Origin of the sequence: Microvirga calopogonii, assembly GCF_003347665.1 — a bacterium.
Lineage (GTDB): Bacteria > Pseudomonadota > Alphaproteobacteria > Rhizobiales > Beijerinckiaceae > Microvirga > Microvirga calopogonii.
In genome coordinates, this window is sequence record NZ_QDGA01000006.1 from 1 (window position 1) to 110930 (window position 110930).

Genomic DNA, 110930 nt, shown 5'->3' on the forward strand with positions numbered 1-110930 from the left:
TGTACCGCCCGCAGTTTTTGAGACACCGGATTGAAGCCTACGCGGCGAGGGCCGCGGATGGAAGCTGGTTGTGCCGGACGGCTTTCGGCGTCTGAAATCCGTGCCGGGCTATCAGCCAGGTGGAGTTGTAGGTTTCTCGGAAGGTCAGCAGCGCCTGGCGCAACTCCTCGATGGTTTCGAACGAGCGCACCCACAGCAGGTTTTCCTTCAGGGTGCGGATGAACCGCTCCGCACAGCCATTGCCTTCAGGAGCCTGCACAAAGGCCGGCGAACTCTCGATCCCAAGGAACCGCAACTCGTCCTGGAATGCTCGCGACATGTATTGGCTGCCATGGTCGTGCCGGATCGACAGGCCTGAAGCAATCCCTTTGCTAAAGCCGCCAAAGTGCTCGCGTACGCCCTGGCGCAGCGGCTCGAGAGCTTCAAAGCGGGTGGCTTGGCGACTGGCATGAATGCCGACGCACTCGGCACTGTAGTGATCGACCGCCACGAACACGGCAGCTTGCCCTTCGCCAGTCCAAGCGGTGGTCATGTCGGTGCCCCACAGGGTGTCGATGGTTGCCGGAATGATCGTGCCGTCGTGGTTGCGCGGCCCACGCGGCGCCCCCATCCGGGACGGCGCCAGCAGGTCGTGCTCGCGCATCAGCCGCAACACACGGCGGAGCGAGGTGCGGATGCCCTTCAGGCGCAGGCGGGCCCAAACTTTCCGATGCCCCTCGCCATGGAACGGACTGGCGGCCAGGACGGCACGGATCTCGGTTGTGAGCACTGGATCGGACAGCGGTCCGACCGGGCCGCGGCGCCGCCGGTCCGTCTGCGGCTGACGCTGCCGGTAGACGCTCGCCCGGGCCACGCGCCAGATCCGGCAGACACGCGCCAAGCCATAGGGCCGGCCGCTGCTCGGCGAGAGGGCCCGGCTCATCGCCTCGACCTCCTCTGAGCTAAAGGGCGGCCGCCCTCCAGAAGGGCAATCTTGGCCTCCAGCAGCTCACGCTCCAGCAGCATCTCGCCGAGCCGGGCCTTGAGCCGCTCAGTCCCCAGCGCCTCACCGGTGGCCAGCCGGGTGGCGAGACTGGCCTCGCCGGCTGCCAGGAAAGCATCGCGCCAGCCGCTCAGCGTGGCGGCCGTCACGCCCAGGGAGCGCGAGACCGTGTCCAGATCCTCACCGCGCAGCAGCCGCAGAACCGCCTCGCGTTTGCGCTGGCGCGACATGCGCCCACCACGGCCCGGACCGGCCGCATCCTTCATCATCTCTGTCATCATCATCACCCTTCTGCGGATCCAGTCCGCTTATAGGGTGTCTCAGGAAACTGTGGGGCGGAGGACTTGGCAACGTTCTTGAGCATTCCGATCAGCCGCTCCTCGTTGACAACCTTGCCGGGCAGGTGGCCGAGCTGCTTGGCGATCGAGGCGAACTCCTTCTCCAGCCGCGCGCCAGTTGGTCCTCCCAGGCGCGCACCCTGCTGGACGTCCTCGTACATGTCGAGAATGTCCCGCATCTGGCCGATTGTCCGCATGCGCTCGACCTCGTCGCGGAATCCGCCTTCAGGCGATCCGGCATACCCCTGAAACGTCACCTCGCGTATATGACCGAACTGGCGCATGCCCGCCACCGTGCCGAAGGGTTCGGTCGCGATGTACCAAGCGATGGTTCTGCGGAATTGTCTGACCATCCAATGCCATGGTTCTCCTTCCGATGCTGGAGGAATGTGAAACAGCTTCAGAATGACATCAATGTCGTCCTGGTCGCTTGTCGCTGCCGTGGCCCGGTGGGCTGACGCATTGAGGTGCTTCTGGAACATGTTGATCCAGTCAGTCATCCTGTTCTCGAGCGCGGCATTCCGCGTGGACCAAGGACCCCTCGGTCCGATGCCCACAAAGCGTCGAAACAGCAGCTGTCCATTGATCAGATCGGGGCCATCCGGATTGATATCTGCCATCACATCGGCGAGCTCTGACAGAACTTCTAGCGCCCGGTGCACCTCTGGAACAACGATCCAGGTTCGCTCCCTGCCTTTCCCGTCGCGCTTGAATTCCTTGGCCTTTACCCACCAGCGGTACGGGGTCCCGTGCTCATCATGTTTGACGCCCCACTTGCCACGTTCGATCGTCTGGATTTCGCCGTCGCGCATTCCGGACAGATAACCTGTTATAATATAGCAAGCGGTGATGATATTTCGGATTTCTCGATAGGGGCGTAAGTAAACACAGAGTTCCAGGGGACCTGAGTCCCCGGCAACGTTGCGAACTTGTAGTCTTTGGCGGCGATACGCACCGACGAATTTCGAAGCGGCTCCGGCACGCGCTGCAACAGGTTAAGGACATCCGCCGCGGCAACGTCAACATAAAATAGCGCCCACCGCATCATCGGCTCGATTACATGCCGAGGCACCCGTTCAGTGGTGTTTTCATCGATCTGGGGACATCGGCCGAGCAGATCAATTACCGTACGGTCGGACCAGGGCTGATGCTCGGAGATCTCCACCGGCAGGTGGCGACGGTACCAATGCAGGCGCCGTGGGATCGACGATGCACGCAATCGGCTGGTGTAGGACTGTCCGTCGAACTGCGCCATCCAGGCGTCATAGTCGGCATCGGTAGCGGCTGCGAGCCTCACACCACGCTCTGACATGAAGGTCAGGTAGCGCGTCACGATATGAAGGTCCCGCTTGATTCTGGCGGGTGGGATCGGCTCGGTTCCACCTTCCATGGCGGCATGATCCATGTTCATGGCGCACCAGACAAAAGCGCGAATCGTCTCGCGATGCTTCTCTGGAACTCTGTTTAGGTCGATGTGGCGATTGTAGAAGTCGACGTTGACCTGTGGGATGCCGATGTCGAGGTCGATCAGGTTGTCCGCGTACCGAGAGATTGTGGCCGTAGCAGCCTTGCTGGGAATCCACCAGTACTGAGGCACGAACGGAGTATCTGGACCAATTGTGGTGCTCGGCGGAGGCGGCATCCGACGCTTGCGGGAAGTCATTGGCATCAGATGGCCTCCCGAATGGCTGCCGGAATGAACAACGGGTCCTGGTCCTCATCGTCAACGATGAGGAGCTCCGCCTCTGCGAGTTGAGCTGCAGTAAATTGGGGCACGATCTGAACGTCGATCCGCGCGAGATCCTGCGCATAGAGGCTGTGCCACTCGGCATCCGACACGATCCCCCGGCGCAGCAGCAGCCAGCGGCGATAGCGGAGCAGGTTAGGAAGTTTGCGGGCCACGAAAACGCTGTTCGAGCAGTGAAGGCACTCTGTAAACGGAGTTGGGCAGGGCTCTCCGACCGAACCGAACGGACTTTTGTAAAAGCTCATGCAGCCGGCAAGCCAGGTGTCCTCGTCACCGGCCAGAACAGCGGCGCAGATCTCCACCGGCTCTCCGGTTGCCTCGCTCAGCCGCTTGGCCGCCTCTGGGGTGTTGTCATTCGACACGACTCGCGCGGTCACCTCATCGAGGGCACGTCGTAGGCCTCGATCGACAGCCGCGTCATGCGCTTCCTCAAGTGAGGGCAGGTTGGCGTAGTGGTCTCGGGCCACCGCAGGAGTATGGTCGTCGGTGATCGCGTACAGATCCCCGTTCCGTTTGCGGTACTTGGTGGCCTTGACTGTCTTGCGGAAGCGCGACGGGAGAATGGTGTCGAGCTGATCTCCGTCATCGCCTATGATCCCATGACGTTCGCAAAAGCGCCGCCAGCATTTCTGGAGATGGCCGGCAAAGCGGCATTTCCGGAACTCCCCGTCGGTGAAGTAGCCGAGCCACAGATTGTCGGCGTCAGGGTGGCCGGCCTGTTTCATCGCCTCATGAGCGACCTGGGTCAGTTCGAGCACCCGGCGAATAAGGCCGCCCGGGGTCTCCAAGCTCCCGTCCCGCTCGGATTGCACCTTCTCCGTCGAGTGTGGGCGGGCCTTCAGGTAGACGATGTCGACCCGGCCATTGGCAGCGTTTCGAAGACAGTCACGCTGCAACTCCTTGAGCGATCCGTAGTCGATCTGACACATCAGCCCGAGATGAGCAATGAAGGAGGTCAGTTCGTCCTGAGTTGGGCACAAGTTCGGGCCGAATATCCCGGGTGCCCGGACCTCGGCCTCAAAAGTCCGTGGTCCAGAGATGGTGCGACCCGGCAGCAGGCCTCGCTGGCGGCACTGAATCCGCAAGGACTGCAGCAGGGTATACGTGTGTTGAACGAAACGGCCATAGCGCGGGTGTGTCGTGGTGGTGTCAACCGGAGACAGGCGGGTAATCCCTAGTGCGTCGTCCTCCCAAGCAATGAAATGCCGGAGCGTGAAAATGAAGCCAGGGACCTGCTCTTCCGGCATCCCGTTGAGAACCCATTCTTCCAGGACCTCGATCTTGGCCAGCAATCTTTGTATGTAGCCGTTGAAGAAGCAGCGCTTGAGGCCCCCGTTCAAGGCCTGCAGCAGATTAGTGAATTCAGAGCGCCGGTCGACAATCTGACGCATCATGGGCTTGGAGGAGTTCAGCCGGCCAATGGGGGCTATCCCAAGCTCGGGATCATCCCACCTCTCCATCGACTGCATCGTAAAATTGACCGTTCCGAGCTTCTCCCGGGGAACGCCAGCCTCGACCCATGCACGCAGGACGCTGAGCCGCCGGTCAATCTGCTCATTGTACCACTTAAGGATGCTCGGGTGGTCTTTGCGCTCGGTCAGGTCGCCTCTCGTGCGCCCGGCCGCCGCGGCAGTTCGGGCATAGGTGTCAAGGCGGTGCTGCCGGGCCTCTCTGAACTTCACAATCTCATCCTGGGTCCGTTCAAGAGCCCGGTCTTCGGCCGCTTCGACAATAGAGATGAATGTTTGATCGTTGCTGATGAGAAGAGTGACGGTCATTTCGGGCCACCCTAGTCGGCGGCTGACTTCCCTTTGCTCTAGTCCCAATGCGAGAAACTCAGCGGCGCGTAGAATGTCTTCCTTTGGGAAGTCTGAGACCTGCCTCGTGTGCGCCGCGCCAAACCTGAAAAGTCCCGCCTGTTGGATGTCGCGCTTGAACGCCTCGAAATCGACGGAGCCCGTTCGGGCAAGGTGAAGCATGCTGCGTTCCGATGGGCTGAGACGCTCACTGGGTCGCGCTGCCCGAGCTTGGAGCGCTCGGAGATCCTGAATACCTGCACGAACCCGCTCCGAGACCGCCGCGATGTCGGATCGTGCAGCGGTCTGGATCTGGGCTGCCACATGAGGGCTGTAAGAGTCACGGGGTAAGGGTGTGGCCCTCTCGTAACGGCTGATGAAGGATAGACGATCACCGTAAACGGGGTCGTTGAGATCCGGCGCTGTGGCCTCGGGATTGAAAGTCCTGGCCGCCCGAAGCACGAAGATGAGGTTGTGAAACCTGCTCCACGCAGAGGTTTTCATTCCGGGGTGGTCGATGCCATCGAGAAAGGCCCGGTCCATGTCCCTTAAGGAGTACACCCGACCTGCCGGGTCGTGCCGATTAATGTTATTTAGGTTCGACCCCAGGCTATAACGGTAAGCTTTGTAGCTGGCGAAGGTGTTGAAGTAGCCACCGTGCTCGACCATGGACTTGATGACGCGCATCACCTCAAGCGCCAACTCTCGTCGCGGGTATTTGTCGAAATGCCAAGTGGTGGTCCGGTTCTGAAGCCGGACGATGAGGGACGGGCGCGCGGGATCAACCCGGCATGTCCCAGACATACTTAGTTGGGAACTGACTTCCCCTGCCACGTCTAATTGCCGGAAGTCGACCGGACCGCGTCCTCTGCCCATGCTGGTTCTCCAGGTTAAAGGTGGTAATTATCGCCTGTGTCCCATCGTCGGGTCGGACCTAGGAGGCGGTGCAACTGGGCTGCGTGCTGATGTCTACTCCCCCGCCGGGAGGGGCAGGAGCAGCACTTTCGGGATCTCTGCTGCCTCGGATCCGATCAGGCGGTCCCATTCCGCCACAGCGCTGTCGATTAGTTCCTGATTGTCCTCGACGTAGCGAAGGTACTTGAGGGTTGTCCGGAACGCGCGATGCCCGAGAAGCCTTTGGAGCGTGTACAGCGGATCGCCGATGATGCGTTCGTAGATTTCATTTCGACGATCGAGATGACGGCGCCGGGAACGCACCTCGAGTAGCGCGCGCAGCATGTTGTTCAAGGTGTAAACAGCATAGGTATGCCGCAGCACGTGGGGGGTGACATGCACATTCGGGCAACTGCTGGTGCGCAACCGCTTACTCGCCTGTGTGAACACCGCATTCCAGCCGGCCGTGGTAAGGGGACTTCCACCTTCGCCCAGCCAAAGGCTCCCGAAATCCACGATTTCGAGCGCCCCGCTCGTCGGCAATGGTCTGACTTCGACGAGTTTGCGGCGTTCTTCGATAGTCAGCTTGGCGGTCTCTACTAAACCTTGGGCGCCGCCGCCCGAGACGATCCGGATTTTGGAAGGGCCCTCTGGCACGAAGAAAATCCAACCACTCAGGCGCCCAAGTGCCGATAGGCTGTAAGTACGCTTGGGAAAGAACCGCTCGATGGCGAGATGCACGTGATGGGAGCGTTCCTCTGATACATAGGCATCAACGTAGTCGCGCGCGACTCGGGCGGAGTAGTGAACGGTGCGGGCTTTGTTGCCCTTGGTGATAGCAGCCGGCACCTGCACCTCGAGCGTCCGGTTAGACCCAAATGTCAGTGGATCAGGCAATTCTCGGCGCAGCGCAATCCCGTGGTGACAAGCAGTTCCGAGAAAGCTTGGTTGCGCAGGCGAGCGCGGCCCATAGCCATCCCTTGATCACGGAACAGCTTATACGTGGCGATCGGGATTGATCGGACTTTGTCCTCGGTTTGCGCACCCGGAACTTCCGCCACTCGATATCGGGGCAGGGGAGCTTGCGGTGACGGATGAGGCGAAGCAGGACGGCAGCAACTTTGTTCCAGCTTGCGGGACTGAGGCGGATGTTCAGCGGTCCCTCACGCCGAAATGCTCTGTAAGCCCAGAAGTCCGGCTCCGCTGCCTCCGCTAATGACTTGCCGTGCCTCTGGCGGAGATACCTGACGAAGACCTCAGCTTCGAGGGCATAGGTTCTGGCAGTCTTGGGCGACCGCTCGGTCAGACGGATAAGCCGTGCGAAAGCAGTCAGGTCGTGGTCAAGATCCCAGGCTTTGGTAAACACAACCGGGGTGAGTTCGCCTATTGCTGCATGTTCCACTGCAGCCAAGGCTGCCTGCTCCATCTGGCTGTCGTAGAAGGCCGCAATGCCAGGCGTTGCCGGCCGGAGGAGGTCCTCACGTCGGAACTGATGGACGGACACTCTGAGCCCTCCGCTCTTGCTTAAAGCTCAGCTTAATGAGTCTGACAGTGCTGCGACAAGAGGGCCTTCAGCCGGGCCCGCCCGGGCGGGCCCGGCTGAAGGCCCTCTCTAGACATTCGGAACCGCTAACGACCCTGTTTGAGACAAGAACCTGACTACCAAGAGAACGGCCATCACGGGTGAATCGTTGTCGGCAAAGAAATCCAGCTGCGGCGGGCGAGCCGTTATTTCAATCATGGGGGATTCCAGAATGGGAAGTGAGAAGGCTCAGGCCGCAGCAAGGGCAGCGCGCTCGGGCAGGATTTCCTGATGCCGGTCGGGGTCAATAACGAGACCGAACTTCGGGCGCTGTTCGTATTCATCAGCAGCGACGAGGAAGACGCGCTCCTTGCGGGGGCCAGGACGGAAGAGGCGATGGCAGCCGAGTGCCGCTGTGATCTTCAGCATTCCGTCCGCGGCGGCCTGAGCGGAGATCGAGACCCACTTGTCCTTCGTTGCTTCGACGAAGGCTTCCTCTTGCAAACGCAGGCTGTCGGAAAGTGAAAGCTTCTCGCCCGTGACGACCATGTATTCGTGCGGCATGCAATTGACCAGGATCCACTTGGCGGTCCGCCTATCGCGGGTCGTGAACAGTTCAGGGAAATGATAGGCAACGATCGCCCAGCACTGATCCTCTTCGTAAAAGCCGGCGGAGTTGCGCCACACTTCGTGGACAATTTGGTTGCGTTCCTCGTTGAGGGCGAAATAACCGTGCCCCGGTGTATTCAGTTTTACGACGCCCTCGGCATACTTGTAGGCGTAGTCGGCCGCACCGTCGGGAGTGTGGGGGCGATTTGAGCCGAAGGAAATGTACTCGCGATTCAGCGATTTCATCTCGACTGCGGCAAGGTGGATCAGTCGGCGTTCTTCCTGAGCCTCTGTCAGCGTGTCCTTAAAAGCAAGCTGCCACCAGTAGGGCTGGCTCTGTAGAATGCCTTCCTCCAGGCTTTGAACGCGGAAACCCGGGTAGCTTCCACTGACTTCGACGATCCGGAGAGTTTGGCCGGACTCCGGATCGGTAGACACTTCGATCTCGCGCTCGCTCATGGCGGCTCCTGCTTTTGGGGATTTATTTGTGTGGTTCTCTCCGCTCGGTGACTGGGAGAAGGACATAAAAAAAGCCCGCCCCTGCGGGGACGGGCTAAACGGTCGACGTTGCTGCTCGAATTTCACCAGTTAACGCCGGTCCTGCTCATTGAGCTCTCTCGCGCGTTCATTCATTCTCCGTTTCGATCCGAAAAGGACATAGCAGCGGGACGTGCGGGCGAAGACCGCCCACTCGCCTTTGTAGCGACTGACCGTATATTCCATCGAGGTTTCCTGAACTTGATCTGAAGAAAGAGGGACCTGCCTACTGGATTCGGTAGGAGTTGCCCCAGGTCCAAGGACTGGTGTAGCCCGCGAGCAGGTTGTCAGGATCTGCGACTATCTCCAGGTCCCAATAGGGATCGACATGAGTGTCGCACACCCGCGTCACGTCGGATTCGACCGTTGCTTTCACCCGGGCGGCAACTTTTCCGTCCGTCCTGATGTCATGGGAGTTGTCATCCTTATAGGCGACGATCCATTCCGGATGGATTACCGTGCCGAGAACGGCTTTATAGTCGGCGATCGCCCTCTGTTTGGCTTCGGCTTCGGGGAAAAGCGGATCGTCGCTCATGGGATCTTCTCTAATTCGCCACGGAAGACGCCCTTTTGCTGGCCGTTGTCCCAGTTTACGAAGACCATGTTCTTCCCCGGATCGCAGTAAACCGAAGGGCCACGTCCAGTGGCGACCTTCCCAACGGTTCCGAGGGTGTCCCTAGGGACTCCTGCGCAAATGGCGGTGCAGCGGACGCGCATGCCCTCCTGGTACCGCGTGCGAGTGTCAGTCATCGGTGCGGTTCTCCGCGAAGATCACGAAATCGGACCAAGTCTGCCCGTCTTCGGTATGCCAAAGCCCGTCTTCTTTGAACTGTGCGATCTCACGGTCGCCGTCGGGTCCGACCCGGATGGTCCCATAGGTGGCCTGAACGAACTCGAAGGGACCATGGTCCTCGCTGAATCGATCCTCACGTCCGCACTCAAAGCGAATGAAGCTACTTGGCTTTCTATCTGCCGGCTGCTTCTGGGACGAGACTTGGCGAACGAGGCCGCGCAGTTCGAAGTAGATCTCGTTCCGGCGCCAATCGTCCTGCGGGACGTTCTCGATGAACCACCAGGTAGCCTGGAGAGCTCGGTTGACGGGAGAAAGGTCGGGAAGATTCGACAGGCCGGCTAACAGTCCCTCAAAGTCTCGGAGGCTGTCTTTGCGGAGTTTGTCGAGGAGCTGCTGAACTTCGTCTTTTGGATGATCGTTCAAGAGGAGAAGGACTTTGTCGCGGAGGTCCTCCGTGATCTCGATGACAGGGTTGCTCACTTCGGATCCTTTTAGGGGTTGGAGAAATTTCGATCGAACAAGAAAGGCCCGCAGGAGTACCTGCAGGCCCGATCTTCGAAGTACATCTGAATGGGGAATGAGGCGGCTTATGCCGCCTCACCGAACAGGGACATCTGCTGGATGCTGGCCTGCTGCTGACGAGCGAGGAGCCGAGCTTTGAGGTCTGCGCCCCAGGCGCGGTAGACCGGAGGCGGCTCCTTGACCATCGACGCGACAACAATGTTGGCGTGGACCAGCGCCTTTGCGACGCCTGGGCAAACCGAGTTGCCGATCATGCGAGTCTGCGACGTACGGGTCAGCGGCTTACCGTCATGCATGGCCTCAAGGATGTAATCATCCGGGAAGCCTTGGCCGCGGGCAAGCTCCCTGGGGGTCAACATACGGAGTCCGATGTCCACGACCACGTGAGCGCCTACAGTCACGATCTCGCGGTCGTCCCAGCAGCCGAACTCGCGAAGGAAGTTAGCGGCCTTTCGGGCCTTCTCCATGAGCTCGGGAGCCAGAGGCGGGAGGCCGCCCTTCACATCGGCCAGGCCGAAGCGATCCCGTGTCGTGATCGTATGTACCGGCTCCGCGACAGGAGTGTCCTGATCGGACCCATAGTATGCGACAAGAGACGCGCCGACCGTCCCGATGTGGTTGCCCTGCGCCGTCGCCGTAGGCATCGGGTCATTGGCAGCCGAAGAGCGCATGTCAGACCCTTTCATGTTAATCACATGAGGAGCGACCATGTGCGTCTCGACGACGCCATGACGAGGAGCGCCGGCCATCACTGTATGGATGGGTTCGTCCGGCATCTGACCGATGCTGTTCTCCTGGAACTTGGTCAGGTGAGCGGCTACAACACTCTGGGTGCAGCCCTTGCCCACAATCGTGGACAACGGTTCCTCCGGCGAATGGCCGATCACACCAGTATTGTTCTGTGCGAGGAACGTGGCGATGAGCCCCTTTTTCCCCCCGCCACCGGCAGTCGCCGTGCCAACTGGTTCGTCCGCGGCAGAGCCGACAGAAGCGCCGAAGTGGCGGACCAGAGAAACTGCAGCCAATGAGCCGCCGTTTGCGTCAGGGACAATTGTCGGTCCAGGCCGGTCGATCGGATAAGTGCGTGGCTCCTGGCCCGGACGCTCGCCGTAGCGGGGTACGAGGTAAGGAGCGATGAGTGCGTTTTGGTCTTTCCGGCTGGCAGTAACTGTATGGAGGGGCTTTTCCGGCGAGCGATTGAGACCGCCCTGTTGAGCGTATGTCATAACCGGAGCAACGAGGCCTATCGGAACGCCGCAGCCAGGCCGCTTCTCGAAGCTGTTGGCAGTGACGGTTGGGAGTGGATCGTTTGCAGCCGAACCGACGGCACCGTTGCGAAACTTCGTCATGAAGGGCTGCACCAGCGCCTTCTCACCACGATTGGCTGCCGTGATAGTCCGCATCGGGTCATCGACGCTCTCGGAGCGGTCACCGCCCTGGTGAGTCAGAGAAATGAGGAAGGGTCGCTCCGCATCGATCACGTACCGCTTCACGCCTTTGGCGATGCGAGCTAGGGTAGCACGCTCCAGCGGGCGCTTCGTCTGAATGCCGGTTTCCTCCTTGAACTGGAGGGCCTCAGCCTTGGACATGAAGATGGATGGGCAAGGACGTTCCCAATCAATGATCTCAGCGGCCGTGCGCCAGGGAAGTAGCTTGCCGGACTGAACATCGGCACTCTTGGGATCGCCGTGCGTCGGCTCCGGCCACACAATTGGCTTGCCGTCACACCGAGCAACCATGAATAGGCGCTTGCGGATTGTGGGATCACCGTAGTCGCAAGCGCGTAGCTCTTTCTTCTCGACCCTATAACCCAGGCGCTCGAGCTTCGACACCCACTCGGCGAATGTCTGACCCTTGCGTTTCGGACACGGCTGGCCTTCAGGAGTCAAAGGGCCCCATCCGGCGAACTCCTCAACGTTTTCCAAAAGGATGACTCTGGGGCGTACAACCTTCGCCCAGCGGATCACTACCCACGCTAGGTCGCGAATATTCTTCGCCTTTGGCTTTCCTCCGGCGGCGCGGCTATGTGATTTACAATCTGGGGAGTACCAAGCCAAACCGATAGGTTGACCCTTCGTGTACTTGCGGGGATCTACCCGCCAAATGTCGTGCCGCACGTGAATCGTCGAGGGGTGGTTGGCCTCGTGCATCGTCAAGGCCTCGCCATCGTGGTTAATGGCGATGTCAGGCTGGCGGCCGAGTGCCATTGCGATTCCCGTGCTCGCCCCGCCACCGCCCGCGAAGGAATCGATGATTAGACCACCCACCAGAGCATCGAGTGCGCTTTGTTGGTGTTTATGGTTGTCGAACTGCGGCTTTTGGTTGTCGGAACGACCTATAGAGACGGCTTGGGTGATCTTGAACTGTGCTGGAGGCTGGCTGGGCTACTCAACCCTGCCCATGACCGCCGGTGTTTCAACTGCACCCAAGCCGGATCAATAAGTCGTTGTCATTGTTGGGAAGCGGCGGGCAGACTTTATGGTTGTCGGTTTCCGTGCAATTGCCTGTAGCGCCAGCGAGCATAGCCAGTGCAGCAGAGTTTGCGGCATAGCGAGAATAAGCAGGATTGTTCCCGGACATTGAGAATCCTCAACGGGTTAAGGCAGCAGCCGATTGTTTTTGGGGTTTTAGATTTGGATATTCTGCTTACGTCAGAGGAGAGGATGTACCTTCCTCATATCCTCTTCGATCCGGTCTGCGAGGGTGTCGTCCTTACGATGCAGGACAAAGGCGGGATGATACGTGGCGATCAGCGGAGCATCGCAGGCTCGGGTGCTCAATGTTTGACCGCGGTTCTCCGTCAGACCTTCCAAATGAGCTATGCCCCAAAGAGCAGTCGACCCCATGGCCAGGATCGCCTTCGGCTTCTTGTCGCGGAGGAGGCGCCAGGTCGCGCGAAGATCACTTGCTAGTTCTTCGAGCAGATAGCGGCCGCGATAGGCCGGAAGATTGGGATTTGCGGCGGTCTGATCAAGCGTAAAGAAATTCAGGATGTCGTTGTTGCGACGCTTGCCATCTTGATTGGCGCTCCAAGCTGGCTGATGGGCGAAGCAGTTTGTAATGAGCGTTTCGTCTCTTCTGATCCCAACCCGATCGAGCAGCTTGTTAAGCAATTCGCCCGCCGGCCCAGTGAACGGGACACCGTTGATGATCTCTTGACGCCCGGGCGCCTCACCGACGATCGCAAGGCCGTTCCAGGAGGAAACTGGCAGCTGGGGGGCGATGGGACCGGCTAGTGTTCCGGGCGGGAGAGAATTGCGCATGGTTTGTCGAATCCTATCACCAGAGCATGAATCGGAATCCCGATCCAGTCTCCAGCGATCTCAAGGGGCTCTTTTTGGGGTTTGCCATTCGAAATGGCTTGCCGCGTGCCATGGTCAATTCAGTGGACTGTGATGGGAGACAGGAGACCTCCAAAGTTGAAGGCCTTTTCGACCGCTTGGTCCGCCACGAAAGGATCAACCTTTGGACTTCCGGCTTCCGTACGAATGGGAAAGTACCCAGCCAGACTGCTTTGATCGGTGTACGCTCCCATGACGACGACGAGATCACTAGCTCCCGTTTTTGGGTCCTCGAAATATGCTGGGGTCACGATTGCATAAGAGGTGGCCTTATGGACACGCAGGATCGAGGCGTAGCTCTCGCGGAGATACTCATTTACCATCGCCTCATCATCACAATTATACGTGATCTCCTCGACGAGGTCAGATGCGACGCTGATCGTACGGATGATCTGCTGAGGGTCGAGCATCAGCATCGTATGCTGTAGGTCGTGTCTATTCTGCACGAGTTCCAGCACCTTTTCAGTTGCTCCGGAAATCAACTTTCTCAGTTCGGCGTCGTCGGCCATCAACAAACTCAAATCAAAAATTGTTGAGGTCGAAAATGAACTCTAATTCGGCACAATTCAAGCGTCTGCTCGGCCGATCAAGCCGCTATGCCAAGGGAAATCGGGATAGGATCGAACCGGGTTTCCCTCCAGAGGCGAATTAACAATTCGGCGCGTTCACAAACGATCGAGTTCCGGAGGATCTCTCCTCGGCTATGCGCTCCAATTCTCCGTAGGATCGCTTCGGCTGCGGCTTGTTCTGATAGGTGTGGTGAGCCTGCCGCCTTCTGTATCAGGCCAGCCGGATCGTGATGTTTCCCCAGCCAGAGTCGAAATTCATCTTCTTTGCACAGAAGAATGATCCGTTGCATGGTCTTCCGGCGTTGTTCGGGAGCATACCCCGTATGGTCCGTCTCATCCGACGGATCAGGCTGGGCTGAAATCCGGATCTGCGTTCCTCTCTTGGAATAGAGGATTTCGCTTGAAAGCGAATTCGGGAGAACCGCAAATGATAACGACACCAGACCGTTGCCGAGGTCGCTGATTGGCAGTCGCTGGGCTTTCGTTGCTCCGATCAAGGGGCCAGCGTCCGCAATGACGGCGACTGCAAGCTTGAAAGTGCTGCGGGCGGGCGCGAACTTCAAATCATCGGGAATGTCAGATGGTCGGACCGCGACCGTGAATGAGAACAGTCCATCCCCGTTGTCTTTCGTTGCGCGTTTCTCCCCTAGGAACACTGAGTTTGAGCTGCCCGCAAAAATGGCCGGCTTTGACCGGCCATCAAGGGGTGGGGACAGGTAGTTCATCATCGAGAGCACATCCTTTGTGACTTGTGCCCCTGGTCCTCGCCTAGCCGAGACCGAAATCTCGACCTCTCTGTCTGCCGATGGCAGGCATGGACACTCCATCCATGCGATCTGCCGATCCGAACATTTTGAGAGCCTGATCGATGACGCTCCGGGGATTTTGCTTTGTGCCGAACGGGAGATAATCCTCGAGCTGTGTTACATTGCTTTTGCCGATGCCGACCTCGGCGTCGCCTCCGCTATGGCCTTCGGCTGGGACTTCGGCTCCGAAGAAGTACGAGGAAGCGTCCTGTCGTACGTAGTTGGCCGCAGACGTGAAGCCCATATTGTCGAAAAGTTTTCCAACTGCGCCAAAGACGCTTGTGCCAGCGCTGGAAACAGCGGACCCGACGGCTTGGCCGACGGATGTTTCACCTATGCGGTCTGACAGGGACTTTCCAGAGACCGCGTACAGTCCAAAATCAACGACATCGTAGGCCAGGAGTGCGGTGCCGATCCCCGGAATCATCCTTGAGCCTGCTTTAGTCGCGAAGCGGGCAGCTACTTTTGCCGAAACCTTGTCAGCAACCCAGTCGGTGGCTGATGAGGCGCCTTCGGAGGCGATGCCTAGCGCGACATTGGATACGGTCTGGCGATCCATTTGCATCATCAATCCCTTTCAGGCCCTGAGAAGCGTCCTGGCGCGGGAAGTCGCTTCACGGGAGCTGGGAGTGCCTTGGGCGGTGGAGGGAGGCTCGCGATGAACGCATCGATCGCGTTGGGACCGGCTGGTGCGATTTCGCCATTTTTCGGCCTATTGGCGTTTTCCTGTTGCTTCTTATGGGCCGCGAAGCCGGCTTTGAGACCGCGGATGAGTCCTGTCGTTCCGGCGAGAGCAATATCGGCAGCCTCGGAATTCAGTTCCTGAGATGCGGAATTGAGGTTCTCGCGCCCGAGGTCATTGGCTGACAATGCAGCCTCTTTAACCGCTCTTCCGAGCTTTCGGGCTTGATCAGCCGCCGTGCGATCCTGCCGTGCATACAGGTGTTCACGGTCTTTCTCACCCGCCTTATCGTTCGGACCTTTGTCGTTGTCTCCTGCCGTCGGCTCGACAACAGCTGTTCGAAGCTCAGGCCCCGGGTCTCCGTCGTGGTGACGATCCTGGTAGATATCCGAGATGCGAGCTGGAAGATTATGCCTGGTCTGATTGATCTGATCTTCGAGACTGTCGTTGTCCACCGCAGGCGCTCCTAGTGTCTGGCGCCCGATTTATATCACGTCAGTTCGAATTAAACATCACGTTTCAAGGCGATGAAATTGGGTTCCGCCGGTGATTAGCGGGGCCAGAAGTGTCCGGCGCTTGGCGCTGGATGATTTTGCCAGGGCGGCCCGGACTTGGTTCCGTTCGTCCACAATGACGCATTTCTGGCGGGCTCTGGTAATCCCTACGTTGAGCATGTTGCGGTCGAGCATGCTTGCGTTGCCTGGGTCAGCCACAACTACACTTGTGTGAAATTCCAATCCCTGCGCCTTGTGATAGGTTATGCAATAGGCCTTTGAGAGGGTGCCTGTCGCCTTCAATGCAAATTCTGCGACAACCCCCGCATCAGTGACTACACTGATGGTACCGTCACTGATATCGGCGATTGTTCCGGTTTCGCCGTTGAAGAAGTCCTGATCCCGATCGTTCTTGAGTTGCATGACGCGGTCACCGACAGCGAACTCACGGCGACCTGTGATGGCATCATTTATCGCCTTTGTGCCGACCGGACCCTCATGTCGAGCGGTAAGGACTTGGACGTTATCAGCCCCGACAGCGTTTTTTGCAGCGTGCCAGGCCTTAGTCACGGCCATCAATGTGTCCTTGGGGTTGATCGTCTGGGTATAGAGGATGTCGGTACCAACGAGGGGCATCAGCTCCTTCATTACCCTCTTCCCTGAGACTGGGATGGACGATCCGGCTCCTGAGCGATGATTTGTATTGAGGACCACGGCGGGCACAGCGCCTGAGGCCAGCATAGCCTCAACCGGTTTACCGCGGCCGATCGGCGCGATTTGCTCTGCGTCGCCGATGATGACGAGCCTAGCGGCTGGGTGAAGGGCGCGCAGGAGGGCGAGTATGAGGGAATTCCCGATCATGAAGGCCTCCTCTAGGAAGATGAGGCGTTCGTCGAGTGGATTCTCTTTGTTCCGTCCGAAGAAGCCGTCGATGTACTCGAGCCGGTTATGCAGTGTGTCGGCAGCCAGCCCCGTCTTCTCGTGGATCGTACGCGCGATCCGGGCGGGAAGGGACAGACAGAGCGGGACGAGCTGTTGGTCAGCCTCCATAAGGATCGAGGCAATGATCTTGATAATGGTTGTCTTGCCAGTGCCTGGCCCACCGGAGATGATGGTGGTTCGGTGGGTGCAAGCCTCCATGACCGCCTGGATCTGACTATCATCAATCTGGGGAACGCCAAGGGCAGCAGCGTGGCGAACAACATCGTCGGTCGTGACCGGAATGGGCATTCTTCCAACCCGCTGCTTGATCTCACTTGCGATAGTGGCCTCTTCATAGAACACCCGGTTGAGCATCGCTCGGCGCACCCCATGGAGGCTGACCTCCATTATCAGCCCGTTGTCGATGGCCTGGCGCCAAGCCCACTGGACCTCCTGCATGGAGGCTCCCGAAGTGACTGCCATTCGTTCCAGGATGGTTAGACTGTCGGCAAAGGTGTGACCGGCACGCTCGGAATGGTCGAATGCTTCGAGAATCGCGGCGCGGAGGATGCAGCGCCGGTCCGAGCTCTCTGAGGTGCGTCTCCACAGGCGAGCGGCCTTTTCGAAGGAGATGGCATCGATCTCGGCGTAGAGACGGAATGGGTCGCTGGCGAGCACGAAGGGCAGCCGTCCCCCATAGTAGGCCTCAAGGGTATCTTGGACTTTCGGGCTTATCCCGCAGGCGTGGAAGAGGATCTTTCGGGCTTTGGTGGACAGCTAAAGGTCGGGCTGGTCGTGATCTTCGTAGTCCTTGGTGTCTCGACAATAGCGATCGATATCAGCGCGCGAAAGCCTGATGTGCATTTCGTTCCTGGGTTGGGCCTTGGAGCTAAATGAGGCCTGACTTAAGCGAGGCGGCTGTCAGATCTCGGTGTCAGATACGTGACGGCGAGTCCTGTCACAAGGAAGAAGACTGTCACGACCGCAACTGCGACCGTAAGGGGGACAAAACGGGCGAGAACGACAATTGGCGCGGTGATCACAGTCAGGGTGACCAAGCCATTGAAAACGAACTTCATCCAATGTCGGACTTCTTTCAGCGAAGCTGCGATGAACAAGGCAGCGAGCACGACCACGAAGAGAAGGATGATCGGATATCTCTCGTTGATGGGAAGAAGAGTTCCTACGACATACCTCGCGGCAAAGTCGGGCAGGTATGGGGCGGCAACCTCAACGAGGAAGATGAATGCGAGCGAGGCGCTCTTGAAGCTGTTGGCAATCGCAAATGGTGTGCCGCGCATGGGGACCAACCCTTTTGGGTTTTTATGTGTGCTATGGACGGAACGATTATGCTAAGAGTTATACCGACCTTCTTCCGCAATGCAAATCATGATTTGCGATTTTCAATTCCCCCAGGTCGTCAAAAAATAGCCTAGGAGCTTTGTCGCCGATGAACGCCGTAGCAAAAATCAGAGCCGTCCAGGATGAGCCGAAAACCAAGTGCAGCGTGATCTTCCTCAGGAACTCTGATGGGGCTCCGTTCATCCATCACTTTGAAATTTCGGAGCGGGAAATCCAGCAAGGGAGGATCTACGATTACATCCTCGCGTGCTGGGGCTCTGTGGCGGATTACCAGAACCTGAGGCCGGCCCTCTGCCGTCGGGAAGAACCGACAGGAGATGGTTTCTTGGTGACCTATCCGAGCCTTTGCCAATACGTCGAGCGTAAACTCCTCGAGGAGGAAACCTCTCGGGCACATAGGGCATAAGCCATGAGCTTGTTCACGTCTGCCAGCACGCGCGAACGGCGGCACAGGCGCCGGTCCGAGCTCGCTCTGTTGGGTATTGTGGGCGTTGTTGGCTACCTCGGCCTATCCGTATTCACCACGACAGGAGGTGCTGTCCTGATCCGAGTAGCCTTGGGCCTTTCCATCGTCGTCCTGGTGGGGTTGATCGGACTGTTGTGCTGGCGAGCCCGAGATCCAGAGGCGAGAAGGAGATTGGCAGGCCTCGTCCGGCACGCGCAGCCTCGGCGAGGCGGAAGTCCGGACGAGAACCTGACGGACGAATAAGAAAAGGGGGGGCGGAAAACCGCCCCCCTTCCTGTTGTGGGTTCTAACGGATCGTCCGAGCCTTGAGAGCCATAACGCCACCGTAGACGGTTGCGATGACCTTGGTGATGAGCCGGTTCTCGAAGGTGTTCATCGGCGACCGGAGGATCACCGCCGGGATGATGATTGCGACAACAGCGGCCGTCTCGATGGGCACACCGGCGAGCTTGTAGAGGCCCAGGGCGATTGCACCGGCCCAGACGAGGCCGCCGAGGATATCTCCGACAATCTTCGGCATCGCGGCCAGAAGCCGGTCCTCAGTCTCCTCGATCTCGTCGAAGCTCTTCCAGAAGACGCGCCAGAAGAACGGCGCAAGGAAAGCGAGTAAGAGGGCAAACAAGAACATGTGATAATCTTTCTTTCAGGGGATTCTAGCGTCCCAACTTTCAAATTTCCTAACCGAGAAATAACATATCAAAGTACGCGCCCGCATCGTGGGGTCGATAAGAGTTTCCTCTCTGCCTTTCTGTCAACTGGTTTCGAAACAAGAAAGCCCTCGGCCGGGACCGAGGGCTTTCTCAAACCGGAGTACAGCTTTGGCTATGGACTGGGCGAGAACGCTTTGACGGTTTGGGTGGTCGGGGCTGCGCCTGGGATATTCGGCAGCCCGCCCGCTCCGCCCATGCGTTGCTTGATGAAGTCCTTGGCAAATCCAAAGCCTTTCGGGCCAACAAACCCAGCGGCCCGGCCTGTAAGGTTCCCGGCGCCGAGGGCGACGACCCCCCCCACCGATGCTGCAACACGCACGCCATGCATGATGCCGGAGACCGCTCCCGCAGCGAACGAGTTTTCTCCTGTCATTCCCTGATAGCTTGCGATCGCTGCTGCAAGACTGGGGGCCGTCCGCATCAGGGATGCCGCCAGAGCTCCGGTCGCAAAGGAATAGATCAGGAAATAGAACGTGTTGCCAATGGCTTCAGGGCTGCCGACGCCCAGGGTGGAGGGGTTCCCAGCCTTCTGTATTCCCTGCGAGAGGATGAACAGCATGATTGCCGACAGCAGGCCTGACATGACCAGAAGCACCGAGCCGTAAAGGAAGCTCCGGAGGGCGTTGGTGAAGGTCTTCTGGGTTGTCTTGTAGACCCAGGCATAGGCGAGGAAGGGGGCAAAAGCCACGAAGAAGCCCATGCGGGTGAGTGCCTCGACGATCTGGAACGCGAAGAGCAAGAGCGCGAGCCAATAAACCCCGAAGACGACGAAAGCGAAGATCGAGAGGATGAAGCTTATGAACAGGCTCCTTTCCGAGGAGTCGGCGGTCTCGATCTTGCTCGCTGGCTCCGAGCCCTTCTTGATTGCTTCGTTGACCGTCAGGTGAACAGCACAGACGAGGTTGATCACACGCTCCCCCGCCCGGATGATTTCCTGGTCGGTCCCGCTGATCCTGTCATAGCGGCAAACACCGTTCGAGCGATTGTTCTTGAAGGCTTGGTTGCCCACGGTTGCTAGCTTCGTACCAAGCTCGCCCCCGATGGACATCGATGGGATGAGAACGTAGGGGCGTACAATCTCCGTGTAGACCGAGCTGGTCCCAATGAGAGTGATGACGAACGTGAACCTCATTACCAGCCAGAAGATGTCGTTCCAGCCGCCCGAGCGGGAGATCCAGAAAAGCCTGCCGGCGATCAACACTATGAAGACGATACCGAAGATGATCCCCATGAGCTTGGCGGCCTCTGAGCCGAACTTCTGGATCAGAACGGGACCGATGCGGCTAGTCACCTCAACCACTCGAGCGACGCCATCGCAACCCCAGCACTCCTGGACATTCAGGTCGGGACGAGAGGAGAGGTCCGACGTATCGGTTCCCTCCGCGAGGTTCTGGAAGGGATCCGAGACTTCTCGTGGAGTAGAGGCACCGGTCCTCATCTTGTCAGCCATCTTACAGATGGTCGTGCCATTGATGTCGGAAAAGCCAGAGCACTTGCCCGATTGGACCATTTTCTGACAGTTGCCGGTACCTAGCTGAATACAGGCCATGATCATGGCGCCGTCGACCGGCTGCCCGTCGAAAGTGCCCATCTGTTGGAGTTGGCGGACAACGGCCGTGTTGGCTCCCTGGTTCGTGAGATTGGCCCAGACCCTTACCTGCTCGTCCAAACTCGCATTTGCGTAGGACTCGGGTGTGTAACCGGCAGCGGCCAGATTGGAGCGGTTGACCTGGAAAACGCCGGTGCAGCAGCTTCCATTGTAGATGCCAGCGTTCCCGGACGATTCGAACATTCCGAGATTGCCCATCTGGTCGGCGTACTGACGCAAGCTGGGATTGAGGTTGGAGTTACGAACTGCGTTGGCGATGTCGCTGGCTGAGTAGTTCGTTTTCGGCCCGAGTTGGGATTGTCCCGCCCATGTCTCGGATATGAATCCGACACTGCCAACAATGACGATCACCAAGAGGGCAATCCAGCGTAAGGGGGCGCTCATTCTCATCCAGCCGACACCGTGGTTACGTTCTCAAATCATCAGCCCCTCAACAAAAAAGGGCTGACGCCATAACGTGGGTTACCACGGCGTCAGCCCTGTTTCTATCGGGTATATGCGTTTTATTTCGGCGTGATGGCGGTTTACTTCGCCTTGAGTCTTAGCCGATCTTCACCGTTGCGGTGCAACCGTTGAGTGGGCGGCCGTTCCGAAGAGCGCGGACGGTGACGGTCCGTTGCTTGGCATCATAGGCGGCGTAAGTGGCGTTCTTGCGCGGATCCAGACCCGAGGGATCGCCGGGCGGGACAACTAGGAAGCAGCCCGTCGTCCGCGTGGTCTTGGAGCCGCCGGGGCCGGTGACTACAACCCGCAGAGGGCAGATCCCGTGGATGTCCGTGCTCGACGCCGAGTTCGCGCCATTATCGCAGCGGCGCGCGATGTTGATCAGGCTCACAGTGATCTGCTCCTGACCATCCGTGAAGGTGTGGGACAGGAATTCGGCCGGTGCGTTGCCGGTCTTGAAGCGGGGATCCTTCAGCTCATCGCGGAAATATCGGTTGTTGTCTGCAATAAGGTCGCCCCAGATCTGCAACATTGCGGGGGGTGCAGCGGAGGGCGTGGTCAGATTGTTGTAGGTCAGTACCTGCCAGTCCTGAGCCAGTGCAGCGCCGGAAAGAGCGAAGGTCGCTGCGAGAAAGGTCAAAACGGTCTTCATCATCGTGGATTCCTATTCGGGGAATTAAAAGGTGATATCCTCAACTCCTGCTTCTGGAAAGGAAGCAAGGGCATTGCTCTAATGGAACTGCTTGAACGTGCACAGATTGGCCTCGATAATATCGTTAATGTACACGTTCGGACGCCGTTCAGATCCATCGTTGGTCCGGTTGATCCGGCTTTTGGCATAGCTGATGAGCAGGCTGAGCTTGGCGCGGGTCATCGCCACATAGGCAAGGCGCCGTTCCTCCTCGAGATCGGTATCGGGCCGGACAACCGGGAAAATCCCTTCTTCCCACCCGACCAGGTAGACGTAATCGAACTCAAGGCCCTTAGCCGCGTGGATGGTTCCCAGCCATACGGCGTCATCTACGGAGCTATCGGTCTCCAGAAGGCTCATGGAGTCCACGAAATCCTGGATACTGGTCTGCTCCTTGGCGTGGAACAGGTACTGCTCGACCCGCTCCTCGATCGAAGTGGCCTGCTTGCGGAACTGGTCGGCCTTCTTCTTGTCGGCCTGGTTCTCGGCCTTCTCGCGAAGCTCCTGGACGTGCTCCTTGATTCCGCATTCGGCGATCACCTTCTCGATGACTTCGTCCAGCGGGACGCCCAGGCGATAGTCGTCACCGATCTCGTCGATGAACTCGATGAATGCCTTAACCTTCTCGACCGCAGCCTTCCGGATGGCACCGTTGCGGATCTGGTCGGCAAGGATGTCGATCATAGGAAGCTCAGTGATCCGAGCCGTGTCCGACAGCTTGGAGAGGCTTTCCTTGCCGAATCCTCTGGGCTTCGCATCGATGGCGTATTCGAACGCCGCGTTGTCGGAGCGGTTCAGCATCAGGCGAAGGTAGGCCGAGAGCGTTTTTATCTCGGCCGTCTGGTTGTACTTACGTCCGGCCGTGACCGTGAACGGAACTCGGCGCATCGTGAGCGCAGGCTGGAAACCGTTGAGCTCCATCGAAGCGCGGGCAATGATGGCAATCTGGCTGGGCCGGATGCCGTTCTTGAGCTTCCTCTCGATGTCGTCCACGATCCAGGAGACCTCACCACGGTCCTCGGAGAATTCATGGACCAAAACCGGGCTTCCCTGGGTGCCTTTCGTGAAGAGGGCTTTCCCATGACGGCTCTCATTGCCGGCAATAACGTGGTTTGCCGCATCAAGGATCGCCCGGGTCGAGCGAAAGTTCTGCTCAAGGCGGATGATCCGGGCGCCTGGGTAGCGGTCGCCGAAGCTGAGAATGTTGTCGATGTTGGCGCCACGGAAGCTATAGACGGATTGATCGTCGTCGCCGACACAGGTGTAGTAGCACCCCTGGCCGTGGTCGGTGATCAGGTCGAGCCATTCCTGCTGGATATCGTTGGTATCCTGATACTCGTCCACCAGAACAGCGCGCCAGAGCGTCTGGTAGTAGCGGCGGACCGCTTCGTCGTCGCGAAGGAGGTCGCGGCATTTGATCAGAATGTCATTGTAGTCAACCGCGTTCATGCGCTCTTTAGAGCGCTCATAGCGGTGGTACATCTGCTCGATGCCGTGGGGGGTGAGGAACGTGCCACGATTGAAATTCGGCGGGAAGCCCCGACCGGTCTTCTTGGCCTCAATGCAGTCGAGGATGAAGGCGTAGTCAACCTGGCGGCGAGAGTCGCTAGCGTCAGGAGGCACGATGTGCTCGCCGTAGGAGAGGCTGGCGTAACAGTCTTTGACGACGTTCTTCTGGTCGTCTGCGTCCAGAACGGAGAAGTTGGGTTCGAGGCCGGCCCGATCGGCATTGTCCCGGAGGAGGCGAGCCGAGATGGCATGGAAGGTGCCGACATCCATCGCCTTGGCCACCGGCCCCATCATGTTGGCGAGACGGTGCTTCATTTCCTGGGCGGCTTTTCGGGTAAACGTTACCGCCAAAACCTGGTGCGGCTGGACCCGCTGCGATCCAACGAGAAAGCCAATGCGCGATGTGAGGGACTTGGTCTTTCCGGTTCCGGCGCCGGCCAAGATCAGGAGTGGTTCGATCCCGTGCGTGACAGCCGCCTCTTGGATCTCGATGAGACTGGTCAATGCCCGGGCGCGGGATTCTTCCGCATCGAAGACCGCAGCATGTCCAAGGGAGCTATGATCTTCAATTTCGGAGAAAACATCATCTTCCAGAGCATAATCTGGCGTCGAAGGCAGAAAAGGGCTCTCGGACTCGTCGAGATCATACTGATCAAAGGGGCTGGCATAAACGAGATCGAGAGACATGGAGTGTGATCCTTCTAACCTCCGACGGGCTCTAGGGCCCTCTCGGGACTTCGCAGGTGACCTTCTTGGCGGCAGGCTCGGGGCTCGGCTCAGCAGCGATAAGTGCTATGAGCCTGCCCGTCCTGACGGCTGCGTCAGGACGTTTGCCAGCGATGTCGATGAAACGGTATACCCGGCCGCCCACGTTCACCGCGCCCTCCGGAGTGAGTGCTCCGATGATCACAGTGTCTGCTGATCCTGTTTCGGTTGTGGGGTGGATCGTCTTGGTACCGAAGTCGACGTAGACGATCCGGCCCTCAGCCGTCAGAATTTTTGGGGATTGGGTTCCCGCCACTTTCAAATCTCGATTGAACCGTCACGCCAGAGCGCCGCGATCTGCGGCGCAATCACTGCTTTTGCGTTTCCGTTGCCCTTGAACTCGAATCCGGCAACCTCTTCGCCGTCGAATTTCAGCCGAACGAGGAGCTTGTTGTCACGGTCGAGGATGTCTGCACTGCGACGAGCGAGATCCTTGCCATTGGCGTCATACTCTTTCAGGACGTGAGCTCCCATAAGGCCGCCCTCGGAAGGCTCGGCTATCGAGATGCGCTTCAAGGTGAATTCATCGCCAAGCTGCCGCTCGAGACTGGAAATGATGCTGGCCGGCGTCTGTTGACCGTCGACGGCATACTGCTCGACGACAACTTTGGTTACGACGACACGGGAGCCAGAGTCATCGGGTTTGGGCTGGGGAACCATAGTTAGAAAACCTTCACGTGGCTTGTGGGAGGGGAGGGAGCCTCGGTCCGTCGAGGAGACAAGACGAAGGGTCATGCGGCCAGCTCGCTCGGAGCCGCCCGGTCGGCAGTCACTTCCGCCTCACGGGCGGCAGCGAAATTGAAACGATTGAAGTGATTTCCACGCTTGATCGAAATGTAAGGGGTTCCTGCAGCCCCTTCATTCTCAGCGCGATATTGCAGACGGCCGCTCAGGGTGACCCAGTCACCTTCCTTGAGCACGCCCTGGATCTCGTCGGTGATGATCTCTTTGGAGTAGACCACGATGTGGTGGTTCTCGTCCTTCTCGACGATCGAGGCCTTCGCAGAGCCTTTGCCTTTGGTGAAAGACGCCTTTGTCGTGAGGGTGAACTCAGCAATCATCCCTCCGGAACCGTCGAAGGACTTGATGCTGATATCGCCCTTTACGACGCCGCAGAGGGAGATCTGATTAAGCCAGGACATGGCTTTCTCCGTTGATTCGCAAATCAAGAAACTTGGTTGCTCTTAACCCGTGTATACCCCGCCAGCCCGCGAAGTGTAATGCGTAAATAACGCTTCTTAATTCGCTCGCCGGATTCGATGGTTAACAACCCCGGGCTTTACACGTCCCGAGCAAAGCGGCGGCTCGACTTGGAGCACAAGTCGAGCCAGCGGGCCTCGTCGGCTTTGTCATAGGCGACGCGACGGACTTGGAAATCGATCGTGACGGACCTGCGGGAGACAGTCGCCACAAGCGCGACCCTTTGGTCTTCAATCTTCTCCGGATCTCCATTCCAGTCGCGATCGGCGACTTTATGGGAGAAGGTGACAGACTTTGTCTCAGGATCAGAGCGAAGCGGAGCAGTTGCAGCGCTGGCGAAAGCCTCGACAAGGGCGAGAGCCCGCATGTCAGCTCCGTCAAAGCCGGTGAAATCCGGATCCGTGCCAATGGCACGCTGGTAGACTCGGCGGGTGACATGAACCGAGCGGCCATCCCATTCACCTACGGTGAAGAAAGCCTGCTGGCGGGCCTGAACGTCCTGCATCATGGTCTGTCTCCTTTGGAACGAAAAAGCCCCGGCCGAGGGCCGGGGCTGATAATTGCGATCTTGTTAGAAGAGGTTATATCCCGATCCCATTTTGCTGGGCCCTGGCAACCACACGGAACTTGTCGTTGGCTGCCAGCTTAGAGAGCTTCGTTTCCAACTCGCGCTTGTCATTGTCCGCGAGGGCTACGGAGATCTCTTCAGGGGATTTAGCACTCTTTTGCTCATACTCGCTTGGGTGCCTCACAACTCCATACTTGAGAGCAATCTGAGCCGCCGTCAGACCATTCAGGTCGTCGCGGGTCAGAGTGTTCGCCTTTCCAGCTTCGACGTTTTCGATAAAAGCCCCCATTTCGCCGGTCTTCATGATGACCGTGGCCGGGCGGGAGAAGGACGCAACACGAACCATCGGGCTTGACTCTGGGTCCATGCCGCCGTCAGCGTTGTAGCCGTTGCTCTCGAAGACGCCGTCCTCACCCTGGAAGCCGACGCCAACCGGACTGATGGTGTTTCCGCCGCGGCCGGTTTTGGCCGTGATGGTCCCCATTTCTCGGGTCAGGGCAACGTTCGCGGTGAAGTTCAAGAACTCCTCCGGGTTCGGCGACAGGGTGGCAACGGGTCGGGTCTGGCCGGACTCGACCGCGATCAAGGCCGACACGTCCTTGTCACTGGCGGCGGCGAGCACGACGCTCTTCGCCGTCTCGGTCGCCATCTGCAGAACCTTGGTCCGGTTCGCAGCCGCCTCGTTCTTGCCGAAACCCTGGGCCGAGACCATGGAACCGCTGCCATTATTGATGGCGTCGAAGAGCGCGTCCACAGCCTTGTCGGATAGGCCCGCAGCGTCTCTGTCAGGGGAGAACGCAACGAACTTTGCCCCGTGCTTCGAAGCTGCCTCGATCACTGCCTCACCAATGCCCTTCTCAGCGGTGGTGTGGATGATCGACCCCTTATCACGAGCCTCGACGACAAGTTGCTCGATAGCGCCCTTCGTCTTCGCTCCGATCTCATTGTCGTGGCCGATGATGGCGACAGCATTTCCGACAGACGGCTCTCCGAAGATCACGACGGGCAGGGCACGAGCCTTGGCGAAGTCCGACGTCAGATCATAACGCATGTCGTTCTGCTTTGCGGCCTCAACCTTCATGGATGAAGCGAGAAGCAGGGCCTCCAGAGCAGCGGGGTTGCGAAGCTTTTCCACACCACCTCGGAGGGCCGCGGCGACCGGGCGGAGGAATGCCATTTCCTCCTTGCTGAGCGTCACGACGTTCTTGCCGGAACGCGAAGCGAAGTCGACCACTTCGCCGAGGGTCGTGAACTGTTTCTGAATGACCCCGAGGTTCTTGATGCCGCAGACCTGTGCCAGGGCGAGGCTGTTAACGGTGGCGATGGTCTTCTGCTCCGGGCTGATCCCAGGCGTCTCTGGATTGATGAGACCGGCAGCGCAGCTTTGGATTTCACGGCGAGCTCGTTCCTGAGGGGTCGGAGCGCCGATGACGGCGGTTTTGTAGGCTTCCTGGAGGTTGACCGGAGCGCCGGCGTTGTCCCGAACTTCGATCTGCTTGCCACCTTCGACACCACGCCGAACGTGCTGGCAGGTGTTGTAGTCGTTCTGCTCAAGGCCGAAGACGGCGACCTTGTTGGAAATGGACTGGGCGACCTGCCAGCCGATCATACGGGCTTGGTTGTCGGACTTGCCATCCGGATGCAGGACGATGAGCTTGCCACGGGCAGCGCGCTGACCCTCACGGGAGTACAGATCGAATGCCTCGTCCGGGTTGGACGGGTTTGGCACAGTGATCTGCATCTTGCGCTCGTTGAACGACTTAGCGCCGTTCTCCCCGACAATCTTCATCCGGGTGGTCTTGGCGGAGACAGTGGCGTTGACCACACCAAACCCGTTCTTTTCGGCCGCCTCGGTGAGCGCCTTGTAGGACTTCGACTTGTCGTCAACGGTAACGACGAGGCTGGTGCGGGTGTGAGGCGGAAGAGCCTTGTTGGCCACCGCGATCTGCGCCACGTAATCGTTGATGGCGCCGGCATTCTTATAGAACCGGGAGCCTTCGACGGCGACCGTCGGGAACTTCAGTCCGCTGGTCTCGGGGCCGAACAGGGCAGGGCGGATCGTCATCTTCACCGGGACGATCTTGCCGTCGTCAGCCTTCTTGTAGGAGGCGATCTCGACAGGACGGGAGAAATCCTCGCGGATCTGCTTGGCGGCGTTGTTGATAGCCGTGCGGGAAGGCACGTTTGGACCAGCCGAAGCCGCAAACGAGACCCAGGCCTCCGCGATCAGCGCCTGAGGACGGGAAGCCATGACGAAATCAGTCCGGTCCATCTGCTGCGAGGCATGGCGGCCCATGGCTGCCGTGATGGCGGTCCGGTCCAACCCGCTCTTCTGAAGGTCGGCCAAGGCCTGCTTCTGGCTCTGGAAAAGGTCGGAGGTCAGAACTTCCGTGGCAAGAGCGTTGAGGTCGGCGGTGAAACCGTGCCTCTCGGCCCGATCAGAGCCACTTGCGACGAGTTTGTCGTAGTTCTCCTTCTGCTTATCCATATCAGTACGCAGGATCCAATCCGGCCGATCCTTCGTGCCGTCGAGGACGCCCATGGCAGCGTTGTCGATGAAGGCTGCGAAGGTGCGCCGCTCCTTCTCGTCGGAAATCACTTCAGAGATCATGGAGCCGAGGCGCAGGCGGTTGTAGACGGCGCGCTCGAATGTCTCGTTGCCCACAAACGGATCTGCCGCCTGCTGCGCCGGCGCCTTGCCTTCGGGAGCGAAGGAGGAACGCAGGATCTGGCGGGTCATTTGCTCGCGGCGCTCCGAGGAGACGTCCTTGATGTTTCCGAGCTCATCCTCGTCGTCCTTGAACGGGACGGTCGTATCGGCATAGATGTCCCCGACGGCCTTGGTAAGGGTCCGATAGGCCTGAGTATTCCGCAGGCGGACAACCGTTGAGTCGCTGTCGTCGGTAATGATGTGGCCTTGGGCGGTGCCGATGGCCTCGTTGACCAGGCGGGTGAGGACCTGATTGGTCTGGGCAACCGTCAGGTTCTTCGGCATCAAGTCGGTCAGCTGGCGCTTGGCCATCGTGACATTCATTGTGCCTTCGATCTGACGGGGAGTGAGGTCGACGTCGCTGGCCTCAAGGGCCTGATTGGCGCGGGCAGTGACTTGGCGACGACCCTGCTCGGCCGAGAGGACGCCACGAGTGGCGACAGCCGCGATGGCGCGAAGCTCATTCCAATAGGAAGCGCGAGCAAGCTCGTTGTCCTGGGTCAGAGACTGTTCAATGTGGAATGCGAAAGAGGCCGCCTTGTCACGGTCGCTGCCGAACTGCGGGCGGTTGGGGTCCTGGATCGGGTGACGATCGCCGATGGTGATGACTGTAATGTCTCGCCGGAACGGGGCATCGGAGTGGTTCAGGAAGGACTTAGCGCTCATCGGGAGTTTGCTCCTGGCACGATGAAAAGAACAAAGGGTGGATGGGGTATCCCGGCAAAACGAATTATAACGCAGTTTTGCTGCTTTTCATATCGGTTCCGTCACTTGATCTGTTATCTGAGACGGAAAAGCAGGTATTTTTTGCGGGCGATCTCCTCCAAATGGTCCAGGGTCCAGCCTTCCTGACGAAAATCGTCCAGATCGTATCCGGCCTTGATGTCGTCAGACCGAACCCCGCTCGCGTTGGGCAGAACGGACCTCGGCATCCGAATTAAAGTGATGGACCGGGCGTCACTTCGGAGGAATTGCGACGCATAGCTCAGGCCGGCGCCGTCCATATCCTGAGCAATGAACAGGTCCCGTCCCTCCAAAGGGGCGAGATCGGCCATGTGGACTTTCCGCGAGCCTCCAAGGGTGGTGGTTGTCCAGGGCACAGCACCGCCGAAGATCTCGGAGGGGCGGGTAATCAGTTTCTTGGCGGCTTCTGCGGTCTTTTCCCCTTCGACGGCCAGCACAGGACTTTCTCCGTCATCGAGGTGTAGGTCGTACATCGGGTGCGGATCTGGGGGTGCATACCTGATCCACTGAACCTTGCCCTCGATCATCCAGGGCGTTAGGGGCTTGATATCCTTACCGCCGGCGGGATCGTCGAAGCGTACGGTGTAGAAGCACTCTCGGCCATGCCTGTCGTGCCATGACCACACGCCGTTATTGTTTTTTACTAGGTACGCAGGTGGCTTCCCCTGCTGGGAGGTGCCAGCATAGATCGCACCTTCCGGGAGACCCTTCTTCTTCCGGCGCTCCGCCGGGGCGACCCGCTGGCGAGGTTGAGCGGCATCACAGCGGAGCTCCCGCTTCTGTGTGCGGCCGAGTTGGCGGGGCTCAATGCCATATTTCCCCTTAAGTCGGTCGAGGATGATGGTCTGAGAGCAGGCCGCTCGACAATAGAGCAGAAGACGGTCGCCTTTTTGGGTGATCACGAGAGAAGGCTTGCGGTCGTCGTGAGCAGGACACAGGGTTTCCCACTCGTCGTCGCTATAGCGGCGCTCCTTTCCACTTCCGATCTGTTTGGCAAGGTCACCTGCGGAGAGCTTGAGGTTCTCTGACATTGTACTCAACGAGCTTTTGGGGTTTTAACTTTCCCCTGGTTCCAAGGGATTATTGATGGGAGCGCAGAAAAGGCCCCGCATCTGCATGCGGGGCCCGTTTAGGCCTACGCCGCCTGATCCAGACCGAGGATCTGCTGGCGGCGCCGATCGATGAACGTGTCCATCGTGTCGAAATAGTGCTTGATGTCCTTTGCTCCGGCCGAACTTCCAGAGATGATGTTTTCGTTCGACGCACGGCTTCGGAAATCAGCCATGTGGGCCTTCATGACCTCGACCTGGTCGACAGTCGTAACCCAGTTCTTCCGAGCCTCGTTGAGTTGCGAGAAAATGTTCTTCCAGCGATCCGGGTGTCCGACCTCGATCAGCTTGCCTTGCGGAATGATCAGACGCAGGTGCTCGGAGAGGGGATCGGTCAGGGTTCGGACGTCGGCTTGTGCTCCGTTCAAAGCACTCTCGAACTCGTCCGCGACCCTCGGCCTGACCTCGGGCTCGGTGCGGGCCTGGGATGTCGGGCTTGCGGGGGCCTGTCCCTGTGGGGGCCGGGCCAAGCCACTGGTGACGTTCGGCTCCTGGTACTGTTGGGGGCGGGCCGGTTGCTGGGGCTGCGATCTCGTCTGGGGCGAAGACGCCGGACGGGTCTGGGCGGTCGGGTGAGCCGAGGCCTGCGGAGGGGACGGGGGCCGGCTCTGTGGCTGCACTTGCGTCGGCTGGGCCTCGCCCTGGGGCTGGCCGGCATCGTTGGCGATCGCGACATCAGAGGTGGGACGCGTCTCGTCGTCGGCCTCGTCGTCCTCGGGCGGGACATAGTCGTAGTCATACCGCTGGGTGCCGTCTTTCTCCATGCCGCGGCCAAAGATGTTGCCGAGGAGGGTTGCGGCTCGCTTGATGGCATCCGTTCCGGCGGCTTTGAGAGCAAGCCCCTCAGCCTCCACAGAGTTGGGGTTGTCGGCGCGACGGATTGCATCGCCGGCACCGACGCCGTCCCGGAAAGTCTCTCGCCCATCCGGAAATTTGACCGTCAGGCGAACGGTCATCCAAGCCGATGCGACCCGGGCCTTGTAGACCTCCTGCTTGTTCTGCTTGAAGCTGACGAGATCCTGCTCCCAGACGCGGGATTCCTGATTGAGAATCTCCGTTCTCCAGTTCTCCGGGCCGAAAATTTCGTCCAGCTTGGTCGCGTCGTACTCCATCTTAACATAATAGAGTTTTGACCGATTATCGCCTTGGCGGTCCTTCTTGTTCTCGTTGGCGACCTTTTCCTTTAAGGCGATCACCACATCAGGGTTAGTACGTGCCGGCATATGAACCTCTTAAATTGGATTTCAAATTAGTGGCTTGCGATCAAACCGCCTGTGTCTGTCGGTCGATCTTGAGCGTCGAATAGGAGTATGCGGCCCGCTTTTGCTCCCCGACGTGGTGTTCATCACGGATGAGCCTGAAGCCCTTGCCATGTGCGGCCGAACGGTCCCCGAGGGCGGTGATTAGCCGAGCCTTCAGCTTGCGCTTGGTTTTGTCCTTCTCCCGAACATCGCGCTCGAGGCCCTGGATCTCCTGAGTGATGGCCTCGTATTCGGTCACAAGCTTGTTGAAGGCACGATCGTCGGTGTAGTCCGCAGGATCGGCATTGGTTGGACGGTACCGCTTTTCGATTGCGTCCCCATCGATGGCAAAGTCAGGAGCGGGCTCCTCGTCCATGTCGAGGGAGAAGATGAAGTCGGTCGTTGCCGTCTTGATCATTTCCCAAAGGGGAGGATCGAAATCGATCTCGACGAATGCTTCAAACTCACCGCCGGCCACAATGAGAGCAACCGCAAGGCTTTCAATGCCGAGCGCCGCCATGATGGGGTGAACTTCCGCGACAATATAAGGAGGAGCCTGAACCACTCCGTTGACATTCCAGTTGATGGCGTAGTTCTCGGACGAGATCTGGACCAGGTGGATATGCTTGGTGTCGTGACTGAGCGGCAGGTGCCCCCGGGAGCGCACCTCGATCAAGTTGCGAGAGAGAATCTGCCTCGTTGGGTAAATCTGCTCCTTGCTGCGATCGAAAAGAATGCAGGGATAGCGTTCCTGCAGCCCGACGACGAACTCTCGATGGAGGCGGCGGCTCCAGAAGCCGCGGCTGGATTCCACCTGAGACGAGGGAATGTTGCCTTTGAGTACGTGCCAGAGCTCCCAAGGAGATGGCGTCTTCTTGAGGCCTAGGAGCGTGGGGACGTATCGGGCCTGAATGACATAGTCTGGATCTTGGCTCATCGATTTTTCCGGGGATTGGAAAACAATAGGTTTGTTTGACCAGACATGCCTTTTGCCTTTCGAGCGACCGAGTTTTGCAAATCGTGCCGAATTACGTGCATTGTACCCGAATTTATGGTACCGGTCTTGTGTCGTTAATTCGCTATCGGAGACGGAGATCCCGCGATGCAGACAAGTCAGGTGAGCGTGGAAGCTGGTGTGAGTGGTAAGTCAGGACTTGATTTCGTGGCTCTCGGGCTTGTGTCCGAAGGGTTGACGGGGTTCTTCGCGCCGCGCACCCAGGCGGACACAATGATCAAGGAACTGGGCCAAGCGGGTATCAGGGCCACCTACAACGAAGAGTTTGGCTGCTACGCAGCCCCGACTGGCGCTATCCCAGACGTCAACCATCCTGCCGTCCAGCGCTATGGAGTGGGTTCCAAATCGCATGAGCTTTGGAAGGAAGATCGGACGAGCCAGCTTAATCTCGAGGCAATTCTCTTCGGCGCTGCCGAGGCGATTAGCCGGGAGCCGGAGATGGCAAAGGTCCGTGAGTCTGCTGCTCCCGTATCGGCGAAAGTCGCCTCGACCCCACAGCGCCGGCAGCAGGGCCAGGTGAGTGACGAACAGGTCGCGTACTCTGCCCGAGCCGAGGCTGCCGCCCAACAGGGACTGAAGCTGGTTGCGGCATATATCCGTGGCGGACTCATGCTGGCCGGTGACCGTAATCCGGAGCGCCGCGATCAGCAGCTAGCCATGATCCGTGAGGCCTCCCGTGAGGAGATTACCGAGGTCATGGACCGGACGGTGAAACGGTTCCAGGAGCTGGATAATAAGGAGAAGTTTGCACGCTTCGATCACGCAATCCAGAACCACTTGCCGGAAGTGGAGAAGCTCGCTCGAGCCATTGATCACGATAAGGCGTTCCAAGACCGGGTCACCTGGGCTGTCGAGAACCTGCAGTCCGGGAAGAATACCGAAGCAAAGTTCGTTCTGCGGGGCGCATTCATGCGCTTCGAGTTTGACGATCAGAAGCGTCTGGGAGGTGGAGTTACTCTGGATCAGCAGGACAAGATCCCGATGGACTCCCTTCGCCGTGGCTTCAATGCGCTGGAAAAGATCCACGTGGAGCGCTTCGGCATGCCGTCGGGCTATCGCCTGACGATCGGCCGGTCCGAGGGCGGCGTCTATAAGGCGGCGCTTCAATCGCAGGGACGGCCCGCGCCAGCCGCCGAGGGAAAGCCTGCGGCGGAAACTCCGGCCGCACAGCCAGCGCAACTCTCCCGCCTTCAGATGCGTCGGCAGATGATGGAGCAGAACAGCCAGGGGATGTAACGGGTTTTCCAAAGCAGTACGGATGAGAGGGCGGCTTCGAGCCGCCCTTTTCTGTTGGTCAACCAGGTGCCTTTATGGGCGCGCCCTGGGTCTCTCTTGGTGGTGCTTCGACAGGCTCCGCCATTTGTAATAGCCCATAATCGCCAGAAGTGCCCCGTTGTGCGAACCAGCTTTGAGCAGCCATAAATTCCTTAACAGGAGGAAACTTATGACTGCGAGCTCAGAACCTCGTTTGTTGGGCCCAAACGGCCCCAGGAAGACGATGATTACGGATCGTCTCTCTTATCCAGCTACCGTGACCCATCCCACAATGAGGGGCGAACTTCAGACGTTCGACGTAACTATCCATAGCGTCTACTTATCGGATGATGCCATCGGAGACGATCCAGACTTGGACGGGCTCGCGTTTAGAGGCTGGGCGACGGTTGAAGACTGGAGCGGCTTCAAGACCTTCTATGCCGGAGAATGCGAACGAGTTGTCGACAAGACGACGGGGGCAGTCGTCTCCGACATAGCAGCGTGGCTGCGTGGATTGAAGCAGCCTGTTGACCCGATGACCGTGCGGCAGCTCGGCGAAAGGATGCGGGAGCACTACCGCCTCAAGAAGTTCTACCGCATGCAGATTGGTAGGATGGAACTGGCTCAAGGAACGGGCGGATCGTCAATTATCTACACAGAGATCACCCAACCTGACGATACGATGGAGGCTTTCAGGGTCGGCAAGTTGGAAATCCGCTTGGATAAAACGTTTACGAGCATGGACGACGTCATTGGCTCCGAGCCCCTAACGATCGAGGTCGACATGGACGACGGTGACGGGGGAGATCGGGTCACATGCACGCCCTGCGCTGCCGGGCGCATCGACATCCGTGATAGCTAGTTTCCTCCATCGGATCCTAATCAGGAGCAGATCGAAACCTGCCGAATGATCCAGCCCTGGTCTTGGAGAAAGAAGCGACGCCGAACCTTTTTGCATTCCGCCCGCTCGGGTTGGGCCACTTGCACGGGGTTAATCATCTCGGGCCTTCTAGGTGGCTCGACGCTGGCCACTTTATTGAGGGCTGCTGCGTCAGCCGTGGAAGCCCCCATAAGGGCAAGGAGCGCGATCAGGCTGGTCGTGAGGGTCACACGGCGGCACATGGAGAACATTCTACGGCCGAGAAGCCGTTTGTTTAGGAGTGGGATGTTGGGAAACCTACGGCCGCCGATCCTGCAGGAAGGCGATTGCTGGTGCACGAATGTCGCCGATCCCGAATCCGCAGCCAATATAGAAACGGCAGGGAAAGAATAATCATCCACGCTTTCCCCAGGGCTTGGCCTAGGAGATGGTCGAGAGAGCCAAAAGCCAGCCAGAGGAACGAAATCGAGTCCGCCATGAGCCCGACCAGGCTTGATGCAACTACAGCTGTGATCAACCCTTTCCTCTGGAGTGGGGTGTAGACCGCAAGATCAATCAGCTCCGAAATCAGAAACGCCACAGCGCTGGCCAGGGCCAGAGCCGGGCTGATCCAGTAGCTGAGTGCGGCTCCCGCTAGGACTCCGACCGTGCTCCACGAGACCCCGAGTTGCCGTTGAACCAGGTCGCGGAGGATCAGGGCGGTTCCGGCCCAGACCACACCGCTCGGCGACATGACGCCGGGCGCCACTGGGATAAGACAGGGAGCATCGGGTGGGCATTCCCAACCGACCCGCGAGACGAAGTAGTTGGCGAGGGGAATGGTCAGCAAAAAACCAACCAAACTGGAAAAGCCAGCAATTCGAGCCTTGATCATGACGGAGATCTCTCTTTCTGATTGAAATTTCGGAGCCCTATCAGGCCAGGCCCATCTCGGTCAGAAACGGAGAGGGGCCGAGCTGATTGTCCCAGAGCAGGTAGCATCGGGCCGACGCCCGGGTGATGGTCACAAAGGCGAGGCGGCGAGCCTCGTCGATCTCATCGCCCTTGTCGAAGCCACTAGGGAATTTCCCCTTGGTCCATCCGGGGGAAATCACAACGGGCGACTCTAGCCCCTTCATGGCGTGCATCGTCGAAACGGCGACAGCGTTGTCCGGCCGCCCATCAACGTCGGCGATCTCCGTCTGGGCCGTCGCGATGATGGTGGCGAGATCCTCGGCCCGGTGTGCGTGCTCTGAGATGGCCATGTACTGGCGGAAGAAGCGAGCCCGGCGTGCAGGGTTGAGAGCCTCAAGGTCTTTATCGAGATCGGTATAGGTCAGGGCGAGTTCGATCATTTCCGAAGCGCTCGAAATCATCGTTGCACTCCGAAGACCCTGGTAGACATCCATCAGGCGCAGGAGACCGTCCTGTCTCAAGCTGCCGGCATCTGAGCGTTTGCTCAGCCATTGCATTACCGGAAGCCCTTCCATCCTGGCGGCTCGCCACACGGCCTGAGCGGTTCCAAGGCCAGCGAGGCTGGTCATGATCTTAATCGCCGCCGGGCTGTCGGCTTCGTTTGCCAAAAGTCGGAGCCATGCGAGAAAGATCTGGAGTTGAGGCGAGGAGTCCGCATCGGGGTTGAACCTGAAGACGTTCACTCCATGACGGATGAGAAACTGGGCGGTCTCATCGGCGTCACTGTTTGTCCGAGCGAGGACGGTGATGTCCTTGGGTTGGGCTTTGGCTACGGATTGGATCAGGACCAGAGCCTGATTGAGCATTCCCTGTTGGCCATTGCACGGGATGCTTGCTACGTCCCCCTGACCCTTATTGCCGGAGCGGACTGTTTTCGTGTGTCTTTTCTGGTTGGCCGAAATGAGCTTCCCGGCCTTTCTGACGATCTGCTCCGGACACCGGTAATTGATCCCGAGCTTGATGACGAGGGCATTCGGATACCTCTTCTCGAACGTCAGAATGTTGTCGACCGTGGCATGGCGCCATCCGTAGACCGCTTGGTCATCATCGCCGAAGCACGCCAGATTGTTCCCAGCGTCAGAAAAGATCTGAAGCCACCGCTCCTGGACCGGATTGGTATCCTGATATTCATCCACTAGGACGAGCTTGAATTTCTTTCGCCAGGATCGGGCCACAATGGGATTGGCGCTTGTAAGGCGGATGAAATCGAGGATCAGATCGTTGTAATCCAGACAGCGGTTCTCCCGCATCGTCTTCTCATACTGGGAAAGAATATCACTATCTTCCCTGGACAGACCCGGCGCGCCTGAGACCCATGACGAACTACTAGGGTCCAGATTGACGCCCATGTTTTTGGCTGCATCAATCGTTTTTAGGAGAGAGTTGATCCGCTTGTCGATCTCCCGGCTGCTCGAAGAGTTTCCGAACCCGTCCAGGCTCGCGAGGATGCCCGTCAGGGTCATCTTAATCTCTTCCGGCTCGACAATCGTAAAGGGCTTCTCGCCGGTATGGATCGCTTGGTGGACCCGGAGCATGCGTGAGGACAGGGAATGAAATGTCCCGACGTAGAGATTGTCTACATCTCCGACAATCTTCCTCCCAATGCGCTCTTTCAGTTCATGGCCGGCCTTTCTTGTGAACGTGACCGCCATGATCTCGTCAGGCTTGTAGCCGAGGACCTGAACCGCAAAGATGAACTTGGTTGCCAGAACGTGGGTTTTGCCAGTTCCAGAACTCGACAGGACCAGGAGTGGTTTATGGAACGCCTCGACCGCTGCCTTCTGCTGCGGGTTCAAGCCGTCTGTGAGAGATGCCTCGATAGAGGGAAGTGCCGAGATCATGGGAGCTAAATCTGGCACGGTTTTCTCTTCTTGGGGTTTGATAGATCAATCGGAATGCTCTGCCCAAGTCGAAAAAACTCTTTCTGTGCGCCCCGCCAAAGAAAACGGCAGGAGATTGTCCATTCCCGCCGCTTGAATCCTCATCTTGAACTTTCCAACGATTAGCCCCCGTACTTCACGACCTCTTTGGTTATGTGCTTCGTCGCCTCGTCGTCATGCTGCTTCTTGAGGCGGCCTGCCTTTCTCTTCGCTGCGTCAGCAGGATCTATGGTCTTGAGGCGGCTCTGGAAGATGAAATTAGGTACTGTCTGTGTTGCGATCGGACCTTTCCCGCGGGAGCGAACATGGATGGCCATCTCCTTGTCCTTAAAGAAGTACGGCGTATCAAGCTTTATCGGTCGGTTGAGGAAGTTCTGGACAAGTACGATGTTCTTGCCGGGCTTTAGGGATGCGACGTCCTCACTGCGTAAGAAGCTGATGTTTTCGACTTGCTCGGACCGGCTCCAGGCCATGGGATTAGCTGACTTCGAGAGACCTTCATTATAGGTTTTCTGGGCGCGCTGGATCGTGGTTTCTCCGACCATTTTCTTAAACTTATCGATGGTGTCGGTGTTGTTTTGCGCCAGGACGTATTTGACGGCCGTCGTGGTGATGATCACCGACTCGTCTTCAGCCGTGTACTTCTTTCGAATCTGGCCGAAATCCTGTGCGGCTAGGAGATAGCTGACCTTCTTGGAGCGTCCAAGGTCCGGTCCAGTGATCACCGACTCGATGCGAGGCAGCTTGGCGAACTCGTCGAGAGCGAAGCACACGGGGAAGGGGCCGAGTTCCCTGCCGGTTTTGGGGTTAAACTGTCCTGGCTCATAGGAGATCAGGCTCTGCGAGAAAACCTCGTAAAGGAGGGCGGTGACGGTCTCGAAAGCGCTAGCCTCGGCCTGGTTCACGCAGATATAGAGCGTAACGGGTTTGAACTCCTTGTCTCCAGGAGCTTTCATCCCCCGCATGTCGTCCGGAGTAAAGTCGCAGGCCGAAGTTCTTTGAGCGACGGCAGCATTTTTGAAGGGCAGGAGTGCCTGGTCCATCGTGCCGAAGACGCCCGATCTTTCCTTGTCCGCCATATTGACGAGAGAGCTTAGCTCAACGAAGGCACGCGGCGAAGGGAACTTTCCACCCTGTTCGGCGGGAACGACATCGTCGCAAAGGGCACGAATCCAATCGCCCATCTTGTCCGATCCCATGGCTGCCATGGGGTCTTCGTCACCTGTCTTCTTCGTGCTCTCGAACTGTGAAACTGCAAGCCAATCAGAGAGCATCGGAATTGATGGTTCGTAGCCGTTCCATTTTGCAGGCAGTCCATCATAGTTCTTTTTGTCGCCTACCTTGGAGATCAGGTAGTGCATGAACCCTGTGAGCGCGGCGCGCCCTTTGGTGACGAAGTAGTCGTTCCCTTTACCGCCATCGGGGTTCGGAATCAGAGTCTTCGCGACTGTATCAAGATAAGTGTCACGGTCGGGGCCCTGCGGCGGGACGAGCTTCGGCGAAAGAAAGTTGAAGCGTGGGTAGAAGACAGGATCCTGAACTGTATAGACATCGGCCCCGTCGAGCGCATTGACCCATTCCTTGACCGCTTCAAAGCGTGCAGGCGCGACAGGGACTTCGAACGTGCCTTGATTTGTGCTGGTATCACGCGCCTTGTATCCGGCAACTAACTCCTCCGGAACCGGACCTCCGGCTCCCAACAGGAAGAGTTTTTCGAACTGGGCCCAGAAGGGCGAAGCCTTGCCCATGTTGAAGGTCATGATGAAGTTCGGCTGATCGACCTTCGCCCAGTTCAGCATAAAGACGTGGCTCTTCTGCGAACGGTAATGTCCCGTCATTTCGTAGAGTTCGGGTTTCGGGTCATTGACGATGAAGGAGACATTGTCACCTTTGAGGAGCGTCGGAACCACGAATGCAGCCGTCTTACCGGTGCCGGGAGGCGCGAGGCAGAGGGCGGAAAGGGTCTCGATCATCATGACCATTTGCCCCTTGCGCTTACCTTTTGGCCATCGGCCAAGTGCCATCAGGTGCCCACCCTTGATCCCGACCTGTTCGCGAGCCTCCATTTCAGCAAGGGTCTCGTCATCGCACCAATCGGCAAAGCCGCCTTTCATGACCTGACGCAGATAGGGGTTGAGCAGAGCCGGAGCCATGTAGACAACGGTACTAACCAGAGCAACGCCTAGGTAAGCTTTGAGAGCGTCGAACCCGCCATAATTCGGCGAGGCGACAAAGGCATAATTCATCGAAAGGATGTCGCCGCCGGCCACGCGGCCGAAGAAGGCTCCGACACCATCAAGCGTTCTCTGGTTCATCGGTTGATCAATGAGCCAGCGGAAAAGCGGTGTGCAGAGGGTAGTCGCCCCAGCCAGCGGAAGACCAATGACAGCCGTCGTTGCGAGCCAGCGGTAGTGCTTCCGCTGACTTTCCGTCATGTGTTCAGGCAAATACTCTGTTTTGAGCGGGTTGTGGAGCTTCATGACAGAAACCAGAATGAAATTATGAGTGGACCGGCACTTGAACTTGGGAGTTCGAAGCGTCTGAGCCTGAGATCTTAGGCTGCGGCGGGTAGGAGCGGCAGATCCTCGCTTCCTGCCGCTGGTGCTTCAGAGGAAGCGACTTGGCCGGGGGCAACTGGAAACAGGTCAGTGACGTACTGGCCGAGTGCATCAAAGACGGCCATGACCCCGTACCGGGCAGCCGATTGATCCTGAAGGATGGTCTGCAGGTGGGTGACGGCAATTCGGCGCAGAGGTGAGGGCGACGGGCCAGGTGCGCTCTTGCCTGTAACCCATAGCTCTATCGGGGAACTATCCCTGGCGCACATGTAGTTGTGATAGTCGGAAAGGATGGCGTCAGCGAAGTTCTCGAGGGTCGGTACCGGCAGTTCATGATCATCTGAACTGAATTGTTCGGCACGTTCATCGACGAAAGCCAGCAGCAGGCCCTTCAACAGCATTCTGGCGGGAAGAAGGTGCGAGGAGTAGTGCTGTGCAGGAAGCACGTTCAATGCGATCGAATTCACGGCCGACAAGGTGGCGTTGAGGGTCTGCCCAGTAGGGAGCTTTGTAGCCATTGGATCAGACTCCTGCTTGCAATGCGAGCTGTCCAGGCGCGGCGGACGCAACTGCCGAGGCCGCGGTGGCGTCCCCTTGTCCGGCACGGCCGTTGATGGCTGCAATGATCTCCTGGGTCCGCCGGTCTTCGTCTTGGCGCCGAATGACCGCGAAGCTATGCACGACGGCAGCGATCCAGAGATAGGGGAGCAGGGCTGGGGCCAACACAATGCCGAGGCAAATTATCACAACACTGGCAATGGCATCATTCTTGGCGTCCCGGATAACGAGAGAGATAGGTGGGACGAAAATGGCGGTCAGGTAAATCATGGAAGCCTCGTTATCAGGCAACGGCCGAAATGCGGCGCTGGCCAAGGGAATCTTTCTCGATCTGGATTACACGGATATGCTCGGCCATCTGAGCGCGGAGTTCGTCGCGATCAATGGCATCCGTATTGCCGGCCATCGAGCGGGCGTTTGAGATACAATTGATGAAGGTGGTCAGCGCCTCGTCTGGAGATCTGGCGTGGATCGTTGTCATGAAGTGGCCGTGACCTGTCGTCATGAGCTCCCAGATCGTCGCAGCATTCGAGTTCGAAATCTCGCCGGCCATGACCACATCCGGCGTCATGCGGACGATCAGATCGCGCACGGCCCGGTAGTCGAACCTGTTGGCCTGCTGCGTACGGCTCATCAGGATGTGCACGCGATTGGGCTGCAGGACGCGGATTTCGCGGGTGTCTTCAACCGTCAGGATCCGCTTCCGGTCGTCGAGAAACGAAACAAGCCGGTTTAGGAACGTCGTCTTGCCGCTGCTGGTCGCTCCGGAAAGGAGAATGTGATCGCCTCGCGTGAGGGAGTTGACGATCTGCGCGAAGGGATCGTCAGGATCGGTCGCCCGGGTGAAGATCGACGCCACTGGAGGGCGAAGCTTCTGCCCCGGAGTGATGCCGTAGTCTTGGAGATCAACCGTCTGCTCCTTGCTGTACTGGCGAATGCAAACGCAGATCGATCCCTCTTCACTGGTCCCTTCAGGCGTTTCGCTCTGAATGTTGGGCCCAACACCCGCGGCGAAACGGTGCCCTCCGGGCACGGTGCCGAAAACGACCGGCATACCGGTCGCCCCAAAGTTTGGGATGTTCTGGAGGTTTGCCACCATGTGGCAGATGTTCTCGAGATACCGCGCCGTGAGGTCGGGGGCTTCCTCGGGAACCCACTGGCGGCCCTGATCGTCAGGGCGGCGCCGGCGAACCCAGATTTCCCCGGGCTTGTTGATGGCGATCTCCTCGATATCGGGATGGAGGAGGCGCTCATAGAGCGGGTGGATGAACCGCTGAAGCAGGACCTGAGTGGTTGTGTTGGTCATCGGGCAAGTTCTCAGAAGGGCGACCAATTGGGAGCCATCGGCGTACCGGCGGCTGACTGTTGTTGCGAGGCTTGGCGGGACTGTTGCCGCTGCTGAAGCTTCTGGTTGGCCGATGGGGCGTTGATGAAGTCCAGGCTGTCATCCGCCCTGGCTCTTTGCTTCTGGCTCCCAGCCTGCGTCAGATCCTGCACCATGGGACTGTTCATGCTCGACGCCGGATTCTGAATGACACCGGTGTTCTGCATGTACTGCGGGACACTGGTGCCGATAGGGGAGTTGAACCGGTTCGGCACTGCCGCACCTGCCTGTTGGGTGGCTCCTTGGCCGCCGGGCGCGCGGCCGGGATGGTTTCGGGCTGCCTGGTACTCGGGGGAGGCACGGACCCTTCCGGCGTATTCCTCGCGCATTTTCTGAGTGGGATGGATCGGCTTGAGCCACAGATCGGTATTCGGGAACACGGTAATACGGGTTCCCGCCGGAACAGTCCTGATCGGAGGCAGAGCCAATTGTTCTTCGGCGAACTGTTGGATGAGCGGCTGCGTATCCTCTCGGAACTGCTGGGTCGCAATTCCTCTGGCGTCCTGGGCAACGTTGGCTGAGCCGGCGGCGTAAGGGCTGACGGAGGTTACCACCGTCTGAGAGCCGTTGAGACCCAGCGTGACGCCGATATTGAGCGCTGACATGAGCATGGTGGTGCCAAAGCGCTCGAACCAGCGGTTGTTCATGTGAGCTGGAATGCTTGCGCGGCCCATCGCGTCGCCGCTGGTAGCCTGGAAGGCGAATGCCGCGCCATCAGGCCTGACCAAACGTTCCCAGGCAATGGCGACCTTCTCCTCACCGGTCGAGCCGATAGCTTCAACGGTTCCGATGAGGGTCGATCCGCGCTCGATGATAACGAGCCGCCCGTCTCCGCCATAGATGTCGCGTTCGACGGTAGCCACAGCGCGGGAGGCGTTGCGGGTGTCGATCGGGATCTTGATCACCGCGGGGATCGGCTTGTCCATGGTGACGACGCGGCTCATGTCCACGGGAAAGGACGAGGAGTTGCGCTTGTAGCCGATGGCCTCCCAGTCCTCTTCGACCGGCCGCTGGGGACCGAGGTAGGTCAGGGACTCGGCATCTGATTGTGAGGTAAGGAGGCTGGCTGACCTCCGGTTGCGAAGTACGGCCTCTGCGGCTGGATCGTAAGCTGGTTCAGGAGGAAGGGCCGGGGCAGCGATAACCGGCTCGACAACAACAGGAGTAATCGCTGAGGCGTCCACGCTGACCACCTTGGTCAGGTTCCGGATGGAGCCGTCAGACCGTTCAGAGGCGGCCGTAATCAGAATACGACCGTCAACGCGTCCGGGAATGGCAGGGTCATAGACGAATTGAACCAGGCACGCTTGATCGATCTCTAGCCGAATGCCCTCGCAATTGCTCGCATCGAGACGGATTCCGGCCTCCTGAGCGTAGGGCATGCTGACCGTTTTGATGGTCGCCGGCATTTCGGTCGCACGGATCGAGAACGTCGAGGTGAAGCGTTCCTTCCCGGCTGGGATATCCCGTGCCTCGATTGTTGTCCGATCTGGGCTAATGTCACCCTCCTTCGGTGGCGCCTTTGGGGCCTCCGGTTGGGCTGGGGCAAAGACCGGCTCGGAAGGCGGTAGGGCAGCCTGTCTCATAGCAAGCGCCGTATTCCGTTCGGGCAGCGTGAGAACAAACAGTGTGACACCCAAGAGGGCCAACGCGCTGGTCGCGGTGGCGAGCCGGATTTTGAGCTTGCGCTTAGGATCGTCGCTCATGCTTGTCCCCTTATTCCGCAACCATACAGGTGTCGCCGTGGCGACGACGGACATCGCAGATCGAACTGGCCGCCGAGGGATTGACGCCGCTGATCCGGATCATAGCCCTGCCAGAGGCAGGAGCACCCTTGAGCGAGCCGCCAGTCTCTGTCTGCCAAGACAGCTTAGCTTTGCCTGCCTGCAGACGATTATCCGCTCTGTAGAGGTTCCAGACCTGCTCGCCTTCAGCTTTGCTGTAAGGACCGAGGATGACCGCGCTTGAAGTCGGGGCGGGAGGTGGCGGCGGGGCAGCCGGGACGATTGCAGGTGCCGGGGCCGGAACTGCCTTTGGCGCAGGGGCAACAGCTGCGGCGGGAACAGCCATCGGCGCGACCAGTGGCCCAGCAGAGGCGACCACCTGCTTTTCGACAGTCTCAACCGCACCCTTGCGGATAAGGGGCGCCTGGGGCACCGGGGTGACGGGCCTGACGGCGGGTGCCGGAACCGGCTTTTCGATCACAACGGTCTTTTGAACCTCAACCGGGACCTCGCGCTCCACGATGACCGGCTTCTCAACCACAACGGTCCGCCGGAGGTCGACGATCGGTGCATCTTTGGCATAGCGGTTATCGTCCAGTGGACGAGCCAGCCGGAGGCAAACCAGACGGTTGCCGTTGCGGAGTGTGATGTTGCCGATGGCCTCGATCACCATCATAGAGCGGTCCTTACCGGCAACGCGGGTGCCAACCGGGCTCTCAACCCCTTGGATGACGAGGGCGGCAACGGGCCATTCGGTCATGGAGGAGGCGTTCGGGCCGAAGTCCAGGTAAGTGAACCGGCCATCGTGCCAGGCGCGAATAGGAGCGATCACAGCGTCTTCCTGGGACCGGGCCTCGATGCTGATATTGTTCCGCATATCTCCAGGGTTGACCGGAGCCCCTCGGGCGTACTCGCGGCCGCCAGCGTCGAAGTAGGCCGTCGCCTTGTTGACCGCAGGCTCGTAGAGGTCCTTGTAATTGGTGTACGGCATCGAGACAGGGGCCGTCGAAGCAAGGGTTTCGCCCGTGCCGGCCTCCATGCCGCCTACCACGACCTCGACGGTCGTGTCTGGGAGGCGATCGGCATTGAAAGGAAGAGAACGGAGATAGAAGTTGTAGACGTTGCCGGAGCTGCCGTAGACGATCAGGTTCCCATCGACGCCCGGATAGATCGCCCGAATGGCAACGGAACGCTTGTTCGGCGCCGTCGACGTCTCGAAGGATCCGGGGTCAGATGACATCACCTGAACAACCTCTTCCTGCCGGGGGAACTTGATCACGCTGAGCAGGCCTTCGCGCGCGTTGACCTCCATCACATCGTCAGGACGCCAGGAGATTTTCACGAAACCCGGACGGGTCTGGCGAGGCGACTTGTGTTTGTTCGGATCAAGCCAGGCCTTTTGCTCCAGCCCAAGTGGCTTTGAAGCAACTGCAGTCGCAATGCGGGAGGTACCCTGCGCGGCTACCTGAGAGGGCATGTCGAGTGGCTCCGGGGCGAGACCCGGGACACCCGGAGCCGAGAATTCCGCCGGCACATTTGCTTGAGCCTGCGTGATCTGGCCTGCCGGTCCCATAGGCGTGCCCTGCGCAAGGGCGGTGTTCATCCCAGAGGCTGCGATAAACGCAGCCAGCGCAGCGGTTGAGAGGTTACGAGAGCGCGAGGAGGTCATTGAGTTCGGTCCTGGTGTTCTTGTTTGCGCCGCGGTGGGGCTTAGTCTTTTTTGGAGGCGACGGTGTAAGCTGTGACGGTGAACCCGAGTGGATTCAGGAAACGGTTGTCGTAGCTGATGCTCTGCTCGACGTTCTGCGCGCGAAGCTGTGCAACGAATGTCCGACGCTCGTCACCGCCATCGGTGAGGCCGGAGCCGATACGCCGGTCAATGACATCGAACTCGACTTGCCAATAGCCGCTCTGGATCTTCAGAACGCTCTTGAGCGACACGCTTCGGGTGAAGCGCCTCTCCTTGAGAGAGTCATAGACAGGCTTCGTCTCGGCCAAGAACTGATCATAGACAGGCTTTGAGGACATCAGCCGGACGATCGTGCCCCACTGATAGACTGTACGCTGCGGATCGTCCGTGATCGTGTTGCGCATCGTGACGTATTCACGAACGTTCGCTTCCTCGAGGATCGCCAGAGACTTCAAATTGCCTGTCGGCGGCTCTACGCGCACCACCTGGTCGGACTTGTCGGACCAGGTCACAAAGAACGGAACGACCCGATAGAGAGGGATGAGCTGCATGATAGCGACGGCCTGGACCACGTTCAGCGCAAGTAGGACGCCCGAGATCGCGATCAGGAGTTTGTCTGTGACGGCTGCGCGCCGGCCAGCCGCATGGGGCGCATCATGGTCGCGCAAATAGCCCCCGATCTTATCCTTTGGCTTCGAGCCAGATGCAGCCGGGAACGGAGTGATAGGCTCTGCACGAACCTGGCGCTCCGAAGGCGAGTGCGCAGCTACAGCATCGCCGTCCTTTTTGGGGGAGAACCGTGTGGTGAGACGCTCTAGGCGGGAGACGCTGGAAGACATGGTAAATGACGCCGCTTGAAAGAATTAAACAGCCTGCACAGGCACATCATTCGCTGCATTTGGCAGCTGAATGCAGGCACACGGGCTCTTCTTGAGGTCATTGGGCGAGCGTCCGATGCCGATGGGGTCGTCCTGGGTCAATGTTCCGCAGGCGCTTAGAGCAAGGGCAGTAATTGAGATAGCGAGAATGCGAATCAACATTCGATCTTTCCTGGTGATCGGTGTTCTTTAATTCGCTTCTATACCTTTCATTTCGTGCGTCCAATCTATTTCAACGGCGCGCGGAACATTCTGCGGGGTTATGAGTAGGAAATGGCCAGGTAAGTTAAAACGTAAGAGTTTCAAATGGTTAATAAGAGGCCCTGTCAGTCGGTCAGTGTGTCGGAGGGGAGCACGTTCGCATTAACCGAGATGTAGGTCTGATAACTCGAATCATTGCGCAGATTGTCGAGAATAGTCTGCTGGTCAGCGATCATCCGGCGCAGATCCGTGTCTGCTGCAAGAGAGGCGTGCTGCTTCATGATTTGCGTAGCCGTCCGGATGCCCTTCTGGGTCTCAGCCGCGAGTTGATTGATGAAGGCATGGACCTGTTCCGGGGTATCGAGAGAGGCGCCATAGCGTTGGCTCAAAGCCTGGAGCTCGTCCCGCAGGAAATTGATGTCGGATCCGCCCCCGGTTTGAATACTCTGGTTCAAGTTGTGCCCAGTGATAAGTCCGTTGTGCAATTCCAGGGCATAGATAAGGGATTGGCGACCGGCGTTGAGAGCATCCTGGGCCTGTAATCGTGCTTTGGCACTCAGGGCGTCGTCTGAGCGGGCATCCTGCTCGACGCTGTTGGCATAGGCCTGGGGGTTCCCATAGGCATTGGAGCTGGAAGTCCAGCTGGAACTGCTTGCAAACGGATCTTGACCCATTTGCCGAAGGTGACTGACTGCCTGCCCTGATGTCAGGCGTGAAACGAGGCGATTGCGCTCCTCGAGAGCCTGGAGGAGGGTCAGACGGATCTTTGCGTTTACGGCAAAATCATCTCGCAGGGTTTTCGCTTTGCCAACTTCGTCGGCAAGCTTTTTAATCTCGTCCTGGTTCTTGGTGATGATGGACTTCGCTGCGACTGCTGCGCCAAGGCCATCAGAATTTACCGAGCGGGATAGCTGGCTCCGTTCGGAGGGGGTTGACGAACCTGGGCGAAGGTAAAAATCGGCGACCGCCCGCGACATATCCGGTACGTTCGCCGGGTTTGCTGAGGCCATCACCTGAGGCAGATTGATCGTGCCATCATCTTTGAAGGTCGTGAGAGGTCCGGCCGATCCACTGAATGAGAAGAGGCTGTTAAGGAAGGCGCGCACCTGGGAAATAGGAGCAGTGACGCTATTGAGTGTCGTCTGCCATGCTTGGAGCTGTTCGATCATGCTCCCGAGTTTGAGGTTCTCGCTTAGCGTGGTCTGAACTTCGTCCGCCAATCGCGCGGGATCAAAAATCGGGCACGGAAACCAACCCCAAAGCGTTCCGCCAGAGGCGATCTCGCACGGGGTTGGGTTGTACCTGCTGACTGCTTCGGAAATGAGAGGCCTGTTCGCTTGCCCGATCATGTCACTCGAAAAGAGCCCAACGACAATGGCCGTGGAGGCGAGTATGACCTTTTTGCGCTGCATGGCACTTCTCATTCCGTTCGTGTGAGCAGGGGTTACTGGCCGCCGGTCTGGCTGTTGTAGCTATCGTTCCCGATCGCACTCGCCGACTGTAGGTGAAGCATGGCAGAAAGCTGGGCGTTGCTCTGAATGACCTGCTCCAACATCTTGATCATGATGGCATTGTTGACGGCGAGGTCACCGCGCATGTCCTGTGACTGCTTGGCCTGATCGGAGATCTTCTGGATGTCCTGAGAGGTCTTGGACACCTGATCCTTGCCCTGGATGGCGATCGCCATGGCGCTGGTCGCGGCCGTGCGGGTGTTGATCGCCCTCATGGCATTGATGGCTTCGACGTCGGCCTGGGTGCCGTTCGCCTTATTCACGTAGAGGGCCTGGGTAATGCCATTCTGAACCGAGCTCACCCCCTGCGAGGCCTGCCCGAAAGCATTCTGCAGCGTGTTGAAGGAGGAGGTGAAGCTGCCGTTCCGACCGAGATTCCCGAAGTTCTCGAGCGATCCCAGAGTTGCTTTGATCCCGTGAAGGGAACTCACCATCTGGCCGATACCGCCGGCCCCCTTGATTTCCGAGAACATGGAGGAGAGGCGTCCGAGTAGGCCGGAAATGTGGCTCGGCCCAAGCTGACCAATGGCCTGCTGCAACTGGTTCACTGTACCGAGGATGTTCTGCAGTTGGCCAAGCTGATTGGCAACCGTTTTCATGGTCTGCTGGACCTGGCCGAAGACATTGGAGTCCAGCACGGGCACCTGGGCGTTGGCGAAACTTCCGCCAGCAGCGCTCAGCCAGATGGACATGAGCATGACAGCCAGCATCGACGAGATGGCCGATGCCCGGGATCGAAGGGAACGAAGGGTCATGGGAACCTCTGTTGGGGAGTTGGAGGGCTTAGCGCGCGGCGAATTCGCCATTGAGGTAAGGCTCAAGAAATGCGTCCTTTCCGTATTTCTCGATGGCCTTGGTGAGTTCGATAACTGCTGGACGGCCGGACGAGAAAACCTTGAGGTACCGGCCAAGGACAGACAGGTTGATATCCAGGATAGCTGACTGACCAGTGGAGTATTTCTTCACTAGGACCGCGTACTTATGCTCCGGCCCGGCGAAGTCCTTGCCGAGGACGAAGGCCAACTCGCTCTCGTTGAGCCCCCAATCATCATAGTCTTCGGGCTTGGCATTGCGGTTGCGATAGAAAAACACGGTCTGGCACTGGCCGCGGATCAACTCCGACATTCCGGTTGCCTTGATGGCTTCAGGACGCTGGAAGGCCAGTATGTAGGCTTGGCGGAGCTTTCGGGCTTCCTGAAGACCGACCTTGACGAAGTTGTTGCGGAAGAGCTCGTTCTGAAGCATCGGCTCCGTCTCATCGACGAAGACAAGAGACGGCGACCCTGTAGTTGTGGCGTTGGACCGGATCCGATGGATAATATAATCCACGATCGGAGGGGCAAGGCGGTGGTCCCCTAGGATCTTGGTCATGTCGAACCCGGCAAGGCGGGCTTTCGTTAGATCAAGGTTATCTTCGTCCGCGTTGAAGTAGCCGCCGAGCATGTTGGCATCGACCCAGGGCTGAAGCGACTTCCTGAGATTTCCGTGAGGCGAGAACGCTGCCTTGTGCAGAGACTCCAGCTTGCGGAAGCTGGCGTCGAGGTAAGGCGCATAGTTGATGTCGAGGGCGCGGGTGATCTCCTCCTCGTCGAAGGCATCCTTAGCGTCGCCCAGCAGGCGAAGCCAACGCTGCTGGAACTGGCGGTTGTCTGGAGTGTCGTCGAGTAGAAGCGGGTTCATCTTGGCCGACGACGCATCTCCGTCGAAGGTGACGTAATCTCCACCGGCGCACCGAACAAAGACTTCACAGCCGTTCAGCCGGTCGAAGAGGTAGACCCTGAGATCAGGCAGGCGGAGAGCCTGGGCAGCGAGGAAGCTGACGAGGGTGGTCTTACCGGTGCCGGTCGGGCCAATGGAGACACAGTGCGGGACTGCCTCCTTGTCTTCCGTCGCGTGGAATTGGAAGGCATATGCCTCTCCCGTCACGGACCGGAAATAGCTCAGGGGCTCGTTGCACCAGTCCGACTTTCGCAATCCGATGTTGGGCTTATGAAGCACCAGGTTCGTGGCGACGTTCTGGCTCATGAACCGGAACTGGCGAGGCCAGAGGCGGTCGAAAGAGAACATAGAGAACCAGACGGCTTGAGCCGTGATCAGTTCGCGAACACAGGTGGCGCCCGTTCGGGAGATAATCGAAACGATCTCGTTTTCGATCTCTCCAAGGTCTTCGGGCGTCTCACCGTACACGACGACATTCATCGCGTAATTGTGCAACGTGGCCTTCATTTCCGACTGGCCATCGAGAAGGCTAATCGCCTCCATGATCTCGTACGACGCGTTCTGGGAAAGCGTCATCATGGGGGCTGCCATCTGCTCCTGCTTCAATTTCGCCATCTGGAGCGACGTATTGAGAGGCTGAATGGCATGATGAATGACCAATTCGGCATCAATACCGATAATCTCTCGGTAGGCGTTCTCTGACGTCTTCTCCCCACAGTCACGAACGCCCAGAATGGTCGCAAGCTTCTCGTCACGACCGTTCGAAAACCGCAAGATCCCGCTGTCGTCAGCTCCGAAATCGATGGAATCGACGGCGATCATCCGGTTCATGGCCCGTTCCTCCAGTCCGGCTACCTTAGGAGCAGGCCGGCTCACAGGGCTGATCAGCCGGGCAAGAACTGCTGCGGGACCGGTTGTCGGATCGGGCCCTTCTTCGAGAACACGGCAGTCGAAGGAGCTGAGGGTCCTTAGGATGAAGTCCTCGGACTGTTTGAGCAGTTCGGAGGCCTCTTGGTCATGGCTTGCCTTGACCACCAGCAGCGCAAAGTGGCGCAATGAATAGGCATGGCTGAAATCCTTATTCCACTGCTCGGAAATTGCCTGGAGAAGGGGATTCGTCCGATTGGGAGAGGTATTGATCGGAAGCCGCTCCTTGGTCGTGAAGAGCCTGATTTCAGCAAAGGAGGACCGCTGCGCCTCGTCCAGCATGTATTTGCGGGCGAGAAAGAGCTCAGCCCTGGTCTCGAAGGAACTGAGGTTCAGCTCGGCGCCGCCGATCTCAACGATGGAGACATAGCGGTCAGCCACGCACTTGATGTGCTTGCGGTTCGGCAGCATCTCGATGAACGGCAGAAAATCCGCCAGCGTCTCCTGGCGTGCCGGAGGCCTCAGCCGATCGACAAGGGATGGAACGGTAAAGGCGAGGCCCGCGGCCGCAGCCCCGGCACCCAGCACAGTCGCGACGGCCCGCAGGCTCGTTTGGTAGGAGAGGAGGAGTTCTAGCGTTTGGCTCATGTGAGCGGCTCTCGTGTCGGCGTGAAGGGTGAATGGGTTAAGGCCAGAAGCGGCGCTGTGCCCTGCCACCAATCCGGCGGCACTTCTGGAGCGAATAACGCATCGTCTGGATGAGAGTTGTCATGTGGGGTTCTTTCGCGCCCAGCATGACGAGGGCCATATGGCCGGCAAAAATTGAGATCAGAAAGCCTAGAACGACCAATGCGTTAGGCAGGCCGAAATCGTAGAAGACTAGAAAGAGGAAGCTAAGAACGGAGAAGCAGAGAGAGAAAACGGCCGGAAGCAGGGGAGCGCCCACGAACTTCTGAGGCATCGAAACGGGCCGGTAGATTTTGGTGTCGATGTCCTGCACGAGGCACCTTTGTTCCAGTTGCGAATTTATTTGTATGATTCGAGAAATCTATTTCGGTATACCCTTTTAACCCGCTTAAGAAGGGACCGTCGACAAAAAGGGGGCCAAATTGGCCCCCTAGGTTTAGCTTTCGACCGGCGGTCAACAGATTAGCGCGCGGTAAGTGTGTCACCGAAGTCAGACTGGGTGATCGAAACCTGCTCGGAGTCGCTGCCGCTCTGGGTAACGTAGTCGATCATGCTGCCGGACGCAGCAATCAGGACGAGGCCGCCAACGAGCGCGAAGAGCCATTTGAACTGGAAACGGCCGAAATACGCCATAACTGCGAGGCCGATGATGCCGAAGCCTCCAACCAGGAATGACAGATTCTTGATGTTCTGGTAGGCGTTCTTACCCTTGGACTCAAGGGCACCGAAGACCTGGGCAGACGCCGAGCTATCGATAGCCATCAGCGCCGTTACGGCAAGTGCGCAGGCCGCGACTGCCAGATGCGTTTTATACCTCATTGAAACCCTCTCTGCTGATAGGCGACATGCCACCTATGATTCGTGAACGGTCTGGAATTCGTTCCGATGACCACTCTATAACCTTTATCCGAATTACAATGAAGTATGTTTGCGATTTATTGCGGGGACGTGAGCCAGATCCTAACCAAGGGCCTCGAGGTAACGACGCAGCGATCTGACTGAGACTGCGTCCGGATTGGCCTCCAGCCGGCAGATCCATGGTTGGCTCGTCTTGAGCAAACTGGCCATCTCCCTCTGGGTCAGTCCGGCTTGGGCCCTGAGGCGAGCCAGTTGCGTTATGGTGGGCATGGGCAAGAAGCCTTCCCTCGCTTAGAGCGTGGTGATGTCGCGGAAGTGAGGACCCGCCTCGCGATCGAGAACGAACTGAGGGGCTCCGATGCTTCCGATATCGACCTCATCGGTGATGTTGCTCACGATGGTCTCCATCCAGGCCTCGCAAGCGTCCTTGTCCCGGTAGAGGATGAGAAACAGGTTTGAGGCAGTCAGGGCTGCTGAACTGTCGCGGCTTCGGCCATTGTCGTTTAGTTGGCTGGTCATGAAGATGGGGATGTCGGCATCCACGCTGGTCGCTTGCAGCCTCTGGGCGACCCTGGTGAGGTGGGCATCAATGGTTTCGCCCTTTTCTCTTCCCTGGATCAGTTGCCAGAAATCGATGAGAGCGGCCGCAATGCCGAAGCGGCGGCGGTGATACAGGATTTCGTGGCGGAGGTCCTCGACGGTCATCGCGGTATCATGAACGTAGTGACAATGCCGTTTCATTGGAGCGAGTGCGGCGATCTTGTCCTTGTGCTTACCTAGGTCAAAGCCTCGGCAACCGAGCCGCCGGGCCGTCTTAAGTTCCTCAACCTCGGTGCCGCCCCTTTCCAGGCACGCCATCAAATGAGGGGTGTTAGCCGCCTCCATGTTGTAGCTTATGGTGGCGCATAGCGCGGTCTTCCCGGTCTTCCCGAAGGCGCCCAGCATTGTCAGGGTGCCGGGATGCAGACCGCCGCCCAGCCTGGCGTCGAGGGCTTTCAATCCCGTTGGGATCCGTGTCGATGCCTGTCGATCGAGACGGCGGAGAAGCTGCTTCTGGACCTCATGGGCACTCATTGAGCGTCCCGTTGGTGTCTCACTGACGATATCGTCTGAGAGGCGCTTAGTAACATCACGCCACTGGCTGTTCGATTTGTCTTCAAGCCTCTTTAGGGCTTCACGGGTCAAGGAAATGGCTCGACCTCTACTCCTCTCCTCAGAGATGTGACGCGCCTGACGGATAAGGGCATCGGCATTGGCAGAGGCTCGGTGGATCAGCCGGCGTGGAAGATCCTGGTCTTCTAAAAAGGTGGAAGCGACGATCCGGTCGGGCGTCGGATCGTGGCCCTCAGAGACGCTCTCGCGGATCGCACCCCATATTTGGATATGGTCATCCTGGACAAAGTCACTAGGACTGAGAAATCGCACTTTCTCATAAAGGCTCGGCTCGCGCAGAACTGTACCAATGATCTCGTCATATGCGTTCATGATAAAACTGCCGTTTGGAACGGGTGTATTCGGAGTGGGTCAGCGGACGAGCACGCCGATATCTTCCTGCAAGGACGGAATGTGAACGTCCGGAGGCGGGAGCTCTAGGCGGATGTGCCCGGTACGCTGCCGATAGATCCGTCTGCGGGCACCCTGCGGCCACCGGAAAGTGGGGCTCGAGGGATCGGCCCCATCGGGCGGTGCCTCCCAGCCGAGGAACTCAGTTTTTGCAGCTTCCGGATTGGCCGGCTTCACGAACTTGAAAACCACATTGGGCCTAGACACCCGCGGACTGGCTGCCGGGGTCCCAGCAGTCCGACGCAACCAATTCAGCAACATACCGATAGGCTCCGCTGGATTGTGGGGCTTACAATACTCAATCGCCTGTACCAGCCGATCGTGACCATGAGCCTGGGCCAGCCAATGGTAATTCTTGGTCGCCTGCTGTTCGGGCACTCCCAACAAAATCAGATCTCGAATGGCTCGGGCCTTTGGCGTATCTGCGTTCAACTGCTCATGGCGTTTCGCTAGGCTTTCGAGGTGTTTGGCGACCCGCTGGTCCGACTTGTTGTCGTCAATCTCCCACGGCGCCGGTTGACTATCTTTGTCTTTGAAGGTGATGCGGCCTGCGTGGATCGTGAAGAAGTCTTCGAGGTCTTTTCGGACCTCTTCAAAAACGAGCTCGGACACCCGACAGAGAGCCGCCGCCTCATGGCGGCTTATGGAGCGTCCTTTCTCAGCCAAGGCTGCGGCGAGCCTGATCGCGACGACGATCTGCTTCTGCCCCCTTTTGGAGAGATCCACTAACGATTGCGCGTCGAACATTCGCGTCGATTCCTGAACCGGTAGGTTGATACCTGCTAAAGTATCAAGACACTCCCGAATTACAAGAACAAAACGGGAATTAAACTGCAGATCACCTTCCTTTGCCGCGGCTGCGGCGGCGCTGGGCGAGGATCGCGCGACGGCGGGTTTCCGCATCCGTAAGAGCTGGCGGTTGCTCGGGCGCGGGTTTTGCGCTGGTCTTCCGAAGCTTCCGCTTCTTGGCGGCTGGCTCTGCAACCGCTGGAGTGGGTGTTGCTACGGCTGCCGTAGGAGTGGGTGGCGGCTCAACAACCGGCACGGCAGGAGGCTTTGCGGCCAGGCTCTGGTCAGCCTGAATCGTCAGCGAACGCTCGAGTTCGTCGGATTTCGGGCGGCTCGGCGTTGGAGCGGGGCTTGGCGGGGAGGCAGTCGCTGCCTGTTTCTGGGGAGCCGACCTGGGTGCAACGCTGGCAGGGCTCGGTTCAGTGATCTTCTGCGGCGCAGCGGTAGGAGCTTTCGATTGAGTCACTGGATGCATAGGCTGGGCTGACTTGCTGGGGGAAGCCTGCTTCGGTCCTCGCTCGGGCATCTTGCCAGCGTTCTTCGGATTGAAAAAGTCCTTCCCGAGATAGCGATCGATGGCGGATTCCTTAGCGGCTTGTTGGGCAGGCTTGGTTTGAACGTCAGAGAGGCTGGTCCTCTTTGGAAACCAACTAGCGGTCATGGCGGTGATCTCATCGATCGACATCCCGCGGGGCGCTGGCTCACCAGGTGACGGACTCTTGGGAGCCATCAAGTTAAGGAGTTGGTCAAAAAGGTTCTTATGGAATGTCCTCGCGAAGTCGGAGCGGATATGTGCAATCGCGGAGGCCTTCTCACGGTATTCAGCACCAACCCTTTTGGCAATGGCCCCGAATTGCTTGCCTTCTGTGGCTCGAATCTCGGACGCTACCTCGATCAGGATCCTGTCGATCTTTGTCCTCTGGGCGGGCTTTTTCAGCCGAGCGCGAGAGACCATCTTGTCTGCAACAAAGTTAGCCGCTGTTTCCGCGACCATGGCAGACATCAGTTGGTTGTAAAGGTCTGCAGCCTTACGGGTCAGCCTTAGGAAGCGCTCGGAGTCTACGTGGCCAGCTGAATGAATGGCCGTGAAATATGTGCGGTTCTTGTAGCTTTTACTGACAGCTCTTGTGGCTGCCCGAACACTTTGCTGGTCGAGTTCATGGGCCGCAGCCTTCCATTGTTGCCGGGCCGCTTCGGTTCCTTGTTCGGTGACCTGGCCTTTGCGCTCCTTGGCATAAATCTTAGGATCAATGCGTTTTTTTGCCTTCTGAGTCAGCCCCATGGCCTTGTAGGAGCGGTGGTCATAACGTTTAGAGCTTCCAGATTGCTCTAGGATCTTGTTGAGGACGTTGCAGAAACGACGTCGCTCGTCACCGATCCAGCGTCGTGTACTAAGGTCTCGCAAGCGTTCTTGAGCGTAAGGATAATGAGTATACTGATGCCTGCATTTGGAGCGATAGGTTTCTACAATCTCGAAGTCCCAAACCTCCTTGCCGGTGGTGGGATTTACCATCCTTCCAGCCGGCCGCTCGCTTAGGGCGATGTGAATGTGGAAGTTCCGCCGGTCATTATGTTTATCGGGTGCATGGATCACCGCCCAATAGGGCAGCCCAAGGCGATCGAATTCGGCACAATATTCCTTGGCGAGCTTTAACCGCTGGGCTGGTGTAATTTCGTGCGGCAGTTCCGCAATGATCCTGGTCTGAACTCGACCACCGCGGCCGAGCGACACCTTTATTGCTCCGTCCGTCTGGAAATCTCCAATCGTACGAGCGAACTTCAATAACTCGATCGCGGCTTCGTCCTTCAAAGTCACATCCAGGGGGGTGACGTCACTCTGACAGTGTTTCATGGCCCGGAGAAGGGGAGCCGGCACTTCGCTTCCAGCGTCTCTGTGCTTCTTAACGGCATCCCAAAAATCCGATCCCCGGAACGGGTTGATCGTGAATTTGTGTCCCCGTGGGCTCTGCTCGATTGCCTCCAGCTTCTTCCAGAAGTCAAGGCGCTCCTCCTTAGTATCAGCGATGTTGCCAAACGAGGAGATAACGATGCCGTCGTCCTCATGCAGCTTCTCTGACACTCCAGGTCGCTCGATGTAGTCTTGGCCGCCGGCAGCTTGCTCCTGGTCGAACCGATTGGACTCTGGGTCAATAAAGGTTTCTGCGGCTCCGTCGCGCTCGATGTAACTTTCATGCTGTTCGGCACTCCCTGACGGCGCTCGGCCGGCATAGGCAGCAACCGTCCGGTTCGTTTTTGAAACCGATGTTACAGAGAAATGGAACGTGACGCCGCCGGTATCGGGAGCCTGTGGCCTAGGCGCCGTCTTGAACGCCATGGAGCGATTGAAATCCCGTGCTGATCTTAGGCCAGGCGAGTGCATCGCATCGAGAAGAGCCTTGAAGTTCCTCGGCGATGTGCTTCGACTTCGTAGACGCTCCTGGGCGCGGCGTTCGGCCTCCGCAATCCTATTAGAGATTGCGAGACCACGGGCCATATCACGGCGAACGATTTCTTCGGCTTCTTGTTCAGTCATCGGTTGATTTGCAAAACGAAACTCTGTCCGTGTTATCACAAGATCCGATTTAGCGCATCACGTTACCGCTTTTCATCTCGGAGTTAACTAGCGCTGATACCTATTGGTGCAGTTGTAGAACTGAGCCAAAATGGTGCAGTTTTTGTCATGCGGAACCGGCGAACGATTGTTGTGCTAAAAGGCCGAAAACGTTGCATTTTTTGCGCCAGGGCAACAAGCTTCTGTGGTCCCCGCGGCAGCCTATCCACGGTTGCCGAATAATATAGTTCAGCTGTTTACCATCAATGGGATTCAGCTTTGTTTGATTCCGAGTTAGCGCGTATAACGCTCCGGTCTAGAAACAGTTCCAATCAATCACCCATAAGGGGCAACAACGAGATGGGCAAACATGCTGACGACGGCATAAGAGAGTCGGTTTTCCACCCGATCGCGGTTAGTGGCAGCCTCTCGCGACTCACCGAGGCCGTGACTGCCGCGACGAATATCGTGTATCGGGACAAGCGCTTTGTTGATCGCATCGACGAGGTCTTTGCTGATCTTCCTAAGCACAGAGCAGGCTTCAACGTTGGTGGCCGGGTCCTGGGTATGCGCCGGAGAAAATTTCTGGAGATCGCCCTGGCTACGTCCGAGAGCCTGCATGAAATTCCAGAAGATGGCGCGTGTGAGCTGACGATCGTCGTCCGCGAGCCAGCGAAGATCGAGGATATGATGTCCTCGTTGAACATAGGTGATTTGATCGAGGTGCGTGGAACGATCGTTCCGTTCGCGTACTCCGAAGATGACGGTGAGCGCGTTGTTTCGCTGACGATGGTCGCAAGCAATGTCAACGTCATCGATGCCCCGCAGAGATGAGTTCTGCAGGACCAGACCCGTCGACTATGAAGGGTGTTCGCATAGGGCCGCCAATTGGCGGCCTTTTTGCGTTAGGGTCACTGAAGAAATTGCTCGGATGAGAATTGAAGCGAGGCAAGTTTCAGCGTCGTGAAGGTCGGCATAGAATCCTCTATTGTCGAACCTCTGGTGTAGAACGCGTTCCCGCCAGCCACTACCAGATACTGAGCATCCCTGTATGGAATTCTGAATCCTGCAGTGTGGAAGTACATCGAACGGTTGACGGCTGAGTGTCTGGCGCCCTCGAGAACCTGAGTGGCTATGAGCTTTGCGCGCGCGTAACCTGGTTCGGGAGTTGGCTTTGTGAGGACGCCGGAGGCGAACTGGCCTTTCTGGCCGACGACTTCACAGATGGTGTCCGGGTATTTAGGGGACTGGACCCGGTTCATCACGACAGTTCCGACGGCCAACATCCCGTCATCACTGTTTCGGTTGCTCTCGAAGTACATCGCGCGAGCTAAGCACTCATGCGCGCTGCTACTCATCACCGTAGTCCGCGGCCGCATTTCTCTCGACGCAGGAGCGTGGATCTGGTCGGTCGTCGGAACCGTCGAGGCCGGCTCGATCTGATTGAAGATTGGACCGTGGCATCCACCGAGTGCCAGACTCATCAGACTGATGGCCCAGATTGGTGGGAGTGATCTTTGATTTGCGTTTCTAGCCATAGAGCTTTGTACCGCAGGGTTGCGGCTAAACGCAAATTCGGAAAACCGCTTTCTATTTCGAAACGTGTTTGGAGGCTGATCTGGGCTCCAAGTAGGGCCAGAAAGGATAATCGAGTCCTGGGAAGCAATATTTAAGACCCGCAACCGATGCTCGATTTTTGTCAGTAACGATCCTGAAAGAGAAGTCAGCTAACTATTGTCCAGTTGGTCGGGATGTTTCGGCTGAAGGTAAGGCTCGGCTCTCTCTCACTTGGTGCGGGTAGGAGGGGGACCGGCGCAATTTGTATTCGGAGTTTCTAACCACGCCTTTGGGTTGGTCAGGTACTTCCCGCAGGTGGATGTTCAGACGCGGATATATGGTGCGCGGGTAGGGGAGGCGAGCGTGTTTAGAACGGGCATGTTCCGCAATTGCCGGCCGCTCGCCGGTAAGGCGCGCCGCAAGGCTAATTGGATACCTTTATCTCCGAAGGGCAAACTGAGAAATGAAACGACCCTGCACATGGACGTCTCCTGTTACGCAACTGAACTATGTCACCTTGTAGACCATCAATGGCCGGAGTCCAGACACATTTATGTCACAGTTCGGCAGAAGCGAAGCGGCCGCTACGAGGCTGCGTGATGCGATTGCTCGTGAGGACATGTTATATGGTAGGATCGTCTACAATGATCGAGTTCCTATGAGCGACATCCTCACTCTTCCGGATATTGTCGCGGAAAAGATCGCAGCGGCAATCCTAAGCGGCGAATTTGAGCCGGGAGCTCAGCTCAAAGAGGCGGCGTTGGCCAAGCGCCTTGCGGTGAGCCGGGCACCTGTTCGGGAGGCGCTGCGCTTACTTGAGGAGAGGCGTCTCATTGAGCGTCACGTATATTCCGGGGCCAGGGTTGCGGTGTTCACTCCTGAGGGAGTGGCAGACCTCTATGAGTTGCGGGAGGTGTTAGAGGCTAGGGCTGCTTTCAAAGCAGCGATGAGAGCAACTGAGAAGGATGTTGAGGAGCTACGAGCGATTATCGATCAGGAGGCCACTCAGATCTCAGGGGTGGCGGCCGATGGCTTCGGGGATGAACCCAACATCAATTTCCACCAAAAGATCATCGAGATCTCAGGCAACCGGGAATTCGGGCGCCTGATGAATAATGACTTTTGGCGCTACAACCGAATCCTCTACCGGATGCACTGGGGCCAGGATGAGGGTAGGGACGAGGAGCGACACATCGAACATGTCCGCATATTCGAGGCAATTCAGTCCGGAGACGGTCCTCTGGCAGAGTTGCTGATGCGCCGGCATGTGCAGAGCACCCGCGTTGTGATTGGGGAGGCCCGAGAGGTCAGGTACGGACGCAGGGCTTCTGACAAGGTTTGAAGCCGACACCGGATCAGGGTTCGCCCCTCTAGCGGGTCGTCTGCCGTTGGATCTGGTATAGTGGCTTCGTGATCTTCGAGCCTCGAGGTGCCCCATGTCGCGCCACCAGAAAGATCCGCTGCGCCCGCTCACGCCTGATGAGCGCACCGAGCTCACCCGCCTGAGCCGCTCCCAGAGCGCCCCCGCCGCTGAAGTCGCCCGCGCTCGGGCCCTGCTGGCGATTGCCGAGGGCGCCAGCTACACCGCCGCCGCCCATCTCGTCGGACGCGGCCACAACGAGACGATCTCGGCCTGGGTCAGCCGCTTCAACCGCGAGGGGCTGGCGGCGGTTCACCCGCACCACGGCGGCGGGCCGCGTCTCCGCTACGGGGTTCACGAGCAGCAGCGCATCCTGGCCGAATGGGCGCGAGCGCCGCAGCGGGAGCAGGACGGCAGCGCCACCTGGTCGCTGAGCCTGCTGCAGAAGGCCCTGCGCCGGGCCCCGGATGGCCTGCCGCGGGTGAGCCGGTTCACCATCGCCCGCACCCTGCACGAGGCCGGCCTGAGCTGGCAGAAGAGCCGCACCTGGTGCGCGACCGGGGTGAGCCTGCGCCGGCGCAAGGATGGCTTGGTGCGTGTCAGCGATCCGGATGCGGCGGCCAAAAAAAGCTGATCGAGCAGGCTTACACGCTTGGTGCCCAACAGGGGCTGTCGGTCTGGTGCGAGGACGAGGCGGGTCCGTTCCAAGCCGTGCCGCATCCGGGTCCTTCGTGGCAGCCGCAGGCTCATCCAGCGCGACATCCGCACCAGTACATCCGCGGCGGCACAACCAAGATCCTGACCCTGTTCCATCCCGCCTCGGGCCAGGTGCGGCTGCAGCCGGCCGCGCGCTGCACGAATGCGGTGCTGCATCCGTGGCTGCGCGAGCACCTGAGCGCAGTTCTCGCGGAGTTGCCGGCGCCGGCTCCCGTACAAGATTCCGCTGCAACGCGCGCCGCCTGGGAGATGTGGCAAGCGGGATTGACGCTGCCGTTTCCCTTGCCAGAGGAGGTGCCACCGCTGCGGCTGCTCTTGGTGTGGGACAATCTCACCGGCCATAAGACGCCTGAACTGGTGTTGTGGCTGTGTACGCATGGCATCATGCCGCTCTACACGCCCGTGGGGGGCAGTTGGCTTAACATGGCGGAATCGATCCAGCGCGTGCTCAAGCGCCGCGCGCTGGCCGGACAGCATCCCCACACCCCTGCGGAGATCGGGAGTTGGTTCGAGCAGACGGCGCGAAGCTGGAATGCCCGGCCCACGCCGTTTGTCTGGAACGGCCAGCGCCGGCAGCGACGCCGGCGCGCGTCTCAGGACCCGCTCCACCGGCTCGGCGGGTCCGGAGCTTGTACGCGCCAACCGTTCCATCAGCCCAAGCCAAACGAGCCAGCAGAATGCCAGGTCTGATGGCAGATGACCCACTAGCCGATCCCCATGCCCTCAGGCTTGGGCCGAGATTAGAAGGAACATCGGACGCTCGATTTCCTCAGCGAGGGCGGGGTTCTCCTGAACCTGCTGGGCGGACGGGGCGAACTCTTCCACGTGTCGGATTGTGAATCCGGCTTCGATCAACGTGTTCAGAGTCGTGCCCATAGTACGATGGTACTTGAGCACTCCCTTAGCGAACCAGTCGGTTCTGCGGTCGCCCTCGACTGAGTACTGGTTCACCGGCCAGGTCTTGCGACCATCTTCGTCGGCCCACCAGCGGGGATGGGCCGCCGCCATGAGGATTGGATGCTCGATGGTGAAGACGAGCCAGCCGCCGGCGACAAGCGATCGTTGGATTGTTCTCACAAGGCGGCCGAAATCCTGAACGTAGTGGAAGGCCAGAGCGCTGTAGGCGAGGTCGAAGGAGTTCTCGGGCAACACAAGCGCCTCAAGGTCCGCGATCCGGTATTCGATCATCGGATCCGCCGTGCCGGCCCGGGCCCGTGCGATCATGTTTTCGGACAGATCGATCCCAAGGGCGGATGCCGCACCGTTTTCTCGAGCCCACCGGGAGAACCACCCGAAGCCGCAGCCGAGGTCGACGACGCGCAGGTTGTTCAAATCTGGGAGCATAGCCTGGACCCGGGGCCATTCGGGGGCACCTGCGAGGCCATGAACCTGCCGTGGGATCTGGCTGTAGGCGGAGAAGAACTCCGGGATGTCGTAGATGTTCTGCGCCATGTTCCCCTCCGCGAGAATGCAGGAGCGGGCGGGAACGGATCCCGGCCACTACCTCGGCTCAATCATTTGAGTGCCCCGATTTAGCAGGTCAGGTGGCGTGGTGCTGCTTCCATTTCGACGGAGGATCGAGTTGGGAAGCATGCAGTTTCGCAAAGAGCGAGCCCGAGGTCTGCGAGGGTTCATGGCCTCCTGAGAGGACCGCCAGGAGCGTCTGGTTCCATCTGGCGGGCCTGGGTCTCGGTACAGAGGCCGCCAACCTGTAAGGTGGGTCGCATCGATGGGCCCGTTGCAGGACATCCGTCAGTGGCGCTGGATGGCGAGGGGAACTGCGTGCTCGCGTGGCCCGAGGAAGGCTCCCCAACATCGCACCGGCGGAGTTCGCCGGGCAGATGCCAGTGTCGCAAAGGCTGCTCGTCAGCCTGGCCAAGCCGCTCCTGAGAGCGGCAGAGGCCGAGAGAGCATGGGGACGCTTGTCGTCCGCCCGCAGCCGGAGCGTTCTGCGACGGCAAGTAATCACATAGTATTCACGACGGACGCGCATTTCGCGTCCCGATGGCAAGGCTTGGCTGCGTTCAGCAGCTGAAAGCCTCGCTCGTACCCGGCCACGATCCGCCTGGATCGTGCGCTTTGGCCTCAGCCAAAGCGCGCCGGGACAGCCTCGCAGAGCCCAATGTAAGAGGCAGCAGTTTTGCCCGAACCGTTAGGTGCGGGAAAACTGCGGTATTGGGCCCTAAAAAATATCCTGCCCCTAAACCTCCCTCTGGACCCCTCCTGTACGGGGTCTGTTTGCCTCAGAGGTGTTCCGACAGCCGCAGGCTATGCCCGTCGGCGGGGTAGGGTCATGCGGGACGTGAAACGGGGCCTGTGGCCCCTCCCGAGCCGATCGAGGGCCTTTGAGCCTGTCCTGCCTCGACCGGCTTCCAGGCCGCTCCTGGCGGGTTTGGAGACGCGCACACAGTGAGAGCGCGTCTTTCTCTGCCGTGGAAATGTATTCCGGCAGTCCAAACTGATGTGAATACGCTCAAGCGGAAGCGCGGGGGCACACCCGCTGTTATCGGCTACGCTTGGCGTCAAGCAAAGGAAATGTATTCCGGCTAAGCTTAAGACTGATGGCGTTCTGTGAACGCTCCGAGCAGGGGTTTTACTTCGCACGTATGGAGTCTGGCCGGTGAGCTGGCGAGTCCGGCCGGTGGACTTGGGAGATCCGGGAGCTGCCGCGACCAGGATCGACTGCGATCTAACGGGAGAAAGAGTGACAGGTCCATTGTGAACCGGCCTGTCACTCGGCTGTAAGGCGGACCGATCTACGGCCTGTCGTTCTGTCTGGTCCCGTGGCATGTCTCGACCAGGCGGGGAGGGTGCCCTCGGCCTCGATGGCGCTGGCGCGAAGGGCTGGGCGGCTGCTCGATGTGACAGGCCGCTTTGCTTCAGACCTGTCACTTCGCTCCGGCAGGGCGGCAACCGATCTGGCTCGTCTGATGGAGCGTGTGGGTCGCAGGCTCCCGCCGACAGGCGAGCATGTATAGGGCTCGCAGGTGGAGCCGAGTGTGAGTGGCCGCAAAGCGAAGCCTTTGTGTCGTAAGGGCTTGGGCGAGGTTCTGACAGGCGTTCGCATCCCTGAGCTGTCGGCGGGATGAAAGCTCCATAGCAGGGCAACCTGTCAGAGCGGTCCTGGAGGAATGACAGGTGATGGTCGAAAAGACCTTTCACATCCTTGCTGAAGGGGCAGCCGGCTTCATCAGCCAGGGATCCGCCGGATCGCGATCGGTCCGGGCCGTTCCGTCGCCCGAGTGTCTCGAGGCGAGGGGAGCCCAACTACTGTCGACCACCTGTTAAGCGCGGACGGACTGGCGCCTAAGAGAGAAGGACGATGAGACGGCTGGCTGCTCGGGCCTCTGACAGACCAGAATGGATGTGACAGGCCCGAAATCTGCGAACCTGACGCTTGCCCGAAGTGTGAAAGGTGAGCACAGAATCAACCTGTCAGTTCGTTTTACTTTGCGCTGGCAGGTGACATTTTTCGGGTCCTGCCGTTTCGTCGACAGGTCGGTTTTCCAGCCGCCTCCTTTCCGACGAGCAAGACTGACAGCAGGTTTCTGGTGATAACTGCCATTTGAGTGTCAGTTGAATTCGGTCTTCCAGGTTTCACTTCGTTGAATCTTGACCATAAGGCTGCTACCTTCCGGTTTAATTCGGAGGTGTGAGTCCAGCTGCACGCCTCCTGTTTTTGACGAAGTGAGAGGCTTTGTGATGGGCGCTGCTGCGACCGGATCAGTATCAGGCAACACGGCCCGCAAGGACGGGAAGCGTTACACCTGGGGCGCTGAGCGTCCCGGCGTGATCGAGAAGCGTGTGCAATCACGCAAGCAACAGATTGATGCTGAGATGGCCAAGATCCGCGAGGAAGGCGAGCAGTGGATCGCGCGTCGGCTCGCGGCCAAAGAGGCTGAGAAGAAAAAGCTGGACGATCAAGAGGTGCTTGTAGCCGAGCACCGGAAGGCTCTGAAGGAGCGCCGACGCGCCTTCCGGGTGACCAACAGCTACATCGTGCCCAAGGGCACTTTCACCGATGAGCAGATTGCGGCCATCAAGGCTCAATATCCTGGCATCGATGATGAAGAGGCCCATCTGCTGCTGTCTAAGAGAGCAAGGCAAACGGAGCCGGATGTCTCCAGTCCCGAGCCTGTCTCTCCTCAGGAGACGGATGCTGCTGTACCCTCAGTGTCTGACGGGCCTTCCTCTGTCGTCGAGCAGAGGGCAAAGCCTGTAGAGGCGCCGAAGGTTGTTGCTTCTGAGAAGCCGAAACCGGTCCCTGTTCATATTGAAGCGGCAGTGACGTTCTCTGCTGGCGCTGGTGAGGCCGAGCGCGATTGGTCGGATTTTGATCCTGAAGCATGGGAAGAGGGGCAGGACTATCCAGAGCACCTTTATCGTGCTGTCCCAGATCGGGACCGGAACCTTTATCTCGTGCCCCAAACTGACATGGAGGAGGGGCCTGAGCCGGTTGTCACGCCCGAGATCCAGGCGCTGCGGGATCGCCAGCGTAAATTGGAACGAGCTCAGGATGAAATCTTCGAGAAGTTTGGTCGTAACTCGATGCTTTGGTCTTCGGAGGTCAATGCTGAGGTAGGACGGCTTGATGAGGAAGCAACTGAGGTTTCCATTCAGCTTAGGAAGGCCCTGGCTGCCCGATAGCCGGGGTTTGAAGACGCGAGCATGAAAAAAGCCCCCTTCGTAAGGGGGCCTTCTTGCGTTCTGACCGGATCAGGCTTTCTTGCGGCGGTAGAAGCTCTCGCTCCACCAGGTGCTCAGGTCACGGTAGCAGTCCCGCTTGAGCAGCATGCCTTTCCAGGGGAAGCGCTTTCTCGGACGTTTCACGGTGATCGACATCGACGGAGTCCCTCCTGTTGTCGTGGGTGGAGGCGGGGATTGGGTTCTCAGGCGGCCAGGGCTGCTCGACTGTCCTTCCAGATGTCGCAGTGCGGACCGCAGGCCCGGCAGGGTTGTTTCGGCTGGGCGGTGACCCGGGCGACTTCGGATTCGGCGGCTTCGACTGCAGCCCAGAGGCTCGGATGGTACCGGCTCTCAGGAACCCGACGCGGATGGCAGCCGGTGTTCCAGGAGACTTCTCAGCGTTCCTGCGTGCCCTTGTCCAGAATGAGATCGCTGCGCAGGACGTAGACGATCTGTTCACCTGGCGTACGGCCGCCGAAGTAGGTGTCGTGGCTCATGCCCGTGGACATCCGGTCGGTCCAGATCAGCGGGGCCGGCTTGTTGAGCGATGCGGCAGTCATGCCTGTTCTCCGAAGCTGTGAAATCGTCGCGATGGGAGGTGCGGCCTTCAGGCGGCGATCTGCTCCTCGCAGGGGATGAACACGTAGTTGGCTGTGACCAGGACGCCGTACTGAGCGAGTTCCTCGATGAAGCGATCAAGCCCTTCGGTCTGCTCGGCGGTCGCGGGCGAGGCGATCGGCTCACCGTCTCCATCGAGGGAGTACCAGCTCTCGCCATTGATCTGGTACTCGCGGGTGCCGTGATCGATGTAGAGGGTGTCGATCAGGTGGATCTCGTCCGGGCCTTCCCAGCCAAAGGCGCCCTTGTCCTCGTCCCCGAAGCGGGCCGCGACTGCGATCTCCAGCCGGAGCTTCTTACAGATGTAGGCGAGGTGCTGTGCCAGGCGCTCATGGAGGTCGCGGGCGAAGGCTGTCTTGCAGGCGATAGCCTGGGCCAGAACCTGGATGCGAATGCCGGACAGAACCGTGAATTGCTCGAGGGTGTCCATCGCCTTGCTCCTTTTCGGGGATTTTTTGATCATCTCTTCACATTCCCAATCGAGAATTGAGATGAGCCAGGATCAGGGCGATGGGGTTTGTAAATGTGAGCATGAGGAAACCCGCCCTTTGTGAGGGCGGGTTCGCGGGTCAGGCGGAGAATCCCGGCAGCTCGACATGGTAAGGCGCGGGGTCATTGCAGACGAAGCCGCCACCCGGAAGTTTCCCGTCATCCATGTACCGCTTGTGCTGCCTTTTGCAGCGGTCTTTCAAGGTGCGGCTATAACCGATGGCCCCAAAGAACGAATTTGGATTGTCGTGATCGACCAGCGTGCCATTTGCCTCAAGGAAGGCGTGCTGGACCTCGTGCTTGATCACGTCCCCACCAAAGATCTGCTCATAGATCTTGGCCTCGATGTCAGCCTCGACCTGTTCCTCGTCCTTGGCCGTATAGCCATGGATCAGGCATTGGCGGCGGAAGCTATCGAGGGCTCTTAGCTCCCCGATGGTCTTGGTCTTGATCCGATGCACGGTCCCTTTGGGATCGAGCACATAGTAGGTGGACTTGAAGTGATCGGCCATGGCGGCACTATATCACTGCAATACGGCGGATACGCCCTGGGTCTCCAGCGCCTCAATGACGCGGATAACCCCGTCGAGAATTGCCGTCTGGTCGCTGGTCCAGAATTCAAACATCAGCCAAGTCGAGCTTTCGCCCTGCAGGAACCAGCAGGTATCGACAAAGCGCTTGCCGTCCTCGTGGCGGATGAACCCATGGGGTGCCGCGCCGAGATAGCGAAAGGCAGTGGCGCGGAACGTCTCAACGAAGGCGACATCCTCTTCGTCGCTGTCGTTCATGTGGAGCTCAAGGAGCCAGCCCTTGCCGGGGAAGTCCTTATGGAGCTTCAGGGAGTAGCGGCTCGCGTCCATTGTGAGGATCCTTTCGGGGATTGGTCCGATCATCTGTTCGCGGCAATGATCCCGAAATCGAAAACATCCTCCGGTGCTATGGGAAAGCGATTATCCGGATTGTTTATCGGCGAGGCGCTTGGACTGGATCTCCTTGACGATCATGGGGTGGAGAATCCAACGTCCGGTGCTGGAGACGGGGACAAGGACGCTTTGGCGTGAGAGGGCGGTGGCCCACGCCTGAATTGCGAATTCCGGAAATTCGAATTGGACCGAGCTTTCCCGCAGTACAGCCGCTTGGTCTTCAGAGATCCGGCTAAAACGGAAGTTGATCCAGCCTCGATCCTTAAGTTTCCGGAGCGCCTCCTTGATAGTGATATGGGCGGATCTTCCAACAACAGCCTGTTCAATCACACCGGAGAGGATGGTTGCCTGCCAATCGCGTGGTGGGACCTTGAAACAACCCGATCCGGGGACATCGTGGCCAATCGCCCTCTCCATGCCATCGTTTTCGATACGGCCGACCGCCAAGCACGCATTGCGGGAGGTTCGATGGTTCTCAAGAGCCGCTCGATAGGCTTTCATAAGAGAGGATACCTGCCGGGAGAGCGCGTCGGCTCGCCGGCGCCGACGGGTTTCAAGTTCCCGCTGCCCTTCACGGATTTTCGGATTGTGGAGCCATTTGCGCGGGGCCGAGTTGAGGATGGCGTCTTCGAGCCCTTTCCGCGAGATGTCGCGCGGTAGTTTGGAGAGATCGACCTCAATGGCGCTGATGTCCATATCGGCGATTTGGGCGATCTTGGCAGGCCCGCATTCATGGGTGACAGCAAACTCGACGATCAGGTCCCTGTTTCCCTTTCGAACGATGACGTCGGGAATGATCTCCCCCAGACGGTTCTCCAGGACGGCGGCGTCAAATTCATAGGACTTCCCTTCGAAGCCCACCCACCTCTCGGGACCGTCCCAAAAGTCCAGGGACGGCAGGAAGAGGTGTAGCTTCTGTTCCAGAACCTCCTTGGCGAATTTGTGCAGGGCGGTTTCCGGTCCTGTGTTACAGGGCCGTCCGTCTTCAGAGCCCTGGTGACCGAAATGGTGGTGTTGGACCTCTCCCTTCCGGGCCACGAGGGGAGCCCCGCAGCCGGGACAGGTGCACTCGCAGGCCGTCCCTCGCGGCACCTCCGAGATGTGAGCGATGGAGCCGTCCGGCCTCTGGCCGAGGACGAGGCTTTCCTGCCCGTCATGGCAAGCGAAGCTGCTAAGGAGTGACGCCTCCATCACTGCAACCGTCCGTTTGAATCACTGCGGATCATAACACAGGCTGACCCGGCGGGATCCAGCAGGCAGGCAAGGGCCTGACGATCAATGGTGGGTGGCAGAATAGTGGAACGTCAGTTCAGCATGAGGGCTTTTTGCGGAGTACCCGATGACGTCACATCCGGTCTTGGATCTGACTGGGCCCGGACCGCGAAGGATGATCTGGCTTCCCTGCTCCATACCGATCACCTGGTAGGCGGCAGGGGCACAGCCGGATTTGAAAGCGAACGCGGTGCCGACGATCCGGTTTCCTTCGTAGTCCCCTTCGAAAAGGACTGCTCCCTCCTTGACCCCTGCCGCCGCGAGGCTGGCCTTTGGCTTGGAATAGGTTGCCTTGATTTTATCTCCGACGACAAACCAGTCGATGACCGACAGGTTGTGCTCATAGATATAGAGCTCACCGGCAGAGGTGGGACCTGTCCCAGCTGCGCTCAGAGTGGCACCAAGCAGTGCGCTCATGAGAAGTGGCTTATGGAATTTCGGCAACATAGCAGGTAATCCGGCAGCGGAATTGATCGAGCGTTGGTAGCCCCCATACCAGAATTCAAATGAGAATAGCGATGAGACGTTTTGGAATCCTGGTCGTAGGGTTAGCCGTGTCAGTATCGGCTTATGCGGCCGAACCTACTCCGGCTGAGCGAGGTGAGATTTGTCGTGCCGCTATTGGCGGTGTGATGGGCAGGAAGCCATCCATCATGAAAGCCCAGGCCGATGGCGAAATTTCTGTCATCACCTACAACCGGCCTTCCGATGGCAAGCTTTGGAGCTATCGGTGTCGCCTTGAAGGGAACCGTGTGATCTGGGCCACCGAAACCGGGCGCTGGCGAACCGATCCGCTGGATAGCGTCGTAACATTTGAGGCTCTCGACAAAGGTAAGCGGGTCCGGATCGTCGAGCGGCACGAGGATGGATCTCAAAACGAGTATTCCTATCCCCGGAGCGAGCTGCGCTGAGTTAAGCAGCCTTCAGGACCTTCCCTTCGGCCTCCGCGATCCGAGCCCAGAGGTCGATGTCCGGTTTCGGTGCCTCTTTCGCCGTAATGACGGCGGTACCATCCTGAAGGGCCTCGAAGGTCGTTCCGAGGCTTTCGAGCAGCGCGGGCGTTTTCCAGATCACGGAAATCTCGTCGACGGTCATGTCGCACATGCCGCCGCGGCCGCTGTTGTCGTAGATCATCGTGATCTTCGGCGTCATCAGGATCGAGTAATAGAAGCAGGATCGGATGATGACGTTCGGCTCCTTAGTCCGGCTCGGGTGACCGGCCACGAAGAACGGATCGAACTGGTCGCCATTATAGGCGCGGATCAGGAGGTGACCGACATCCGTCATCGGATCGCTAGGGAGGTCCTGCGGCTGGGAGGCGGGAGCATCGGTCATTTCGAACCTTTCGGGGTTTCTCAAATCATCGGATCGATGGAATGATTTCAGAGGAACTGAAGAAATCCCGGATCGTGATTGGTCGGGTTTCCAGAGGTTTGACGATACGCTCATAAAAAAAGAGGCCCCTGATTGGAGCCTCTTTGCGTTCGTCTGGGACCGAGCCAATCAGTACGTGCAGACGTAGCGATAGCCGTTGTTTGCCATGAACGTTCCCGTGACCGGGTCGTATGACCGGTACTTGCGGGCGCAGTAGGCCGCGAGTTGCGGATCCTGGGTGCCGGGAGGCGGAGGAGGCGCGGCCTGCGCCTGGTTGGCGATCGCGCCAGCGACCAGAGCGCCAGCGGCCAGACCAAGCACGCCAGCAGCAACCGCGCCGCCGTTTCCGCCGTGGCGGTGGTAATAGCGTGGGCCGCCATAGTAGCGCGGATCGCCGTAATACCGGCGGTATTGGGTGTAGCTCTCACCCGGGTACTGCTTGGTGATCTCTGGCATCTTGGCTCGGGGTGCTGCAATCGCCTGAGACACAGGAGCCGCTAAGACAGAGGCGGCGAGAACGAGAGAAGTTAGCTTACGCATGATCGTCTGATTGACCTTTATCAGTGAGGTCCAAACGGGTCCGGCATGGTGACAGCCGTTCCGTCTGGCGCCTCGGTTTATAGGACAGATTATCGGGGGGCGGAAATAAATCGTGGATGAACGAAGCGCCTTCGGGGGATTACAAATTCGTAATCCGGATGATGGCTGGGTTTCTTGACCCGAACATAAAAAAAGAGGCTCGTGTTGAGCCTCTCCCGTGGCGTCAAAGCACCATCGATCAATAGGTGCAGACGAAGCGTTCGCCTGCTCCCGTCAGGTAGGTCCCGGTCATTGGATCGTAGGATCGAAACCGGCGGGCGCAGTAGGCCGCGAGCTGGGGGTCCGTTGTAGCCGGAGGCGGTGGAGCAGACTGGGCTTGCGCTTGGTTGGCGATCGCGCCGACGAGGGCTGCTCCCAGGGCCAATGCCAGGATCCCGGATCCGATGGCGTCGCCGCTGCCCCGCCGATAGTGTCGTGGGCGGTCATAGTGAGGAAGTTCGGCATATTGAGGCCGGTACCCGCGCTCGTAGGCGGAGTATCGATCCCGACCATAGCGGCTGTCAGCATAGGCTCCGGGATATCGGGACTGTGCTGCGGCCTCCGCGAAGGAGATGCCGAGCGTCAGCAGGGCGAGAAACAAGGTCGCGATCTTGCGCATCGAAGTTGCTTTCTATTTCGACGGTGGCGGGCGATGGATGGGGCGGCTCAGTAGTCGTCGCGGCGCTTGGTGGCTGCGCGATTGTAAGCCACGCCCTTACCCTTCTTACGGGTGTCGACAACCTTGTGGGTGCTGCGGCCCTGGCTGCGGGCGTTGGCGAGAGCTGCCTGAACCGGGTTGAAGCGCGCCATTGTCCTGATCCTTTCTGGGGATTTTTCCGAATTCATCGTCACGCTCATGATCCGAAATAAGATTCCGGACATTCCCAGTGCGATGGATCAGACCGGATGCCCCCGAACGCCCGGGTTTGAGCCGCTACAAGCCCGAGTGCGCTTCGCCGTCTTGCGCGATCCAGCGATGGGATACCTGCTCTCTCCCGAGATCGGCCGTGTATTCCACAATTGAGAAAGTCAGGGCGGGGAATTCGCCGGACAGGTTCAGGAGAGTGGGACGGGGGTCTTGGTCGCCTCCCGATAGGGCGACGATGATCTCCTCGGAGCTGTCCTTCTTGATGACAGGAAAGGAACCCAGAAACTGGGATCTGAATTCGCCGATGCTCGCCTGCGGCCCTGTGATCGTCGCCTCAATGATGAATTCGGCCACCAACCGTCCTCCCTTCCTTTAACGGGCAAGTGGCTCCTTGGGGTTTTCCCCCAGCCAGCGCCCGTTACAGGTTAATCGAAGCTGCGGGAGGCTGTGCTGCCGGCGGCGGCTGTTTTCTTGCCCGGCGCTCCTTGGAGGTTCGGGTATTTCGCCTCTGAATATCCGCTGGCGTAAACGCCCCCTGTAGCGATGACGACTCCGATAACAGCCAGCAGGCCCAGCATACTGGCCCATCCTTGCCTTTGGGACTTCCAGAGGGCGACCGCTGCCGGTGTCAGGCACATGCAGAGCAGAATAAGACCGAACATGAAGAACGCATGGAGGTTCGGGGAGTGGTAGATCGCCCCGATATTGAAGTCTCGCGCCTGCGGCGGCTCTCCCAGGAAGAATTGCGACAGGAACGAGAACATCGTTTTCCCCCAATGATCTTGGGGAGCGTCATCCTCCCCTTTTCCCCTGTTGTAGCCCAATCAGACAAATTTCGACAGGACCGGTCAAATTTCCCCAGCTTAGGCGGCCGACCGGGGACGATTCCGATTACCCCTGGCGTAATCGACCCGATGCTGTGGGTGAGCCATTGTTCACATGCCGGTGAAGAGCCGGCGCAATAACGATTTCGTAATCAGGGCCTCAATAGAAACCGCCATCGGCAGACCCCACCTCGGGGTGGCTGTTGGGCTGGGGCTATTCCGCCGCATCGTCGGCACACGTGGAGACGAGGAATGACTTTGGAACAAGGGCCAAGAGGTAGTCAGAGGGCGACGATTTCTCCCTTGGATCTCGAGCAGATCAAGAATGCGGTGAGCGAATTGCGGAATTCGCACCCTAGGAGCGTTCTCGCCGACCTGGTTGAAGAGAGGATCCGGGCGTTGGAGAGTGCCTCCCACCACTTCGTGAGCGACCTCTTCGAGGACTTTCGTATCAGCCGCCCGCTCAACTCTTAGTGACCGGACGGGTTCTCCAAGCACCGGCCTGAGCAGGCGTTATCACCTCGACAATCAGGGCACGGATCATCGTCCTCAGCGATGCCCGTGCCGTTGCATTCGTGACAGCGGGCACCGCTGAGCCAGTCGCGCTCCCCGGTGCCCTCACAGGATGGGCAATCGTCCATGTCTGCTCCGATCAGTGGAACGTGTTGAGATGATCCGTAATTCGCCCGATCCGGCCCGAAATCGAAAGGCAGGCGTTTAATTCGGCGATGATCGGCGGTGTGAGGACCGCGACCGGGATCTCGACCAATTGGAGGGCATTGGCCTTGTCATAGAGACCGGCATAGCGGAACGCCTGGCGATGCTTGTTGAACTGCTCCTGCACCAGTTCGGCCGGCCCATGCTTATGCAGGGTACCGCCCAGGATGCTGTCGGTTTCGAAGAACAGCCCGAGCTTGCCGTCGGCCGGGATCGACAGAACCGTATCGGGCCCTCTCATCAGATAGAGGTTTCCGTCGGTGCCGATGCCGTATTGCAGGGTCTTCCAGGCCCGTTGCAGGACCTCGATCCCGTTCCCGAGATCATAGAAGTCGTTGCCGATCTTCTGTCTCACCATAACCTCGGGCCCGAGATTGCCGGTGTCATCGAGGAGCGACACAAAGGCATCGCCGAACGGCTCATTGACGAGGATGGTCTTGGCCTGGGGCTCAATGAACAGGCCCATATAATCGGTTTCGGTCATGAGCATGAGTTCGCCATAGACCGATACGGCCGTGTCTTTGTCCGGGAACACGAAGCAACGGTGGGTGGCGATCAGGTCGGTGGTAGCCGGCATCGGCACGATCCTTCTCTCGGGAATGGAGTGGGGAGGCTTAGGAGCGGAGGTACGCGGCGTCCTTCGTGACCTTCAGGCGACGTCCCTCTGCCTCGGTCAGGCCGACGAACTCGCGTTCGGAGAAGCTGAGCTCATCCGGGTAGTAGTCGAACAGTCTCACTTCGCGACCGTCGTCGAAGGTGGCGAAGACCTCCGGCAGCGGTCCAAAGCGGTCTCGGGAGATTGGAGTGATGCGGGCGGACACGATCTTGGCTTCAACCATGGCGAAAGCTCCTATGGTTCAGGATGACGAATTAGCCCTGCTTGGGCTCGACGAATTGGATCTGGAATTCCCAGGACGCGACCTCCTGGTTCTGCTGGTTGCGCCAGGTGCGCTTCTTCCAGTAGCCGCGCACCACGACGGTCGTGCCCTGATCCATGGGGGCGAGCATCGCGTCGATCTCGGAGCGCTCCCGGAAGTATGGGACGAAGTAGGTCCCGCTAAAGCCGCGGCCGCGCTCATCGGCGCCGTGGAAGGCGACGATCTTGTCCCCGGATGTCGTGAACCGGTGCATCGGGCACTCACTCAGGGTCACGGTGATCGTGTGCTTGGAGAGTTCCTCCCGCTTCTTGGCATCCTCGGCGATCTGGGCCTGAAGCTCGGCCTCCTCCCGTGCTGCCCGCTCATCCGGGGTGAGAACCTTGATCTTCGAGAAATCGAACGCCATGGCCAGTCCTTTCGGGGATTTTCATCTCAGGGTGTCTGCCCATCTCAGAAGGACAGAAAATTCCCGTGGGTCAGCGGTGTCTGCGGCCCGGATGCCGGATGGCGTGACGGGCTTCCTCGGCCCGGAGGCGGAGGAAGGTTTCGCGAGGTCGGCTTGGCTCATCGCGCAGAGACACGAAGGCTGCAGCCATTCGTGAGGCGATGGTCTCCCGGTGAAGCCGCAGGACCACGACCTGGCGAGGGCGATAGAGGCGAGGGTGCATGATGGCCCTCCCTCAGGCTGCTTCGAGCATGTAGTGCTTGTGGGCGGGCATCACCCGCAACAGGGCCTCCCGAGACAACCGCTGCATGGCCGTGACGGCGGCATTGGGCTTCGCTTCGCCGGCCAGAACACGGTTGAGAGTGTCGATCGTGCCGTGATCGAGTTGCTCGACAATCACGAAAGAGCGGCCCGTGCGCGGTGTCGCCCCGCCGAGCTCGCCATAGAAAGCCTTGAACGAGGCCTCGCGCTCCATCACCATCTCGACCCGTCCGTGCCGGAGGATTTCGACCTGAGTGTCGTCGATGTGTTCCCAGAGAATGCCGAAGGAGGCCTTGCGATCGAGCCAATAGGTCGGCTCACCGTTGACCGACATCATCAGGCCCTGCGGAACGATGTGGTAGCGGAGCTCGGGCATGGACCTCTTCCTTTCTGGGGATTTCATCTCAAAGTTTCCGATGATCTTGGCCACCACTGAGCTTTTCCGACGCAAGATGCGTTAAGTCGTGATACTCGGCTTAGAGTTTCGGAGCCTCCAATTTGCTACGGAGGCAAAATAACGGGAGTGGATCAACCGTGCTGCGTGATTTATGGGGAAATGTCTGCAAGCAGTATGCTGGCATAACAACGAATTTCACTGTCTGGAGGATTTCTCCGGAGATGCTTGATGAGATCGAACGCTTAGCTCTCAACGGAAGTCCGACTGCTCAATCAATTGAGAAGGAATTTAGAGCATTTGTGAATGCGATCACTCTGCAGAACTTCGCGGCGATTGCTCAAGCATATGAAGTTTACTGCGAGGGGGTAGCATGTGTACTGCTTGATAAGCAGGGTATAAAATTTAAACGAACGCCAGGGACTGGGGGGCATAAGCAACAACGCCCAGATCTCGAATGTGAGTTAGACGGAATTAGGTTCTTTGTCGAAGTCAAAGCTCTTGAGGTGCAAGGCGGTAAGTATCACCATCAGGGGATCATGAATGAAGCATTGGAGATCCAAGCTGACCTTGATGAGCGTGCGAAAGAACCTGGTGTCCACGTTGGTGGGGCATTAGAGCTGTCAGGATTTAAGGTTGGTGCCACCCGAGCCGACCGAATTGAGTCTCTAATCGAAAAAATCGAGAATAATGCCAAGTTCGATCAGCTTACTTATGGCCCCACTGTTTTAATGGTCATGCTTGGGAGGTTACCGTCAGACGCAGATGGCCCGTATGCACTTGTGCCTGCTTATATGGATGAAACGAGTTACTCCCCCAATGTCCTTAGTGGAGAGCTCTGGCACGTCGGGTTTGGTCAACCAGGAAACCTTATCCTCGACTGGGTTGAGTTCGAGGGCGCGAAGGCTATAGACCGTCTGTTGAGCAAGGAGGGCGTCCTTCATAGCCGACCGTACCTAGTCGGCGTGGCCTTTGTTTCCCAGGATATCCGGGATGAACACAAGGTTCTCGGACTTTGCCGATCAGTCCCCGATTTCACGCCGATTGACGTAAGCATGAGAATTCCCGATGACCATGCTCAATACATTATGACGGGCGTATGTGATGCTGTGAATGATGAGCTGAATAGCGAGGGCTATAGATTTATCCGGCGAATGCCCAAGGAACGAACGAATGCATTAATTCCACTGGCAGACGAGAGTAAGTCGAAGGTGAGCGCCATTTATCGATTGCTTCACTCATTCTGGACCTGGGTGGCCGCAACTGTCAGGGGTTGGCTCTCAAAGCATTGATGCTAAACAGGTCCGGCTCCGGAAACATCTTCGGGTCGACGTCCCAAACCTCCCCAAGCTCAAGGGTGACGCTCTCTCCCTTGACATTGATTCCGGCAGCCCGGAGCATCTCTTGCACCGTGTTCCCGTCCACTTCGGACACCTGAACCAGGTTGTTGGTCACGTCATGGCTGATCGGGATGATCCCGGTAGGATCGGCCTTGGTAACGGCCATGAAAGCGTCCAGCGCCGTATGGAAGCTCAGAAACGAGAATTGCCGGAACATGCCCATCTCGATTGCTGGGGTCGCTGCTGCCATCGTGTTTCTCCGGGGATTTTGATCTTAATGAACTCGCGATGTCAGATCGGGAGAAAAATGCGAGGTCCCGGGCGGCGGGGTTTATGGTCTCGAGCATGAAAAAAGCCGCCTCCGAGGGCGGCTTCTAATTTCATGCGTACCACCAGCCCTTCGGCTGCCCCTGTTCGTCGGTCCAGATCCGATAATGCGGCCAGGAGCGGGCGAGTTCGATGAAGGCCTCTTTGGGCTTCATGTTGAACTTCTCAGCGTACTGAGCAGTGGAGAAGACCTCGGTGAATGCGAAGGCTCGGCGCTTCTCATAGGGAAGGTGGAGATTTTGACCGCCGTGCTCCTCCGCAAGGGCACGGATTTCGGCATTGGCCTTTTCGGCAAGTGCCCGGATCTGCTTTGCGCGCTTGGCGGCCTCGATGTTCTTCACCTGGGTTTCGCGCTTGCCGTCGCCGTCGCAGGCGAAGCACAGGCCAGGGACGCCGTAGTGGACCCGGATGTGGGTGGTCATTCCCGTACCGGCGCAACGGGTGCATTCGTGGGGAGCCGCCTTTGCCATCACTTAATCCTTTTCGGGGATTTGGATCACATCGAGTTCGATCCCTCCGGGAGGAAAGCGACAGGACGTCCGTCCACAATTTCGAACGCGCTGGGAAGCTAGAAAACTCTTGAACCAGTTAGAAGGGCGCTTATGTTGGTGCTTGTCAGACACGCCGAATAGGCGTGAGACATTACCTCAGGAATGGAAGAGAACCGTTCCTGAGCGCCCGTACCGGCCGGATGGGAAGCTGTAAGAGCTTCAAAGCCGCGACGTTCTCAAACCGGAGCTAGCTCTGCCTTAGGTTTAGCGACCTGTGGCCATGGGTCATTTCATGGATAATTCCAATGGACATGACCGTAGTAGTCGACGTCGCGCAGATTATTTCGGCTGTTGCCGTACTGATCCTCGCGCTTAAGAAGTGAAACCTGCTCTCGGCCTCAGGGCCGGGAGCAATCCGAGCTGACGATTCCTGCCTTCTTCAGCATGGCCTCATAGGAGCAGTCGCCGAACATGGAGACCTCGCCCTGGGGCGGAGCATCGTCCGGTACCGGAAGGACCTCATGTCCTCTGACGAACATCCAATTCCGGAGGCACTTGCCTTTGACCTCAAGCTCGAAGACGAAGACTTCGATCCGGGTCTCGGTAATGGCGGAATCCAGGACCTGCGACCGGGTGAGGCGTCCCGTCATCCCGATGCAGGGACGGTTCCACGTCGTCATCGTGGGATTGCCGATATAGCGGACACGTTTGCCCACGGCGATGGGCTCGCCGGCATTGCCGGGCGTATCATGATGCATGTGTGCACCGTCCTGTAATAGAAAGGTGAGGCGGGGTCAGAGGCGACCCTCATCAGAGACACCCGGAAGCGAGTGAGTGTCTCGGAGGAGGGCCGACTTTCGTCGGCCGACCGTTGTTAGGCTGCCTGCTGGCGCTTACGAGCGAAGTGCCCAGCGATGGCGCGGCGTTCGGCATCGGACCGGACCCGCTTCTTGGGCTTCGAGTCAGGGGCCTTTTCCCGCGGCTTGTACTGGCCGGTCTCGCGGAGCATCTTGAAATACTCCTTCGGCGGCAGCCACGGTCGGTCATACTGCTTCTTGGCAGGAGTGGGCGCAGCGCTCTTAGCCTCGGGCTCATCGAAGAAGGCCGGAACTTCGGAACCGGCAATCTCAGCGTCCTCGATGAGTTCAGCCTCGACGCCGTTGTCGTTGGCGGAGACTGTCAGCATTCCGAGATGCGCCGGCGGAGCCTTGTAGTCCTCGACCTGCATCCAGCAGTCGCCTGCGACATCCAGGTATTCGAGTTCCGAGGCTGGGATCGTGAAGGGTTCGGACGAGTAGGCCATCTCGCGGATCCCGAGATGCTCGACGCCGCCGGTCAGCGACATAATATCGACGATCTCAGAGATGGAGTCGGCGTTAAAGCCGATGATCGTGAAGGGAGCGTCCTCAGCATTGACGTCATCGGCGACGCGGATTGCGTTGAGGTCACGGCCAAAGAGGAAGCCGTCCAGCAGTTCCTCGTTTTCCATGCGGAACAGCTGGCTCTTGAGGCCCTCAACGGCGATCGTAGCCAGGCGCTGCGTCTCGACCAGCGTGTAAATGATCCCAACTGCGTCCATGATCTTCATTCCTTTCGGGGATTTAAAATCATCTTCCTTCGCGAACGGCCCTCGAAAGAGGTTACCGTCAGGGCCCTGTTCTCAGTAACCGAGTGACTGGGCGGTCTCGGCCAGTTCGGCGAGTGGCGCGGTGCTCACGTACTGGTAGACGGCGTCGAGCTGCTCGGCCGTGGCGTCCGGGTGGGAGGTGACGGCGCCGATCCAGCGGGCGATGGACTCAAGCTGAGCGCGGGAGATTTTTTCCATGGGGCGGCCCTCGTCGTTCCGAAGCGGTGAATTGGTCTGATCCGTCATGAGCCGATCTCCTTTTTCGGGGATTTCAGCAATCCGATGATCACTTGCTTGGATTGAGCCAAAACGACACCCATGGGCCATTTTACCCGTAAGGGCCGATTATCCTAGGAGCAAAGGGATGAGGCCTGCTGCTCCTCGTAGAGCTTACCGACATCCTTGATCAGATCGCCCGGGATTCTGAAGATCTCCCTAAGCTGGCGGATGTCGCCCTTTGTGCGCCTCCACTCATTCAGAAGCCGGTGTGGCGGAGCCAGGAGCCCGATGGCAAATTGGTTTGCCTCAATCTGGCATGCTTTTCCGTCCTGTGTGGAAGCGTAGTGCCGGACAATCAGTCCGGCTTTTTCGCCATGCTCCTTCTGCACCATGGGCAGGTGAAGAACCAGGTGCCCGAGGCAGCGGGCGATGTCGAAGTTCGTGCGGGGCTGTTGACGTCGCTCGAGGGGAGGAGAAGGACAAGGAAGTCCTCCTTCCCATAGGCCACTAAGCAGTCACTATGCTCCCGAGGATGACGTCAACGGCCTCGTTCATAAGGGCTGTCTTGCCACCCATGACCGCCAGCAGTGAAGCTGCCGGGGCGCCGACGGTGAATTTCCATTCCTGCCCAAAGGCGCCAGCCTTAGCAAAGATGTCCTCCATAGACAGACGGCAAGGGATGGGATCGTGAGCGTTGCGGGGGAGACGCATTTCCTTACTCTCCGTATGGTCCAGGGCGAAACCAAGCATCCCGATAAACGACTTCCTTCGACGGCCGGTGTTGTAGGGCCGGGTTTCAGAGAATGTCGCTCTTTTAACGAATAGCGAGGGGTGCCGAGTGTCCCGGCACCCCTGTCGGCTCACCTTTGAGCCCCGACCTCGATCACGCGCTGGCAGAGCTTCATCGTGGATTCCCACGTGTGTTTCCCGCTCGCTTCCAGCTTACCGGCGAGATCCTTGTATTGCGCGTCCGTGGCATCTCCAATGCCCCCGTCGATCACACCAAGATAGGCGGCGCCAGGCGTCTTAGGGCCGATCTTCGGACCCTGGTAGGGGTTCAAGATCCCCGCCAGCGCTGAAGTGGCGCGAGCAATGAAACCGACACCGTAGAGCTGACAGCACTGCAGCTCCATGAAGCCGTCCGTTTTTTCACCGGACGCGGTGCGGTCGAGCCAATTGTCGAATTCGCCCCGGCTCCGCAGGGTCTTGCAGCCAGCCTTAATGGCCTTCCTGGCCTTGCCAAGATCGAGCATCGCTGGGTGAGCCGCATGGAGCCCCTCAATCTTCTCGCGGTAGAACTTGCGCTTGTTGTACTCGTTCCACTGGTCGGCGAGGCTTTGGGCGTGCGTGGGGGTGCTCAGAAGGACCAGAACGGTGAGGCTGAGCAGCATGTGCAAGAACTTCATGGGGATTTTCCTTTCCTTTCTCTCGAAGCTGGCACGTCGAAACATGCTTGTTAGTCAGCTTCCAGAAACCCAGGAAACCCGGAAGGCTCGTTTGAACGCGTCAGCTTAGAGAGGTGAGTTCAATCTCGTCGGGTCGTACCCACATCAGGATTTCGGTTTCGCGATGAATGAGGTCGATGCTGTTGTCATAGACTTGCTCGATCTCCATCTCCGTTCCCGACTGGAAGGTTGTCCCCTCCGCGCTTACAGCCTTGGTGAGTTTGACGGCCTGGCCGGGGCGAAATCCGTGGGAGAAAATGTCGCCGGTCAGTGTCATCTGCATGATCGTGTGCTCGATGTTCTTGAGCACAATCGCTCGAGCGATATGAGGGAGCACGCCGGCCCTGTCCGAATGCTGCGGCTTTTCGAGGTCCCGGGCGACCTCCCGGAGGATCGACGCTGCGTCAGGATCGGCGAACGTAGAAAGCGCGGCATCGACCGAACTGGTGAAGTGTTTGATGCCCTTGAAGTCATCCCGGCCGCCGATCTGCAGCTCGATCCATTTCGGCCACGGGAGTGTACGCGCCTCGGGATCGAAGAATTGGAAGATCCTGGCGTCCAGAGCGCGATCGGGACCGCGACCAGCCTTCAGGTCGGCGTGAAGGTTCTTGAGAGCGGAGAGCTTGTCGGCCATCGAAATTCGCCTTTCAGAAGGTGAGAGCGACGCGAAATGGGGCGGTGGAAATCAGGCGGACGCCGTTTCCGACTAGTGCGGCTCGCCTCCACCGACGGTAGCCGTTGCGGCATTGGCGCTTTGTTTCTCCGACGTAGCCGATGGCTTCGAAGAAGGCCTTTGGACTGGGATGTTCCACGATCTTCCCAGAGAACCGCGGGAAGGCTTCGGCAAGTTTCAGGCGCTGTTGTTCATCCGCGGGAAGATCGGAACTCACCTTAGTAAAGTCCTCAATGGTCCCCTGAAACTTCGTCGAGAAACCTGTCGCCGGCCAATGTTTCCTGAAGGACTCCATCGCGCCTATATCTCGATATGTACGGGCTGAAACAGTGTGGATCGATCCGTTCGGATCAATGGAGTGACAGAGATGTTCGAAGGGATTGCTGGACATCGTGCCTCTCTGGTGGATCGATTTTGGGGTTTAAGCCCGGTTGATCTGCGCTCGGATTTCGTAGCGAGCCCAGAAGCTGCGGGAGTGACTAACCGATCTTCAAAAGAAGCGTTGATGACCGACCGGAAAGGAGAATCGTCGATTTACCGGCGGAGTTGGGTGGCCTTAGAAGGGGATCTCTACCTAAGGGATCCATAATGCGTGCTTTTATTTCGGCAACCTTACTCCTGGCTGCGTCTCTTCCTGCGTCGGCTCTCACTCTGGACGAATATCCGGAATATCGGGGTACGTGGTCCTTGAACTGCAAAAATCCTTCGTCGGACAAGGTCCAGGTCGAAGTCGAGAAAGTAACTATCACGTACGCCGGGACGCCCCATGAATACCGGGGCGTCGAGTTGAGCCACACCTTCGGCGGCGGCGCTCATGCCGACGGGAAGCATGCTTGGATCATGATCAGCAAGGCTCCCGACAGTGGGTACGTATTTATTGCGGAAGTCCCTGGCCATAAGCGCAAGGGGCCGCTGGAGTTGGGAGAGCAATCCCCCAATTCAGGGACCGAAGTGAAGCCGCTTTGGGGCAAGAAGTTTCAGAAGTGTCCCACCGGCTGAAGGGGGGACGAGCAAGAGGGCGCCGGGATCACCCGTCGGCTTTGTCGTTCTTGGGGGTCATCAAGCCCCAGTCCTCAAGGTCTTCGTCGAGGCGGGTCCAGCCATGGAGCAGGTATAGCTCAAGCATGGGTTTTCTCCCTGAAGGATGCACCCATGCATAAAGCCGACCTGAGATGTGCCGGCTTTCGAAAATGGTGGGAGACAGCTTAGTCGGTGAACCTGGCCCCATAGAAGTGGCCGTCAGTCCAGACGAGGCGCACCTGCGCGACGGCGGCTTGGCTCGGAATCCTGAGCTGGAATTCGACAGGAACATCGGCCAGTTCAGGGAAAACCAGCCGAACCCCCTTTTCCGACAGGTCCCAGATGGTGCACCGCTGCGGCTCGTGGGGCGGATCGGCCGTGATCCACCCTTCGAGGTCGGTGCGGTAGCGCTCACAGGATCGGCGTTCGGGTAGGCCAACGCGCATGCAGTCATCCTAGAATTGAGGAAGGCACCAGATAGAATGGCTGGCTTGTGCGAGGGTTCCGCCAAGCTTTCGGCTCAATCCTCGAGAGGCAGCCTTGGGCAAGCCTGGAACTCCTTGAGATCCGCTTGGAGATGCATTGAGGTCTCCTCCCACATGAGGGAGCGGACCCGAGCGTAAAACTCCCTCATCAAGTCGGCTTCCGAGTCTTTCGGGGCATCCTTGATCTCCGCGGGTTCGATTGGCGCCGACGCGAGGTCCTTAAAGTCGGCTCCAAGGACGGTACCGCCGTCGCTGTAGCCATAGCCCTGATTGGCGACCTTCCGGAGGTCACCGTAGGAGAAGAACGTCAACGTGAATTCCGACCCCAGGTGCTCTGGCCGGTCATTCTCATGGAAGACCGCGATCCCGTGGTCGCCGATATGAATGTGACGGGCATCCCAGAAGCCCGAAACGCAGCGGCCGATGGTGTGGAAGAGGCTTTCGCCTGGACCGCTGACTTCGAGGGCGAATGCCTCGAAGACCATGGGATCGAAGGGGAAGTTCTCCTCTGTCACGAACAGGTGGGCGGGGATCTCTCGGATGGTGATCGTATCCTCGCCCATTCGGACGAGTGCAAGGTCAGCCCCATCCTTCTGGACAACCACACCGCTATCGGTGCCGAGGAGCGGTAGGACGGTCTTCAGGAGGTTCGGATAGAGGGTGGCGGAGAGGCTCGAGGCGAATTTCACCGTCAGCATGTTCGAAGCTCCTTTTGGGGAATTTTGCTTGCCCTGATCGCGAGACCTCATCTCGACTCAAAGACTGGGATTGGTGACTCGTACAAACGAAAAGCCCGTCAAAGACGGGCTTTCCTTCGCGATTGCTTGGTCGTTTTAGAAGTTCGGTACTGGAAACGCCCGATCCAGCGCCGGGTTCTCGATCCGCCACTGGACCGACCGATCATGAGCCCCCGTTTCATCCTTGATAGCCGCCAAGGCCATCAGGACATCGCCGGCGAACCGCGGCTCATTGGCCTGAGAAAGGGCCGAGACAGCCTCCTTCAAGCTGCATTTCGCCAAATCCCGAAGCTCACGAACCCTGGAGATCAGGGAGGGCCGTTGAGGATGCCAATCGGAGAAGTTTGGGAACTTCCCTGTAAGCTCGTAACACATAAGCGCCGTCTGGGCTTTGTTGCGGGCTTCGTGCTCGCTGGCAAAGGCTGGGGGAACCTCGATCTCGGCGAGAACGGTCTCGGAGTCTCCGTTCGGAAGCATTTGGATGTTGAATCCGAACAGCCCTTCGGACTGAGTGATACCGGACATGCGGGCAGAGAGGATCGCCATTCCAATCATCCTTTCTTCCGGGGATTTCCGGATCTGTTGCACACATCCCGCTTGCAACGAATTAGGATACGTTACAGTCGCATTATAATTCGGTTTTCAGCAAATCTCCACCGGGGCTGTCGGTTGGTTAACAACGACGCCTCGGATGAACGCGGGTCTCGCGTGACGCGATCCGAGATCGATGACCGACGGCTGGACTGCCACAGGCCGGTTGGGTGGGCACTCCGGATGAGGCATCATCGCCAGGGGAGCTGCGGTCAGGACCGGCATTCCGTCAGGGCCAGGCTTCACGGTCTTCTGGAGAACGATGAAGCCACCCGGTACCCGCCCCTGAAGAATGATTTGAGCATCCATCCGGACCGGAGCGACACTAGGGTTTGGCTTCGCGCCGGCCTCGAATTCATCATAGGTGAGATTGTCGTTGTCGGCGCGCAGCATCATTCGTCCGATCCTTGGATGGGCGGTGAAAAAGAATGGCGGAAGAGGGGAGAGCCGGTTAGGCAGCCAGGACCTGTGCGTCCGGGCCAGCCTGGCTGATCGCGTATTCAGCGATCTCAAGAAGACGGGCGGTGTCCATATCCGACACCTTGTCGAGCCGCTGTTCGCAGGCTGTTGCGAGCTCCTTTGCGGAGAGCGCGTGCGGATTGTCGGTGTCATAGACGATTCCGACGTTCCGGAGGGCCTCAACCGCATGGCTTCCGGTCCACTGTACCTGCGGATCATCCATGCGCTCGCCTTCGACCCGCAGGATCGGCTTTGCGCCGTTGTAGGCCATGTCGTCCCGGGTCTCGACGGTTACACTCAGGCTATGTTTGACCGCGAAGGACAAATGATCTGCGACTTTGGCTCGTAGATCCGAGCCAAGGGTCTGAACAGCCTCAGCGACGCCAGTCGGGTTTGAGCGGATGGCGTAATAGCCAAACTGGCAGTCGTTGAGGCCGATGAAGTCGGGATCGGCGGTGCCGACGGTCTTGATGGCTGTGACGATCTGCACGGCCTCATCGCGGGTGATTTCAATTTCACGCTGCGGGGCGCCCTCGATGGCGAATACATTCGGGAGAACAGCGGAAACCGTCACGGACATCGTTGTCATCCTTTCGGGGATTTCTTCAACAGCGGGTTCATCCACCGGGTGAGAAACTTGCCCATTCTGTCAGGTTGCGGCTCCTCCATCAGGATCGTCCTGGTGCACCGATCGCCAACAGATGACTTCGCTTCCGTCCAGGCGAACCATTCTCAATGGATTGGAGGCGGTATCAGTAACGGGCGCGGTGGGGGTAGCGACCTTCCTGGATCATCACGTCGGGAGACTCGGGCTCGGCGCCGACCAGGGCGATGAACTCGTGGCCGTAAAGGAAGGAGCCCATCGTATAGATCACCCTCGCGTAGCGATCGCGGTCCAAGTTCGACGGGAACTCGTGGTCGTCGGCAATCCGGACATTTCGATATTCAGCGACCAGATCCGCCTGGGTGGCCTTGGAGGCGTCTTGCAAGGAGTTGAAGCGCATGACTCTCATAGGACAAGCCTTTCGGGGATTTAAGCTTTCATTTGTTCGCGGGCATGAGCCGAGGGAATGAACGGGGTTTGCGCGCAAACCCAAACAAAAAGGCTCCCGTTTAGGGAGCCTTTTCCGGGTTGGTGCGAGAACCGGCTTAGTTCAGTTCGAGGAAGACAGTGGCTCTCTCGCTAGCGCGAAGATCCCCCTGGACCTTGAGCAGTCCGGAGAGTTCCCATTCAAGGTTCGAGTCAAACCCGAGCTGCTGGCCGTTGATCCTCTGCTTCTTGGGATCGATGGAAGCACTAAGGAGCTTCTGGGCATCGACCTGAACACAGGTGATGTCTGCGTCGGCATTGATGAATTCGAGGTCTTCTGCGAGGCCAAGGCTCGAAAGGATTTCGATTGCCGTCCCCTGCGTGACAGCGAATCCGTAGCTTACGCCTGCAAAGGCCTTGCGGGTGCCGACGGTGCGCTTGCCGATAACGTTGAGAGCGTAGGTGAAGGCCATCTCGATTTTCCTTCCGGGGTTTCTCAAATCATTGGATCGCAACTCTATTAGGATCAAAAGTGATGGGGTTTGCCGGCAACCGGAAAAAATAGGAGGCCATGAAGGCCTCCTATGCTGCTTAGTGGGCGTTGCGGGTCGCAAGCAGATGGAATGCGGCGGTTTCCCGGATCGCTTGGTCGACGGCGGTTGTCCCGTCCGTCGGCGCCAGGTCCATGAGCTCCGTCTGGCGGCTGTCCGGGACGAAGATTTCCGGATCAATGGAATCCTCCTCGCTCCGGCGGCCCTGAAGCGAAGCGGCGGTTGCGCGGATCGCTTGGCGGATGGCGTTCGCCGGGAACGATGCAGAGAGGCCGATCAGGTCGCTGCGGCGATCGGCCGGAAGGAACTGGTGCGGATCGAGGGAACTGGCAAGGACTTGGATGGTCGAGCGGCCATTCTGTGTCATGTCTTTTCCTTTTCCGGGGATTTCAAATTGATCTTGAACGCATCTTCTCCAAGCAATCAACCGTCGATGATTTCGACATAGGTCTGAGTGACACCATGTTCATGCGGGTCGCCTAAACCGGCGAGCGTTACTCGATGGCCTTCATAGGCCCCATCGGAATGATACCGGCTGGTAGCGTAAACTTCATGACGACGACCGGCGATGTTGCCTCTCTGGTCGTAATAATTGTGCTCATGATCCGCCCGTATCGTGACGCCTCCGTATGGATCGAAATTGGATATCAGGCTTCCCGAGCCTGAAAATGTGTTGATGTAGTGTGACGGCAAGACGAACTTAACCCGACACCCAGGCGTGAATGGCCTGCCGTTGCAATCCACGATCGGGTGTTGCCCGGGTTGAACAGCGTTCGCGTCTGGAGGCTGTTGACCTCGTCACTCGGATCCTCCTCACGCGGAGTCTCATGGCTCATCGTCTTCGTCTCCTGGAGTTGATGGAGGTGTGCCCGCTCAGGCCTTGAACAGCTTTAGAAGGGCGGCATGGGCCCGGAGCCCATCTCGCTTGATCCGTTCGATGGTTTCAGGCGCACACGTTGCGAAGGGGCTCCAGCCATCAAATCCGTCCGCGCGCTGGTAGAGGATGCAGTAGTCTGCAGCGACCCCAAGCTGTCGGCAGTGCCGCCATACGGTCTTGTCGATCAGTGGTCGGAACTCAAGGTCCGTCTCTGGACCGTTCAGCACCGTTCCGGTCGCGCCTTCGTAGGCGAGGCGGGCCCTGACGATCGGGTGTTCCGGGTCGGTTTGATCCCAGCCTCCGACATATTGCAGGAGTTCAAGCAGGAGCGCCGCCAGCGGATTTTCAGCTTTCGGCTTCCTTGCGAGCGCGAGGACCAGGACGAGAGGGTCTCCCTCATTGAGGCGCTCGGCAATGTACCGGGCTTCCTCCTCGCTTAGGCGCAATTCACCGTTGGCACCTGCGACGGTTGTGCCGCCGTCGGCGTCTCGGAAATCCACGTACCAGTATTCTCCCCGCTGAGAGTACAGCGCCTCGTAGCGGGACTGGCCCTCCTCCTCGAGGTCGCCTCGGTCACCTTCACTATCATCGGGATGACCATAGGCGAGGAAGTATGAGGTCTTTGCCAGATCCCAGGCTCGCCCCCACAGGGCGAAATCTGCCTCATGCTCGGCTTCGCTGCAGCGCCCCTCTTCCCAATCCGAGGGCATCCAAGTGGGGCGCCCCAGGACGAAGGCCATTGCGGCTGCCATGACCATGTTTTCATCGCAGAAGTCATGGCTATGGCAGACAATCTCGCTTTCCTCGACAGCATTGCGGCGGACCACTTCGGCCATCTTGTCGCGAATGCTCTCGGCAAGGAGGAAAGTGAAGACCGCAGCGACTCTGTGATCAAGTGGCAGGAGGTCATTGTCCTTGCGCAGTGCAACAGTGGCCTTGGACCACATGTTGCCGGGGTTCGCACGGTCAGAGGGATCGATGCCAGGATCGTTCTCATATTGCTCGAACTCAGGACCATAGAACTGAACGCAATTGCCCCATTCCTGAAGGTTGCCGCCCTTCATACGAGCGGCGTCCAGAGGGGAGAGCCGAATGTCGAGGATACAGCTTTCGGCGTCGAGATCATTCCCGACAACCACAAACCGGGCTCCAGGCTCAATGAAGTGAGACGGGTAGCTTTCAAGGATTCCCGTGTTCGTGACAACGCCGCCGACTTTCAGGTCGTTTGCGGCCGCGAGATAAGTCATGCGTTCGCCGGGCTCATCGATAGCGGAGAAATCCTTACCCCTCTCCTGAAACGAGTCCTCCAAGGCAAGCCATGCCCGGAGTTCCTTCTCGCGGTCCAAAGGTGAGATCAGGGGCCAAGCGTCCTCCCAATCGAGCGGATCTCCTGTTTCCGGATTTTCTGGATTGGGGCATCGCCCACTGAAGTGATGAGAGGCAATTCCGCCGTCTGTGATGCCGACTGCGTTTTGCAGCAGCGCGCAAGACGCGTTGAGGTCAGGGAGACTGGCAGCCTGGCGGATGAGGTCATCGCCCATCTGGGCGGCATAGGAAGGAGCAACGTTCATGGGAGATCCAGGTGGGGAGAGCAGAGCGCAAAACAGAAAAGCCCGCCGGGAGGGCGGGCTGGGATCTGTGTAAGACGCGGGGAAGGGTCTAGGCTGCGTCCGGGATGTATGCCGGGATGTCCATCCCGATATCCAACGGGTGGAAGTTCAGCGGGGTGTCGTGCCCGAGCAGGGCAACCCGAACATGGTTAGCGGAACGGCCCGCATAGAGTACGTTTCCGACTTTGCCGTAATGCGCGCTTTTCGGATCCTTGACCCAGCAACCCCGGTGAACTCGGACTTCGATGCCATACTGGCTCCGGATGTACCCATAGCCATCGTCGGTGAGCGGCTCTTTGAGCATGTAGGCCGTTACGATCTGACGGAACTGTGCGAAGGACATTGAACCGAAGGCTTCGCAGTTCTTGGCCTCGCGCAGGGCGGCCTGCTTCGAGAGTGCGTGAATGATCTCACGCCCAAAGCCTGGAACCGACACGGAGTACAGCTTCCAGTTCCTAACGGGCGGACGGCGCTTTGGAGAGCTTGCGCTGTTTTGTTTCATGCGCAGACCACCTTCCGTTTTGCCGCCTTACATTCCTGGCAGGTACATGGTTTAACGCGTGCTTTGACAGCGGCTAGGCACTCTTCCGGAGTATCCTCGCCAAAGACATGTTCGCCGTCGTCGTTGAAGCGCCACCCGCGGTTTAAGGTAACGATCACAGAGTTTCCCATCTCGCGTTCGTCATCGACGATCTCAACTCGCGGATGGGCCCGCAGTTCAGTAAGCGCATCTGTTTTTCTTCTTCTTGTCACGGTCCTTTGGCGGGACCTGATTTTTTGTGCGGTGACCGACCGTTTATTTCCCATCGTATCTCCGGCGGGGTGTCATAGAAGAAAAATTTCGAATTGCAATGGCTTATTGCCCTATGAAGGCGGCAAATCCTTTTTCGAAAGCCGCATAGCTCTCGGCAGTCGGCATGACAAAGTTGCCGTCGTCGTCATGGTTTGCCACCATGCAGTTCGCTTTCAGCGAGGGATCTTGGTTGGCTTTGCACCTCTTGTCAGCCTGCGCCACGGTCTTAGCGCCGCAGACCGGGCAGTCGACTGGGGCCATAACAAGAGCGGGAAGTTCTGTTTTGGAAGCCATTGTCTTCACCTCTGATTGTTGAGCAGGGCCGCCATAGCCTCTGCAGGAGCGTTCTCACGCATTTGAATGGTGACAGGGCCGTTTCTCATGTCTCCGGCCAGCTCTCCGTGAAGTGCCTCGCGTTCGCGAGGACGGAGATTGCGCCACTTTTGAATATCGTAGGCGCCGAACAGGATGCCGCGGGGCGAATGAGCTTGGTTTCGTCCTACCGAAAAGCCTCGGCTTTCGAGGAAGCTGACCGCCTTACGGGAAGCCCCAAATTCCTCGTCGTCGTGGAAGACGATTGGATTGATCATCGTAATATCCTGCTCCGCAAACTCGAATCGTCGCAACTGCCGAAGCGCATTAGATCGTCATTATACCACTTTTTATTTCGCCGCCCTATAGGCTGCCCGGCGGAGGCTGAGGAGGTTGAGAACCCGACGGTCTTGAAACGGCCAGCAGGAGCCTACTTGTGAAGGCCTATTTCGCTTCAACCGGGAGGCGGGGATGGACGGACCGATCATTGACCTAGGAAAGGCCGCCAATTGGAAACTGATCCGGCAGGCAAAAAAGCGGGGCTATATCACGTCCGAAGAACTTGATCGGCTTCTCCCGCCATGGGCGGCGACACCGGAGCAGGTCGACGATGTGGTCAATCAACTGGCTGAAGCTGGGATCGCCCTCGTCGAGGTCGACGAGGACGCTGGGAGTCAAATGTCGCCGCCGGCGAACTCCAATGAACCGCCTGATCAATCCCAGTGATAGTCCAGCGGATTAGGGCTTCCATTCCCCACTGTGGACCTTCAAGGCCCGCTCCTGGGCGGCCTCAAGGGTGTCGAAGGACCCGCAATCCTCGGAGTAGAAGTCGAGATCCTTCAGGGGCGAGTCCGACCGCTCATGGCCATAGCGGTTAACGCAGTAGCCCCCGCCATACGAGCTGGCATCCTGAACACTGACGCCGGTCCATTGGCCACCGTTCATCAGCATGTATTCGTCATCCTCGGCCTCGGCGAACTCGGCGGGGCTGTGCTTGAAATGAAGTTTCATAGGAACCTCTGCATTGGGGAGGGCTCGGCCGGCGGTCGGCGTTATGGGGAGGCCTGCTGGCGCTTAGCACCTGGACATAAGGGAGGAGTTCCAGGGCAGCGACAGATGTGGCTGATGCCAGCCCATCGCATCGAGGTACCGCCAGTTGTTTCCCACCCATTCGGGAAGGGGCATTCCGGCGCGGATCAAGACCCGGATGGCATCCTGTCCCGTACTAGCCGTGCGCTCGGAGCGAAGGTACGCATTGGCGCGCCCCTTTCCCTCCTGGGCCCGGAGTTCCTCCAGGTTTTCCCGGATCTGGTCGATCCTCTTCTGAGCTTCGCGGATAACGGACTGAGGGATGCGTTTCCTGCGCATGGTGGCAATCCTTTCAAGCCAGAGGGAGAGAGAGGGTCAGAAGCGGGGCGTGCCCAGAGCTCGGCGCTGGACGCTCATGTCGGCGCCGTTGCGCTCCAGGTAGTCGAGGACACGCGTGATGCTTTCGAACTCGGACTTGGCGTCCTGTTGGGTGAGGCCGTCCCGCCGGTCGACTGACAGGTCAATGGTCTCGGTGAGTATCCAGCCGAAGTCGCGCACTTGCTCGGTGGAGAGTGCGCCATTGCGGGACGTGTCTGAGCTTGACGACAGGAGGGTTGCAGTCCGTCGGCCGCTTAGATGCCTCCTGATTGCTTCCAGCACCGCATTGCCGTCGTCGCCGGCATCTTCCAGGGCGAACCTGGCCAAGGGCTCGTCACTGACGACTGTGGACAGGCCGAGTGCGATGCCATTGCGGCTTACCAGGTTCCAGTAGCCGCTCGACGTGCGGGAGAGATAGCTGATATTTCCCAGATCGTCCCTGATCTGGATCCGGACTGCGCTCATGGACGGATATCTCGTTGAACGGTGGGGAGGAGGGCGGGATGAGGCCGATCAGGTGAACCGGACGGCAATCTGCTCTGGGTAATCGATGCCCCAAGGCGCCTTGTCCCATCCAGGGAGCTTCTTGATCAGGCGTCGCGCGAGACGTGAGGCGAAGTCATAGGCGGAGGTGCCCTCATAATCGGGGCACTCGCACGCCTGATGCTCATACGAGGCCAAGGCCTTGGCTATTACGGTGGGGCAGAGGTTTGGCCGGTACTCGAAGCCATAGAAGCCGACGATCTCGTCGAGGGCGGGGTTGGTGTCGCTATACACGAGGGCAGTGAGATAATTCACCGAGCGGGCATTCTCAGCCCAGAGCATCTTGCCCAGGTCAGTGCCATGCTCCTTCTGTGGAATGATGAGATCGCCGCCTTTGGCAAGGCGTGCCGCGCAGGCCAAGTCAATGGCACCGGAGACCAGAACATCGATGTGAAGCTTGTCGACGAAGTAGGCAGACACGTTTTCCTCCGGCACGGGATCAATGGGAGTGTTCTACGACGGGTTCGACGAAGACGATGGACGGAAGGGGCCGCCCCTCACGGGTTGCGATCGCGACTTTGCGTCCTGCGACGAGCAAATCTGTGCCGGGTTTCGTGCCGCTCATGTGGAGGCGGACCTGCCCGGTCGAAGTCTTCAGGGTCACAAACCGGGCGAAGTTTCGGGATGAGACAGAAAGAACTTCGCCAGAGATGTCCGTCTTAGGTTTCCCGGTATCGAAATCGGGCCCGAGGCTATCGAGGCACGAGGCGAAGATCCCATTGAACTCACCATCGGAGAGTTCTTGATTCGAGAATGCACCCCTGAGGGCGTATTTGTACCAGGTGACCTTCAGGCCAGAAGGAAAATGCTCGAAATTGGGGAGCATAAGGGCGCAATCATCGGAGTGAGGCTGGCCGATTTCCTCGTTACATCCGCAGGTACACTCGCCCCAGTAGTAAGGACGAATGGCGAAAGTGTCATTGCGGAAGGTGGCGTAGTGATCGCTGCCTGTATCGAAGGTTTTGCCCCACCGGCTAGTGCCGTAGATGCTCAGGCCTATGCGCTCAAGGAAGTCGTGGAACCGTTCTGAGAGCGTTTCCCGATCGAGAGCAAAGCGCTCCGTCGGGTTGCCGAAGCACAACTGGCCGAGTTCCATCGCTAATTCCTTTTGGGGATTGAACATCGTGAAGGTCGCGATGATCGGGTGATCGGGAACGGTTAATCACGGTTTTTGCACAGCCTCGGCACTGGCCGCCAACGTTCTAAAATGGCCGCAGAATAAGCAAGAAGCGAGCGAACCCTCATCTCAAGAGGAATTTTGTCCCGAATTAAACTCCTGGGACGTGACATTTTAACTCGGAAGTGGTAACACTCTTTTAAGATATCGATTTTGCCTTAACCGGGTGCCTTGTGCTGCTGCAGGATCTGGCCGACTCAGAGACTGATTTTTGCCGCCTCGAGAGCAAGCTCTCCGAGGTTTACTCCTATTTGGGCGGCATCCCGGCACGGGAACTCTATAAGACGCTCCAGTCCGGCCAGGGCATGTCGGTGGTGTATCAGCCCCAGGTCAATGTGGCCGATGACCAAGTTTCAGCCGTAGAGGCGCTGGTGCGCTGGCATCACCCAACAGTCGGGTCAGTTTCCCCGCGCGTCTTCATTCCCATCGCCGAAGAGACCGGCTTGATCCTGCAGGTCACGGAGTTCGTCATTCGTGAGGCCTGCGGTGTGGCAAAGCGCCAACCTGATCTGACGGTCGCGGTCAATCTGTCACCGCTGCTTTTCGCTCATTCGGTCTTGATTGAACGATTCGTAAAAATGGTCGACGAGTGTGGGGTTACCCCGCATCAGATCGAGTTCGAGATCACCGAGAATCAGCCGCTCGCAGCCGACGGCTCGGCCAGGGATTCGATCGCATTCCTGCGTGATTGCGGGTTTCGGATTGCGCTCGACGACTTTGGGATTGGATACTCGGGCGTGCAACGCCTGAATCATATCGGCGTCGACAAACTGAAGATCGACCAATCGTTTGTGCGGAGACTGGACTGCTTGAAGTCAGACCCGTCGCACGAGACGATCCAGCAAATGATCGATGTCGGCCGGACGATGGACCTAGTTGTGACTGCCGAGGGCGTTGAGACAGACGAGCAGCGTCGGTTCCTGGCATCGGCCGGCTGCGATGTGCTACAGGGCTATTTTTTCGCCCGGCCAATGGCCGCAAGGGATCTGGACGCTTTCCTCGGAAGCCGTGCCCGCGTGCCCGTCGCGGCTTGAAGTAGCTGCTCGTTCAACGGAACATTGATCGCCGCGGGAGCTGCGTGCGCTGCTCCGGCTTCCTGTCAGCCTGCTTGGCAGGATCCGGCTGGGGCGCCAGGTGTCCTGCTGCAGCCAGGATCGTGTCCGGCGGGATGCCCAGGTCCTTGTGGATCAGTTTCAGCAACTCATCGTCTTTCGACACATAGTCGAGAACACCGAGAAGGAAGTGAGGGGTGTTGGCTGACTCCCGAAGGGTCTCCGGCTGAAGACCAGTTACATTGAGAAATTGGATAATCCGATCGACATCCGCCACGATGAACTCGAAGATCCGGATGGCAAGGCCCTCCGCATCACCTCGTCCTGGTGTTACCGGCCCTGGAATGGCTTCGCTCATGGTTTCCTTCCTTGGTCGTGAACCCTGCTGGGGCCGGATATCACATCATGATGGAGGATGAGATGCGGTATTCTTGGCCCAGATATGGGAATAACGCTGACAGGCGGATTTGATCGCTTCCTCATCGCCGCGGTTCATGGCGTCGATGAGTTCTGTTGCCTCCTGGGGAGGTCTCCAGCCTGTCTTCACCTTGGCGGCTTGGTAGGAGGACCTGCACAGGTGATTGGTGATCATGCCTGCCCGAGTATAGCAGACGTCGGCTCCCGGCCAGGCGGGCAGATTAGACATGGGCAATCTCCGTTTTCAGATGCCGTATTTCGCGTTTTTGAGGAGGTTGATGCCGAGACGCCAGAATCCTTTCACTAGGACCCCGGTCGACGCCTGAACAATGAACCACTTCCCGGACGTCCCGGCCGCGAGCATGGCCGCCTTGACCGTTTCTGCGCTCCGGCGGGCGCAGTGGCTTGCTCCGTTGCGGTCTTTCCAGAACAGCCAATCGCGGTGGCCATACCGTGCCTTGCGTTTCGCGAGCGCGAGGGCCGGATCTTGTGCCGTCATCTTGATGCCCCTTAATGATACCGAGTTTCAGCCTGAAGCCTTGAGTTCGCTCAGGTACTGGTACCGGAGATCAACCACCCGATAGGGGACGTTGAATCGGAACTCGAGAGAGGATGGTCGGTTCGTGCCTCGATAAGCATCCATGAAAGCCCTTGCCGGCGTGAGAAAGCCGAAGGCGAACCACATGGCTTCGCGACGGGCCTGGATTGCCGTAGGGTCGGATTGATCCGGGTACCGGTTTGCCGCCATGGCGACATCGCCGTGCTTCTGCCGCACCATGGGATAGTGCAGGAAAAAGTGGCCGAGCTCCTGGGCAAGAACCCAGTTCTGCTGCCTGTCCTCCAGACGGAGCCGCCCATGAAGGGCGATCTCAAATCGCTCATTGCTGAACACGATGAGGCTTTGGGAGGTGTGAAGCTCTCCCGGCGGAACGTACTCGAAGTTGATCTGTCCGCCGAGCTTCTTGATCAAGTCATGGATCCGCTCGAAGCGGACCTTCCCTCTCATCTGGTGAGACTCCGCCAAGTCCCGGTCCGGAATGAAGCCGAGACGCTCGGCGACATTCTCGGCGAAGGTTTCGATGGCATGGCGGGCGCAGTTCGCCGGGATAGGCTGGTATACCTGGCTGGGAAAGTGCATCGGGGGAGCCTCAGCGGCGCCCGAAGGAGCGGGATGGATAGAATGCCCCCTTGGGAAGGTGCTGGGGACGGGTCTCGATCCGAAAGACGAGGAACAGGAGCGCCACGACCAGGACCGCCACAATGATGTGTGGCTCGACCACTGAGCAGAGAACGGCGGCGGCAACGACGACGATGCCAATCAGCGTCAGACTCAGCAGGAGCACCTGAGCAGTCCGTTCCGCTGCGTTGGGCGTACGACGGACGAGCGGGCGGGTATAGGCGTGCATGTGACCACTCCTTCTGGGGACTTAAATCCCTGATTTTCCGCAGTTTGGATGTGCTGAAACAAACAGAGGTGCCGCTAGGACACCTCGTAGAAGTTCAATTCAGAGCCGATGACCCGGGCCATCCGGGCGCGGCCAGTGGCGTATGACCCAGCGTCCAGATTGAGCCGGTCGAGGCCCAGCTGCTCCGCGGGTAGGAACCATTCGTCCTTGGGGGTCGTGTGGCCGTGCACCACGAAGTATCCATGGTGGCCCCGTTTCTGATGCTCAGACGGGTTGAAGGCGAGGAACGGGTTCCGAACCCAAGCCCAATGGTCCTGCTCTTCGAGTTCCCGGAAGTCGATGTCGATCGGCTCGGCCAGGAACTTCTCCAGGTCGGCATATGGGTTCAGCCCCGCGTGGATGAACATGAACTCGCCCGAGGTCCGGTGCTTCGACAGTCCCTCGAGGAACTCTACCCGCCTTGGCCCAAGAGCATCCCTCAGATCGCCGGGAGTCTTGGCGCTATGCCCCTCGTCCAGAAGGTCGGTCACGACCCTCATGCCACCATTCAACAGCCAGTTGCTGTACGCAGTCTTCCGGCGATGCACCTGACCATCCAGGACGATGGTCGCGAGAAGCATCTGCTCGTGGTTGCCAGCAAGGGCATCCACGATGTCGGCGCCGGTTCGTTCCTTGGCCTCGATCGCAAGATCGATGCATCCGAGGGAATCCGGGCCCCGATCGATCAAGTCGCCAAGGAGAACTACAATCCGTCGGCAGCCAGGGGCGTGAGGGGAAGCGGCGATGATCTCGAAGAGTGCCTTCATGAGGTCGCTGCGGCCATGTAGGTCGCCGATCGCGAAGATCTCCTCATCTGGCCGAGCGACAAACGGGAGGAGGTGCTGGGAGATCGTTATGGTCATTTCGATCCTCTTGGGGTTTTCCCCGTAACGGGTTCGCCCATCGTGGATCAGGCAAAATCCAGCCTCTTAGCCCAACGCTTCAACTTCTCGTAAGGGCGTTCAGGATCATCGGCCACCTCCGGCTCGGAGGCGCATCTGCCGCCCGCATGCTCAACACGCGATAAGCGCCGAAACTTTGCGACAGCCACTAAAATGCGGACCCATCCAGCCACTTCAGTGGCCATCGCGGGCGTTTGCGACAAAAACAGCACGAGCGGGCGTGAGCTAGATCACAGATAACTTTGAGGGCGCGCCGCAGTCTTGGTCTCCCCATAGAGAGGGGATGGAGAGCTCAGGTGACGCAGAAATATTGCCATCAGATTGGGGAATGGGTCGAGGACAACGTATCCCAGCAGGTCCAGCAATGCGTGAAGAAGAAGTGCAAATGGTGGTGCGCCTGCTGCAACAAGTGGTTCTGTTTCCTGGTCTGGGTGGTCGTCACGGTGCTGAAGTGGGTGGTCACGACCGTCTGTGAAATCCTCGGCGACGCATACGACTTGGTCGTCGCAGTCATCACGGGTGGCTGGGACATCATTGCCGGCATCTTCACCTGGGACTGGAGCCGGGTCTTTGATGGCTTTATGGAGATCCTAGGTGCGTTCGGTGGCCTGGTCGGCGACCTCATTCGGACCGTGGTCTTCCCCTGCGGCCTGTATGGCGCATTCCGCGGCAGCGTGAACAAGTGGCGGCTTATCGGCTACGTCGAGGATCTCATCGATAAGAGCCGGCGCTTCACCGAGGCCGACCGCGCGGACATCAAGGCGGCGCTGGGGATCGGTGGCAGCGGCTTCGGCCTGCGCCTAACCCTGACGAGCTATCGGGGTTTCGTGCGCTCCGACTACATCGCGCCTGGAGAAACGGTTCCCGCCTTAGTGCAATGGAACAACGACCCCGATCCCAACAGGAGAGTCGACCTGAAGAAGCTAGCGGGCTTCAAGTGGGACAAGTTCTTGCAGAGAAGCAGCCCCGACATCCGCGGAGACGTGTCATCGGAATCGGACATTGACGAGTATCTCGGCAACCCGAGCAGCAAGAGTTTCTCGATCTATGCCATGAGCGACTCGGCGCTGCTCGACAGGATCCACAACATCCAGATCAAAGGCGACACGATCGGCTTGAAATTGGCGGTCGACCTACAGGACGTTCACCTCACCGAACGGACCCAGGTCCAGGCGAACATCACCGATCCTGATGGCCAGCACAATTCCTGTGCCGTGCTGGATGTCTTGGCGAGAAGCCCGTTCAACCGGGAACCCTCCGTGTCCGGCTTCGGTTGTCATCCGGCGGATCCCCAGGATCCCGCAGCGGTAGAGCGGGCGAGGAACCTGCTGTGCAAGCCAGTTATCTTTGGCACCTTCCGGTTCGTGGCGAACGATTCCTACACAGGGTACTCGGCCTGCATGTTCACGAACGCCTGCCTAGATGGTGGCTCGATCGGGAATGACGGCGGCACCGGCGCCCTGTACCGCCATGGGCTCCCGAACTGGGTGCGGACCTGGGTGCCGATCCACGAGCTTGGACACACCTTCGGGCTCTGCCACGTCGATGGGTTAGACCGCATCATGGTCAACCCGAAGGACCATAGCTGGTGGAGCGGGTGGCTGATCCCGGAATACCTCTGCTTCAGTGGCGAGCCTCAATTCAGCCACGACGAAGCAAGGAAGGTCTGGGACTATATCATAGCGAACTTCCCAATCGATTGCCTCGCAAACCGGGATGTTGTCGTGACATGAGCAGGATCAGCGACGATCGTAGCTTGCGGCTAGCGCTGATGGCGCTGCCGCCTCATGAGGCGGCAGCCGTGAAGCGGCGTCTCGACGCGCTTCGTACCGACTGCGGCTGTGGCCTTGGGGCGATCGTCATGCTCGGCGCTATGGGGCTCTGGGTCGCCCATACGGTCGAGGCGCCGGTTGCCGGGCGGACCTGGCAATCCACGGTCGCCCTGGGATTGCTCGTGGTCTTCACCAGCACATTGGTCGGCAAGCTGCTGGGAATTGCGCTGTCACGCGTACGTCTCCACTTCGCGGTGCGAAGCCTGAGGCGGCGGGTTCCCCTTTAATGAAAGGACTGGTGGATGGAGGAAACCGCCAGCGTGGAAGGTGAATGGCGGCCCCAGAGCCGCCTATTCATCAATGGCGAGTGCCGGATCGTCCTCTATTATAGAGACGGCTTGGGTGATCTTGAACTGTGCTGGAGGCTGGCTGGGCTACTCAACCCTGCCCATGACCGCCGGTGTTTCAACTGCACCCAAGCCGGATCAATAGGTGTCTCATGGCCGTTCCCCGTGACTGATGCAGCCGCTTCAAGGAGCGGCTGTGCCAGCCTTAGCAAAGGGTTGAGTGGCCACTTTGATAGCGCCAGTGCCCGCTGATCGCTGTGGCGGCGAGGCGATCAGGAGCATGCCCGTCGACAACACGGCGAGGATGAGACACCAGCGCCAGACTGACGCCTCATTCCAAAGCCTCCGGACGGGTCGGGGAACCAGCCGATCAAACATGGTGCTCCTCCTATCCGGTGATCGTCACCTGGACCATATCAAGGTCCGACTCATTCATCGTGAGCTTGACGCGGCGAGCGCCCTTCTGCCTGGCCTCGATCAGGACATCGGCAATGCGCTTCTCGAGGGCTCTGATCACGGCGCGCACACCGCCGGCAGTCTGCAGAACCTCGGCCCGCTGCATGGCGTCGAACAGGATCATGTCGTCAATCCCGCCCTGGTCGAGCTCGAGGCCGTAACTCTCCACGATATTAACGATTTGGATGATCGCCACCCGGGCAAGGTCGAGCCCCTGAAGCGGGTTGAAGACGAACACCTCATCAATTCGGCTCAACACCTCAGCCGGGAAACCGGCCTCCTTGAGCACGTTGTGAACCGCAGTCAGGAGCTTATCGCGGTCGGTGATCTCCCGAGCCAATTCGCCAATCCGGTCTGCGGCCGCATTGGTTGTTGCGACAAAGATCGCCCGATTGGTTGGCACCTTCTGGCCACTCGAGGATTCGGTTACGAATCCATCATTCCAGGCGGTCAGGAACCGCTTCTGAACGTCGACATGGGCTTTCTCGATTTCATCGAGAAGCACGAGAGAGTTCTCCTGATCCCGCAGGCCGCCTGTCAGCGTTCCGTACCTGTCCGAGCCCGAGTATCCCGGAGGAACGCCAAACAGCCGTTCGGCGCCGGCGGGATTGCTGCAGGTCGACATATCTTCGAAGATGAACCCGCGCTTCAGGTTGCGGGCAAACTGCTTGCCCATTTCGGTTTTGCCCACGCCAGGAGGGCCAACGAACAGGAACACGCCAACGGGCTTGTCCCGGGCGACTTGAGCCAAGCGGCGGCGCAGGGTGGCGGCAACCTCGTCGGCCACGACATCCTGGCCCACGACCTTCTGCTTGACCGCGGCAGCGAGCGCCGTCGCATCGAGGTATTCAGAACGCTGCACGGCGGCGAGACGTGCGAGGAGGCCATCCTTGTTGGTGTAGCGATCGAGAAGGTCCATGATGATCCGCAGCCACCTGGGTGGCAGTCCTTTAACAAAGATTCCGACGAAACGGGAGGTGAGGCGGGTTTCGTGGGCAAGGCCGATAAAGACCAGAACCCACGTCACGATCGCAATGGTGAGGAACCAATCGAAGTACGAACGCCCATAGATGGGCAGATTGGTCATGAGATAGATGGCCGTGATGTAGAGCGCGAGGAGCGTGAACCCGACCTTCACGATGAAGTAGGGGAAGGAGAACGACTTTCTCATCGTCTCCTCACCGGGCGGTGACGGGCTGGTACCGGATCTGAAGACCCGGACCATACTGCCCTCCGTAGCGGCGGCCTGCGGCCTCGCTCCAGCCCTCAGCCTCCGACCAGGCGGCGAGCTCCGTCTCGTTGCATTTCAATAGGTCGATCACCTTGGGAATCTCAGTGACTGTGACATCGACATAGCGCCCCTTCATGTCGCGATCGGCATAGAACCGAACTTGATCGCCAACTTTCAAACCCTTCCAGCGCTCATATCCTCGCCACGATGGAAATCGTGTCGTCGAGCTGCGCTCGCCTGCCAGAATGGCGTCGAATGTCGTCTTCGATTTCAGACCCGACCGTGCGTCGCGTCCGTAAGAGAAATACATTGTCGCCTTGAGCATGCTCATCATCCTTTTTGCGGGATTTGTGATTTGAGTTTTTGCTGCTCCTCCCCGTCACATGATCTTGTAATTCGTTCTGCGGAAATAGATGTGACTTTGAATCACCATGGTTAAAAATGGGGCCCGACCCAGGGGTTCACGCCCGATCCGGTCTCGCAGCCTCTCTCGGCGTGACACGCTGTCTCGTTGACCCTGGCGTCAAGTTCCTATTTTGTTCTATCCCCTATTAGGATAAGAAAGGAGCCGTTGGGGCAATGATGGACGCGGGGCTAGGGGCCAAATCCCTTAAAACTGGGTTGGCGCAGTCGGAGATGACACCCGAGAAGCTGCTCGCTGCGGCGGAGCGGAGGATCAGGAAGCTGGAGGCGAAGATTGCCGATCAGCAAGCGACGATCCGTGACCTTCGAGCAGAGGCTAGGGATTTTGCTGCCCTCCAGGCGAAGATCGTGGACCTCAAGGAGGACATCACTGAACTCAAGGGCGAGATCAAGGAAGTGACCCGCGCTAACCACGAGCATGTAGCCCGTAACGAGGCTCTCAAAGACGAGAATGCGCGGTTGCGATCCGGATCGAAGTCTCCGAAAGGACTGGCCGTCACTTTGGAGGTTGCAAACCGTAAGGAAGCGGCTGCGGCGTGATCCCCTGCCTTGCTGGAATTGCTGAGACGATCATGAAAAAAGCCGCCCGAGGGCGGCTCCTTCATGGGGCCGACTAGGCGGCCTGCTGCATCTCTTCGGCGGCCTGTTCGCGCGGGGTCGAAAGGCCGATAATCCTGAAAACCTGCTTGCTCTTGCGCTCGGCGTCGGCCGGCATTTCATCGAACACGCCGAAGACACGGATCGGCTGGCCTTCCTTCAGCTGCTCACGGATCGAACTCAAGGCTGCACCGCTCGCGGTATGAAACATGGTGTAGACCTTGTCTTTGCCCTGACGGCGGTACTCGCCGATGAAGCTCACGAATTCCGTGCCGTTCTTGTTCTTGCCTTCCTTGATGGTCTTGGGCGTGACCGTGCGCGGGTAGGAACGGGCGCGGGTCTCGGTGGAAACGGCGGCGGAGGTGGCGGTGTTGTCGTTCATCGAACTCTCTTCCTTTTGGGGATTGAACCGAGCTTTTGCTCACTTTTCTGCAGGAACCTGAATTCTCGTCTTTCTGTCGGAGGCCTTCAGATCATCTTTCGGATGGTGCGTGACAACGCCCTCCGCACCCATGAGAAAAGCCGCCCGAAGGCGGCTCTCTTTATCGTCCCAGCTTATGGGATCTGGCCTTACGCGGCCTCTTTCATCTCGGTCTGGGCGGCTGCCTCCGGAGCCGTCTCACGCGGCGTCGACAGGCCGATGATGCGGAACACGCTGGATTCCTTGCGCTCCTCCGTGGCCGGCAGGGTCTCGAAGATGCCGAAGACGCGGATCGGCTGGCCTTCCTTGAGCTGCTCGCGGATCGCATCGAGAGATTTTCCGCTCGCGGTGTGCAGCATCGTCGAGGGCTTGCTGGCGCCGCGGCGGGTGTACTCGCCGACGAAGCTGACAAACGGCGTGCCGTTCTTGTTCGAGCCCTCCTTGATCGTCTTCGGCGTGACCATGCGCGGATAGGTGCGCTGCTTCTGGGCGTTGTCGTTGGCGACGGTGGAAACGGCGGAGATGTTGGCAGCGTTTGTCATCGAACTTTCCTTTCGGGGATTTGACAAAGAACTCTTGCGCTCTCACCAGAGAGCAACTGATGTCTTTTCCTTCATGGCGTAAGACACTTGGTGATGTGATCGATCGGTGCGTTCACCACGCCCGATCCGCCCATGAAAAAAGCCGCCCTAAGGCGGCTCTTTCTTCTTTCTTCGTGCAGGCCTTACGCGGCCTGCCGCATCTCTTCAGCACCCTGCTCACGCGGGACCGACCGGCCAATAATCCGGAAAACCTGTTTCGCCTTCCGTTCACCGTCGGCAGGCATCTCGTCGAAGACGCCAAAGACGCGGATCGGCTGGCCTTCTTTCAGCTCGTCCCGAATTTCCTGGAGAGATGCACCGCTTGCGGTATGGAACATCGTGTAGGTCTTCTCGGAGCCGCGGCGACGGTACTCACCGATGAAGCTGACGAACTCGGTGCCGTTCTTGTTCTTGCCCTCCTTGATGGCCTTGGGGGTCACGACGCGCGGATACGTCCGCTGCTGCTGAGCGTTGTCGTTGGCAGCGACGGTGGTGGCGGAGGTGGCAACGGCTGCGTTTGTCATCGAACTTATCCTATCTTTCGGGGATTGTGACGAAACTGTCTTCACTGATCTTGTCTGAAAGAACCTCTTTCCCTTTTCAGGGGATTTGATCTTGGTCCTTTCACTTCTGAAGCGGCATCAAGCAGCCGCTTTCATCTGTTTCACCTCCGGGTGCCACTGGAGGTAATAGGGAGCCTTGGTCCAGTTGGCTCCGGCGTTGTGGACGAACAGAACCACTGCATCGTCCACCGGCAGGGCCGAGAGCAGAGAGCGGATTCGACGCTCCTGTTCCGCGTAGGCGCGATTGGGACGGTCAGCCATGTCGTAGGTCCAATCCATGGTGCGGATCAGGCCCGCGAGCTCGTCGTTCTGAGCCGTGAGGACCTCTGGATCCTGGCCTTCGGTTCGGGCGAAGGCTTCAGCCTTCCGCTCAATCTCTTCAATCTGAGCGTCATAGGCGTCGAACTGGGGATCGAAGCCGCGCAGATGCTCCATGTTGGCATCTTTGCGCTCAATCACAGACTTGGCGTAGTCCGCCAGGCGGGCGAAGGCCGGGTGCGTAAGAGCAGGGCCCGACACCGGAAGCAGGATTTTCCCGAAGTAGGTGGATCTCACGTCGGCGTGGAACACGCCATCGGTCCACACCTTCCGCTTCTGGGGATGGTTGGAATAGACCATCCAATCTGGCCAGACGGTGGAATCACGGAACGAGAACTCGTTCACCTCCCCAAGGAACTCATCGCGGGCGACGTCCCAGGCGGCGAGGCCGGCGATACTCCGGCAGATATCGATGAGGGTGAAGCGGGTGCGGGCACCGTTGACAATCCCACCTTCGGGGCCTTCAAGATCAATCAGGAGGTAGCGATTGCCTTCCGCCGCCAGGAAGGAGTGCGTCAGGTGCCGCAGGCCACGGGGCAGGTTCTTGAAGAGCGCCCGGATGTCCTCCTGAACAGTCTTGCGGGCTTCGCTGCGGACTTGGGAGAGCCTGTACTGCGCCGTCCCGATCTCCGAGATAGCGAAGCGCTGACCACGAATTTCATTGAAGATGCGAGACATCGGCGAGCCCTTTCCTTTCGGGGATTTCGAAATCACCCTGGTTCGATCTTCAGGATCGAGAAAAGAGCTTGGGAGTGGGCGGGTTGCTTATTCCGTGTCAGGCCGGAGGCCAGCTCTGCGGACCCACTCGCTTATGCCTGCCTCGACAGCCGCCTGTGCGGCCTCCCGAGTCACTTCCTTTCCGCGGCTGGGAGTTACGAATTCGGCGAAGCCTGTATCCAGGTCCCAATCCCAGACTCCAAAGCCGAAAAGGACCGTGCCAACTTGGAACTCGCCCAGATGAGCCACGTAGCATTCATCGTCGGGATAGTGCTCTGTGTCCCTCTGCCATCGAAGGTTCATAATGCCTCCACGCCTCGTCTAGGCGTCAAACCTCCCTGACCCGAGCGCAGTTCCCCTCATCGACCGCCTCTGCTAGGAAATATCGCCCGCATCGACAAAGTCGACGTCAGACAGTTCGGCCAGGAGGGAGACCGCGGCAATCCTTTGCACCGCCGGCGCGATCTCCTCCCATTGGGCGTCGAAGGGGGAGTGCGTCTCGAGATGGACGGTCTCCTGGTCGTCTCCGATGGTAACCGTCAACGCTCCTGGCTGTCGGCCGTATTCCGCCGTCAGCTTTCCGCTGACGGATAGCAACGACGCACGGCCTTCCCACCGGCTGGGTTGGCCGACATTGGTTTGCTCCATCCCCTCAAATCGGACGGATTTTGCGAGCAGTCCCATCAGGTCAGACGCCCTTGCTGAGGGCATATCCCACGACAGCCAGCGGGAATACGACTCCCAGGGCAAAGCGCATCAGCTGTGCAACCATGTTGACCTCCATTCACTCACACCAGCGAGACCGTCCTCGCAGCGCACATCAAAAAAGCCGCCCGAGAGGGCGGCTTCTGTTTCCGGCATCGGGTGCCGTTAGGCTGCGGGCAGCGGTTCCTCGTCGGAGCCGTCATCCTCAACCTGGTGATGGGGGTCGGCGCGATGATCGAGATCGTGCGACCGATCAAGATAGCTCGATGCCTTGCCGGGATCATTGGTCGAGGCGGCAAGCCAGTAGTAGAACTTTGCCAGGAGATATTTCACCAGAACCTACCTGTCTGGAGCGGAGGTGGCAGGGTCGGCACGCCGCGTGCGCCGTGGCAGGCTAGCGCCTGCGCCGACCCTAGGTGGCGAAAGCCGATTACGCGGCTTCCTTCATCTCGGTCTGGGCGGCTGCCTCCGGAGCCGTCTCACGCGGCGTCGACAGGCCGATGATGCGGAACACGCTGGATTCCTTGCGCTCCTCCGTGGCCGGCAGGGTCTCGAAGATGCCGAAGACGCGGATCGGCTGGCCTTCCTTGAGCTGCTCGCGGATCGCATCGAGAGATTTTCCGCTCGCGGTGTGCAGCATCGTCGAGGGCTTGCTGGCGCCGCGGCGGGTGTACTCGCCGACGAAGCTGACAAACGGCGTGCCGTTCTTGTTCGAGCCCTCCTTGATCGTCTTCGGCGTGACCATGCGCGGATAGGTGCGCTGCTTCTGGGCGTTGTCGTTGGCGACGGTGGAAACGGCGGAGATGTTGGCAGCGTTTGTCATCGAACTGATCCTTATTTTGGGGATTGAAACGAGCCTTGCTCATTTTTGATCTGAGGAAATCTGATTCCCTTTCGGGGATTGAACCTTTTCCTCTTCGCTGATCTTTTCTGAATTCAAGAAACGTCCGGACGCCCACTGCGCTGGAAATTTGCTTCGCAGACTGAGTAGAGGTTGACCGGCGTGGTTTTTGGGGTTTGGCTCAACGAGCACAAAAGAAGCCGCGAGATTGGTAGGGCCCATGTGGCACTCTCGCGGCTTCTTTCGTTAGGTGACCTTTAAGTTGGAGGTCGATCCACCCTCGTCCCTGATGAGATAGGGAGCCCGTCAGCGGTGCTCAGTGCTACCCGGCGTTTTAGATCCGTGGGTCATGGATCCGCGTCAGCGAGGATCAGAGGCTGAGGCAACGGTCGGGTTACATGTCCGCCGTGTACCTGGCCAAAAGGCTACTTTGGTCAAAGAGTTCCTGCAGTACGGCCAATGGGCCAACAGATGAGGCAGGTATGGTGTCGACTATCAATATCGGAAGCCGCTAGCATATCTAACGTTTCATCTTACCCTCCTCTAAGGTCGATTTTGCGGGGATTTCAACTTCCCCTTCTTCACATTCTCAAATGAACTAAAAATCTGATTGGCAGTGATCCTGGGGTGCCATCCCACCTTCGACGCCCGAGAGGTAGCGAGCCCTTGAGCGGTGCCCATACTATCCGGTGTTTTAGACCCGTGGATCTTGGGTCCGCGTCAGCGACGATCAGAGGCTGAGGTCTCGTAGCGAGCACCTTGCCAAAAAGGATACTTGTTGTGAATCCCTGCAGAACGGTCAAACGGACCAGCGGATGAGGCAGGTATATGTCAGAAAGCCACTCTGGGCTGGGACGTTGATTTGATCTAGAGCTTCATTGTTGCCTCCTCTCAAGGCCACCTTCTTCTATTGGGGATTTCAACTTCCCCTTCTGCGCATTCTCAGTTGGATAGAAAATCCATGCTTCCTAAGCTGCGGAAGCCGCAGCCTCTTGCTCGTCGATCTGGTGCAGGACCGAGAAAAGTGCCCCATGGAACTGGTGATAGATCTTGGCGGCGCGACCAGCCCCAACAAAAGGCATGATCATCTGAGCAGGGACATATGCCCCGACATGGGTCTCCTGGGATCCTAGATCGGCCCCTACCAGCACTCCGGCAAGGCGTCCTTCATTGTCAACGACTGGACCGCCCAGATCGCTCCGGTTCGGATAATCGAAGCACACATGGGCTGCGATCGTGTGCTTGCCTCCAAACGCGGCGTCGGCACCGTCGCGGAAGTACGTCATCGTCGGGTGGGCGGAGATCCAGCCGGCTTTAACGACGTGGGGCGGCTCGCTGCCGAGCGTGTTAAGATCAAGAGTGCTATCCCCAAAGACACCATCGGCATAGCCGATGCGCCATACGTGGTTTTTGCCATTCATGGCCGCGATGGTGGCGATCTCAGGATTGGGCCAACGCTCGATCTCATCGCCGCGGACCTGGAGGACGGCGATCGGGAGAACGGGCGTCTCATACACCCAGTCGACCCAGTACATTCGTCCGGTGCCGTCCAGAAGGTGGATGCGAAGATCGTGATAGGGGCCAGCCCCTTTCCACTGCTCCCAAGGGAGTTTGATCTTGCCATCTGAGATCGTCGCGAAGGCTCCGCCGCCCACGTTGGTGGCAAATCCGACGAATGAGCGTTCGCCATTGTAGGGGTGTCTACAGATTGCAGCGATGCTCCCTTTCAGGGACGCGAGGCCTTGTTCGGTGAATACGCCAGGGTTTTTCGGCAACGGAGCCTCCGTGGGCTTAAATCGGCTGGGACAAGGTGGACCCGACCATTGATCGAGTCCCAGAGTGCGGTGGCTCTACTGGATGAGCGAAACCTGCCGCGCCTGGGCGGTGAAGTGATGGGCAATCACCGCCTGCGGGATCTCGACGGGCGCGGACAGGAGGAAGTGATGCTCTTCGGCCACCCGCCGCCACGGTGAGTTTGGACCGTGCGCGAGGAGGCTCAGGCTGGCCTCGGGCAGCCCGGCGTGGCGCTCGTCCACCCATTCGATGAGTTCGTGGGTGATCGTGTCCTCATCCGGCACGGCTGGGCACCCCTTGACCTGAACCGGCTCGGTGATCGGAGCATCCCCGTAGGATGACAACTGAGCGAACAGGCGGCCGAAGACTGGACCTTCGCTCCAGACCTCCGGGGCTTCGGTCAGGAGCGGCTTTCCAAGGATCGGGATCGACCAGCCATACAGGAGATAGCAGAGAGTCTGGACCCGCTTGTGAGTGATACCGCCAGAAGCGGCGTGGCGAGCGATCAGCGTGTTTGCGACTGCAATCGGGGGGTATGCCATGGTCCGAGATCTCCGTTGAAGGGAAGGCAAACGAATGCGGCGCGGGAGGATGAATCCTCCCGCGCTGGTGGTCGGTCTGGCCGACGCTAGATCGTGGCTGTGAGGCTAGCTCTTAGCCGCCGCGACGGTTCCACTCGGCATTGATTGCCTCGTGCATCGCTGCGCACATGCGGTCCTGAAGATCGTCCTGGTTGTCCTTCAACCAGGTCCGAATTTCTTCATCGGCGGGAGCCGGCTCAATCCTATTGCTGATCAGGGCGTCCACGTCGTTGACATCGTAGGCGGCTACGGCCCAGCCCCGGCGGCGCATTTCCTCAAGGGCGAGGCAGAGATCATGGTGGCTGAGTTCTGCTGGATCGAACGGGACGGGGGGTGGGGCGTTCGGGACCATCCCATCCGACTGCCTCAAACGGTCGAGCAGTTCTTGAACCCCGTCCTGATCCAGCGAGATATCCTCGTTGAGGTCCTCGGCCTCTCCGGAGGCCAGGAGATGGACCTCATTCGACCGCTTGAAGGGCTCCCCCAAGCCCTCTTCATGGTAATGGAAAAGAGCCGCGAGGACCGTGTTCTTGTCCTGGGTGCTGAGGGGATAGAGGAGATCGGCCGTCGGCCCCTCGACCTGTAACTTGAGCCGACGGAGTTCGTGGGGGCGAACGTTGTGAGCTCCGAACTCCTCGGGCGTCTCCTGAGGTGTGTAGATCCCAATTTCCACACCCCACTGGAGGAGATGGCCTCCTTCGTTCAGGCCGAGGATCTCACCCTCCTCGAGAGCTTTTACGTCGAGCAACTCTCCCGTCGCGGGGAGGTGAAGCATCATTCTGGGCAGATTCACGTCGCAGTTCCTTACAGAAGGCAAGAGCGCAGAGATCGAAAGCGGTATGGCAGGCGATTTCCCGCGCCACAGCTTCGGTCCATTCCGGATCGGTTTTCAGGGTCTTGATCCGCGCAGGTAGCAGTTCCTCCTTGTGCTTCCGAGCCGCAATCAGGGCGTCGTAAGCGATGAGAAGGGTTTCACGGGGGTCTGCCATGACTGCGGAATCCTGCGGCTGTAAGGCTGAAGAGGCTGTGTCCCCCTGGTCAGGGGCCTTTGGCCAGTTCTCCAGCCTCCACGGTAGCAGAGGCGGGTAAACCAATCCCGACATGGTCAGTGGTTCTGGTATCGGCCGAGTTCGCTGGGCCGAACCCGCATGAAGGTCGTGGCCGTGTTGCCGTTTCCATCAAGGATGTCGGCGCCATCGTCGTGGAGCCGAACCCCGAAGTACCCACGCGTTGCCTTCGGATTCAGCGAATAGAACAGCCGCAGGAACCCAGGCTTCGTGGAGGCCGTCGATCTGGCAAGCTGGCGTGACTCGATCCGGCGGCTGCCTTCTCGATCGATGACGCGGTAATGATCCGGCATCGTGTTTCCTTTCCGTGAAATGCGATTAGGCGCAGAGGAGCCGCTCGGCGGTGGCCGACGCGGCTGCGTAGGAGGTGTGGGGGAGGGAGAAGAAGTCGCCCTGGGCCGTCTCGACCTGGACCACGAAGCCGTTGCCTTCGGGCAGGACGGTTGCGTCCTTTACGTCAGAACCGAAGGCCTGGATGTTGGCAGCTTCCTGAGACGAAAAACGATCGTAACCGGACATCGTGGCTCTCCTTGATTTTGGGGATTTTCAATTCATCCCTTTCATCTCGGACTGAGCCTGGAATTCAGATCCTGGAAGTTGGCACTCCGCTACCCGCGCAATAGGGCGATTGCTGTCTCCGCATCGGTCCATGTGAGCCCGATGCTAGGGTCAACCTGAATGTGGAAATGCTTCTGGTGCGGCAGCATGCCTGGGTCATCATCAATAATGACGTATCGGGCGGGCCGGTGGCGTTGCAGATGACGATCGATCTCGGAGCCTCGGATCGGAAGGTCGGCAATCTCCTCCTCCGGGAGAAGATCCGGAGTCCGCCAATCCATGAAATAGCGCTCCTGGCCGATCCCAGCTCTAGCGAGCTTGTCCTGGCAGTCGGCATCGCGGCGCCAGGTGCTTGCGACAACCAGGCGGGCACCTGTCTGGTCGAGGATATCGACGACCATAGCGGCCGACCCGGGCGGGATGTAGCCGGCCCCGCCGAGTTTTGTCGTTCGATCGGTGACGATGACGCCATCGATATCGAGATAAACGAGCGGGGTCGCGGCCATCTTCATCCTCGGGGATTTCGTCCTTGGGTGTCCGATTCCTGCTGAGGGAAAGAAACCAAGGAGCTATGAAATGGTTCGGTGGTTTACGAATTCGTGCAAAAGAAAAGCCACCTTAACCAAGGTGGCTTTTCTCAAGCTGGCCGAGATCCGGGGGCTTTGGATCAGGCCGCGGCTTGTTCCTTCGGCGGCAGCGCCTCGCTGATCACGCGGAAGACGTTGCGCTCGAAAGTGCCGTAGAGGGCGACCGGGCCCTCCTGAAAGAGGTGCTGCGTGCTGTCGAAGGCCTTGCCGAAAGCCATCGTCGTGACGGTCACTTCGCGGTTGTCCTTGCGGCGCGTGAAGGTCAGCTTGGCCTTCGTATAGGGCTTGTCGTTCTTGTCCTTAGCGACCTCGACGGCCGACAGGTGGCCGCGCACCGGAAATGCGGGGGAGCGATCCTGGGAAACCTGAGTGCCAGAGACGTTGTTCGAAACCTGGTTGTCGTTCACTGCCGTGTCCATGATTGGCTTTCTCTCTCGTTGTGCCAAAGGCTGGTGATGATGTGGTCCCTGTCTCAGGTGACCGGTCGATATCGTCCGGGCGGTTGATGTCCGCCTCTTTTCGTTTTGGGGATTTTGAAATCTTCCCTTCCGACCTAGCTGTTCGATTGATGCTGATCTTTTGGGGATTTGCGTCTCTACCCTTCCGCCTGAGTTGTTGGCTTAGAGCCCTTCAACTTCGGGGGTTTTCGAAAACTTCTGATCCGAGGAATTAGGAAT

The 110930-nt window shown here is 58.8% G+C and carries 128 protein-coding genes and 1 pseudogene; 16 read left to right on the top strand and 113 right to left on the bottom strand.

Annotation, left to right across the window (positions count from 1 at the left end):
* Positions 1-37 precede the first annotated feature (37 nt).
* The 16 genes and pseudogenes from DDF70_RS07860 to DDF70_RS07945 all read right to left on the bottom strand — a co-directional run bounded on the left by DDF70_RS07860 (position 38) and on the right by DDF70_RS07945 (position 17854).
* A pseudogene (locus DDF70_RS07860) lies at positions 38-1266 on the bottom strand (IS3 family transposase).
* Positions 1266-2132: a hypothetical protein gene (locus tag DDF70_RS07865; protein WP_114944321.1), complete on the bottom strand. Its 867-nt coding sequence runs from the start codon at positions 2130-2132 to the stop codon at positions 1266-1268. Before DDF70_RS07865 ends, DDF70_RS07860 begins: the two are co-directional and overlap by 1 nt.
* Before the next feature lie 17 nt (positions 2133-2149).
* Complete coding sequence (locus DDF70_RS07870) at positions 2150-2989, bottom strand: hypothetical protein (RefSeq protein ID WP_114944322.1); 840 nt, start codon at positions 2987-2989, stop codon at positions 2150-2152.
* Positions 2989-5667: a hypothetical protein gene (locus DDF70_RS07875; protein WP_162820254.1), complete on the bottom strand. Its 2679-nt coding sequence runs from the start codon at positions 5665-5667 to the stop codon at positions 2989-2991. Before DDF70_RS07875 ends, DDF70_RS07870 begins: the two co-directional genes overlap by 1 nt.
* Positions 5668-5832: 165 nt before the next feature.
* On the bottom strand, positions 5833-6606 hold the full coding sequence (locus DDF70_RS07880; RefSeq protein WP_114944324.1) for a site-specific integrase: 774 nt from the start codon (positions 6604-6606) through the stop codon (positions 5833-5835).
* Between the two features lie 922 nt (positions 6607-7528).
* The gene (locus DDF70_RS07890; protein WP_114944326.1) at positions 7529-8347 is read right to left on the bottom strand and encodes a DUF7007 domain-containing protein; all 819 of its coding nucleotides are present in this window, start codon (positions 8345-8347) and stop codon (positions 7529-7531) included.
* Between the two features lie 304 nt (positions 8348-8651).
* Positions 8652-8960 (bottom strand): hypothetical protein, encoded by a 309-nt coding sequence (locus DDF70_RS07895; protein ID WP_114944327.1) that lies wholly within the window; start codon positions 8958-8960, stop codon positions 8652-8654.
* Between the two features lie 207 nt (positions 8961-9167).
* A complete protein-coding gene (locus DDF70_RS07905; RefSeq protein ID WP_114944329.1) occupies positions 9168-9698 on the bottom strand; it encodes a hypothetical protein in 531 nt (176 codons plus the stop codon).
* Between the two features lie 107 nt (positions 9699-9805).
* Positions 9806-12007 (bottom strand): DNA cytosine methyltransferase, encoded by a 2202-nt coding sequence (locus tag DDF70_RS07910; RefSeq protein ID WP_281024347.1) that lies wholly within the window; start codon positions 12005-12007, stop codon positions 9806-9808.
* A 384-nt stretch (positions 12008-12391) separates the two neighbouring features.
* Positions 12392-13003, bottom strand: coding sequence for a uracil-DNA glycosylase family protein (locus tag DDF70_RS07915; RefSeq protein ID WP_114944330.1), 612 nt, complete (start codon positions 13001-13003; stop codon positions 12392-12394).
* A 119-nt stretch (positions 13004-13122) separates the two neighbouring features.
* Positions 13123-13590, bottom strand: coding sequence for a hypothetical protein (locus tag DDF70_RS07920; protein WP_114944331.1), 468 nt, complete (start codon positions 13588-13590; stop codon positions 13123-13125).
* A 77-nt stretch (positions 13591-13667) separates the two neighbouring features.
* Positions 13668-14378 (bottom strand): hypothetical protein, encoded by a 711-nt coding sequence (locus DDF70_RS07925; RefSeq protein WP_114944332.1) that lies wholly within the window; start codon positions 14376-14378, stop codon positions 13668-13670.
* Positions 14379-14418: 40 nt separating this feature from the next.
* Positions 14419-15015 carry a hypothetical protein gene (locus tag DDF70_RS07930; RefSeq protein WP_162820256.1) on the bottom strand — a complete coding sequence of 199 codons (597 nt, stop codon included), beginning with the start codon at positions 15013-15015 and terminating at the stop codon, positions 14419-14421.
* Between the two features lie 8 nt (positions 15016-15023).
* Complete coding sequence (locus DDF70_RS36425) at positions 15024-15326, bottom strand: hypothetical protein (protein ID WP_162820257.1); 303 nt, start codon at positions 15324-15326, stop codon at positions 15024-15026.
* 324 nt (positions 15327-15650) lie between these two features.
* Positions 15651-17330: an AAA family ATPase gene (locus DDF70_RS07940; RefSeq protein WP_342633909.1), complete on the bottom strand. Its 1680-nt coding sequence runs from the start codon at positions 17328-17330 to the stop codon at positions 15651-15653.
* A gap of 128 nt (positions 17331-17458) precedes the next feature.
* The gene (locus DDF70_RS07945) at positions 17459-17854 is read right to left on the bottom strand and encodes a hypothetical protein (protein WP_114944336.1); all 396 of its coding nucleotides are present in this window, start codon (positions 17852-17854) and stop codon (positions 17459-17461) included.
* 149 nt (positions 17855-18003) lie between these two features.
* Here DDF70_RS07945 and DDF70_RS07950 point away from each other — a divergent pair, with 149 nt between their 5' ends.
* Positions 18004-18321 (top strand): hypothetical protein, encoded by a 318-nt coding sequence (locus DDF70_RS07950; RefSeq protein WP_114944337.1) that lies wholly within the window; start codon positions 18004-18006, stop codon positions 18319-18321.
* A gap of 346 nt (positions 18322-18667) precedes the next feature.
* On the opposite strand, the gene DDF70_RS07960 is transcribed toward DDF70_RS07950, so the two are convergent.
* From DDF70_RS07960 to DDF70_RS08015, 11 genes are all read right to left on the bottom strand, one after another.
* Complete coding sequence (locus DDF70_RS07960; protein WP_114944339.1) at positions 18668-19009, bottom strand: hypothetical protein; 342 nt, start codon at positions 19007-19009, stop codon at positions 18668-18670.
* Between the two features lie 194 nt (positions 19010-19203).
* Entirely contained in the window at positions 19204-21084 is a 1881-nt protein-coding gene (locus DDF70_RS07965) for a hypothetical protein (RefSeq protein WP_114944340.1), read from the bottom strand.
* Between the two features lie 157 nt (positions 21085-21241).
* Positions 21242-21799: a hypothetical protein gene (locus DDF70_RS07970; RefSeq protein WP_114944341.1), complete on the bottom strand. Its 558-nt coding sequence runs from the start codon at positions 21797-21799 to the stop codon at positions 21242-21244.
* Positions 21800-21874: 75 nt separating this feature from the next.
* Complete coding sequence (locus DDF70_RS07975) at positions 21875-24031, bottom strand: ATP-dependent helicase (protein WP_114944342.1); 2157 nt, start codon at positions 24029-24031, stop codon at positions 21875-21877.
* Between the two features lie 336 nt (positions 24032-24367).
* Positions 24368-24844: a hypothetical protein gene (locus DDF70_RS07985; protein ID WP_205772408.1), complete on the bottom strand. Its 477-nt coding sequence runs from the start codon at positions 24842-24844 to the stop codon at positions 24368-24370.
* Positions 24841-25251, bottom strand: coding sequence for a single-stranded DNA-binding protein (locus tag DDF70_RS07990; RefSeq protein WP_114944345.1), 411 nt, complete (start codon positions 25249-25251; stop codon positions 24841-24843). The genes DDF70_RS07985 and DDF70_RS07990 overlap by 4 nt, the downstream gene beginning before the upstream one ends.
* Before the next feature lie 137 nt (positions 25252-25388).
* Positions 25389-25817, bottom strand: coding sequence for a hypothetical protein (locus DDF70_RS07995; RefSeq protein ID WP_114944346.1), 429 nt, complete (start codon positions 25815-25817; stop codon positions 25389-25391).
* Between the two features lie 73 nt (positions 25818-25890).
* Positions 25891-29253 (bottom strand): hypothetical protein, encoded by a 3363-nt coding sequence (locus tag DDF70_RS08000; RefSeq protein ID WP_114944347.1) that lies wholly within the window; start codon positions 29251-29253, stop codon positions 25891-25893.
* 113 nt (positions 29254-29366) lie between these two features.
* Complete coding sequence (locus DDF70_RS08005; RefSeq protein WP_114944348.1) at positions 29367-30362, bottom strand: hypothetical protein; 996 nt, start codon at positions 30360-30362, stop codon at positions 29367-29369.
* 104 nt (positions 30363-30466) lie between these two features.
* Complete coding sequence (locus DDF70_RS08010; protein ID WP_114944349.1) at positions 30467-31663, bottom strand: Rad52/Rad22 family DNA repair protein; 1197 nt, start codon at positions 31661-31663, stop codon at positions 30467-30469.
* Between the two features lie 40 nt (positions 31664-31703).
* Positions 31704-32618, bottom strand: a complete 915-nt coding sequence (locus DDF70_RS08015; protein WP_114944350.1) for a hypothetical protein — start codon at positions 32616-32618, stop codon at positions 31704-31706.
* 165 nt (positions 32619-32783) lie between these two features.
* Between DDF70_RS08015 and DDF70_RS08020 the strand changes: the two genes are divergently transcribed.
* Both DDF70_RS08020 and DDF70_RS08025 read left to right on the top strand, forming a co-directional pair.
* Positions 32784-33932, top strand: a complete 1149-nt coding sequence (locus DDF70_RS08020; protein ID WP_114944351.1) for a hypothetical protein — start codon at positions 32784-32786, stop codon at positions 33930-33932.
* 262 nt (positions 33933-34194) lie between these two features.
* Positions 34195-34812: a hypothetical protein gene (locus DDF70_RS08025; RefSeq protein WP_162820258.1), complete on the top strand. Its 618-nt coding sequence runs from the start codon at positions 34195-34197 to the stop codon at positions 34810-34812.
* A 292-nt stretch (positions 34813-35104) separates the two neighbouring features.
* On the opposite strand, the gene DDF70_RS08035 is transcribed toward DDF70_RS08025, so the two are convergent.
* The 19 genes from DDF70_RS08035 to DDF70_RS08120 form a co-directional block, all read right to left on the bottom strand.
* A complete protein-coding gene (locus tag DDF70_RS08035) occupies positions 35105-35704 on the bottom strand; it encodes a VUT family protein (protein WP_170316045.1) in 600 nt (199 codons plus the stop codon).
* Between the two features lie 40 nt (positions 35705-35744).
* A complete protein-coding gene (locus tag DDF70_RS08040; RefSeq protein ID WP_162820259.1) occupies positions 35745-37643 on the bottom strand; it encodes an ATP-dependent helicase in 1899 nt (632 codons plus the stop codon).
* Positions 37644-37786: 143 nt separating this feature from the next.
* Positions 37787-40144 (bottom strand): type IV secretory system conjugative DNA transfer family protein, encoded by a 2358-nt coding sequence (locus DDF70_RS08045; protein ID WP_114944356.1) that lies wholly within the window; start codon positions 40142-40144, stop codon positions 37787-37789.
* A 74-nt stretch (positions 40145-40218) separates the two neighbouring features.
* A complete protein-coding gene (locus tag DDF70_RS08050; protein ID WP_114944357.1) occupies positions 40219-40740 on the bottom strand; it encodes a hypothetical protein in 522 nt (173 codons plus the stop codon).
* A gap of 4 nt (positions 40741-40744) precedes the next feature.
* Complete coding sequence (locus DDF70_RS08055; protein WP_114944358.1) at positions 40745-41050, bottom strand: hypothetical protein; 306 nt, start codon at positions 41048-41050, stop codon at positions 40745-40747.
* 13 nt (positions 41051-41063) lie between these two features.
* Positions 41064-42086, bottom strand: coding sequence for an ATPase, T2SS/T4P/T4SS family (locus tag DDF70_RS08060; protein WP_114944359.1), 1023 nt, complete (start codon positions 42084-42086; stop codon positions 41064-41066).
* Positions 42087-42097: 11 nt separating this feature from the next.
* Positions 42098-43870, bottom strand: a complete 1773-nt coding sequence (locus tag DDF70_RS08065; protein ID WP_162820260.1) for a TraB/TrbI/VirB10 family type IV secretion system protein — start codon at positions 43868-43870, stop codon at positions 42098-42100.
* A gap of 10 nt (positions 43871-43880) precedes the next feature.
* A complete protein-coding gene (locus tag DDF70_RS08070; protein WP_162820261.1) occupies positions 43881-45491 on the bottom strand; it encodes a TrbG/VirB9 family P-type conjugative transfer protein in 1611 nt (536 codons plus the stop codon).
* Positions 45492-45598: 107 nt separating this feature from the next.
* Positions 45599-46246: a VirB8/TrbF family protein gene (locus DDF70_RS08075; RefSeq protein ID WP_162820262.1), complete on the bottom strand. Its 648-nt coding sequence runs from the start codon at positions 46244-46246 to the stop codon at positions 45599-45601.
* Positions 46247-46441: 195 nt separating this feature from the next.
* Positions 46442-46618: a hypothetical protein gene (locus DDF70_RS36430; RefSeq protein WP_162820263.1), complete on the bottom strand. Its 177-nt coding sequence runs from the start codon at positions 46616-46618 to the stop codon at positions 46442-46444.
* 164 nt (positions 46619-46782) lie between these two features.
* On the bottom strand, positions 46783-48069 hold the full coding sequence (locus DDF70_RS08080) for a hypothetical protein (RefSeq protein WP_114944363.1): 1287 nt from the start codon (positions 48067-48069) through the stop codon (positions 46783-46785).
* 32 nt (positions 48070-48101) lie between these two features.
* On the bottom strand, positions 48102-48923 hold the full coding sequence (locus tag DDF70_RS08085; protein WP_162820264.1) for a hypothetical protein: 822 nt from the start codon (positions 48921-48923) through the stop codon (positions 48102-48104).
* 28 nt (positions 48924-48951) lie between these two features.
* Entirely contained in the window at positions 48952-51402 is a 2451-nt protein-coding gene (locus DDF70_RS08090; protein WP_114944365.1) for a VirB4 family type IV secretion/conjugal transfer ATPase, read from the bottom strand.
* 37 nt (positions 51403-51439) lie between these two features.
* Positions 51440-51754: a VirB3 family type IV secretion system protein gene (locus tag DDF70_RS08095; RefSeq protein ID WP_114944366.1), complete on the bottom strand. Its 315-nt coding sequence runs from the start codon at positions 51752-51754 to the stop codon at positions 51440-51442.
* A 149-nt stretch (positions 51755-51903) separates the two neighbouring features.
* The gene (locus DDF70_RS08100; protein WP_114944367.1) at positions 51904-52260 is read right to left on the bottom strand and encodes a TrbC/VirB2 family protein; all 357 of its coding nucleotides are present in this window, start codon (positions 52258-52260) and stop codon (positions 51904-51906) included.
* Positions 52261-52401: 141 nt separating this feature from the next.
* Positions 52402-52569 (bottom strand): helix-turn-helix domain-containing protein, encoded by a 168-nt coding sequence (locus DDF70_RS39170; RefSeq protein WP_114944368.1) that lies wholly within the window; start codon positions 52567-52569, stop codon positions 52402-52404.
* 21 nt (positions 52570-52590) lie between these two features.
* The gene (locus tag DDF70_RS08110) at positions 52591-53484 is read right to left on the bottom strand and encodes a DnaB-like helicase C-terminal domain-containing protein (RefSeq protein ID WP_162820265.1); all 894 of its coding nucleotides are present in this window, start codon (positions 53482-53484) and stop codon (positions 52591-52593) included.
* Between the two features lie 339 nt (positions 53485-53823).
* Complete coding sequence (locus tag DDF70_RS08115; RefSeq protein WP_114944370.1) at positions 53824-54609, bottom strand: histone H3/H4 domain-containing protein; 786 nt, start codon at positions 54607-54609, stop codon at positions 53824-53826.
* Between the two features lie 91 nt (positions 54610-54700).
* Entirely contained in the window at positions 54701-57184 is a 2484-nt protein-coding gene (locus tag DDF70_RS08120; RefSeq protein ID WP_114944371.1) for a MobA/MobL family protein, read from the bottom strand.
* Between the two features lie 378 nt (positions 57185-57562).
* Between DDF70_RS08120 and DDF70_RS08125 the strand changes: the two genes are divergently transcribed.
* Positions 57563-58036 carry a hypothetical protein gene (locus DDF70_RS08125; protein WP_114944372.1) on the top strand — a complete coding sequence of 158 codons (474 nt, stop codon included), beginning with the start codon at positions 57563-57565 and terminating at the stop codon, positions 58034-58036.
* Positions 58037-58113: 77 nt separating this feature from the next.
* Here the strand turns inward: DDF70_RS08125 and DDF70_RS08130 are convergent, their stop codons facing one another.
* Positions 58114-58524, bottom strand: coding sequence for a cell wall hydrolase (locus tag DDF70_RS08130; RefSeq protein WP_162820266.1), 411 nt, complete (start codon positions 58522-58524; stop codon positions 58114-58116).
* A gap of 893 nt (positions 58525-59417) precedes the next feature.
* On the opposite strand from DDF70_RS08130, the gene DDF70_RS08135 reads away from it, so the two are divergent.
* The 3 genes from DDF70_RS08135 (at position 59418) to DDF70_RS08145 (ending at position 61526) form a co-directional block, all read left to right on the top strand.
* Positions 59418-60101 (top strand): GntR family transcriptional regulator, encoded by a 684-nt coding sequence (locus tag DDF70_RS08135; protein ID WP_162820267.1) that lies wholly within the window; start codon positions 59418-59420, stop codon positions 60099-60101.
* 94 nt (positions 60102-60195) lie between these two features.
* Positions 60196-60753: a helix-turn-helix domain-containing protein gene (locus DDF70_RS08140; protein WP_114944375.1), complete on the top strand. Its 558-nt coding sequence runs from the start codon at positions 60196-60198 to the stop codon at positions 60751-60753.
* The gene (locus tag DDF70_RS08145) at positions 60669-61526 is read left to right on the top strand and encodes a transposase (RefSeq protein WP_205772409.1); all 858 of its coding nucleotides are present in this window, start codon (positions 60669-60671) and stop codon (positions 61524-61526) included. The genes DDF70_RS08140 and DDF70_RS08145 overlap by 85 nt, the downstream gene beginning before the upstream one ends.
* 33 nt (positions 61527-61559) lie before the next feature.
* Here the strand turns inward: DDF70_RS08145 and DDF70_RS08150 are convergent, their stop codons facing one another.
* A complete protein-coding gene (locus DDF70_RS08150; RefSeq protein ID WP_114944376.1) occupies positions 61560-62288 on the bottom strand; it encodes a class I SAM-dependent methyltransferase in 729 nt (242 codons plus the stop codon).
* A 2250-nt stretch (positions 62289-64538) separates the two neighbouring features.
* Here DDF70_RS08150 and DDF70_RS08155 point away from each other — a divergent pair.
* Positions 64539-65483 (top strand): hypothetical protein, encoded by a 945-nt coding sequence (locus tag DDF70_RS08155; RefSeq protein WP_114944377.1) that lies wholly within the window; start codon positions 64539-64541, stop codon positions 65481-65483.
* Positions 65484-65552: 69 nt separating this feature from the next.
* Here the strand turns inward: DDF70_RS08155 and DDF70_RS38695 are convergent, their stop codons facing one another.
* The 7 genes from DDF70_RS38695 to DDF70_RS08180 form a co-directional block, all read right to left on the bottom strand.
* Complete coding sequence (locus DDF70_RS38695) at positions 65553-65678, bottom strand: hypothetical protein (RefSeq protein WP_262267148.1); 126 nt, start codon at positions 65676-65678, stop codon at positions 65553-65555.
* 239 nt (positions 65679-65917) lie between these two features.
* Positions 65918-66082 carry a hypothetical protein gene (locus DDF70_RS36435; RefSeq protein ID WP_162820268.1) on the bottom strand — a complete coding sequence of 55 codons (165 nt, stop codon included), beginning with the start codon at positions 66080-66082 and terminating at the stop codon, positions 65918-65920.
* Positions 66083-66129: 47 nt separating this feature from the next.
* A complete protein-coding gene (locus tag DDF70_RS08160) occupies positions 66130-66570 on the bottom strand; it encodes a hypothetical protein (RefSeq protein ID WP_114944378.1) in 441 nt (146 codons plus the stop codon).
* 139 nt (positions 66571-66709) lie between these two features.
* Positions 66710-67141, bottom strand: coding sequence for a hypothetical protein (locus DDF70_RS08165; protein WP_114944379.1), 432 nt, complete (start codon positions 67139-67141; stop codon positions 66710-66712).
* Positions 67142-67153: 12 nt separating this feature from the next.
* Entirely contained in the window at positions 67154-67489 is a 336-nt protein-coding gene (locus DDF70_RS08170) for a hypothetical protein (RefSeq protein ID WP_114944380.1), read from the bottom strand.
* Positions 67490-67579: 90 nt separating this feature from the next.
* Positions 67580-68590: a hypothetical protein gene (locus tag DDF70_RS08175; RefSeq protein ID WP_162820269.1), complete on the bottom strand. Its 1011-nt coding sequence runs from the start codon at positions 68588-68590 to the stop codon at positions 67580-67582.
* A gap of 237 nt (positions 68591-68827) precedes the next feature.
* Positions 68828-69241, bottom strand: a complete 414-nt coding sequence (locus tag DDF70_RS08180; RefSeq protein WP_162820270.1) for a hypothetical protein — start codon at positions 69239-69241, stop codon at positions 68828-68830.
* A gap of 236 nt (positions 69242-69477) precedes the next feature.
* Here DDF70_RS08180 and DDF70_RS08185 point away from each other — a divergent pair, with 236 nt between their 5' ends.
* Positions 69478-69735, top strand: coding sequence for a hypothetical protein (locus DDF70_RS08185; protein WP_162820271.1), 258 nt, complete (start codon positions 69478-69480; stop codon positions 69733-69735).
* A 1-nt stretch (position 69736) separates the two neighbouring features.
* Here the strand turns inward: DDF70_RS08185 and DDF70_RS08190 are convergent, their stop codons facing one another.
* From DDF70_RS08190 to DDF70_RS08240, 11 genes are all read right to left on the bottom strand, one after another.
* A complete protein-coding gene (locus DDF70_RS08190) occupies positions 69737-70159 on the bottom strand; it encodes a hypothetical protein (RefSeq protein ID WP_114944384.1) in 423 nt (140 codons plus the stop codon).
* Positions 70160-70327: 168 nt separating this feature from the next.
* Positions 70328-70738: a BA14K family protein gene (locus DDF70_RS08195; RefSeq protein ID WP_245435410.1), complete on the bottom strand. Its 411-nt coding sequence runs from the start codon at positions 70736-70738 to the stop codon at positions 70328-70330.
* Between the two features lie 238 nt (positions 70739-70976).
* On the bottom strand, positions 70977-71396 hold the full coding sequence (locus DDF70_RS08200; protein ID WP_114944385.1) for a BA14K family protein: 420 nt from the start codon (positions 71394-71396) through the stop codon (positions 70977-70979).
* 47 nt (positions 71397-71443) lie between these two features.
* The gene (locus tag DDF70_RS36440) at positions 71444-71623 is read right to left on the bottom strand and encodes a hypothetical protein (RefSeq protein WP_162820272.1); all 180 of its coding nucleotides are present in this window, start codon (positions 71621-71623) and stop codon (positions 71444-71446) included.
* An 88-nt stretch (positions 71624-71711) separates the two neighbouring features.
* A complete protein-coding gene (locus tag DDF70_RS08205; RefSeq protein ID WP_162820273.1) occupies positions 71712-71999 on the bottom strand; it encodes a hypothetical protein in 288 nt (95 codons plus the stop codon).
* Between the two features lie 71 nt (positions 72000-72070).
* Positions 72071-72409, bottom strand: coding sequence for a hypothetical protein (locus DDF70_RS08210; protein WP_114944387.1), 339 nt, complete (start codon positions 72407-72409; stop codon positions 72071-72073).
* Positions 72410-73121: 712 nt separating this feature from the next.
* Positions 73122-73763 carry a hypothetical protein gene (locus DDF70_RS08220; RefSeq protein ID WP_114944389.1) on the bottom strand — a complete coding sequence of 214 codons (642 nt, stop codon included), beginning with the start codon at positions 73761-73763 and terminating at the stop codon, positions 73122-73124.
* A 37-nt stretch (positions 73764-73800) separates the two neighbouring features.
* A complete protein-coding gene (locus DDF70_RS08225) occupies positions 73801-74025 on the bottom strand; it encodes a hypothetical protein (RefSeq protein ID WP_114944390.1) in 225 nt (74 codons plus the stop codon).
* A 31-nt stretch (positions 74026-74056) separates the two neighbouring features.
* Positions 74057-74470, bottom strand: coding sequence for a hypothetical protein (locus DDF70_RS08230; protein WP_114944391.1), 414 nt, complete (start codon positions 74468-74470; stop codon positions 74057-74059).
* Between the two features lie 70 nt (positions 74471-74540).
* Complete coding sequence (locus DDF70_RS08235; RefSeq protein WP_114944392.1) at positions 74541-74732, bottom strand: hypothetical protein; 192 nt, start codon at positions 74730-74732, stop codon at positions 74541-74543.
* Positions 74733-74744: 12 nt separating this feature from the next.
* Entirely contained in the window at positions 74745-75146 is a 402-nt protein-coding gene (locus DDF70_RS08240; RefSeq protein WP_114944393.1) for a hypothetical protein, read from the bottom strand.
* Between the two features lie 242 nt (positions 75147-75388).
* Between DDF70_RS08240 and DDF70_RS08245 the strand changes: the two genes are divergently transcribed.
* Positions 75389-76456 (top strand): hypothetical protein, encoded by a 1068-nt coding sequence (locus DDF70_RS08245; protein WP_114944394.1) that lies wholly within the window; start codon positions 75389-75391, stop codon positions 76454-76456.
* Here the strand turns inward: DDF70_RS08245 and DDF70_RS08250 are convergent.
* The 8 genes from DDF70_RS08250 to DDF70_RS08295 all read right to left on the bottom strand — a co-directional run bounded on the left by DDF70_RS08250 (position 76431) and on the right by DDF70_RS08295 (position 81677).
* Positions 76431-76754 carry a hypothetical protein gene (locus DDF70_RS08250; RefSeq protein WP_114944395.1) on the bottom strand — a complete coding sequence of 108 codons (324 nt, stop codon included), beginning with the start codon at positions 76752-76754 and terminating at the stop codon, positions 76431-76433. The genes DDF70_RS08245 and DDF70_RS08250 overlap by 26 nt on opposite strands.
* Before the next feature lie 130 nt (positions 76755-76884).
* Positions 76885-77301, bottom strand: a complete 417-nt coding sequence (locus DDF70_RS08255; RefSeq protein WP_162820274.1) for a hypothetical protein — start codon at positions 77299-77301, stop codon at positions 76885-76887.
* Positions 77302-77720: 419 nt separating this feature from the next.
* Positions 77721-78080 (bottom strand): hypothetical protein, encoded by a 360-nt coding sequence (locus DDF70_RS08260; RefSeq protein WP_114944397.1) that lies wholly within the window; start codon positions 78078-78080, stop codon positions 77721-77723.
* Positions 78081-78196: 116 nt separating this feature from the next.
* Positions 78197-78901, bottom strand: coding sequence for a hypothetical protein (locus DDF70_RS08265; protein ID WP_162820275.1), 705 nt, complete (start codon positions 78899-78901; stop codon positions 78197-78199).
* Positions 78902-78982: 81 nt separating this feature from the next.
* Positions 78983-79195, bottom strand: a complete 213-nt coding sequence (locus DDF70_RS08270) for a hypothetical protein (protein WP_114944399.1) — start codon at positions 79193-79195, stop codon at positions 78983-78985.
* An 833-nt stretch (positions 79196-80028) separates the two neighbouring features.
* Positions 80029-80574, bottom strand: coding sequence for a hypothetical protein (locus DDF70_RS08285; RefSeq protein WP_114944402.1), 546 nt, complete (start codon positions 80572-80574; stop codon positions 80029-80031).
* A gap of 100 nt (positions 80575-80674) precedes the next feature.
* Positions 80675-81247, bottom strand: a complete 573-nt coding sequence (locus DDF70_RS08290; RefSeq protein WP_114944403.1) for a hypothetical protein — start codon at positions 81245-81247, stop codon at positions 80675-80677.
* Positions 81248-81260: 13 nt separating this feature from the next.
* Positions 81261-81677: a hypothetical protein gene (locus DDF70_RS08295; protein WP_162820276.1), complete on the bottom strand. Its 417-nt coding sequence runs from the start codon at positions 81675-81677 to the stop codon at positions 81261-81263.
* Positions 81678-81874: 197 nt separating this feature from the next.
* Between DDF70_RS08295 and DDF70_RS08300 the strand changes: the two genes are divergently transcribed.
* Positions 81875-82285 carry a hypothetical protein gene (locus DDF70_RS08300; RefSeq protein ID WP_114944405.1) on the top strand — a complete coding sequence of 137 codons (411 nt, stop codon included), beginning with the start codon at positions 81875-81877 and terminating at the stop codon, positions 82283-82285.
* Positions 82286-82491: 206 nt separating this feature from the next.
* Here the strand turns inward: DDF70_RS08300 and DDF70_RS08305 are convergent, their stop codons facing one another.
* The 12 genes from DDF70_RS08305 to DDF70_RS08360 form a co-directional block, all read right to left on the bottom strand.
* A complete protein-coding gene (locus tag DDF70_RS08305; protein WP_114944406.1) occupies positions 82492-82752 on the bottom strand; it encodes a PilZ domain-containing protein in 261 nt (86 codons plus the stop codon).
* A gap of 74 nt (positions 82753-82826) precedes the next feature.
* The gene (locus DDF70_RS08310; RefSeq protein WP_114944407.1) at positions 82827-83489 is read right to left on the bottom strand and encodes a hypothetical protein; all 663 of its coding nucleotides are present in this window, start codon (positions 83487-83489) and stop codon (positions 82827-82829) included.
* 135 nt (positions 83490-83624) lie between these two features.
* Positions 83625-84074: a hypothetical protein gene (locus DDF70_RS08315; RefSeq protein WP_114944408.1), complete on the bottom strand. Its 450-nt coding sequence runs from the start codon at positions 84072-84074 to the stop codon at positions 83625-83627.
* 96 nt (positions 84075-84170) lie between these two features.
* Positions 84171-84515: a hypothetical protein gene (locus DDF70_RS08320; RefSeq protein WP_114944409.1), complete on the bottom strand. Its 345-nt coding sequence runs from the start codon at positions 84513-84515 to the stop codon at positions 84171-84173.
* A 55-nt stretch (positions 84516-84570) separates the two neighbouring features.
* Positions 84571-85158, bottom strand: a complete 588-nt coding sequence (locus tag DDF70_RS08325; protein ID WP_114944410.1) for a hypothetical protein — start codon at positions 85156-85158, stop codon at positions 84571-84573.
* 172 nt (positions 85159-85330) lie between these two features.
* A complete protein-coding gene (locus DDF70_RS08330; protein WP_114944411.1) occupies positions 85331-85582 on the bottom strand; it encodes a hypothetical protein in 252 nt (83 codons plus the stop codon).
* A gap of 145 nt (positions 85583-85727) precedes the next feature.
* Positions 85728-86081, bottom strand: coding sequence for a hypothetical protein (locus DDF70_RS08335; protein ID WP_114944412.1), 354 nt, complete (start codon positions 86079-86081; stop codon positions 85728-85730).
* Positions 86082-86199: 118 nt separating this feature from the next.
* A complete protein-coding gene (locus tag DDF70_RS08340) occupies positions 86200-86526 on the bottom strand; it encodes a hypothetical protein (RefSeq protein WP_114944413.1) in 327 nt (108 codons plus the stop codon).
* A gap of 506 nt (positions 86527-87032) precedes the next feature.
* Positions 87033-88607, bottom strand: coding sequence for a hypothetical protein (locus tag DDF70_RS08345; RefSeq protein WP_114944414.1), 1575 nt, complete (start codon positions 88605-88607; stop codon positions 87033-87035).
* Between the two features lie 88 nt (positions 88608-88695).
* Positions 88696-89148: a hypothetical protein gene (locus tag DDF70_RS08350; RefSeq protein ID WP_162820278.1), complete on the bottom strand. Its 453-nt coding sequence runs from the start codon at positions 89146-89148 to the stop codon at positions 88696-88698.
* A gap of 354 nt (positions 89149-89502) precedes the next feature.
* The gene (locus tag DDF70_RS08355; RefSeq protein WP_114944416.1) at positions 89503-89733 is read right to left on the bottom strand and encodes a hypothetical protein; all 231 of its coding nucleotides are present in this window, start codon (positions 89731-89733) and stop codon (positions 89503-89505) included.
* A 5-nt stretch (positions 89734-89738) separates the two neighbouring features.
* Positions 89739-90029 (bottom strand): hypothetical protein, encoded by a 291-nt coding sequence (locus DDF70_RS08360; protein WP_114944417.1) that lies wholly within the window; start codon positions 90027-90029, stop codon positions 89739-89741.
* Positions 90030-90222: 193 nt separating this feature from the next.
* Between DDF70_RS08360 and DDF70_RS08365 the strand changes: the two genes are divergently transcribed.
* The gene (locus DDF70_RS08365; protein ID WP_114944418.1) at positions 90223-90477 is read left to right on the top strand and encodes an RNA polymerase sigma factor region1.1 domain-containing protein; all 255 of its coding nucleotides are present in this window, start codon (positions 90223-90225) and stop codon (positions 90475-90477) included.
* Positions 90478-90489: 12 nt separating this feature from the next.
* Here the strand turns inward: DDF70_RS08365 and DDF70_RS08370 are convergent, their stop codons facing one another.
* From DDF70_RS08370 to DDF70_RS08390, 5 genes are all read right to left on the bottom strand, one after another.
* Entirely contained in the window at positions 90490-90762 is a 273-nt protein-coding gene (locus DDF70_RS08370) for a hypothetical protein (protein WP_114944419.1), read from the bottom strand.
* Positions 90763-90825: 63 nt separating this feature from the next.
* Positions 90826-91119: a hypothetical protein gene (locus tag DDF70_RS08375; RefSeq protein ID WP_114944420.1), complete on the bottom strand. Its 294-nt coding sequence runs from the start codon at positions 91117-91119 to the stop codon at positions 90826-90828.
* A 36-nt stretch (positions 91120-91155) separates the two neighbouring features.
* The gene (locus tag DDF70_RS08380) at positions 91156-91623 is read right to left on the bottom strand and encodes a hypothetical protein (RefSeq protein WP_114944421.1); all 468 of its coding nucleotides are present in this window, start codon (positions 91621-91623) and stop codon (positions 91156-91158) included.
* A 48-nt stretch (positions 91624-91671) separates the two neighbouring features.
* A complete protein-coding gene (locus DDF70_RS08385; protein ID WP_162820279.1) occupies positions 91672-92121 on the bottom strand; it encodes a hypothetical protein in 450 nt (149 codons plus the stop codon).
* Positions 92122-92140: 19 nt separating this feature from the next.
* Complete coding sequence (locus DDF70_RS08390; protein ID WP_114944423.1) at positions 92141-92797, bottom strand: hypothetical protein; 657 nt, start codon at positions 92795-92797, stop codon at positions 92141-92143.
* A 254-nt stretch (positions 92798-93051) separates the two neighbouring features.
* Here DDF70_RS08390 and DDF70_RS08395 point away from each other — a divergent pair, with 254 nt between their 5' ends.
* A complete protein-coding gene (locus tag DDF70_RS08395) occupies positions 93052-93912 on the top strand; it encodes an EAL domain-containing protein (RefSeq protein WP_114944424.1) in 861 nt (286 codons plus the stop codon).
* A 13-nt stretch (positions 93913-93925) separates the two neighbouring features.
* On the opposite strand, the gene DDF70_RS08400 is transcribed toward DDF70_RS08395, so the two are convergent.
* The 6 genes from DDF70_RS08400 to DDF70_RS08425 form a co-directional block, all read right to left on the bottom strand.
* Positions 93926-94288 carry a DUF3572 domain-containing protein gene (locus tag DDF70_RS08400; protein ID WP_114944425.1) on the bottom strand — a complete coding sequence of 121 codons (363 nt, stop codon included), beginning with the start codon at positions 94286-94288 and terminating at the stop codon, positions 93926-93928.
* A gap of 45 nt (positions 94289-94333) precedes the next feature.
* Positions 94334-94576 (bottom strand): hypothetical protein, encoded by a 243-nt coding sequence (locus DDF70_RS08405; RefSeq protein WP_114944426.1) that lies wholly within the window; start codon positions 94574-94576, stop codon positions 94334-94336.
* A gap of 15 nt (positions 94577-94591) precedes the next feature.
* On the bottom strand, positions 94592-94846 hold the full coding sequence (locus DDF70_RS08410; RefSeq protein ID WP_114944427.1) for a hypothetical protein: 255 nt from the start codon (positions 94844-94846) through the stop codon (positions 94592-94594).
* Between the two features lie 27 nt (positions 94847-94873).
* Positions 94874-95485: an ImmA/IrrE family metallo-endopeptidase gene (locus DDF70_RS08415; RefSeq protein WP_114944428.1), complete on the bottom strand. Its 612-nt coding sequence runs from the start codon at positions 95483-95485 to the stop codon at positions 94874-94876.
* A 10-nt stretch (positions 95486-95495) separates the two neighbouring features.
* A complete protein-coding gene (locus tag DDF70_RS08420) occupies positions 95496-95753 on the bottom strand; it encodes a hypothetical protein (RefSeq protein ID WP_114944429.1) in 258 nt (85 codons plus the stop codon).
* A 74-nt stretch (positions 95754-95827) separates the two neighbouring features.
* A complete protein-coding gene (locus DDF70_RS08425) occupies positions 95828-96655 on the bottom strand; it encodes a metallophosphoesterase (protein ID WP_114944430.1) in 828 nt (275 codons plus the stop codon).
* Positions 96656-96990: 335 nt separating this feature from the next.
* Between DDF70_RS08425 and DDF70_RS08430 the strand changes: the two genes are divergently transcribed.
* Together DDF70_RS08430 and DDF70_RS08435 are read left to right on the top strand one after the other, a co-directional pair.
* The gene (locus DDF70_RS08430) at positions 96991-98427 is read left to right on the top strand and encodes a hypothetical protein (RefSeq protein WP_114944431.1); all 1437 of its coding nucleotides are present in this window, start codon (positions 96991-96993) and stop codon (positions 98425-98427) included.
* Positions 98424-98753, top strand: a complete 330-nt coding sequence (locus DDF70_RS08435) for a hypothetical protein (RefSeq protein ID WP_114944432.1) — start codon at positions 98424-98426, stop codon at positions 98751-98753. Before DDF70_RS08430 ends, DDF70_RS08435 begins: the two co-directional genes overlap by 4 nt.
* Before the next feature lie 448 nt (positions 98754-99201).
* Here DDF70_RS08435 and DDF70_RS08440 read toward each other — a convergent pair whose 3' ends face one another.
* Together DDF70_RS08440 and DDF70_RS08445 are read right to left on the bottom strand one after the other, a co-directional pair.
* Positions 99202-100440: an AAA family ATPase gene (locus tag DDF70_RS08440; protein ID WP_162820280.1), complete on the bottom strand. Its 1239-nt coding sequence runs from the start codon at positions 100438-100440 to the stop codon at positions 99202-99204.
* A 7-nt stretch (positions 100441-100447) separates the two neighbouring features.
* Entirely contained in the window at positions 100448-100825 is a 378-nt protein-coding gene (locus DDF70_RS08445) for a hypothetical protein (protein ID WP_114944434.1), read from the bottom strand.
* 311 nt (positions 100826-101136) lie between these two features.
* Between DDF70_RS08445 and DDF70_RS08450 the strand changes: the two genes are divergently transcribed.
* Positions 101137-101463: a hypothetical protein gene (locus DDF70_RS08450; protein WP_162820281.1), complete on the top strand. Its 327-nt coding sequence runs from the start codon at positions 101137-101139 to the stop codon at positions 101461-101463.
* 73 nt (positions 101464-101536) lie between these two features.
* Here DDF70_RS08450 and DDF70_RS08455 read toward each other — a convergent pair whose 3' ends face one another.
* The 14 genes from DDF70_RS08455 to DDF70_RS08520 all read right to left on the bottom strand — a co-directional run bounded on the left by DDF70_RS08455 (position 101537) and on the right by DDF70_RS08520 (position 110672).
* Complete coding sequence (locus tag DDF70_RS08455) at positions 101537-101902, bottom strand: hypothetical protein (RefSeq protein ID WP_114944436.1); 366 nt, start codon at positions 101900-101902, stop codon at positions 101537-101539.
* A 188-nt stretch (positions 101903-102090) separates the two neighbouring features.
* Entirely contained in the window at positions 102091-102483 is a 393-nt protein-coding gene (locus tag DDF70_RS08460) for a hypothetical protein (RefSeq protein WP_114944437.1), read from the bottom strand.
* A gap of 182 nt (positions 102484-102665) precedes the next feature.
* A complete protein-coding gene (locus tag DDF70_RS08465) occupies positions 102666-103046 on the bottom strand; it encodes a hypothetical protein (protein ID WP_114944438.1) in 381 nt (126 codons plus the stop codon).
* Between the two features lie 117 nt (positions 103047-103163).
* A complete protein-coding gene (locus DDF70_RS08470) occupies positions 103164-104081 on the bottom strand; it encodes a hypothetical protein (protein WP_114944439.1) in 918 nt (305 codons plus the stop codon).
* 414 nt (positions 104082-104495) lie between these two features.
* On the bottom strand, positions 104496-104663 hold the full coding sequence (locus DDF70_RS36450) for a hypothetical protein (RefSeq protein ID WP_162820282.1): 168 nt from the start codon (positions 104661-104663) through the stop codon (positions 104496-104498).
* Between the two features lie 327 nt (positions 104664-104990).
* Positions 104991-105158 carry a hypothetical protein gene (locus DDF70_RS36455; protein ID WP_162820283.1) on the bottom strand — a complete coding sequence of 56 codons (168 nt, stop codon included), beginning with the start codon at positions 105156-105158 and terminating at the stop codon, positions 104991-104993.
* Positions 105159-105255: 97 nt separating this feature from the next.
* Positions 105256-105648, bottom strand: a complete 393-nt coding sequence (locus DDF70_RS08485; protein ID WP_114944437.1) for a hypothetical protein — start codon at positions 105646-105648, stop codon at positions 105256-105258.
* Between the two features lie 986 nt (positions 105649-106634).
* Positions 106635-107441 carry a hypothetical protein gene (locus DDF70_RS08490; RefSeq protein ID WP_114944442.1) on the bottom strand — a complete coding sequence of 269 codons (807 nt, stop codon included), beginning with the start codon at positions 107439-107441 and terminating at the stop codon, positions 106635-106637.
* 75 nt (positions 107442-107516) lie between these two features.
* Positions 107517-108002 (bottom strand): Panacea domain-containing protein, encoded by a 486-nt coding sequence (locus DDF70_RS08495; protein WP_114944443.1) that lies wholly within the window; start codon positions 108000-108002, stop codon positions 107517-107519.
* 112 nt (positions 108003-108114) lie between these two features.
* Entirely contained in the window at positions 108115-108834 is a 720-nt protein-coding gene (locus DDF70_RS08500; RefSeq protein WP_162820284.1) for a hypothetical protein, read from the bottom strand.
* Between the two features lie 312 nt (positions 108835-109146).
* Positions 109147-109401, bottom strand: a complete 255-nt coding sequence (locus DDF70_RS08505; RefSeq protein ID WP_114944445.1) for a hypothetical protein — start codon at positions 109399-109401, stop codon at positions 109147-109149.
* Between the two features lie 25 nt (positions 109402-109426).
* A complete protein-coding gene (locus DDF70_RS08510) occupies positions 109427-109627 on the bottom strand; it encodes a hypothetical protein (RefSeq protein WP_114944446.1) in 201 nt (66 codons plus the stop codon).
* A gap of 89 nt (positions 109628-109716) precedes the next feature.
* The gene (locus tag DDF70_RS08515) at positions 109717-110172 is read right to left on the bottom strand and encodes an HAD domain-containing protein (protein WP_162820285.1); all 456 of its coding nucleotides are present in this window, start codon (positions 110170-110172) and stop codon (positions 109717-109719) included.
* 161 nt (positions 110173-110333) lie between these two features.
* The gene (locus tag DDF70_RS08520; protein WP_114944448.1) at positions 110334-110672 is read right to left on the bottom strand and encodes a hypothetical protein; all 339 of its coding nucleotides are present in this window, start codon (positions 110670-110672) and stop codon (positions 110334-110336) included.
* Positions 110673-110930 lie beyond the last annotated feature (258 nt).

Coding starts and splice junctions, on each gene's coding strand:
- DDF70_RS07865 (WP_114944321.1), bottom strand. CDS start 2,132: ATGCGCGACGGCGAAATCCAGACGATCGAACGTGGCAAGTGGGGCGTC.
- DDF70_RS07870 (WP_114944322.1), bottom strand. CDS start 2,989: ATGCCAATGACTTCCCGCAAGCGTCGGATGCCGCCTCCGCCGAGCACC.
- DDF70_RS07875 (WP_162820254.1), bottom strand. CDS start 5,667: ATGTCTGGGACATGCCGGGTTGATCCCGCGCGCCCGTCCCTCATCGTC.
- DDF70_RS07890 (WP_114944326.1), bottom strand. CDS start 8,347: ATGAGCGAGCGCGAGATCGAAGTGTCTACCGATCCGGAGTCCGGCCAA.
- DDF70_RS07895 (WP_114944327.1), bottom strand. CDS start 8,960: ATGAGCGACGATCCGCTTTTCCCCGAAGCCGAAGCCAAACAGAGGGCG.
- DDF70_RS07915 (WP_114944330.1), bottom strand. CDS start 13,003: ATGCGCAATTCTCTCCCGCCCGGAACACTAGCCGGTCCCATCGCCCCC.
- DDF70_RS07920 (WP_114944331.1), bottom strand. CDS start 13,590: ATGGCCGACGACGCCGAACTGAGAAAGTTGATTTCCGGAGCAACTGAA.
- DDF70_RS07925 (WP_114944332.1), bottom strand. CDS start 14,378: ATGATGAACTACCTGTCCCCACCCCTTGATGGCCGGTCAAAGCCGGCC.
- DDF70_RS07930 (WP_162820256.1), bottom strand. CDS start 15,015: ATGGATCGCCAGACCGTATCCAATGTCGCGCTAGGCATCGCCTCCGAA.
- DDF70_RS07945 (WP_114944336.1), bottom strand. CDS start 17,854: ATGCGCGGCACACCATTTGCGATTGCCAACAGCTTCAAGAGCGCCTCG.
- DDF70_RS07950 (WP_114944337.1), top strand. CDS start 18,004: ATGAACGCCGTAGCAAAAATCAGAGCCGTCCAGGATGAGCCGAAAACC.
- DDF70_RS07960 (WP_114944339.1), bottom strand. CDS start 19,009: ATGTTCTTGTTTGCCCTCTTACTCGCTTTCCTTGCGCCGTTCTTCTGG.
- DDF70_RS07965 (WP_114944340.1), bottom strand. CDS start 21,084: ATGAGCGCCCCCTTACGCTGGATTGCCCTCTTGGTGATCGTCATTGTT.
- DDF70_RS07970 (WP_114944341.1), bottom strand. CDS start 21,799: ATGATGAAGACCGTTTTGACCTTTCTCGCAGCGACCTTCGCTCTTTCC.
- DDF70_RS07975 (WP_114944342.1), bottom strand. CDS start 24,031: ATGTCTCTCGATCTCGTTTATGCCAGCCCCTTTGATCAGTATGATCTC.
- DDF70_RS07985 (WP_205772408.1), bottom strand. CDS start 24,844: ATGACCCTTCGTCTTGTCTCCTCGACGGACCGAGGCTCCCTCCCCTCC.
- DDF70_RS07990 (WP_114944345.1), bottom strand. CDS start 25,251: ATGTCCTGGCTTAATCAGATCTCCCTCTGCGGCGTCGTAAAGGGCGAT.
- DDF70_RS07995 (WP_114944346.1), bottom strand. CDS start 25,817: ATGATGCAGGACGTTCAGGCCCGCCAGCAGGCTTTCTTCACCGTAGGT.
- DDF70_RS08000 (WP_114944347.1), bottom strand. CDS start 29,253: ATGAGCGCTAAGTCCTTCCTGAACCACTCCGATGCCCCGTTCCGGCGA.
- DDF70_RS08005 (WP_114944348.1), bottom strand. CDS start 30,362: ATGTCAGAGAACCTCAAGCTCTCCGCAGGTGACCTTGCCAAACAGATC.
- DDF70_RS08010 (WP_114944349.1), bottom strand. CDS start 31,663: ATGCCGGCACGTACTAACCCTGATGTGGTGATCGCCTTAAAGGAAAAG.
- DDF70_RS08015 (WP_114944350.1), bottom strand. CDS start 32,618: ATGAGCCAAGATCCAGACTATGTCATTCAGGCCCGATACGTCCCCACG.
- DDF70_RS08020 (WP_114944351.1), top strand. CDS start 32,784: ATGCAGACAAGTCAGGTGAGCGTGGAAGCTGGTGTGAGTGGTAAGTCA.
- DDF70_RS08025 (WP_162820258.1), top strand. CDS start 34,195: ATGATTACGGATCGTCTCTCTTATCCAGCTACCGTGACCCATCCCACA.
- DDF70_RS08035 (WP_170316045.1), bottom strand. CDS start 35,704: ATGATCAAGGCTCGAATTGCTGGCTTTTCCAGTTTGGTTGGTTTTTTG.
- DDF70_RS08045 (WP_114944356.1), bottom strand. CDS start 40,144: ATGAAGCTCCACAACCCGCTCAAAACAGAGTATTTGCCTGAACACATG.
- DDF70_RS08050 (WP_114944357.1), bottom strand. CDS start 40,740: ATGGCTACAAAGCTCCCTACTGGGCAGACCCTCAACGCCACCTTGTCG.
- DDF70_RS08055 (WP_114944358.1), bottom strand. CDS start 41,050: ATGATTTACCTGACCGCCATTTTCGTCCCACCTATCTCTCTCGTTATC.
- DDF70_RS08060 (WP_114944359.1), bottom strand. CDS start 42,086: ATGACCAACACAACCACTCAGGTCCTGCTTCAGCGGTTCATCCACCCG.
- DDF70_RS08065 (WP_162820260.1), bottom strand. CDS start 43,870: ATGAGCGACGATCCTAAGCGCAAGCTCAAAATCCGGCTCGCCACCGCG.
- DDF70_RS08070 (WP_162820261.1), bottom strand. CDS start 45,491: ATGAACACCGCCCTTGCGCAGGGCACGCCTATGGGACCGGCAGGCCAG.
- DDF70_RS36430 (WP_162820263.1), bottom strand. CDS start 46,618: ATGTTGATTCGCATTCTCGCTATCTCAATTACTGCCCTTGCTCTAAGC.
- DDF70_RS08080 (WP_114944363.1), bottom strand. CDS start 48,069: ATGCAGCGCAAAAAGGTCATACTCGCCTCCACGGCCATTGTCGTTGGG.
- DDF70_RS08085 (WP_162820264.1), bottom strand. CDS start 48,923: ATGACCCTTCGTTCCCTTCGATCCCGGGCATCGGCCATCTCGTCGATG.
- DDF70_RS08090 (WP_114944365.1), bottom strand. CDS start 51,402: ATGAGCCAAACGCTAGAACTCCTCCTCTCCTACCAAACGAGCCTGCGG.
- DDF70_RS08100 (WP_114944367.1), bottom strand. CDS start 52,260: ATGAGGTATAAAACGCATCTGGCAGTCGCGGCCTGCGCACTTGCCGTA.
- DDF70_RS39170 (WP_114944368.1), bottom strand. CDS start 52,569: ATGCCCACCATAACGCAACTGGCTCGCCTCAGGGCCCAAGCCGGACTG.
- DDF70_RS08115 (WP_114944370.1), bottom strand. CDS start 54,609: ATGTTCGACGCGCAATCGTTAGTGGATCTCTCCAAAAGGGGGCAGAAG.
- DDF70_RS08120 (WP_114944371.1), bottom strand. CDS start 57,184: ATGACTGAACAAGAAGCCGAAGAAATCGTTCGCCGTGATATGGCCCGT.
- DDF70_RS08125 (WP_114944372.1), top strand. CDS start 57,563: ATGGGCAAACATGCTGACGACGGCATAAGAGAGTCGGTTTTCCACCCG.
- DDF70_RS08130 (WP_162820266.1), bottom strand. CDS start 58,524: ATGTACTTCGAGAGCAACCGAAACAGTGATGACGGGATGTTGGCCGTC.
- DDF70_RS08135 (WP_162820267.1), top strand. CDS start 59,418: ATGAGCGACATCCTCACTCTTCCGGATATTGTCGCGGAAAAGATCGCA.
- DDF70_RS08140 (WP_114944375.1), top strand. CDS start 60,196: ATGTCGCGCCACCAGAAAGATCCGCTGCGCCCGCTCACGCCTGATGAG.
- DDF70_RS08150 (WP_114944376.1), bottom strand. CDS start 62,288: ATGGCGCAGAACATCTACGACATCCCGGAGTTCTTCTCCGCCTACAGC.
- DDF70_RS08155 (WP_114944377.1), top strand. CDS start 64,539: ATGGGCGCTGCTGCGACCGGATCAGTATCAGGCAACACGGCCCGCAAG.
- DDF70_RS38695 (WP_262267148.1), bottom strand. CDS start 65,678: ATGTCGATCACCGTGAAACGTCCGAGAAAGCGCTTCCCCTGGAAAGGC.
- DDF70_RS36435 (WP_162820268.1), bottom strand. CDS start 66,082: ATGACTGCCGCATCGCTCAACAAGCCGGCCCCGCTGATCTGGACCGAC.
- DDF70_RS08160 (WP_114944378.1), bottom strand. CDS start 66,570: ATGGACACCCTCGAGCAATTCACGGTTCTGTCCGGCATTCGCATCCAG.
- DDF70_RS08165 (WP_114944379.1), bottom strand. CDS start 67,141: ATGGCCGATCACTTCAAGTCCACCTACTATGTGCTCGATCCCAAAGGG.
- DDF70_RS08170 (WP_114944380.1), bottom strand. CDS start 67,489: ATGGACGCGAGCCGCTACTCCCTGAAGCTCCATAAGGACTTCCCCGGC.
- DDF70_RS08180 (WP_162820270.1), bottom strand. CDS start 69,241: ATGAGCGCACTGCTTGGTGCCACTCTGAGCGCAGCTGGGACAGGTCCC.
- DDF70_RS08185 (WP_162820271.1), top strand. CDS start 69,478: ATGAAAGCCCAGGCCGATGGCGAAATTTCTGTCATCACCTACAACCGG.
- DDF70_RS08190 (WP_114944384.1), bottom strand. CDS start 70,159: ATGACCGATGCTCCCGCCTCCCAGCCGCAGGACCTCCCTAGCGATCCG.
- DDF70_RS08195 (WP_245435410.1), bottom strand. CDS start 70,738: ATGCGTAAGCTAACTTCTCTCGTTCTCGCCGCCTCTGTCTTAGCGGCT.
- DDF70_RS08200 (WP_114944385.1), bottom strand. CDS start 71,396: ATGCGCAAGATCGCGACCTTGTTTCTCGCCCTGCTGACGCTCGGCATC.
- DDF70_RS36440 (WP_162820272.1), bottom strand. CDS start 71,623: ATGAATTCGGAAAAATCCCCAGAAAGGATCAGGACAATGGCGCGCTTC.
- DDF70_RS08210 (WP_114944387.1), bottom strand. CDS start 72,409: ATGTTCTCGTTCCTGTCGCAATTCTTCCTGGGAGAGCCGCCGCAGGCG.
- DDF70_RS08220 (WP_114944389.1), bottom strand. CDS start 73,763: ATGCCGGCTACCACCGACCTGATCGCCACCCACCGTTGCTTCGTGTTC.
- DDF70_RS08225 (WP_114944390.1), bottom strand. CDS start 74,025: ATGGTTGAAGCCAAGATCGTGTCCGCCCGCATCACTCCAATCTCCCGA.
- DDF70_RS08230 (WP_114944391.1), bottom strand. CDS start 74,470: ATGGCGTTCGATTTCTCGAAGATCAAGGTTCTCACCCCGGATGAGCGG.
- DDF70_RS08235 (WP_114944392.1), bottom strand. CDS start 74,732: ATGCACCCTCGCCTCTATCGCCCTCGCCAGGTCGTGGTCCTGCGGCTT.
- DDF70_RS08240 (WP_114944393.1), bottom strand. CDS start 75,146: ATGCCCGAGCTCCGCTACCACATCGTTCCGCAGGGCCTGATGATGTCG.
- DDF70_RS08245 (WP_114944394.1), top strand. CDS start 75,389: ATGCTTGATGAGATCGAACGCTTAGCTCTCAACGGAAGTCCGACTGCT.
- DDF70_RS08250 (WP_114944395.1), bottom strand. CDS start 76,754: ATGGCAGCAGCGACCCCAGCAATCGAGATGGGCATGTTCCGGCAATTC.
- DDF70_RS08255 (WP_162820274.1), bottom strand. CDS start 77,301: ATGGCAAAGGCGGCTCCCCACGAATGCACCCGTTGCGCCGGTACGGGA.
- DDF70_RS08260 (WP_114944397.1), bottom strand. CDS start 78,080: ATGCATCATGATACGCCCGGCAATGCCGGCGAGCCCATCGCCGTGGGC.
- DDF70_RS08265 (WP_162820275.1), bottom strand. CDS start 78,901: ATGGACGCAGTTGGGATCATTTACACGCTGGTCGAGACGCAGCGCCTG.
- DDF70_RS08270 (WP_114944399.1), bottom strand. CDS start 79,195: ATGACGGATCAGACCAATTCACCGCTTCGGAACGACGAGGGCCGCCCC.
- DDF70_RS08285 (WP_114944402.1), bottom strand. CDS start 80,574: ATGAAGTTCTTGCACATGCTGCTCAGCCTCACCGTTCTGGTCCTTCTG.
- DDF70_RS08290 (WP_114944403.1), bottom strand. CDS start 81,247: ATGGCCGACAAGCTCTCCGCTCTCAAGAACCTTCACGCCGACCTGAAG.
- DDF70_RS08295 (WP_162820276.1), bottom strand. CDS start 81,677: ATGTCCAGCAATCCCTTCGAACATCTCTGTCACTCCATTGATCCGAAC.
- DDF70_RS08300 (WP_114944405.1), top strand. CDS start 81,875: ATGCGTGCTTTTATTTCGGCAACCTTACTCCTGGCTGCGTCTCTTCCT.
- DDF70_RS08305 (WP_114944406.1), bottom strand. CDS start 82,752: ATGCGCGTTGGCCTACCCGAACGCCGATCCTGTGAGCGCTACCGCACC.
- DDF70_RS08310 (WP_114944407.1), bottom strand. CDS start 83,489: ATGCTGACGGTGAAATTCGCCTCGAGCCTCTCCGCCACCCTCTATCCG.
- DDF70_RS08315 (WP_114944408.1), bottom strand. CDS start 84,074: ATGGCGATCCTCTCTGCCCGCATGTCCGGTATCACTCAGTCCGAAGGG.
- DDF70_RS08320 (WP_114944409.1), bottom strand. CDS start 84,515: ATGATGCTGCGCGCCGACAACGACAATCTCACCTATGATGAATTCGAG.
- DDF70_RS08325 (WP_114944410.1), bottom strand. CDS start 85,158: ATGTCCGTGACGGTTTCCGCTGTTCTCCCGAATGTATTCGCCATCGAG.
- DDF70_RS08330 (WP_114944411.1), bottom strand. CDS start 85,582: ATGCGCTTCAACTCCTTGCAAGACGCCTCCAAGGCCACCCAGGCGGAT.
- DDF70_RS08335 (WP_114944412.1), bottom strand. CDS start 86,081: ATGGCCTTCACCTACGCTCTCAACGTTATCGGCAAGCGCACCGTCGGC.
- DDF70_RS08340 (WP_114944413.1), bottom strand. CDS start 86,526: ATGACACAGAATGGCCGCTCGACCATCCAAGTCCTTGCCAGTTCCCTC.
- DDF70_RS08345 (WP_114944414.1), bottom strand. CDS start 88,607: ATGAACGTTGCTCCTTCCTATGCCGCCCAGATGGGCGATGACCTCATC.
- DDF70_RS08350 (WP_162820278.1), bottom strand. CDS start 89,148: ATGAAACAAAACAGCGCAAGCTCTCCAAAGCGCCGTCCGCCCGTTAGG.
- DDF70_RS08355 (WP_114944416.1), bottom strand. CDS start 89,733: ATGGCTTCCAAAACAGAACTTCCCGCTCTTGTTATGGCCCCAGTCGAC.
- DDF70_RS08360 (WP_114944417.1), bottom strand. CDS start 90,029: ATGATCAATCCAATCGTCTTCCACGACGACGAGGAATTTGGGGCTTCC.
- DDF70_RS08365 (WP_114944418.1), top strand. CDS start 90,223: ATGGACGGACCGATCATTGACCTAGGAAAGGCCGCCAATTGGAAACTG.
- DDF70_RS08370 (WP_114944419.1), bottom strand. CDS start 90,762: ATGAAACTTCATTTCAAGCACAGCCCCGCCGAGTTCGCCGAGGCCGAG.
- DDF70_RS08375 (WP_114944420.1), bottom strand. CDS start 91,119: ATGCGCAGGAAACGCATCCCTCAGTCCGTTATCCGCGAAGCTCAGAAG.
- DDF70_RS08380 (WP_114944421.1), bottom strand. CDS start 91,623: ATGAGCGCAGTCCGGATCCAGATCAGGGACGATCTGGGAAATATCAGC.
- DDF70_RS08390 (WP_114944423.1), bottom strand. CDS start 92,797: ATGGAACTCGGCCAGTTGTGCTTCGGCAACCCGACGGAGCGCTTTGCT.
- DDF70_RS08400 (WP_114944425.1), bottom strand. CDS start 94,288: ATGAGCGAAGCCATTCCAGGGCCGGTAACACCAGGACGAGGTGATGCG.
- DDF70_RS08405 (WP_114944426.1), bottom strand. CDS start 94,576: ATGTCTAATCTGCCCGCCTGGCCGGGAGCCGACGTCTGCTATACTCGG.
- DDF70_RS08410 (WP_114944427.1), bottom strand. CDS start 94,846: ATGACGGCACAAGATCCGGCCCTCGCGCTCGCGAAACGCAAGGCACGG.
- DDF70_RS08415 (WP_114944428.1), bottom strand. CDS start 95,485: ATGCACTTTCCCAGCCAGGTATACCAGCCTATCCCGGCGAACTGCGCC.
- DDF70_RS08420 (WP_114944429.1), bottom strand. CDS start 95,753: ATGCACGCCTATACCCGCCCGCTCGTCCGTCGTACGCCCAACGCAGCG.
- DDF70_RS08425 (WP_114944430.1), bottom strand. CDS start 96,655: ATGACCATAACGATCTCCCAGCACCTCCTCCCGTTTGTCGCTCGGCCA.
- DDF70_RS08435 (WP_114944432.1), top strand. CDS start 98,424: ATGAGCAGGATCAGCGACGATCGTAGCTTGCGGCTAGCGCTGATGGCG.
- DDF70_RS08440 (WP_162820280.1), bottom strand. CDS start 100,440: ATGAGAAAGTCGTTCTCCTTCCCCTACTTCATCGTGAAGGTCGGGTTC.
- DDF70_RS08445 (WP_114944434.1), bottom strand. CDS start 100,825: ATGCTCAAGGCGACAATGTATTTCTCTTACGGACGCGACGCACGGTCG.
- DDF70_RS08450 (WP_162820281.1), top strand. CDS start 101,137: ATGACACCCGAGAAGCTGCTCGCTGCGGCGGAGCGGAGGATCAGGAAG.
- DDF70_RS08455 (WP_114944436.1), bottom strand. CDS start 101,902: ATGAACGACAACACCGCCACCTCCGCCGCCGTTTCCACCGAGACCCGC.
- DDF70_RS08460 (WP_114944437.1), bottom strand. CDS start 102,483: ATGACAAACGCTGCCAACATCTCCGCCGTTTCCACCGTCGCCAACGAC.
- DDF70_RS08465 (WP_114944438.1), bottom strand. CDS start 103,046: ATGACAAACGCAGCCGTTGCCACCTCCGCCACCACCGTCGCTGCCAAC.
- DDF70_RS08470 (WP_114944439.1), bottom strand. CDS start 104,081: ATGTCTCGCATCTTCAATGAAATTCGTGGTCAGCGCTTCGCTATCTCG.
- DDF70_RS08485 (WP_114944437.1), bottom strand. CDS start 105,648: ATGACAAACGCTGCCAACATCTCCGCCGTTTCCACCGTCGCCAACGAC.
- DDF70_RS08495 (WP_114944443.1), bottom strand. CDS start 108,002: ATGGCATACCCCCCGATTGCAGTCGCAAACACGCTGATCGCTCGCCAC.
- DDF70_RS08505 (WP_114944445.1), bottom strand. CDS start 109,401: ATGCCGGATCATTACCGCGTCATCGATCGAGAAGGCAGCCGCCGGATC.
- DDF70_RS08510 (WP_114944446.1), bottom strand. CDS start 109,627: ATGTCCGGTTACGATCGTTTTTCGTCTCAGGAAGCTGCCAACATCCAG.
- DDF70_RS08515 (WP_162820285.1), bottom strand. CDS start 110,172: ATGGCCGCGACCCCGCTCGTTTATCTCGATATCGATGGCGTCATCGTC.
- DDF70_RS08520 (WP_114944448.1), bottom strand. CDS start 110,672: ATGGACACGGCAGTGAACGACAACCAGGTTTCGAACAACGTCTCTGGC.